Source organism: Psychrobacter sp. DAB_AL43B, assembly GCF_900168255.1.
GTDB lineage: Bacteria > Pseudomonadota > Gammaproteobacteria > Pseudomonadales > Moraxellaceae > Psychrobacter.
In genome coordinates, this window is the sequence record NZ_LT799838.1 from 3170843 (window position 1) to 3286185 (window position 115343).

The 115343-nt window shown below is 41.2% G+C and carries 87 protein-coding genes, 5 tRNA genes, 6 rRNA genes and 2 pseudogenes (2 of these 100 running past the window's edge); 46 read left to right on the plus strand and 54 right to left on the minus strand.

The window, feature by feature from the left end:
• The 3 genes from glmS to DABAL43B_RS13540 all read left to right on the plus strand — a co-directional run.
• A protein-coding gene (gene glmS, locus DABAL43B_RS13520) for a glutamine--fructose-6-phosphate transaminase (isomerizing) (RefSeq protein ID WP_079692874.1) crosses the window boundary here: on the plus strand, positions 1–458 show its 3' portion. 1387 nt of this gene lie to the left of the window's left edge; the window shows 458 of its 1845 coding nt (coding positions 1388–1845); its start codon lies beyond the left edge, outside the window; its stop codon occupies positions 456–458.
• A 1377-nt stretch (positions 459–1835) separates the two neighbouring features.
• A complete protein-coding gene (locus DABAL43B_RS13535; RefSeq protein WP_079692876.1) occupies positions 1836–2207 on the plus strand; it encodes an Imm8 family immunity protein in 372 nt (123 codons plus the stop codon).
• Between the two features lie 571 nt (positions 2208–2778).
• Positions 2779–3030 (plus strand): hypothetical protein, encoded by a 252-nt coding sequence (locus tag DABAL43B_RS13540; protein WP_079692877.1) that lies wholly within the window; start codon positions 2779–2781, stop codon positions 3028–3030.
• A gap of 293 nt (positions 3031–3323) precedes the next feature.
• Here the strand turns inward: DABAL43B_RS13540 and DABAL43B_RS13545 are convergent, their stop codons facing one another.
• The 8 genes from DABAL43B_RS13545 to recG form a co-directional block, all read right to left on the minus strand.
• Positions 3324–4166 (minus strand): sulfite exporter TauE/SafE family protein, encoded by an 843-nt coding sequence (locus DABAL43B_RS13545; protein ID WP_079692878.1) that lies wholly within the window; start codon positions 4164–4166, stop codon positions 3324–3326.
• A gap of 87 nt (positions 4167–4253) precedes the next feature.
• The gene (locus DABAL43B_RS13550; protein WP_079693135.1) at positions 4254–4769 is read right to left on the minus strand and encodes a flavin reductase; all 516 of its coding nucleotides are present in this window, start codon (positions 4767–4769) and stop codon (positions 4254–4256) included.
• Between the two features lie 56 nt (positions 4770–4825).
• Positions 4826–5872, minus strand: coding sequence for a methionine synthase (locus tag DABAL43B_RS13555; protein ID WP_079692879.1), 1047 nt, complete (start codon positions 5870–5872; stop codon positions 4826–4828).
• Between the two features lie 43 nt (positions 5873–5915).
• Positions 5916–6923 (minus strand): DUF1852 domain-containing protein, encoded by a 1008-nt coding sequence (locus DABAL43B_RS13560; RefSeq protein WP_079692880.1) that lies wholly within the window; start codon positions 6921–6923, stop codon positions 5916–5918.
• Positions 6924–7231: 308 nt separating this feature from the next.
• Positions 7232–10333, minus strand: coding sequence for an efflux RND transporter permease subunit (locus DABAL43B_RS13565; protein WP_079692881.1), 3102 nt, complete (start codon positions 10331–10333; stop codon positions 7232–7234).
• Positions 10330–11694: an efflux RND transporter periplasmic adaptor subunit gene (locus tag DABAL43B_RS13570; RefSeq protein ID WP_079692882.1), complete on the minus strand. Its 1365-nt coding sequence runs from the start codon at positions 11692–11694 to the stop codon at positions 10330–10332. Before DABAL43B_RS13570 ends, DABAL43B_RS13565 begins: the two co-directional genes overlap by 4 nt.
• A gap of 535 nt (positions 11695–12229) precedes the next feature.
• Positions 12230–13324, minus strand: a complete 1095-nt coding sequence (locus tag DABAL43B_RS13575; protein ID WP_079692883.1) for an OmpW/AlkL family protein — start codon at positions 13322–13324, stop codon at positions 12230–12232.
• 603 nt (positions 13325–13927) lie between these two features.
• Positions 13928–16312 (minus strand): ATP-dependent DNA helicase RecG, encoded by a 2385-nt coding sequence (gene recG / locus DABAL43B_RS13580; RefSeq protein WP_079692884.1) that lies wholly within the window; start codon positions 16310–16312, stop codon positions 13928–13930.
• A 283-nt stretch (positions 16313–16595) separates the two neighbouring features.
• On the opposite strand from recG, the gene DABAL43B_RS13585 reads away from it, so the two are divergent.
• Entirely contained in the window at positions 16596–17642 is a 1047-nt protein-coding gene (locus DABAL43B_RS13585) for a patatin-like phospholipase family protein (protein ID WP_079692885.1), read from the plus strand.
• Positions 17643–17882: 240 nt separating this feature from the next.
• Here the strand turns inward: DABAL43B_RS13585 and DABAL43B_RS13590 are convergent, their stop codons facing one another.
• Positions 17883–18470 carry a hypothetical protein gene (locus DABAL43B_RS13590; protein WP_079693136.1) on the minus strand — a complete coding sequence of 196 codons (588 nt, stop codon included), beginning with the start codon at positions 18468–18470 and terminating at the stop codon, positions 17883–17885.
• Between the two features lie 388 nt (positions 18471–18858).
• Between DABAL43B_RS13590 and argA the strand changes: the two genes are divergently transcribed.
• Positions 18859–20181 carry an amino-acid N-acetyltransferase gene (argA, locus tag DABAL43B_RS13595; protein ID WP_079692886.1) on the plus strand — a complete coding sequence of 441 codons (1323 nt, stop codon included), beginning with the start codon at positions 18859–18861 and terminating at the stop codon, positions 20179–20181.
• Between the two features lie 221 nt (positions 20182–20402).
• Here the strand turns inward: argA and DABAL43B_RS13600 are convergent, their stop codons facing one another.
• Entirely contained in the window at positions 20403–21134 is a 732-nt protein-coding gene (locus DABAL43B_RS13600; RefSeq protein ID WP_079692887.1) for an FKBP-type peptidyl-prolyl cis-trans isomerase, read from the minus strand.
• 403 nt (positions 21135–21537) lie between these two features.
• Between DABAL43B_RS13600 and DABAL43B_RS13605 the strand changes: the two genes are divergently transcribed.
• Positions 21538–23319, plus strand: coding sequence for a mechanosensitive ion channel (locus tag DABAL43B_RS13605; RefSeq protein WP_079692888.1), 1782 nt, complete (start codon positions 21538–21540; stop codon positions 23317–23319).
• 143 nt (positions 23320–23462) lie between these two features.
• Here the strand turns inward: DABAL43B_RS13605 and DABAL43B_RS13610 are convergent, their stop codons facing one another.
• Entirely contained in the window at positions 23463–23843 is a 381-nt protein-coding gene (locus DABAL43B_RS13610) for a hypothetical protein (protein ID WP_227516700.1), read from the minus strand.
• A gap of 273 nt (positions 23844–24116) precedes the next feature.
• On the opposite strand from DABAL43B_RS13610, the gene DABAL43B_RS13615 reads away from it, so the two are divergent.
• The gene (locus tag DABAL43B_RS13615; protein WP_079692889.1) at positions 24117–24782 is read left to right on the plus strand and encodes an SDR family NAD(P)-dependent oxidoreductase; all 666 of its coding nucleotides are present in this window, start codon (positions 24117–24119) and stop codon (positions 24780–24782) included.
• 157 nt (positions 24783–24939) lie between these two features.
• Here the strand turns inward: DABAL43B_RS13615 and DABAL43B_RS13620 are convergent, their stop codons facing one another.
• The 3 genes from DABAL43B_RS13620 to DABAL43B_RS13630 form a co-directional block, all read right to left on the minus strand.
• On the minus strand, positions 24940–25632 hold the full coding sequence (locus tag DABAL43B_RS13620; protein ID WP_079692890.1) for a lysophospholipid acyltransferase family protein: 693 nt from the start codon (positions 25630–25632) through the stop codon (positions 24940–24942).
• 150 nt (positions 25633–25782) lie between these two features.
• Positions 25783–27669 (minus strand): DNA topoisomerase IV subunit B, encoded by a 1887-nt coding sequence (parE, locus tag DABAL43B_RS13625; protein WP_079692891.1) that lies wholly within the window; start codon positions 27667–27669, stop codon positions 25783–25785.
• A 110-nt stretch (positions 27670–27779) separates the two neighbouring features.
• Complete coding sequence (locus tag DABAL43B_RS13630) at positions 27780–28436, minus strand: YqiA/YcfP family alpha/beta fold hydrolase (protein ID WP_079692892.1); 657 nt, start codon at positions 28434–28436, stop codon at positions 27780–27782.
• A gap of 174 nt (positions 28437–28610) precedes the next feature.
• On the opposite strand from DABAL43B_RS13630, the gene DABAL43B_RS13635 reads away from it, so the two are divergent.
• Positions 28611–28862, plus strand: a complete 252-nt coding sequence (locus tag DABAL43B_RS13635; protein ID WP_079692893.1) for a DUF1289 domain-containing protein — start codon at positions 28611–28613, stop codon at positions 28860–28862.
• 29 nt (positions 28863–28891) lie between these two features.
• Here DABAL43B_RS13635 and DABAL43B_RS13640 read toward each other — a convergent pair whose 3' ends face one another.
• The 13 genes from DABAL43B_RS13640 to DABAL43B_RS13700 all read right to left on the minus strand — a co-directional run bounded on the left by DABAL43B_RS13640 (position 28892) and on the right by DABAL43B_RS13700 (position 42342).
• The gene (locus DABAL43B_RS13640; protein WP_079692894.1) at positions 28892–29275 is read right to left on the minus strand and encodes a hypothetical protein; all 384 of its coding nucleotides are present in this window, start codon (positions 29273–29275) and stop codon (positions 28892–28894) included.
• A 15-nt stretch (positions 29276–29290) separates the two neighbouring features.
• Positions 29291–29638 carry a hypothetical protein gene (locus DABAL43B_RS13645; protein WP_079692895.1) on the minus strand — a complete coding sequence of 116 codons (348 nt, stop codon included), beginning with the start codon at positions 29636–29638 and terminating at the stop codon, positions 29291–29293.
• Between the two features lie 88 nt (positions 29639–29726).
• On the minus strand, positions 29727–30386 hold the full coding sequence (locus tag DABAL43B_RS13650; RefSeq protein ID WP_079692896.1) for a hypothetical protein: 660 nt from the start codon (positions 30384–30386) through the stop codon (positions 29727–29729).
• 210 nt (positions 30387–30596) lie between these two features.
• Positions 30597–30711, minus strand: a 5S ribosomal RNA gene (rrf, locus tag DABAL43B_RS13655).
• Between the two features lie 188 nt (positions 30712–30899).
• Positions 30900–33761, minus strand: a 23S ribosomal RNA gene (locus DABAL43B_RS13660).
• Between the two features lie 347 nt (positions 33762–34108).
• Positions 34109–34184, minus strand: a tRNA-Ala gene (locus DABAL43B_RS13665).
• Positions 34185–34195: 11 nt separating this feature from the next.
• Positions 34196–34272: transfer RNA gene (locus tag DABAL43B_RS13670), tRNA-Ile, on the minus strand.
• Between the two features lie 91 nt (positions 34273–34363).
• A 16S ribosomal RNA gene (locus DABAL43B_RS13675) occupies positions 34364–35902 on the minus strand.
• A gap of 1134 nt (positions 35903–37036) precedes the next feature.
• Positions 37037–37151 (minus strand): 5S ribosomal RNA (gene rrf, locus DABAL43B_RS13680).
• A 188-nt stretch (positions 37152–37339) separates the two neighbouring features.
• Positions 37340–40201, minus strand: a 23S ribosomal RNA gene (locus DABAL43B_RS13685).
• Positions 40202–40548: 347 nt separating this feature from the next.
• Positions 40549–40624 (minus strand) — tRNA-Ala (locus DABAL43B_RS13690).
• Positions 40625–40635: 11 nt separating this feature from the next.
• Positions 40636–40712: transfer RNA gene (locus tag DABAL43B_RS13695), tRNA-Ile, on the minus strand.
• Positions 40713–40803: 91 nt separating this feature from the next.
• A 16S ribosomal RNA gene (locus tag DABAL43B_RS13700) occupies positions 40804–42342 on the minus strand.
• Together the 16S, 23S and 5S rRNA genes with 4 tRNA genes alongside form the textbook arrangement of a ribosomal RNA operon.
• A gap of 1305 nt (positions 42343–43647) precedes the next feature.
• Between DABAL43B_RS13700 and thrS the strand changes: the two genes are divergently transcribed.
• From thrS to rnr, 4 genes are all read left to right on the plus strand, one after another.
• A complete protein-coding gene (thrS, locus tag DABAL43B_RS13705; RefSeq protein ID WP_079692897.1) occupies positions 43648–45582 on the plus strand; it encodes a threonine--tRNA ligase in 1935 nt (644 codons plus the stop codon).
• Between the two features lie 23 nt (positions 45583–45605).
• Entirely contained in the window at positions 45606–46109 is a 504-nt protein-coding gene (gene infC, locus DABAL43B_RS13710; protein ID WP_079692898.1) for a translation initiation factor IF-3, read from the plus strand.
• A 513-nt stretch (positions 46110–46622) separates the two neighbouring features.
• On the plus strand, positions 46623–47861 hold the full coding sequence (locus DABAL43B_RS13715) for a toxic anion resistance protein (protein ID WP_079692899.1): 1239 nt from the start codon (positions 46623–46625) through the stop codon (positions 47859–47861).
• A gap of 138 nt (positions 47862–47999) precedes the next feature.
• The gene (gene rnr, locus DABAL43B_RS13720; RefSeq protein WP_079692900.1) at positions 48000–50267 is read left to right on the plus strand and encodes a ribonuclease R; all 2268 of its coding nucleotides are present in this window, start codon (positions 48000–48002) and stop codon (positions 50265–50267) included.
• A gap of 87 nt (positions 50268–50354) precedes the next feature.
• Here the strand turns inward: rnr and DABAL43B_RS13725 are convergent, their stop codons facing one another.
• From DABAL43B_RS13725 to hisA, 3 genes are all read right to left on the minus strand, one after another.
• Entirely contained in the window at positions 50355–50651 is a 297-nt protein-coding gene (locus DABAL43B_RS13725; protein WP_079692901.1) for a hypothetical protein, read from the minus strand.
• An 87-nt stretch (positions 50652–50738) separates the two neighbouring features.
• Positions 50739–52454 (minus strand): mechanosensitive ion channel family protein, encoded by a 1716-nt coding sequence (locus DABAL43B_RS13730; protein ID WP_079692902.1) that lies wholly within the window; start codon positions 52452–52454, stop codon positions 50739–50741.
• A gap of 81 nt (positions 52455–52535) precedes the next feature.
• Complete coding sequence (hisA, locus tag DABAL43B_RS13735; RefSeq protein ID WP_079692903.1) at positions 52536–53279, minus strand: 1-(5-phosphoribosyl)-5-[(5-phosphoribosylamino)methylideneamino]imidazole-4-carboxamide isomerase; 744 nt, start codon at positions 53277–53279, stop codon at positions 52536–52538.
• A 1041-nt stretch (positions 53280–54320) separates the two neighbouring features.
• Here hisA and DABAL43B_RS13740 point away from each other — a divergent pair.
• The 16 genes from DABAL43B_RS13740 (at position 54321) to DABAL43B_RS13815 (ending at position 72715) form a co-directional block, all read left to right on the plus strand.
• Complete coding sequence (locus DABAL43B_RS13740; RefSeq protein ID WP_079692904.1) at positions 54321–55673, plus strand: Na(+)-translocating NADH-quinone reductase subunit A; 1353 nt, start codon at positions 54321–54323, stop codon at positions 55671–55673.
• 5 nt (positions 55674–55678) lie between these two features.
• Positions 55679–56914: an NADH:ubiquinone reductase (Na(+)-transporting) subunit B gene (locus DABAL43B_RS13745; protein WP_079692905.1), complete on the plus strand. Its 1236-nt coding sequence runs from the start codon at positions 55679–55681 to the stop codon at positions 56912–56914.
• Positions 56895–57818 (plus strand): Na(+)-translocating NADH-quinone reductase subunit C, encoded by a 924-nt coding sequence (locus tag DABAL43B_RS13750; protein ID WP_079692906.1) that lies wholly within the window; start codon positions 56895–56897, stop codon positions 57816–57818. Before DABAL43B_RS13745 ends, DABAL43B_RS13750 begins: the two co-directional genes overlap by 20 nt.
• A gap of 1 nt (position 57819) precedes the next feature.
• Complete coding sequence (locus DABAL43B_RS13755) at positions 57820–58491, plus strand: NADH:ubiquinone reductase (Na(+)-transporting) subunit D (RefSeq protein ID WP_079692907.1); 672 nt, start codon at positions 57820–57822, stop codon at positions 58489–58491.
• Positions 58491–59099: an NADH:ubiquinone reductase (Na(+)-transporting) subunit E gene (nqrE, locus tag DABAL43B_RS13760; RefSeq protein ID WP_079692908.1), complete on the plus strand. Its 609-nt coding sequence runs from the start codon at positions 58491–58493 to the stop codon at positions 59097–59099. Before DABAL43B_RS13755 ends, nqrE begins: the two co-directional genes overlap by 1 nt.
• A gap of 190 nt (positions 59100–59289) precedes the next feature.
• A complete protein-coding gene (gene nqrF, locus DABAL43B_RS13765; protein ID WP_079692909.1) occupies positions 59290–60525 on the plus strand; it encodes an NADH:ubiquinone reductase (Na(+)-transporting) subunit F in 1236 nt (411 codons plus the stop codon).
• 120 nt (positions 60526–60645) lie between these two features.
• The gene (locus DABAL43B_RS13770; RefSeq protein WP_079692910.1) at positions 60646–61446 is read left to right on the plus strand and encodes an SDR family NAD(P)-dependent oxidoreductase; all 801 of its coding nucleotides are present in this window, start codon (positions 60646–60648) and stop codon (positions 61444–61446) included.
• Between the two features lie 142 nt (positions 61447–61588).
• Positions 61589–62719 carry an FAD:protein FMN transferase gene (locus tag DABAL43B_RS13775; protein ID WP_413771818.1) on the plus strand — a complete coding sequence of 377 codons (1131 nt, stop codon included), beginning with the start codon at positions 61589–61591 and terminating at the stop codon, positions 62717–62719.
• Between the two features lie 157 nt (positions 62720–62876).
• Positions 62877–63122 carry a (Na+)-NQR maturation NqrM gene (nqrM, locus tag DABAL43B_RS13780; RefSeq protein WP_079692912.1) on the plus strand — a complete coding sequence of 82 codons (246 nt, stop codon included), beginning with the start codon at positions 62877–62879 and terminating at the stop codon, positions 63120–63122.
• Positions 63123–63487: 365 nt separating this feature from the next.
• The gene (locus DABAL43B_RS13785; RefSeq protein WP_227516701.1) at positions 63488–64744 is read left to right on the plus strand and encodes a CynX/NimT family MFS transporter; all 1257 of its coding nucleotides are present in this window, start codon (positions 63488–63490) and stop codon (positions 64742–64744) included.
• 90 nt (positions 64745–64834) lie between these two features.
• Positions 64835–65677 (plus strand): arylesterase, encoded by an 843-nt coding sequence (locus tag DABAL43B_RS13790; RefSeq protein ID WP_079692914.1) that lies wholly within the window; start codon positions 64835–64837, stop codon positions 65675–65677.
• Positions 65674–66396: an ABC transporter ATP-binding protein gene (locus tag DABAL43B_RS13795; protein ID WP_079692915.1), complete on the plus strand. Its 723-nt coding sequence runs from the start codon at positions 65674–65676 to the stop codon at positions 66394–66396. The genes DABAL43B_RS13790 and DABAL43B_RS13795 overlap by 4 nt, the downstream gene beginning before the upstream one ends.
• A gap of 11 nt (positions 66397–66407) precedes the next feature.
• The gene (locus DABAL43B_RS13800; protein WP_079692916.1) at positions 66408–69041 is read left to right on the plus strand and encodes an ABC transporter permease; all 2634 of its coding nucleotides are present in this window, start codon (positions 66408–66410) and stop codon (positions 69039–69041) included.
• A 771-nt stretch (positions 69042–69812) separates the two neighbouring features.
• Entirely contained in the window at positions 69813–70031 is a 219-nt protein-coding gene (locus tag DABAL43B_RS13805) for a hypothetical protein (RefSeq protein ID WP_079692917.1), read from the plus strand.
• Between the two features lie 26 nt (positions 70032–70057).
• Positions 70058–71068, plus strand: coding sequence for a hypothetical protein (locus tag DABAL43B_RS13810; RefSeq protein ID WP_079692918.1), 1011 nt, complete (start codon positions 70058–70060; stop codon positions 71066–71068).
• Between the two features lie 315 nt (positions 71069–71383).
• The gene (locus DABAL43B_RS13815) at positions 71384–72715 is read left to right on the plus strand and encodes a valine--pyruvate transaminase (protein ID WP_079692919.1); all 1332 of its coding nucleotides are present in this window, start codon (positions 71384–71386) and stop codon (positions 72713–72715) included.
• A gap of 46 nt (positions 72716–72761) precedes the next feature.
• On the opposite strand, the gene DABAL43B_RS13820 is transcribed toward DABAL43B_RS13815, so the two are convergent.
• The 3 genes from DABAL43B_RS13820 to hisB form a co-directional block, all read right to left on the minus strand.
• Complete coding sequence (locus DABAL43B_RS13820) at positions 72762–73154, minus strand: hypothetical protein (protein ID WP_079692920.1); 393 nt, start codon at positions 73152–73154, stop codon at positions 72762–72764.
• A gap of 119 nt (positions 73155–73273) precedes the next feature.
• Positions 73274–73918, minus strand: coding sequence for an imidazole glycerol phosphate synthase subunit HisH (hisH, locus tag DABAL43B_RS13825; RefSeq protein WP_079692921.1), 645 nt, complete (start codon positions 73916–73918; stop codon positions 73274–73276).
• Entirely contained in the window at positions 73919–74572 is a 654-nt protein-coding gene (gene hisB, locus DABAL43B_RS13830) for an imidazoleglycerol-phosphate dehydratase HisB (RefSeq protein ID WP_079692922.1), read from the minus strand.
• A gap of 366 nt (positions 74573–74938) precedes the next feature.
• Here hisB and DABAL43B_RS13835 point away from each other — a divergent pair, with 366 nt between their 5' ends.
• Positions 74939–75361, plus strand: coding sequence for a hypothetical protein (locus DABAL43B_RS13835; protein ID WP_079692923.1), 423 nt, complete (start codon positions 74939–74941; stop codon positions 75359–75361).
• A 123-nt stretch (positions 75362–75484) separates the two neighbouring features.
• A tRNA-Phe gene (locus DABAL43B_RS13840) sits at positions 75485–75560 on the plus strand.
• Between the two features lie 94 nt (positions 75561–75654).
• Here the strand turns inward: DABAL43B_RS13840 and DABAL43B_RS13845 are convergent.
• Positions 75655–75963 (minus strand): hypothetical protein, encoded by a 309-nt coding sequence (locus DABAL43B_RS13845; RefSeq protein WP_079692924.1) that lies wholly within the window; start codon positions 75961–75963, stop codon positions 75655–75657.
• Positions 75964–76192: 229 nt separating this feature from the next.
• Here DABAL43B_RS13845 and DABAL43B_RS13850 point away from each other — a divergent pair, with 229 nt between their 5' ends.
• From DABAL43B_RS13850 to ilvD, 3 genes are all read left to right on the plus strand, one after another.
• Positions 76193–76693 carry a DUF4385 domain-containing protein gene (locus DABAL43B_RS13850; protein ID WP_079692925.1) on the plus strand — a complete coding sequence of 167 codons (501 nt, stop codon included), beginning with the start codon at positions 76193–76195 and terminating at the stop codon, positions 76691–76693.
• A gap of 129 nt (positions 76694–76822) precedes the next feature.
• On the plus strand, positions 76823–77500 hold the full coding sequence (locus DABAL43B_RS13855; protein WP_079692926.1) for a phosphoglycolate phosphatase: 678 nt from the start codon (positions 76823–76825) through the stop codon (positions 77498–77500).
• A 126-nt stretch (positions 77501–77626) separates the two neighbouring features.
• Complete coding sequence (ilvD, locus tag DABAL43B_RS13860; protein ID WP_264753857.1) at positions 77627–79306, plus strand: dihydroxy-acid dehydratase; 1680 nt, start codon at positions 77627–77629, stop codon at positions 79304–79306.
• 191 nt (positions 79307–79497) lie between these two features.
• Here the strand turns inward: ilvD and DABAL43B_RS13865 are convergent.
• Positions 79498–79941, minus strand: a pseudogene (locus DABAL43B_RS13865) (ATP-binding protein); the annotation flags it as partial.
• Between the two features lie 140 nt (positions 79942–80081).
• Between DABAL43B_RS13865 and DABAL43B_RS13870 the strand changes: the two are divergent.
• The 6 genes from DABAL43B_RS13870 (at position 80082) to DABAL43B_RS13895 (ending at position 86200) form a co-directional block, all read left to right on the plus strand.
• Positions 80082–80726, plus strand: coding sequence for a TnsA endonuclease N-terminal domain-containing protein (locus DABAL43B_RS13870; protein WP_197684661.1), 645 nt, complete (start codon positions 80082–80084; stop codon positions 80724–80726).
• Entirely contained in the window at positions 80719–82869 is a 2151-nt protein-coding gene (locus tag DABAL43B_RS13875; RefSeq protein WP_079692929.1) for a Mu transposase C-terminal domain-containing protein, read from the plus strand. Before DABAL43B_RS13870 ends, DABAL43B_RS13875 begins: the two co-directional genes overlap by 8 nt.
• Positions 82869–83768 carry a TniB family NTP-binding protein gene (locus DABAL43B_RS13880; protein ID WP_079692930.1) on the plus strand — a complete coding sequence of 300 codons (900 nt, stop codon included), beginning with the start codon at positions 82869–82871 and terminating at the stop codon, positions 83766–83768. The genes DABAL43B_RS13875 and DABAL43B_RS13880 overlap by 1 nt, the downstream gene beginning before the upstream one ends.
• A complete protein-coding gene (locus tag DABAL43B_RS13885; protein WP_079692931.1) occupies positions 83768–84928 on the plus strand; it encodes a TniQ family protein in 1161 nt (386 codons plus the stop codon). The genes DABAL43B_RS13880 and DABAL43B_RS13885 overlap by 1 nt, the downstream gene beginning before the upstream one ends.
• Positions 84879–85760 carry a hypothetical protein gene (locus DABAL43B_RS13890; protein WP_079692932.1) on the plus strand — a complete coding sequence of 294 codons (882 nt, stop codon included), beginning with the start codon at positions 84879–84881 and terminating at the stop codon, positions 85758–85760. The genes DABAL43B_RS13885 and DABAL43B_RS13890 overlap by 50 nt, the downstream gene beginning before the upstream one ends.
• Positions 85761–85924: 164 nt before the next feature.
• Entirely contained in the window at positions 85925–86200 is a 276-nt protein-coding gene (locus DABAL43B_RS13895; RefSeq protein ID WP_197684662.1) for an excalibur calcium-binding domain-containing protein, read from the plus strand.
• Positions 86201–86524: 324 nt separating this feature from the next.
• Here DABAL43B_RS13895 and DABAL43B_RS13900 read toward each other — a convergent pair whose 3' ends face one another.
• The 6 genes from DABAL43B_RS13900 to DABAL43B_RS13925 all read right to left on the minus strand — a co-directional run bounded on the left by DABAL43B_RS13900 (position 86525) and on the right by DABAL43B_RS13925 (position 91238).
• Positions 86525–86749, minus strand: coding sequence for a hypothetical protein (locus DABAL43B_RS13900; protein ID WP_079692933.1), 225 nt, complete (start codon positions 86747–86749; stop codon positions 86525–86527).
• Between the two features lie 291 nt (positions 86750–87040).
• The gene (locus DABAL43B_RS13905) at positions 87041–87277 is read right to left on the minus strand and encodes a hypothetical protein (protein WP_079692934.1); all 237 of its coding nucleotides are present in this window, start codon (positions 87275–87277) and stop codon (positions 87041–87043) included.
• A gap of 36 nt (positions 87278–87313) precedes the next feature.
• The gene (locus DABAL43B_RS13910) at positions 87314–88681 is read right to left on the minus strand and encodes a hypothetical protein (protein ID WP_079692935.1); all 1368 of its coding nucleotides are present in this window, start codon (positions 88679–88681) and stop codon (positions 87314–87316) included.
• A gap of 165 nt (positions 88682–88846) precedes the next feature.
• Positions 88847–90424 (minus strand): ABC-F family ATP-binding cassette domain-containing protein, encoded by a 1578-nt coding sequence (locus DABAL43B_RS13915; RefSeq protein ID WP_079692936.1) that lies wholly within the window; start codon positions 90422–90424, stop codon positions 88847–88849.
• A gap of 20 nt (positions 90425–90444) precedes the next feature.
• Positions 90445–90996: a hypothetical protein gene (locus DABAL43B_RS13920; RefSeq protein WP_079692937.1), complete on the minus strand. Its 552-nt coding sequence runs from the start codon at positions 90994–90996 to the stop codon at positions 90445–90447.
• Complete coding sequence (locus DABAL43B_RS13925) at positions 90996–91238, minus strand: hypothetical protein (RefSeq protein WP_079692938.1); 243 nt, start codon at positions 91236–91238, stop codon at positions 90996–90998. Before DABAL43B_RS13925 ends, DABAL43B_RS13920 begins: the two co-directional genes overlap by 1 nt.
• 491 nt (positions 91239–91729) lie before the next feature.
• On the opposite strand from DABAL43B_RS13925, the gene DABAL43B_RS13935 reads away from it, so the two are divergent.
• Genes DABAL43B_RS13935 through DABAL43B_RS13945 form a run of 3 tightly spaced genes read left to right on the plus strand, consistent with a single transcriptional unit; the run spans position 91730 to position 93939 of the window.
• A complete protein-coding gene (locus DABAL43B_RS13935; protein ID WP_079692940.1) occupies positions 91730–92035 on the plus strand; it encodes a DUF4031 domain-containing protein in 306 nt (101 codons plus the stop codon).
• A gap of 13 nt (positions 92036–92048) precedes the next feature.
• Positions 92049–93047, plus strand: a complete 999-nt coding sequence (locus tag DABAL43B_RS13940; protein ID WP_079692941.1) for a thymidylate synthase — start codon at positions 92049–92051, stop codon at positions 93045–93047.
• Positions 93048–93054: 7 nt separating this feature from the next.
• Positions 93055–93939 (plus strand): hypothetical protein, encoded by an 885-nt coding sequence (locus tag DABAL43B_RS13945; RefSeq protein WP_145952540.1) that lies wholly within the window; start codon positions 93055–93057, stop codon positions 93937–93939.
• Between the two features lie 52 nt (positions 93940–93991).
• Here DABAL43B_RS13945 and DABAL43B_RS13950 read toward each other — a convergent pair whose 3' ends face one another.
• Both DABAL43B_RS13950 and DABAL43B_RS13955 read right to left on the minus strand, forming a co-directional pair.
• Positions 93992–95116, minus strand: coding sequence for a hypothetical protein (locus tag DABAL43B_RS13950; protein ID WP_079692943.1), 1125 nt, complete (start codon positions 95114–95116; stop codon positions 93992–93994).
• A complete protein-coding gene (locus tag DABAL43B_RS13955; RefSeq protein ID WP_079692944.1) occupies positions 95094–95429 on the minus strand; it encodes a hypothetical protein in 336 nt (111 codons plus the stop codon). The genes DABAL43B_RS13950 and DABAL43B_RS13955 overlap by 23 nt, the downstream gene beginning before the upstream one ends.
• 23 nt (positions 95430–95452) lie before the next feature.
• Here DABAL43B_RS13955 and DABAL43B_RS13960 point away from each other — a divergent pair, with 23 nt between their 5' ends.
• Positions 95453–95839, plus strand: a complete 387-nt coding sequence (locus tag DABAL43B_RS13960; protein ID WP_079692945.1) for a (deoxy)nucleoside triphosphate pyrophosphohydrolase — start codon at positions 95453–95455, stop codon at positions 95837–95839.
• A 64-nt stretch (positions 95840–95903) separates the two neighbouring features.
• Here the strand turns inward: DABAL43B_RS13960 and DABAL43B_RS13965 are convergent, their stop codons facing one another.
• Both DABAL43B_RS13965 and DABAL43B_RS13970 read right to left on the minus strand, forming a co-directional pair.
• Entirely contained in the window at positions 95904–97799 is a 1896-nt protein-coding gene (locus DABAL43B_RS13965; RefSeq protein ID WP_079692946.1) for a hypothetical protein, read from the minus strand.
• Positions 97800–97873: 74 nt separating this feature from the next.
• Positions 97874–98626 (minus strand): annotated as a pseudogene (locus DABAL43B_RS13970) (magnesium chelatase domain-containing protein); the annotation flags it as partial.
• Between the two features lie 451 nt (positions 98627–99077).
• Here DABAL43B_RS13970 and DABAL43B_RS13975 point away from each other — a divergent pair.
• On the plus strand, positions 99078–101576 hold the full coding sequence (locus tag DABAL43B_RS13975) for a penicillin acylase family protein (RefSeq protein ID WP_079693138.1): 2499 nt from the start codon (positions 99078–99080) through the stop codon (positions 101574–101576).
• 408 nt (positions 101577–101984) lie between these two features.
• Entirely contained in the window at positions 101985–103448 is a 1464-nt protein-coding gene (gene hemN, locus DABAL43B_RS13980) for an oxygen-independent coproporphyrinogen III oxidase (RefSeq protein WP_413771851.1), read from the plus strand.
• A 103-nt stretch (positions 103449–103551) separates the two neighbouring features.
• Here the strand turns inward: hemN and DABAL43B_RS13985 are convergent, their stop codons facing one another.
• The 7 genes from DABAL43B_RS13985 to grpE all read right to left on the minus strand — a co-directional run bounded on the left by DABAL43B_RS13985 (position 103552) and on the right by grpE (position 111171).
• Positions 103552–104934, minus strand: a complete 1383-nt coding sequence (locus tag DABAL43B_RS13985; protein ID WP_227516702.1) for an esterase-like activity of phytase family protein — start codon at positions 104932–104934, stop codon at positions 103552–103554.
• A 172-nt stretch (positions 104935–105106) separates the two neighbouring features.
• Entirely contained in the window at positions 105107–105967 is an 861-nt protein-coding gene (locus DABAL43B_RS13990; RefSeq protein WP_079692948.1) for an SPFH domain-containing protein, read from the minus strand.
• A 21-nt stretch (positions 105968–105988) separates the two neighbouring features.
• On the minus strand, positions 105989–106480 hold the full coding sequence (locus tag DABAL43B_RS13995; protein WP_079692949.1) for an NfeD family protein: 492 nt from the start codon (positions 106478–106480) through the stop codon (positions 105989–105991).
• A 241-nt stretch (positions 106481–106721) separates the two neighbouring features.
• Positions 106722–107294 (minus strand): porin family protein, encoded by a 573-nt coding sequence (locus tag DABAL43B_RS14000; RefSeq protein WP_079692950.1) that lies wholly within the window; start codon positions 107292–107294, stop codon positions 106722–106724.
• 202 nt (positions 107295–107496) lie between these two features.
• Positions 107497–108039, minus strand: a complete 543-nt coding sequence (locus DABAL43B_RS14005) for a porin family protein (protein ID WP_079692951.1) — start codon at positions 108037–108039, stop codon at positions 107497–107499.
• A gap of 317 nt (positions 108040–108356) precedes the next feature.
• A complete protein-coding gene (gene dnaK, locus DABAL43B_RS14010; RefSeq protein WP_079692952.1) occupies positions 108357–110300 on the minus strand; it encodes a molecular chaperone DnaK in 1944 nt (647 codons plus the stop codon).
• Between the two features lie 256 nt (positions 110301–110556).
• Positions 110557–111171 carry a nucleotide exchange factor GrpE gene (grpE, locus tag DABAL43B_RS14015; protein WP_079692953.1) on the minus strand — a complete coding sequence of 205 codons (615 nt, stop codon included), beginning with the start codon at positions 111169–111171 and terminating at the stop codon, positions 110557–110559.
• Positions 111172–111692: 521 nt separating this feature from the next.
• On the opposite strand from grpE, the gene DABAL43B_RS14020 reads away from it, so the two are divergent.
• Positions 111693–113171, plus strand: coding sequence for an alpha/beta hydrolase (locus DABAL43B_RS14020; RefSeq protein ID WP_079692954.1), 1479 nt, complete (start codon positions 111693–111695; stop codon positions 113169–113171).
• A gap of 12 nt (positions 113172–113183) precedes the next feature.
• On the opposite strand, the gene DABAL43B_RS14025 is transcribed toward DABAL43B_RS14020, so the two are convergent.
• On the minus strand, positions 113184–114350 hold the full coding sequence (locus tag DABAL43B_RS14025) for a metallophosphoesterase (RefSeq protein ID WP_079692955.1): 1167 nt from the start codon (positions 114348–114350) through the stop codon (positions 113184–113186).
• 198 nt (positions 114351–114548) lie between these two features.
• A protein-coding gene (locus DABAL43B_RS14030) for a metallophosphoesterase (protein WP_079692956.1) crosses the window boundary here: on the minus strand, positions 114549–115343 show its 3' portion. The gene runs 279 nt beyond the window's last position; 795 of the gene's 1074 nt are visible here — the last part of the coding sequence; the start codon falls outside the window, past its right edge; its stop codon occupies positions 114549–114551.

Here is a 115343-nt window from a genome sequence, read left to right on the forward strand (position 1 = left end):
TGAGTGAGCATTTTGAATACAAAAAGAGCTGCTTGTTCCTAGGTCGTGGTTTACAGTTCCCAATCGCATTAGAAGGCGCATTAAAGCTTAAAGAAATCTCTTATATTCATGCAGAAGGCTATGCGGCAGGCGAGCTAAAGCATGGACCACTAGCTTTGGTGGATAAAGACATGCCTATCGTGGTGCTAGCACCTAAAGACAGTATGTTTGATAAGCTAAAAGCCAATATGCAAGAAGTGCATGCACGTCATGGTGAGCTTTTTGTATTTGCGAGCGAATCCAGTCAAATGGTCGCTGAAGATAGATTGCACGTGGTCTATGTGCCTGATGTTTGCGAGACGCTTGCACCGATTGTTTATAGTGTGCCAGTACAGTTGTTGTCATACCATGTGGCGGTGATGCGCGGAACAGACGTCGATCAGCCTAGAAATCTAGCAAAATCAGTTACGGTGGAATAATATTTACTTTTATTTAGTGAAAATTTGTGAGCGAGTAATAAAGTATCATACTGAATCCTTCGCCATCTTCTATAACTAGAGGGCGAAGGATTTTTTTATGAGCAATAAAAACTGAAACAGCCAAATTAAACTTATTTACCATAATCACCGTTATGGGAATAATCAGGAGAGATAGAAAAGTTTAGCTGCGCCTGAACTGGTGATGTCAGATAAAGGAGTTAAGCAGGAACTTATCTTACGAGTTTCAGACTAAGGTTTTAGTAGGCAGTAAATCTTAATATATATAATCTTGTTATCTTTCAAAAAAATAAGGGTCATAAGGTGCATTTGACGATTTTACCCACAAATAGAATGTGTCGAAAATTTCATTTCTCTTATCATTCGGAGCGTCTGGATAAGGATAAAACCTATTGTAATCGTTTCTGAAGTGACTGCTTCTAATCTGTTTAGATAGTCGGTCAATAAAACCCTTTCCTTGTTCAAGATAGTTTTTTATCGCGTCGTTATCTAGAATCACACATTTTTCAAAGACTATAAGTCTTAAGAATATATTAACCTTAAGGTACATTCCCTCATGGTCTTGATATAGCTCCCAAAAATGAAGATCTACTTCTATTAATCTCATGTTAGCACCTTCCAAAATCTTTTTAATTTACCTGAAATTAATATAAGACCTGAGTTATGAATTATTTTTTAGCTAAAAATTAGTGTATGGCACCCTAGTGAGGACTTGAACCTTCGGCTGTAGGCTCATGATACCAACGGGTTTTCTCCCTGAGATAGTTCCAGTGTACTTAGTTGTGTACATGCAGTGAGCTTTTGGATCATTATTTTTATATGCTAAGTAGATGAAACATACTTTCAATGAGCTGGAGATAGTTATGAGCAAGGCAGAACTTAATGAATTAGAAGCAATTAGAATCTTAGACGAACTCAACTTTCTTTTCAAAGTTAATCATAATGTACTAATTCCAGAGTTAGATAAACTAGAAAATATCGTGAAAAGCAAGAATTACGACAACTCTAATATTGAAAGGATCTTTGCCTTTGCATTCAGACGAGTACAGGAAATAGGTATATATGACGAGGACATTGATAAACTGTTCGAAGAGTTACACTTTATTATTTGTAGTAATTAAAATACAGGTAAATATTAAATTCCCTCAAGCTAGGGTATTTATAAAATGATTCACCAAAGCTTATTGCCTAGAGCTTCCTTATAATCGAACTAATTTACATTAAATCATGATCGATGCGCTATACAGGCATCGAACCGTAGCCTTTGTCACTAGTTCTAATACTATTTTATGTGTTTTCTAGTTCATCTGAATAAAAGCTTCTTATCGTAAACGGCCATTTAAAGTGAGGGATTAAGAAATGCTCACAGTACAACATATATCGTTTGAACATCATCAAGATTTTGATGATTTTGAACTACAAGGTGACGATTATTTCAATTTAACAGTTAACCTACTGTTAGGTAATGAAATTGGGAGTGACATATACTATTTCAATTTAGTAAATGATTATAGAGAAAACTCTGATAGAGCAGTTATCGAGCAAAATGATATTTTTTTTAGAGAAAAGGGTGTATTCGTAACGAAGGTATTTGATAAGTATAGTTTACTGAATTTCGTTAAAACTTTAGTGGAAGAGAACACTTCTAATAAAAATTCAGATGAACAGTCGACTAACTTATCAAAATATTTTCATTGGGAGTTTGATAACTATATTCCATACCTAGAGTAATTTCCTGTTTAGATACGATTGGACGCCGTAAGAGGTTGGTCATCCTAATGTATACCCCAGCGGAACCAGTTATTTTACCCTCTAAACCTATTAACAGACCACTTAAAATAGACTGATATAATGGAACCACTTATAACAGACTGCTAATCTAGCTGACCTTATTATTCTAATATTAAAGATTTGAGCAAACAGCAGGATGCTGAATACATGTTACTAAAAGAGCTTCATTCCTCTTATAGCGCTCCATAAAGCGACGATAGCACTGAGTTCATGAGTGTATTCTACATACTATTAAATGAATATTACTTGATATGATGGCAGCTATTGCTAAGAAAGATTATAAGGTCTGGCGGCAGCAAGATACTAGTAAAGTAGCTTAAGATCGTCGTCCGTTTGCTTAATACAAACTATAGCTATTTAGGCATCCTAAAATGCTCGCGCTACATGATAGGCTTGATGTGTAAAAACCTGAAAAACTTAGCTAATTCAGTAGACAGTTTCCGAGAATATAGTTAGTCAACCTTGATTATAACCATCTCTCATATAATTAAGTCATGTTAAGGAAATAGGAATGAAACAGAGCCATATTGAAGACAATGAAAGTAATTCAGAATTTTTAAATAATGTGAAAGTGAGCCAGGAAGAGATCGCCAAGCGGCGCATTCTTCACAAGCACGTTCTCGGTAGTATTGGAGTTGGCGATAGCCCGATTAATCCAAACACTCGTCATATATTTAATGACTTTGTTGAAGGAAGAATTGCCACTACTGAAGAAGTAAGAGAGAAACTAATTAAGTATTACTCACAAATTAAAAATGAGTAAATGACTGAGAATGGAGTTATGCTGAAGAAACCTTAGAAAAGTACTTGGTAAATCAAATAATATATAAGAATACTTATATCACGAATAAAATAATCAAATGTAGCACAGCGTTTAAAATAGAAGCCATCAATAATATGGGAACATTAGTATGATAGCTAATTACTAGATATTAAGCTCAATAGGTGAGATTAACTAAACCTGTATGATAGGTATTTATTATCAGCCATTTACAGCTTCTATATTTATCAATGACTTAGAATACTCTTAGTATGATAGGTAATATTTATAACCAATCAAAGCAGCCCTTTATAAAGAAAGTAACATCCTACGACGGTTAATAAAATAGCAAAACATTTCTTCAACAGCTCTGGCGATAGTATATGAGCAACTTTTGCACCTAGCTTAGCGGTGAAAAAACTCATAATGCTAATCCCTAAAAAGGCATAAATGTGCACAAAGCCAATCGTATTGGGCACGTTTATGTCCTCCTGCATCCCAAAAATCATAAAGCCTAAAGCGCCGGCAATGGCGATAGGCAAACCACACGCCGCTGAGGTGCCAACTGCTTTTTGCATGACCACCCCATAACGCGTGAGATAAGGTACTGTCAAGCTGCCGCCGCCGATACCAAAAATGGCAGAAGCGATACCGATAATTCCACCTGCTGCTAATTGCTTAGGTTTTGAAGGAAGTACTGTATTAGCATTGCTAGTATCACCAGCATTGGTAGCATTGGTAGCATTGCTATCTACCCTCTTTTTGCCATCCATCAACATCTTATAGGCGACCCACAACAAAAATACACCAACAATGAGCTGAAGATACAGCCCAGATATCTGTCCTGCAATGCCTGCCCCTAAAAAACAACCAATCGCTAAGCCTGGTGCGAGATTTTTAAAAACAGGCCACATGACTGCGCCCTTTTTATTGTGTGCCATCAACGAGCTGATAGACGTGACAATAATGGTCGCCAGTGACGTGCCTAGTGCCAGATGCATAATAACGTCAGCCGGGTAATCCATTTGGGTAAAGACGATAAATAATAGTGGTACGATAATCGTTCCACCGCCCACACCGAATAGCCCCGCCGCAAATCCTGCTAGAGCGCCTATTATTAAGAAAATGATTAGTTCCACAGGATAGTTACTTCTCGGTTAAATGATTGGTTAAAGGGTTATGTTAGTTAAATGCTAATTAATTCGAGCGCTGATTTAATCGTTAACTTAAACGATTTCTACTTGACCCACTTGATGGTAAGAGCGATTAAAATAAACCAAACTTTCATCTGTTCCATCTTGTTGACCGCTTTGTTGATAGCCGTGCCTGACGGCGACAACACGACATATAAGGACACTATGCGTGCCAACTTCTTGAACTTGCTCAATCTCACAGTCAAAATTGACCAATGCATCATCTAACACAGGAGCACCCGTTTGTAATTGCGTCCAAGAGCCATATTCAAATCGTTCTTCCGAACTCAATTTTGATGCAAATGCATTGGATATTTGCTCATGCTGTGCGCCTAACACATTAACGCTTAGGATTTTATTTTCAATAAAATGGGCATGTGAGCGAGACGTCTGATTCATGCAAACAAGCAATGTGGGCGGTGTATCTGTGACGCTACATACCGCAGAGGCGGTAAAACCATGACAACCAGAGGTGCCTGTTGTGGTAACAACATTAACGGCGGTCGTTAACAAAGACATGGCGTCTCTAAAATCAGTTGCTTCAATCATCATGTGCCTCCTAAATTTGACTATCACTGGTCTTGTTCTTATATAGCAGATGGCGCTTAGGCAGTCAGTTCTTTACGAACGATTGCTGCGCCTGCGCTTAAAGCCGCAAGCTTACCGCGGGCTACTTGGCGAGACAACGGTGCCATGCCACAGTTAGTCGAAGGATAAAGCTTGTCCGCATCGACAAATTGCAGGGCTTTACGTAGCGTATTGGCCACTTCTTCAGGGGTCTCAATAGTATTGGTTGCTACATCAATTGCACCGATCATCACTTTTTTACCACGGATCAATTCTATTAAATCCATTGGAACATGTGAGTTTTGACATTCAAGTGAGACAATATCAATATTAGACTGTTGCAATTTAGGAAAGGCTTGCTCATATTGACGCCACTCTGAACCCAATGTCTTTTTCCAATCAGTGTTGGCTTTAATGCCATAACCGTAGCAAATATGCACTGCCGTTTCACATTTTAGACCTTCGATGGCACGCTCTAGCGTTGCGATACCCCAGTCATTGACGTCATCAAAGAACACATTAAAAGCCGGTTCATCGAATTGGATAATATCCACACCCGCCGCTTCCAATTCTCTCGCTTCCTGATTCAGAATTTTAGCAAATTCCCAAGCCAATTTTTCACGGCTTTTATAATGACCATCATACAGCGTATCAATCATCGTCATCGGACCGGGCAGTGCCCATTTAATCGGCTGATTGGTTTGCTGACGTAAAAACTTAGCATCTTCAACGAATACCGGCTTTTGGCGGCTCACCGCACCAACGACAGACGGCACACTGGCATCATAGCGATTACGAATTCGCACAGTCTTGCGCTTCTCAAAATCGACGCCATCAAGATGCTCAATAAACGTGGTCACAAAATGCTGACGGGTCTGCTCGCCATCACTGACGATATCAATGCCTGCATGCAGTTGTTCCTGCAATGTCAAACGCAGCGCATCTTGCTTGGCTTCAATCAATTGCTCACCCTCTAATGCCCAAGGTGACCAAATTTTCTCAGGTTCTGCCAACCAAGAAGGTTTGGGTAAGCTGCCAGCGGTTGAGGTCGGTAATAATATTGGTGTCGGTGATAATGTTGTCATGTGATTCATCTTCTTATTAATTTGTATTCTATATTTCGGCTAGTTAAGCAGCGCATTTTTTAACAGTGTGGTTGGTCACCACATAGCTTGCCGCCCACTCTTCAAGAATGGCTTGGTATGGCTTGATGAACTGCTCTTCAGTAAATTTTCCTTGCGTCACCGCCATTTGGCTGCGCTCTTCACGGTCATACACAATTTGAGTCAATGAATAATCTTGGTACTTTAAGCTTGGCTGATACACTTGAGCCGCTGTAGAATTGGCATTGTAAATCTCAGGTCGATAGATCTTTTGGAAAGTTTCCATCGTACTAATAGCACTAATCAGCTCAAAATCGGTGTAATCACTCAGCAAGTCACCCGCAAAATAAAACGCTAAAGGCGCAGCACTATCTGCAGGCATGAAGTAGCGAACCGTCAAGCCCATTTTGTGGAAATAATCATCGGTTAATGAATACTCATCCTGTCGGTATTCAACCCCTAATACCGGATGCTGGTTGGCAGTACGGTGATAAGCTTTACTGGTTGACACGCTGAGGCAAATAACTGGTTGTTTATTAAAGTTGGCTTTATAAGCCTCTGAGCTCAATAAGTATTGAAACAGTTTGCCGTGTAAATCACCAAAATCTTCTGGCGGTGGAGATGATGGATTTTTATCGAAATGTTCTAACAGTACGACGCTAAAATCATAGTCGCGTACATAGGAGGAGAAACTGTTGCCGATCATACCGTCAATATGCTTATTTTCTTTATGGTCAATAATTGTTGTTTTTAGCATCTCGATGATAGGGAATTCATTACCATCGCCTTCAATATCCATGTTTGCAGAAATAATATCAACATCAACAGAATAGCGGTCTGCAGTCGGATTGTCCGAATGTGCCAAGGCGTTAAAGCGATTATTGATCATTCTTAAGGTTTTGCGTAAGTTCTCTTGACGATGCTCGCCACGAGCCAAATTCGCAAAGTTAGTCGTTAGACGTGTGCTGTCTGCAGGATGATAGTTTTCATCAAAACGAATGCGCTTAATTGAACAGGTGAATTCTTTACTCATGGTGATTCGCTACCTTCATCTAATCTCGTTATCTGAGATAAAACCAAATTTGTGTATGAGGTAATCATACCTAAACCAAACCATGAATAAAAACGATGTAATCTAATTTAAAGATGAGTAAGATTCATGTTATTAAGTTGTTGGTAGGAAAGAGGATGAGATAGCGAAGAATTCATAACCAGAGAAATCAAAAAAACCTCTTTTGATTTCCTGTTTTTCAAATGAGCAGCGAGCAGTCAATCACTTCCTATGTGATTGACCTAGACACTTTATCTACACTGATTATCAACACTGATTATCAGCACTGATTATTTTTCGATGACTGGGCTTTCCTTATCTTTGCCATGCGGTATCAACCATTTACTAAACCATCCTGACAAATCATCCATCAAGGTATAGACCACCGGAATGACAACTAGGCTTAATAAAGTCGATGTCACCAAACCGCCTAATACCGCAGCGGCCATCGGTCGACGGAAGGTTGGGTCAGCATCGCCCCAACCAAATACCAATGGCAACATACCAGCACCCATCGCGATAGTAGTCATAATGATAGGACGCGCGCGCTTACGACACGAATCAATAATGGCCTCAAAACGTGCCAAACCACGGCGCTGGGCTATCAACGCATAATCGACCAACAAGATGGAGTTTTTGGTCGCAATGCCCATCAGCATAATAAAGCCAATCATCGAGGGCATCGACAGGCTGCTGTTGGTAATCACCAAGCCCACAAAGGCACCACCGATAGACAGCGGCAATGCCATCAAAATGGTAAAAGGCTGCAAGATACGCCCAAACAATAATATAAGAACGCCTAAAATACATACTACACCGACCGACATCGCAATCACAAAGCCACTGAATAACTCGGCCATATTTTCTGCTTGGCCTTGATCAATAATAGTCAAAGACGCTGGTAGTTTTTGCATACTAGGTATATTTTTGACTGCTTGTACCAAATCACCAAGCTCACCATTGGCAGGCTGGACGGTAATGCTAATCGCACGCTCACGATCGAGGCGACTGATTTGCGCAGGTCCAGTACCAAAGTCTAACGTCGCAACCTCACCGACACGTACTCCCTGTCCTGCTGGTAGAGCGCTTGGTACATATAAGCCTTCTAGTTGGCTAACGTTTTGCTTAGCGATATCTGGCAAGCGTACTACTATCGGTATCTGCCTCGTATCCAAATTAAGCTTGGATAAACGCTGCTCATAGTCACCGACGGTCGCCACACGTAAAGTCGTCGCGATATCTTGCGTCGTCACCCCTTTATCCGCCATTGCCAGTCTATTTGGCGTAACGGTCAACTCTTGGCGCGGTAGACTGCGATCACTGGTGACAGCGCCAGCACTTGGTAACTCACGAATCTCTGCCATCATCTGCTGTGCGGTTTGCTCAAGCAGTTGCGGGTCGGTGCTGGTTAAAGAAAAATTATAACCCGTCTCACCGCCACTCGATAGACCGACCGTAAAGCGAGCGCCAGGCACTTCTGCTAACATAGCACTAATTTTACGCTCAATTTCTTGCTTAGAGCCACGCTCTGCCCTCGGGGCAAGCACAATATCTAGACCAGCGATATTCTCGGATTTACCACCGCTAGAGGGTGAATCCATTGCGGCCTGCGCCTCGCCTACCGAAGTAAAAATATTGGTCACTTCAGGCATGGCCAATATACGCTCACTTGCCAGCGCGGCAACTCGCTCAGTGTCCTCTAACGCAACATCAGGTGTTAGCTCAATCGATACACGCGTCTGGTCAATATCATTATCAGGGATAAAAGAGGTTGGCAGTAATTTCACCAACGCTAATGAAGCCACAAACAAGACTAAGGTAGCAGACATCGTAATCCAGCGATGATCCAGCGTCCACGAGACCACTTTAAGATACCAATCCATCAGCGCGCTTTGTTTTTCAACGTGCTTTTTTTCTGGTTTCAATATATACGCCGCCATCATCGGTGTGATAAGACGCGCCACCATTAAAGAGGCAAATATGGATAATGCCGCTGTCCAGCCAAACTGGCGGAAGAACTGCCCAACGATACCGCCCATAAAGGCAGTCGGTAAAAACACGGCAATCAAGGTAAAGGTAGTGGCAACTACCGCTAAGCCAATCTCATCCGCCGCTTCCATCGCCGCTTCATAAGGCGTCTTCCCCATACGCAGATGTCGAATGATATTTTCAACCTCAACGATAGCATCGTCGACCAGTACACCAATGACCAGCGACAATGCCAATAGCGAGATGATATTTAAGCTAAAGCCAAACAGATACATACCCAAAAAAGTAGGGATGACGGACAGCGGTAACGCCACAGCAGCAACAAAAGTCGCGCGAATATTGCGCAAAAACAAGAACACCACGACCACCGCTAACAAGCCGCCTTCGATCAGCATCCGTAATGATGCTTGGTAATCTTCAGCGACTGGCGTTGCTCGATCATAGACTTTTTCGATATCGATATTGCCCACATCTGCAGACAGCTTAGCAAGCTCGGCGTCAACCAGTTCCATTACTTCAACTTCACTAGCACCACGCGAGCGGGTAATATTAAACGCAACCACCGTTTGCCCGTCGAGCTTGGCAATGGAGCTTGGGTCAGCAGCGCCATCAGTGATGTCTGCCATACGTCCAAGCGCTTGCGTACCGCCAGTAGGAACAGCTATTTGTAAATTATTAAGCTCGCTTGCACGCTCAACAGCGCCAAGGACACGGATGGTTTGTGTGGTTTTACCAACTTCGGCTTCACCGCCTGAGCTGTCTTGCTGAATGCCGGTAATTTGATTAGATAGTTGTGCAATAGAGAACTTCAAGCCACTCAGTGCGATAGGGTCAGCGGCGACGGTAATCTCACGCTGCAAACCGCCAATACGGCTGACCGTGCTGACACCGGGTATGTCAGAGAGGCGTTTGGTGACGGTATCATCAACAAACCAAGATAAGTCCTCCACATTCATATTTTCAGCAGCAACAGAGTAAGTAACAACTGGAAATCCTGATGTTGAGACTTTGGTAATAATGGGGTCATTGGCAGCGGCTGGCAAATCGCCACGTACCTCACCGACTGCTGAACGTACATCGTCGACCGCTTCTTGGATGTCTTTTTCTAAGACAAACTCGGTGACCATAGTCGCCGCGCCAGTCTGTAGCGTCGTACGAATATGCTTGACGCCCTCAATACTGGTAAGCTTGTTTTCTACCTTTTTTGCAATATCATTTTCAAGCTGGGAGGGCGCAGCACCCGGTAAGGTGACGGTAACCACCACCGCTGGCAAGTCAATATCAGGAAACTGCTGCACCTTCATTTTCATAAAGCCATAGATACCGCCCAAGGTCAGCAGCACAAACAGCAAGATAGCAACTAAAGGATTTCTAATCGAGTAAGCTGAAACATTTAAACTCATGAGCGCGCCTGCGTGGCTGTGCCAGTTGCTTGTTTACCAGTTGCTTTCTTATTAACCGCTTCTTTATTCGCATCAGCATCAGCATCAGCATCAGCTTGCTTGCTCATTTTATTGATACCATCGACGATACGTACCAAGTCACCATCATTTAAAAAACTACCGCCTTGCTTCACAATACGACTCTCAGCAGGGAGTGGCTCTGTAATCGCCACACTATCGCCAAAGCGCTCGCCCAATGTCACGCGCTGTTGTTTGATACGACCTGTATTTTTACCGTCTTGAGTACTGATATTGGTCACCAGCATCACATAATCATAGCCATCATTGCTGACAATAGCGCTATTAGGTATGGTTTGGGCACTGCTGCTACCCAATAAAAACTCGCCCGTTTGATACATGCCTGCCCGCGCTTTTGCGTTAGCAGCGAGGCTGGCATAAATGGTGATTTGCCTATTATTATCTGCAGTTGGTGCGATACGGCTGACCTGACCCATGACAGAGTCGCCGCCTGGCAAGCTAACTTGCACCGGTGTACCCACATTAACCTCACCGATAAGCTTAGGGTCGATATCCGCACGCCACTCTAAAATGCCACCTTTAATAATGGTAAACAATGGCTCTCCACCCGCAACCATTCCAACTTCAGCCATTTTTTCACTGATGACACCGCTAACGGGTGCGACCACGTTGGCATTAGAGATACTTAAGCGCTGCGTACTCAGCCGAGCTTTAGATGCTTGTAACGCAGCCTGCGCTTGCAGTTTGGAAGTGCGATAGCGATCTGCTTCTTGTTTACTGATGGCATCAATATCAATGAGTGGCAGGACGCGTGCGGCATCGGCAGTGGCATTGGCAAGCGTTGCTTCTGCTTCGGCAACATCTGCTTCAGCTTGCAAGACTTGCTGCTCCATCGCATCGGTATCAAATATTGCCAGTACTTGACCGGCTTTGACGCGCTCGCCTTCTTCAACCAATATACGCTCAATCGCCACGCCATTCACTTTAGCACTGACATTGGCGATATCTTTGGCATTGATGGTTCCATCAGCACTTAGGGTATTACCAATATTATCTTGGCTTGGCATCACAGTTTCTACCGATAGGACGGCTTGTTCAGTATTAACATCATTTACCTCTCCGTCACTACTTTGCGTATTAGTAGAGGCTGGCGAATCATTTGTCGCTACTTTATCGCCACCCCAGTACTTTCCAACCAAAACGCCGATAACAAGCACGATTGCCAATACTGGCAACAACCATAGAGGAAACTTTGACGCTGGCTTATTTATTAGCCTGTCCGATTGACGGTATGGTGGTAGCTCAGATTCAACTGGCGGCTTGTTGTCTTCAACATCGCTCATGATAACTCTCTATAAATATGGGCAGTAATAAAATTGATATATTTAGTATATTGATGCTAAAAAACTGAGATTAATAAGGTGTAGTAACAGTAGTAAGTAACAGTAATAAGTAACCATAAAACGTCATAAGCAATTGGAATAAAAATCATAGCGCTTTACGATAGATCTTATTTAGTAAAGAAGTTGATAACGGTCTCTAAGACACTGTTTATTATTACAATAGTCTATAAATTTATTGAGGATAGCATATATTAAGCCATCCTCTTATTTATATATATAGTGTCTTATGTTCGTAAGTTTGGGATTTTCTAAAGATATTTTAGGGCAAAAATTCTTTTACAGCATATGTCATCAATAGGCGCTATATAGACAAATAATAGTAAGAACGTCACACAAATTATTTGGGTTGGGTATGAACACTATTTATCACTTATCATTCATAACTGATTATTAGTCACGTAAAAAATATAACGCACACTTTTGAAGGTGTGCGTTATATTTACGCCAATATTTTAAACTCTTTATAAACGTTACATTAAAAACGATATCCTACGCCGAGATAAGTAATATATGGGTCGATATCAAGGGTAGTACTCGAACGGATTAACTCCTCTCCTGCATCATTTTTAACGGTAATAGTAGTATCGCTATTTAGTTTCGCATAAGAAATAGAACCTACACCAAACCATCTATCATTAAAGTCATAAGTAGCCCCAAGTGTAACGATCGGCGCAAATGCGCTGTCTGCTTCAACATCCACGCTCATGCCGCTAGCAGATTTCACATCTTCTAAAGCAGCGCCGGCTTTATTATCTTTAATATTTTGAATCTGATGCCCCGCAATTTCTAAATCTTGACGAATACCGGGATTGAGCTCAATGTCATTAAAATAGGCGTAAAGCACCCCAGCACCGACATAAGGACGGAACTTATTGACTCCAGATTTACCAAATTGGTAATGTACTTCAGCTGCTGGCAACCATGCTCGAGCACTGGAAGCCACACCATCACCCTGCTCTAAGTTAGTGATAGGTATATCTTTTGAAATCTCGAAATCACCCAACAGTCCTCCTGCAATACCACTTGGACTGACTTTGCCAGTTAATGGTGCAAAAACTTGTCCTTTACCTAAGATATCTACCTTCGGTGGTATACCCGCTTTCAACTCCATCGACCAGTTATCAGTAAGGTAATAGTTAAACAACAACCCTACCGTATCTGCATCGTCAGCTTGCAGTCCCGTGCCAGCGCTACTCCAGCTTTCTAAGCCACTGATTTCAGTAGTACCAGAAACATCACCTAGCACAAGAACGTTGGACAAATCCGTCTCAGCGCCTAAAGCGCCTAAAGTGCCGTCTATAAGACCGAAACCTTTCTGACCTTTAACAAGTACATCTCGTACGGTTTTGACTTTAACACTGCCGTTTTCAGCGACAGTACCATCTTTGATGGCTGTCGTGTTTTGCAATGGATTGGCAGTGCCTTGCGGAGCAGCATGTAACCAACCGGCAGAGACCGAAAAGCGTTTGAAGCTACCATCAGTTTTAAAGTAATCGAATTCTGCAAAAGCAGATTGGCTGAAAAATAATGGCGTAGCGATAGCACAGGTGAGTGCTAAAATCTTTTTCATGGGACATCCTTGTCTGAAAATTTATGCAGGAGATAATCGCCTAGATAGAGCGATAATCATTAAACAGATAAGACATGAGCTGGCAATATTAAGCCAATCAAGCTTCTAACTCCCTGTCAGAATCCGTCAAATTACTAGTTACCATATATTTTCGACAGCGTATTTTTGCGCAAAAAATACTGTAAAAATAAAATACAAGTAAACAATAGACTACTAAAAAAAGCGATCTACTGCATAAACTGCCACATTAGTAGCCATATATCAACATTGACTAGTGAACTGATAAGTAGATATTCGTCGACAAGAATACAAAGAACTTCTCTTTATATTCTCAATTTAAATTAGGATGGGATGAGAAAAACTGGTCTTTACTAGAGATTTATTAGGCTAATAGCCCATTAAATATTAGTAATTAAAAGTCCAGATATTAAGAGGCTAGATCATGATAAAAAGCTGCGAAGTTTAGATTTTTCGGGCTAAATTCTGGGTTGGATAAAAGTAGCGACGACCTCTTAACTGAGATACTGCTACACTCATTTATATGCAAACGAACATGGGAAATTGTTAGCTGTTAGCCATAAACAAAGATGCAATTAGTTAGCCTCAAGCATTAGTATAGCGACTGGCTTCCGGCATCCAGCGATGAATGAGCTGGCTGACATCCGCTTTACGTGCAGGATCTGCGATTAAATGTTTTGCGAGCCGCTGAGCAATGGCAAATAACTGCTCATCGCGAATGAGATCAGCCAAATAATAGCCAATATTACCCGTTTGGCGTTTGCCTAACAGCTCGCCAGGGCCTCGCAATTCTAGATCTTTTTGGGCAATAACAAAACCATCGGTACTATCACGCAACACGTTTAAGCGCTCAGTACCCGTCTCCGATAAGGGTTTCTGATAGAGCAGCACGCAGTAACTTTTGGTTGAGCCACGCCCGACGCGCCCGCGTAATTGATGTAATTGCGACAGACCCAATCGTTCCGCATTTTCGATGACCATTAATGAAGCGTTCGGCACATCAACTCCGACTTCGATGACCGTAGTGGCAATCAATAAATCAAGCTGCCCTGCTTTAAATGCTTGCATAATAGCTTGTTTGTCAGCCCCTTTCATTTTGCCATGTACCAGCCCAATACGAATATCTAAGCGCTCGCTCAAATCTTCATAAGTCGCCTCGGCAGCTTGCGCATCTAGCACGCTAGACTCTTCCACCAGTGAGCAAACCCAATACGCTTGCCTACCAGCTTCACAATTCACTGCAATACGTTCAATCACCTCATCACGGCGATTACGGTCAATGGTAACAGTAGTAATTGGCGTGCGTCCCGGTGGCAATTCATCGATAATCGAGGTATCCATATCACCATAAACACTCATCGCCAGCGTGCGCGGAATCGGCGTTGCGGTCATAATCAGCTGATGCGGTGTGCTACCAGCCACGCCTTTATTGGTCAACGCCATACGTTGTTCGACGCCAAACCGATGTTGTTCATCGATAATGACCAGTCCCAATTTAGCAAATTTGACTTGTTCTTGAAATAACGCATGAGTACCAACGACGATTTGTACGGTATTTTCTGCCACTGCTTCTAACGCTTCTCGGCGCTGCTTAGCCGTTTGCTTACCAGCGAGCCAGCCGACCCCAATACCTAACGGCTCAAACCATTGTTTAAAATTAACCAAATGCTGTTCTGCTAAGATTTCCGTCGGTGCCATGACAGCGACTTGCCAGCCACTATCAAGCGCATAGCCTGCCGCGCCTGCCGCAACTAACGTCTTACCCGCGCCCACGTCTCCTTGTACCAAGCGCAACATCGGAATGGACGTTGCCATATCAGCAGTAATGTCTTTCATGACTCTTTTTTGTGCGCCCGTCAAATCAAACGGTAGCGCGGCAAATAGCTGATCAGCCAATGGGCTTTGCGTGGCACATTTGGGCGCTTTGTACTGATGTAATTGCTGACGTCGATATAATAGACTGAGCTGATGCGCGGTCAGTTCCTCAATAATGAGGCGCTGACAGGCAGCATGAGTACGCGCACTTAGCTGGGTTAACAGTTTATATTGCTGACCGGCGTCGGTATAAGTAGGCGGCGTATGCAGTAATACTAACGCTTCAAATATCGTCAGATTATAGACATTATTAGCCGTACTAGCAGCGACTGTATTGGCATCATTATTGGCATGATTATTTACATTATAAAGGTATGGATCAGCTCTATTGACGCTATTACTCATAGTATGGTCAGGCACACTGCGCGCCAATGTTGAGAAGATATCTTCTGGATAATCGGGCTCTGTTATCGATAATTTAGCTGGCTCAAAAGGCACTAACGGCAAGTCAGCAACGACTGCAAAATCCTCAGGCGTAAACAAGGTCATTGGTAGACCCTGACTACGAACCGTTTGCAAGGCAAGCTTAATTAGCGTGCGCAGCTTATTTTGATGTAAACCTTTGACGCTTGGATAAATAGGCTGTAAACCGGTATTTACTACTGTCTCATTGCTGCTGATAATCTGATATTCAGGATGATGTATTTGCTTGCCGTAACGGCTGACTTTGACTTCACCGAACAACTGCAAATGCGTACCTAAGCACATAGTTTGAGCAAGTCCACGATAAACCTTGAAAAATCGCAAAGATATCGTACCCGTATCATCATCTACAATCACTGTCATGCCGCTGCGGTTGGTATCAACATGCACGACGCGACCAGTAATTAAGGCGGCTTGCCCATGAGCCACATCGCCTATTGATACTAAGCGACTGCGGTCTTCGTAATCACGTGGCAGATGTAGCAGCAAATCAAAAATACGGGCGATACCCAATTGGGTTAATTGCTCAGCTACTTTTGGTCCAACACCTGCCAGCGCCGTCACCGGCATATCAATTGCTGAGACGACCATATCAGAGCTTGCATGCTTTGATGCATTCTTTGATATAGGGTCTGATAAATGAGGTGAAGCAGAGTTAACCGATGTGGGCATCAAGAATCCTAACGATGTTAATATAAATTATATGGAGTCAACCGTCTGATGTTAAAATCTCTAGCATTTTATAAGCTGTCTTATAATGTGATAATAATCAATACTCTATAAAACGCTAAGCTATAACGCTAAATTATCATGATAACTAACCACCTAATGGCTTATGCTAAGCTATTTAGTCATACGACGTCTAGCCGATTTATGAGTAAACAAATAATTAATAGGGTTCATAGGCTATCATCCAGCAATGGTTTGTTTTATGACGCTAATTATAAGGTTTTTTATGTCCGTTCATTCTATGCGCTACCCCTATCGTTATTATTTAAGCCCTCATTATTTAATACTATTGCGTATTGGTCTGCTTACCTTATTTGGGCTATTTATTAGTGCTTGCAATAGTTTGACGCCAGTCGCTCCAACAGAGACGCTGATGCCGAATAAACCTAAGGTGGCATTAGTGTTGGGTGGTGGTGGTGCCAAAGGTTTCGCTCATGTAGGCGTGATTAAAGCACTAGAAGAGAACGGTATCACACCGACGCTGGTAGTCGGCACCAGCGTCGGTAGTTTGGTGGGTAGCCTATATGCCAGTGGTTATACAGCAAAGCAGCTTGAACGCTTAGCACTGGACATAACCGATAGTGAGTTGACAGACTTTACCTTATCTAATCAAGGCTTTATCGAAGGTATTAAGCTCAAAAACTTTATTAACGCTAACGTTGGTGGACGAAAGATAGAAAGTTTCCCAATCAGCTTTGCCGCGGTTGCTGCCGAAAAGCAGTCACTAAAAAAAGCCGTCTTTACCACTGGTGATGCTGGGCTTGCCGTACAAGCTTCTTGTAGTGTCCCTAATATTTTTATTGCGCCGCGAATTCCTGAAAAAGTCGGCAAAAAATATATCGATGGTGGCGTGGTCAGTTTAGTGCCGGTTGATAGCGCCCGTGATTTAGGTGCCGACATTATCATCGCCGTTGATGTCACTGCTGCTAACGCTAATATCTCTAACACTAACAAAATACCGACCGTTAATTCATTAACCAGCTTTTGGGGATTTCTTGAAAACAATATTGCCTTTAACGCCTTTAACGCCTTTAACGCCTCTAACGTTGCGAATGTCTCTAAGCAATCAAGCATCAATAGTGTCATACCAATGCGTCATGAGCGTGATCGCGCTGATATTGTTATTATCCCCAATGTCGGTCACATCAGTTCAATAGATACTAGCCAGCGCAGCGCCTTGATTACTGCTGGCGCGCAAGCCACTACCGCTCAGATCAGTGCAATTAAGCAATTAATTCACGAAAAAACTCAATTAGACAAAAAGACCAGTTAAAGAAAAGACTCAGCTCAAATATGAAATTTTCTAATTGATAGACAAGCACAGTGGCTACGACTCCACTGCTGACGACAAAAAAGCACCGCAGCAATAAACTGTGGTGCTTTCTTTAATGCTGTAAATACTAACTAAATGCTAAGCAAATACCGATTAAGCAAAACCTAGTAGTAAAGCATTTACTTAAAATCAGTCACTTAAAACTATTCACTTAAAATCATGCACTTAAAAACGGGTTACTTATTTAACACGCGCACGGTATTTAACTGCGACGGTATCATTAAGCCCAACGCCTTCAAGGTCCCAGCGTACTGCTTTATAGAACTTTAAAGGAATTTCTTGCAGCTGATTGTCAACCTTTCCACGTAACGGCATACGGGCAAAAGTATTGCCGTCCGCACTGCCATAGGGAAAATCAGGAGAGACGGCGCGCAGCAATTCCACTTGTTCTGGGATGCTCATCGTCACGGTCATTTTCCGGACTCGATCAGCATTGGTATTGGTAAAATAGCCTTGATACTCTAGGACATTACCTGACTGCAAACGCGTATTTGCCGTCACAGGAACCAGCACTTCTTGACCATTGGCATCCACACTAATCAATGACGCGGTGATTTTACTATTGACCGCTTGCGCATTTGACTGACTGGCTTGGTTGGTATTTGACTGAACAGCCACTGAATTATCAACCGCTTGTTCTGGCGTGGGCAACATCGCTGATGCCTGCGTTACTGCCATTACGCCAACGAGCGTACCGGCGACAACATGAAACAAGCGGTGTCCGCTCCATGCACTGAATGGATTAGCAAAATGGTTACTTTTCTTCATGACATTCATTATCCCTGGTTAATGTATCGGTAAAACGAAGCTAATAAAATTTAATGGTTTTTTAAAATGTATGATGGTGAGCAAGCTATCATCATATATTCTTATACTTAATCATGTTAGTTTTTTGAACTTCATTATTTTTATCAATTATCTGCGTAAGCTATCTGGAAAGCAATAGCGCTTAGCATAACAAAAAGCGTTTATACGTATACTAACCGCGTGTTGAGGTTGTGTATATCATTAATCAGCTAGAAAGGCTTATTAAGCCACTGAAATAAAAGATAGCTCATAACGGCGTTTTTTGCTATGGTAAATCTTTAGCGATCCTTTAGCGACAAGCATTTTCTGTCATGCCCTTTTTCTTATTCTAACGACTATTGCTGCCATTATGACTACTAGCGCCATGCCCCAGATCAACCCTGAATACGTCCATTGGTTCCGTAATTCTGCCCCTTATATCAATACGCATCGCGGCAAAACGTTCGTGATTATGTTTGGCGGTGAAGCGGTCAATCATCCAAATTTTAGTACACTGATTCATGACTTTGCTTTATTGCATAGCTTGGGTATCAAGCTGGTATTGGTGCATGGTGCGCGACCACAAATCGAAAAAAACCTCAAAGATGCTGATATCACATCGCCACTGCATCAAGACATTCGCGTGACACCCCGCGTCGCAATGCCTTCTATATTACAAGCCGTTGGTGCTATTCGCTTGCAGATTGAAGCCCAACTGTCGATGGGGCTTGCAAACTCACCCATGTATGGCTCGCGCATTGATGCGGTTTCAGGTAACTTTGTGACCGCTCGTCCTTATGGTATCCGTGATGGCGTTGATTACCAGATGACGGGCGAAGTACGCTCTATCGACGTTGAAGCGATTAAAAATAACCTAATACACGACCATATTGTGATTTTAGGCTCAATGGGTTATTCGGCGACTGGGGAAGTTTTCAACTTACTGGCTGAAGACGTGGCTCTGAGTGCAGCCGTAGCACTTGGCGCTGACAAACTTATATTCTTGGGCGAGGAAGCCGGTATCAATCACGATGATCGTTTATTACGTGAAATGATTCCAAATGAAGTCGACCGCTTCTTACGTGACCGTGATTTGAACTGTGAGATTAATTACTTTTTAAGCTGTGCCAGTAATGCTTGTCGTCAAGGCGTTCATCGCACCCACATCATCTCATACGCCAAAGATGGTGCGCTACTCGAGGAGCTATTCACTCGTGATGGCTCTGGGACACTGATTAGCCACGACCCTTATGAAGAGATTCGCCGTGCTGACATCGACGATGTGGTGGGGCTGATAGAACTATTATCGCCGCTAGAAGAGCAAGGCATCTTGGTTAGCCGCTCACGCGAGCGTTTGGAGCAAGAGATTGACAACTATAGCGTCATTGAGCGCGATGGCATGATTTTAGGCTGTGCAGCACTTTATCCGCTCGATGCAGATTCAGCGGAGGTTGCCTGCGTCGCGGTACATCCTGAATATCGCAGCGGTAGCCGCGGGGCTGATTTGCTGGCGTTTTTAGAGCAACAAGCCCGCAGCCATGGGCTACACAAGCTATTTGTACTCACCACTCGTACCGCGCATTGGTTTGTCGAGCAAGGTTTTGCTGAAGTTGAGGCGAGCGCCTTACCTGAAGCACGGCGCGAGCAATATAATAATGGTCGTAATTCTAAAGTTTTTCAAAAAAATCTTTAGGTAACGCCTGAATTGACTCTAATACGCTCACTGATATCGGTTGTGCAAACCCTATGCTGTTGAATTAAAAAATCTTCAATCCTAATAGCTTGCGTTACAAAATCAGTCATAAAACCTGCCACAAAACCCGTTACAAAAAAAGCCCTCTAATATTAGAGGGCTTTCTTATTATCTTTTATAGATATCTTTTATCATTGCTTCTTAACAATGCTAATAACGCATTATTTTACTTTTAATAGCTCAACAGTAAAGATAAGCGTGCTGTTAGGCTCGATACCTGCGTTGCCCGCTTCGCCATAAGCGATATCAGCTGGAATATAAAACTCGTATTTACCACCCTCTTTCATCAACTGTAGACCTTCAGTCCAGCCAGCAATAACTTGATTGAGTGGGAATTCAATTGGCTCACCGCGCTCATAAGAGCTGTCGAATACAGTACCGTCGATCAATTTACCTTCGTAATTTACTTCAACCACGTCAGTTGCTTTTGGTGATTTGCCAGTACCTGCGGTCACTACTTTATATTGTAGACCCGAAGCTGTGGTTTTTACGCCTGCTTTCTTACCATTCTCTGCTAGGAATGCCGCGCCTTTGGTTTTATTTTCACCCGCTTTGCTTTCCATATCTTTCACAAACTTCTCTTCTTGGTCTTTTTGATAAGTCATCAATACTTCTTCCATTTGCTCTTTAGTCAACGCTGAGTCTTTACCTTCATAGCCGTCACGAAAGCCTTTCTCAAAGGTATCAAGATCCAAATCGCCAACTGCTTCTTTATTTCCTTCCGCCATCATAAAGCCCAAACTATAACCCACTTTTTCATTTGCTGGGCTTTGCTCAGTGACAGAAACGCTTTGGGCTGCGGTTTCTTGATTACCGTTGTTAGTGCTACAACCTGTGATTAATAACATAGCGCTAGCAAGTGCACCGACGCTTAGGGTAGTAATTTTTTTCATAGAATACTCTCAAATTGTAATAATAGTGGCGAGATGTCACATTCTCTTATAATAGCAAATCTTAGTTTTGGGGGCTATGATTCCCTTGAAATTATCGGTCAAATGTACAGTCTATGTTAATATTTGCCGCAAAAATAACAACTTATCACACAACTATAGTAAGTGGTTAAGCTTTCTGTCTTTAAATCTATCATTACATCAGCTAAGCTAAATTAGTTAAGGTAACAAGTAACAGAACGTAGATTTTGTTAACAATCGCCAAAGTCAGTCTACAACTACGTTCTTAAATAATTTTAATTAAAAATACTAATAATTAGGTATGTGTTTGCTAAAAGTAAAAATGCTCATATTTAGCAGCATGCATTACTTAATCGCTTATACATGATTATTCAAGGAGGACAGGATGAATCCAATGTTTACATCGTTCAACGGTTATCTTGGTGGCCCTATAGGTTCCATCATCGGCGCTATTTTGATTTTCATCATTGGCTGGCTGGTTGCCCTCGGTATTGCTGCGCTTGTGCGCGGTGTGTTATCTAAAGTCAATCTCAACCAGCGTATGAATTCTTCAACCGGTAAAAGCTACGATCTAGAGGGCATTATCTCGAAGATTGTATTTTGGTTTATCTTCATCATTGCTATTTCAGGCGCGCTTAGCCAATTAAATCTAAATTCTATTTCGACACCGTTTGCGAATATGGTCAATCAAGTATTGGCATTTATTCCTAATCTCATTGGCGCAATTGCTGTTGGTGTAATCGGTTGGGTTATTGCAACCGTTGCACGTACCGCTATCAATGCTGGACTCGCCAAAACAACGATGGATGAGCGTTTAAGTGCTCATGCGGGCGTGAAACCTATGAGCAGCACTATTGCTGACATCGTTTATTGGTTTATCTTACTGATAGTACTAACGATGGTACTAGGTCAGTTAGAGCTTGATGGTTTGTTTGCTCCTTTAAGTATCATGGTCAGCCAAATATTTGACGCAATTCCCAATATCTTGAAAGCTGGGATCATACTGCTGATTGGTTATGTTATCGCTAAAGTCGTGCGTGGCATCGTTACCAACTTAGTGGCAACGTTTGACGTACAAGCATTGGCTTCAAAAGCCGGCTTAAATGATCAAAACAAATTACCTAATATAGCAGGGTCTTTAGCCTTTTTAGTCATCATTATCCCTACTATCATCGCAGCCTTAGAAGCGTTGAAGATCGAAGTCATTGCTCGTCCTGCAACCAACATGCTTAATAAAATCACTGCAGCGTTGCCTAATATTCTTATGGCGATAGCAATTTTAGTAGTGACTTACTATATCATGCGTATGGTCGCTAACATTATTAAAGGCTTAATTGAAAACACTCAGATCAATCAATTACCCGCCAAAGTTGGTCTTCAAGATGCTATGGGTAATCAGAGAGTTTCTGACTTAGTCGGCTATGCAATTATTTTCTTTGCGATGTTGTTTGCCTCTATCGCAGCAGCTGACTTACTAGGTTTTGAGCCTATCTCAGCAATCATTACAATGTTTATCGCTTTCGGTGCCAATATCATCCTAGGCGCGATCATCCTGTTTATTGGTTTCTGGCTTGCCAACATCATTGCTGGTGTCGTCGAGCGTTCTGAACAAGGTTCGCAATTCCTAGCAAATATCGTTCGTGTACTAATCATGGGCTTAGTACTTGCCATGGGTCTAAAAGCAATGGGTATTGCTGATTCTATTGTTAACCTAGCATTTGGTCTAACCCTAGGTGCGGTGGCGGTTGCATTTGCCCTATCGTTTGGTCTTGGTGGTCAAGAAGCAGCAGCACGCTTCCTACGCAAAATGCAGGACAAAATGGACAGAGAACGTGACGAAGCAAAAGCGAAATCTGCTTTAAATCCGAGTTCATCGACTCAAGATAAATTTGCGTCTTCGGTTCGTGAGAACACACCGAGCGCGGCGACAAATAGCACTCCTGTAGCAACTACGAAGCCAGTAGCAACTACCACTCCTGTAGTAGGTACAGATCTTGATAACCCTAATACAAGTACTCCTACTCAATTAGGTTCAGATTCACGTACTTCTAATCATTTAGGTTCAGATACGGTTGATGTCACACATATCGAAACTGACGACAATAGTAATAATTTCACCACCGGTAGTGGTTTTACTAACAAAGATGATGATGACAATTTAAAATAACTCCTCATTATTAATTTATTTTGCACAAAAGAAAGACAGCTCAGGCTGTCTTTTTTTATGGTTGATGATTCATATTTTATTTAGAATTCACCATTGCGTGCTGGGATAGAGACATTTATCTGAAGCCATGGTAATTCATTAACTTATAGATTTTTCTTAGGCTCCTGAATTATTTGCCTAGCTTTTGAATTCTCTGGTTCATCCAGACTGTGATGAGAGCGCTGATCATGATTCTGACTTTGCTGATGTAAGCGCTGTATTTGCTTGGTCAGCTGACGTTCGCGTTGGGTCATAGCAGCTACTGGCTGAATCCATAGATCAATATCAATGAAAGTATCTTCAGCTTCAGTTATAAAATCGATACCCAGCACAATGATATGATGAAGCTCAGCAACTGGTAAACGTGTGGCAACGTCTTGCGCAATTTTTGACAGATTTGGTTGAATAGTCGCCTTGCTATGCTGCCCTTCTGACTCCTGTCCATAAAATATCAGCACATAATGCCGACCTAAAAAATCAGACACAGTCCCAACCTTTTGGTATCAAATAAATATGGCATAGTGTACGTTGCAACTTACACACATCATGCTATCGTGATTGTCATTGCCGCACTACTTAGCGAAAAATCAAACTATATAAGAACAATTATACACAGTCGCTTTCATAGCAGTGGCTTGTTATGATGATATAAAAGCCGTAGCGCTGGCATATCGATTTATAGATTATAAAATGTCTAAAAATTGTTTATCAATTTTACTTATTTAATGACTATCGTATGATAATAAGGACAGAACATCATGAAACGCTTTAAAGAAAAAACCGTTATCATAACAGGTGCAGATTCAGATATTGGTCGTGCAACGGCTACTAGGTTCGCAAGAGAAGGCGCTAATTGCATACTGGTCGGCATTAATCATGACCTGTTAGAGTATATCTACAAGGAGCTTCCGCAAGATCACACATGGATCAATACAGGTAACCACCTTACAATAACCAGTGATGTTAATGATCCAACCCAAATTGTAAGATTAATAGAGCATGTGCTCGAGAAATATGAGCATATTGATGTGATGGTCAATATAGATACTGCCGTTGGTATTCATCAATCAGTCATTCCATATTTAATAAAAACAAAAGGTAATATCGTTAATGTATCAACGCTAACTGCTATAGCAGCCGATTGGAATATTAATACCTATAAAGCTGAACAAAACAGCTTGACTGATACCACAAAGGCAATGGCATTAAAAAACGCACCAAATGGTGTGCGTATTAATGCAGTAGCTGCTGGCTTAGTGACAACGGATACCAGTTCAAATCCTTTTTTGACCCACTCTCCACTAGGAAAAACAGCGACACCTGTTGATATTACAGCCGCCATTATGTTTTTGGCCAGTGATGATGCAGCAATGATTACCGGTGTTAATCTGCCTGTCAATGGTGGTGTTAGCGCTTCTAGTTAATGGTTAACTGCACTTTTAAAATGCCTATAGGCTAGTAAATTGCTTATACCACATAGCATTGAACCAAACCCTTAGAATAAAGATCAAAACCCCTGATACATTCATATCAGGGGTTTTTATGTATAGATGCTTGTGAATGACTGTTTTAAAAATAATATTAACCAGCTAAATTATTAACGTCCTTTAATGGCTGCGACAGGCGCTCAGGATGTCTTGGCAAAACACCTTGATACTGAGCATATATTTTCGGCAAATCCGCTTCGATATTCCCGGTAGGATAAACCAAAGACATAAAACGTATTTCTTTGGTTTTATAGTCGAGCGCTACCGGCAAGATGGGCACACCAGCGCCCACGGCTAGATAGTAAAAACCAGTTTTCCAGTTTTTCGTGTACTCGCGTGTACCTTCTGGCGACAATCCTAAAAACAGTGGTTCACCAGTTTTGAATCGATCAATACTGGCTTGTAGGACTGAGCCTTTATTACTGCGATCAATAGGAACAACACCTATCCAATTCAACAGCTGTGCAAGTACTGGTATTTTAAATAACGTATGTTTGCCCATGATGCTGATTTTTAGGTCAAGAGCAAATAAACCGGGTATCGCATAAACACCATCGACATTCGACGTATGCGGAAGCGCTAACACAACTGCCTGTGGAATATTTGGAATCTCTCCAACCGTACGCCAACCTGCAGCTTTTAATAAAGCTGCAGCGATTACTGGGGCAACTTTATTACCACGTCTTGGCACTAAATTACCTAGCTGCTTTTTGCTAAGTCTTGGTAATATCTTAGAGCGCGTAGATTGAGCAGCAGCTTTAGAGCGATTAAAAAACTTTGATGTCATGACGGCACCATATAGTAAAAGATACTCGTATAATAACACTAAGCTTCTGCCACTAAGCTGGATTTTGCATGATTTTGTTATGTTATAGCTTACTTAATCATAAATATAAATAATGATAGCCGCTTGATAGTGGCTGTTCACTGATAGCACTTATGAGATGTCAGCTAGGTTGCCTTTGTTCTCAAGCCATGATTTGCGATCAGCAGCACGCTTCTTAGCCAACAGCATATCCATCACACTGTTGGTCAATATCATGTCATCCATATCCAGCTGTACTAAACGACGAGTATCACGGTTCATGGTGGTCTCACGTAGCTGCTCTGCACTCATCTCACCTAGGCCTTTAAAGCGTGTAATTTGAGCTTTTTTATTGCCAGGTACTTTTGCCAAAATGTGTTTTAGCTCAGGCTCATCTAACGCGTAATGCACCTCTTTACCCACGTCCACTCGGTATAAAGGTGGCATCGCCACAAATAAATGACCTGCATCTACCAATGCAGGGAAATGTTTAACGAATAAAGCGCAGATGAGCGTGGCAATATGCAGTCCATCGGAATCAGCATCTGCCAAAATGCATACCTTATCATAACGCAGCTCAGACAAATCATCGGAAGCCGGATCAACACCGATAGCGATAGCAATATCATGGATTTCTTGACTTGATAATACCGTGTCTGATGATACCTCCCAAGTGTTTAAAATCTTACCACGCAAGGGTAATATCGCTTGATAGTGGCGGTCGCGAGCTTGTTTAGCACTACCACCCGCAGAGTCCCCTTCTACCAAAAACAGTTCTGCTCCATCGCGTAAATCACCACGACAGTCAGCGAGCTTACCGGGCAAAGCGGGACCTTGAGTGATTTTTTTACGGGCTACTTTTTTAGCAGATTTAAGGCGGCGTCCCGCTTTATTGATGGCCAACTCTGCAATCTGTGCACCCAGATCGGCATGTTGATTTAACCACAAGCTAAAGGCATCTTTTGCCAACGTTTGTACCGCTCCAGCCGCTTCACGACTCGATAAACGCTCTTTGGTTTGTCCTGAAAACTGCGGCTCAGAAAATTTAAGCGACAAGATGTAATTAATCCCGTCCCACACATCTTCTGCGGTCAGCTTTACACTACGCGGTAGTAAATTATGAATATCACAAAACTCACGTAGCGCCTCTAAAATACCTGTACGCAGACCATTAACATGTGTGCCGCCCTGAGCCGTCGGGATAAGATTCACATAGCTTTCTTGAATCGGCGTACCGCCATCAGGCAACCAAGACAACGCAAAAGTAATACCAGCACGCTCGCCTTTCTTGGCATCATAATGATAATAAAAAGGCTCAGGCGGTAACGTCTCAAGACCGTCTAGCTGCTCATCTAAATATTCAACAACCCCATCAGTAAATTGCCAGACCACTTTTTCATTATTGATATCATCGATGAATTCAATCGTCAGCCCAGCTGCTAGCACCGCTTTGGCTTTTAAATTGTGTTTAAGTTGCTTCACATTAAACTTTGGCGTATCAAAAAAACTGCCGTCTGCCCAAAAGTGCACTTTGGTACCACGTTTACGTTTATTTGAGCTAATAGTCTCAGTTAGAGTCGTCACTGGCGCTCCGTTCTCAAACGCCATCTCAAACTGCGTACTATCACGCCATACTGTCACCTCAACTCGCGTTGATAAGGCATTGACGACGGAGATACCTACCCCATGTAAGCCGCCTGACACTTCATAATTAGAAGTTGAAAATTTACCACCTGCATGTAAGCGAGTTAAAATTAGCTCAATACCGGATTGATTAAATTCGGGATGAATATCGGTTGGCATACCACGGCCATCATCTTCAACCGATAACGAACCATCGCTATGTAATTGAACTTTGATAATTTTGGCATAACCACCCAACGCCTCATCAACTGAGTTATCAATCACTTCCTGTGCCAAATGATTAGGACGCGTAGTATCTGTATACATACCAGGACGACGACGTACCGGCTCAAGCCCTTCTAAAACTTCTAACGATTGCGCATTATATTGACTCACAAATGCATCCTTAACTATTCATGTATGGTTAATTCTATTGAACCATTATAACCAAAAATCGCGACATTAACGGTAATAGTCAGTCGCTTACGTCATATAATGTCGTCTAGTTAATCCTGTACTAACTGCCCTAACCTATTAATCACCATTGGTAATTGCTCAGCAAAGTCACTAAACCTGTGATCGCCACCAGCTTGTACGTTTACCGTCGCTCCCTGCTCTTTATAAAACTGTTTAGACAGCTCAGGGTTTAATAGTTCATCACCTTCTTTGATTAGTACAGAGACTTTATTAGGATAATGAACGTTTAATAACTGATGCGCTTCAAACCATTGCAAATCTGAGTGTGTGATTGCCCAACCTCCTGTCGTGGTATAAAAAATTCGATTTCCAGACGCTGCTTCTTCGCTTTGACTATCTAGAACTAATTTATCGGCAAAGCGCTGTAAAGTAACGTGTGGCTGAGTACTAGGGTTCAATAATAGCGCCGGACAGCCTGTATGGTTGCTAACTAAGGTGGAAAAATATCCACCTAACGAGCTACCTACTAATACCGTTTGAGTAGATTCAAACTGCGCATCTTCAACATTATTATTCAAACTTTCTACTAATGATAATATTTGGCTAAAAACTTGGCTTGGCGATTTATTTAAATCCGGACGTAATACATTAATATCAGGATGGTTTTGCTGACAATAGCGTTCTAGCAACACTCCTTTGGTAGAGTTGGCATCACTATCTAATCCATGAATATAAATAATGTTCACGTATAATCTCACTTATTAATTTTGTTATGATCGTTAAATATAGACGATTAGAGTTGAGCATAGCACCCGCTCAAAGAAAATAGTAACAATTAAACGGCACACTATTATTCACTAGTTACGACATAATAGATTTATGCAGGTCAAAGGAATGACAATAATAGCGATGGAGTCGCCATGAATCAGCAGTTTGAACTGTTCGAGATTGCCAATCCCTGTATTGGTGTTTGTCAAAGCAATAAAAAAGGCTATTGCTTTGGTTGCCTGCGCAGTCGCCCTGAGCGTCAGTTATGGCATGAGATGACGACAGAGCAACGTCGTGAAGTGCTACGGCTCATAGTTGGTCGTAAGCAACGCATTGAGCAGATTAGACAGCGTAAAGGGGAGCAGTTGGGGTTTGATTTTGAAGAGGTGGGTGAGTTGTTTTGAAAATATTTAAGGCAATTGGATTTTTTTAGCTATTTTTTTTCTTCGATTTCTACTGACTGTCCAACATAGTATGCAGATTCCCAGAAAATAGCATCCCCACTAGGATATCCTTTTTTATGATCCATAAGACTTTCAGTCTGTGATTCAAATATAGTAAATCGATATTTTCTAGATACATTGGCTCTCGGAGTATTTGTTTCTATAACAATCTCCAAAAGGTAATCACCTGAAAACCATTTAAAATTACTTTCTAATAAATTATAAAACGGTTCAACTACTTCAGATGGAGCCTCTACACGATTCTTTTCTCCAGACTCATCTATTCGACGTGAGATTTCGTTCTTAAGTTTAATTTCTGCTTCTCGGTATAATTTTTCATCACTTCTATCAAAGTAATTAAGAAAGCTTACCAAATGACTCCATTCGGTTTAAGGTTTTAAATCAAAACTTGTTAGTAATACCAGTTGATTATCTTTTTGATTTGCAACATAAGTTTGAGCAGGTAAAGACATAACTTTTTTGTTATCCCTTAATATAACTGCATTCATCTTTTTTACACGGATAACTCGTCCGCCAATATTGCGTAATATAAGATGGATTTGTAGGTTAGGATTACCGACTTTATGCGTAATAAATATTCTAGAATACACTTCTAAATCTAGTTTAGCTCTACGTAGAAGAATATGGATAGGCGGCATTTGAGAAAGTATCAAGGCTAAGAGAGCAAAAAAAGCAGACCAAAATTTCCAATCTGTAATAATGTGATTAAAAGTCATTGTATAAATATCTCTCTGCTTACAATATTAATAGCTAAGTTGGAAAGATTTTCAAAAAATTAATTTTCAAAAAATAAGTATAATATATTTAATACGTTTTATGTAACACTCTATATCCTCGGATACTATTGCGATGTAAATACTTGAGAAGCGATTTTTCAGCTTCTTCACGTGCATCATGGAGATTTGCAGTCAATTCATCATCGAGATTACTAGATGGATACATTGCTTTTTGCGCATCGATTATTATTGGTAACTCAGGTGAGGAAACATAATTTTCATCATGTATTAATTCTAGGTAAAAAATCACAAGATTTAATGATTCAGCTATCAAGCGATCAAATGGTAAAAATTTTTCATATGCTTTGGATCCAATTAATATCCTCAAATCGAGTTTAGCAAGGCTATAATTTTCTTGAATATCAATAAACTTGTCTATGCGTAAATTATATACCTTACTTTCGTTTCTGCTCCAACGCTCCAGTTCCGTAGAATGAAGAACTTCCTCTTGAGTGAAGTGACGTTCTTCGCTTCGATAGGTAGGATCTCGTAAACTAACAGCAGCTTTAGAAATAATATGACTTTCCTTGACAAGTTTTTTTGTCGCTATATATACTTCTTTACCTACGAGATCTCTTTTCCAAGCTCTTATTCCATAGACTCCTACAACAATTGCAACTAATGCAGCTAGCCCAAGCAATATTTCTTTAGATAATGTTATCCATGCAATAAGTTCTGGACTAGGCATTTTCTTTCCCTATATAAAAATAGTTGGTCAATACTTAAAATTTAAATTTTAATAGACTTTAACCTAAAATTCATTATATCAACTAAGAAGAATTTAAGATAACTTTGAAATATTAATTCAAAAATAATAACTAATTTTAATAATCAAAGAAATCCCGCACAAAGAAAACCCCCTTCTGCTAACGCAGAAGGGGGTTTTCTAGGAATAGAGAGCTGACGATGACCTACTCTCACATGGGCGGACCCACACTACCATTGGCGCGACGATGTTTCACTTCTGAGTTCGGGAAGGGATCAGGTGGGGCCATCGTGCTATTGTCGTCAGCAAAGGGGGTTAGATATGAGTCTGTTATTTTTATTGTTTGACGTCAAGATATTATCTATTGGTCGATCAACTTGTAACCTAACTGAATCAAGGTTAAAGGTGATATCGAAATATTACTTTCTATGTTATAGCATAAAGCTATACAAGATAGATTAATTAGAGCTTTCATACAAACCACTTGGGTGTTGTATGGTCAAGCCAAACGAGCAATTAGTACAGGTTAGCTACACACATCGCTGTGCTTCCACACCCTGCCTATCAACGTCGTAGTCTTCAACGGCTCTTTAGGGAAATCTTATCTTGAGGTGGGCTTCCCGCTTAGATGCTTTCAGCGGTTATCCCATCCGAACGTAGCTACCGGGCAATGCCACTGGCGTGACAACCCGAACACCAGAGGTTCGTCCACTCTGGTCCTCTCGTACTAGGAGCAGATCCTCTCAAATTTCCAACGCCCACGGTAGATAGGGACCGAACTGTCTCACGACGTTCTAAACCCAGCTCGCGTACCTCTTTAAATGGCGAACAGCCATACCCTTAGGACCTGCTTCAGCCCTAGGATGAGATGAGCCGACATCGAGGTGCCAAACACCGCCGTCGATATGAACTCTTGGGCGGTATCAGCCTGTTATCCCCAGAGTACCTTTTATCCGTTGAGCGATGGCCCTTCCATACAGAACCACCGGATCACTAAGACCTACTTTCGTACCTGCTCGACTTGTGGGTCTCGCAGTTAAGCGCGCTTTTGCCTTTATACTCTATGAACGATTTCCGACCGTTCTGAGCGCACCTTCGTACTCCTCCGTTACTCTTTAGGAGGAGACCGCCCCAGTCAAACTACCCACCATACATTGTCCTCGGTATTGTTATACCTGAGTTAGAACCCCGACATGACCAGGGTGGTATTTCAAGATTGGCTCCACAAACACTAGCGTGTCTGCTTCAAAGCCTCCCACCTATCCTGCACAAGTCAGGTCAAAGTTCAATGTAAAGCTGTAGTAAAGGTTCACGGGGTCTTTCCGTCTAGCCGCGGGTACACAGCATCTTCACTGCGATTTCGATTTCACTGAGTCTCTGCTGGAGACAGCGCTGCCATCATTATGCCATTCGTGCAGGTCAGAACTTACCTGACAAGGAATTTCGCTACCTTAGGACCGTTATAGTTACGGCCGCCGTTTACTGGGGCTTCGATCAAGAGCTTCGCTTACGCTAACCCCATCAATTAACCTTCCAGCACCGGGCAGGCATCACACCCTATACGTCCACTTTCGTGTTTGCAGAGTGCTGTGTTTTTAATAAACAGTTGCAGCAGCCTGGTATCTGCGACTGCCAACAGCTCAAGGAGCAAGTCCTATCACCATCGGCAGCGTACCTTCTCCCGAAGTTACGGTACCATTTTGCCTAGTTCCTTCAGCAGAGTTCTCTCAAGCGCCTTGGTATTCTCTACCTGATCACCTGTGTCGGTTTAGGGTACGATTCGTTTATAACTATTGCTTAGAAGCTTTTCCTGGAAGCATGGTATTTGCCACTTCGCTGTACAAGTACAGCTTGCTATCAGATCTCAGTATAATGACAGTCCGGATTTGCCTAAACTGTCTACCTACATCCTTCCACCTGGACAACCAACGCCAGGCTGGCATAACCTACTCCGTCCCTCCATCGCATTATAAACAAGTATTGGAATATTAACCAATTTCCCATCGACTACGCCTTTCGGCCTCGCCTTAGGGGTCGACTCACCCAGCCCCGATTAACGTTGGACTGGAACCCTTGATCTTCCGGCGTGCGAGCTTTTCACTCGCATTATCGTTACTCACGTCAGCATTCGCTCTTGTGATACCTCCAGCATGCCTTACGACACACCTTCACAGGCTTACACAACGCTCCCCTACCACTTGAAAACAAATTCAAATCCGCAGCTTCGGCTCCTAGTTTGAGCCCCGTTACATCTTCCGCGCAGGCCGACTCGACTAGTGAGCTATTACGCTTTCTTTAAAGGATGGCTGCTTCTAAGCCAACCTCCTAGCTGTCTATGCCTTCCCACCTCGTTTCCCACTTAACTAGGAATTTGGGGCCTTAGCTGGCGGTCTGGGTTGTTTCCCTCTCCACAATGGACGTTAGCACCCACTGTGTGTCTCCCGGATATCACTCATCGGTATTCGGAGTTTGCATCGGTTTGGTAAGTCGGTATGACCCCCTAGCCGAAACAGTGCTCTACCCCCAATGGTGTTCGTCCGAGGCGCTACCTAAATAGCTTTCGGGGAGAACCAGCTATCACCGAGTTTGATTAGCCTTTCACCCCTATCCACAAGTCATCCCCTGGCTTTTCAACGACAGTGGGTTCGGTCCTCCGGTGCCTGTTACGGCACTTTCAACCTGCTCATGGATAGATCACTCGGTTTCGGGTCTATGCCCTGCAACTAAACGCCCTATTAAGACTCGGTTTCCCTACGGCTCCCCTAAACGGTTAACCTTGCTACAGAACATAAGTCGCTGACCCATTATACAAAAGGTACGCGGTCACCCTAATAAATTAAGGCTCCCACTGCTTGTACGCACACGGTTTCAGGTTCTATTTCACTCCCCTCACAGGGGTTCTTTTCGCCTTTCCCTCACGGTACTGGTTCACTATCGGTCAGTCAGGAGTATTTAGCCTTGGAGGATGGTCCCCCCATCTTCAGACAGGATTTCTCGTGTCCCGCCCTACTTAATATGTTAACGCTAATGTTTCGAATACAGGACTATCACCTACTACGGTCAGCTTTCCCACGCTGTTCTTCTACATTAGCATTAATCGGCTTCTCCCCGTTCGCTCGCCGCTACTTGGGGAATCTCATTTGATGTCTATTCCTAAGGGTACTGAGATGTTTCACTTCCCCTCGTTCGCTTCTTGTACAAGTACAAGATACCTACCTTATGGTAGGTGGGTTTCCCCATTCAGAAATCTCCGGATCACAGGATATTGCCGCCTCCCCGAAGCTTATCGCAGGCTGTCACGTCTTTCATCGCCTCTGACTGCCAAGGCATCCACCATGTGCGCTTCATTACTTGACCATACAACCCCAAGTAGTCTTGATCTATAAATAGATCTTAACTTCTAAGTGCTATATAAGTCTAATTATGATAACGATATCACCTATGTTTATACGCTTGATTCAGTTCTCTTTACTTTTTTAATAACTCACTACTGGGATAACAACTGATGTCGTTAAGTAGTGAGTTATTAAGGTTAGGAACAACGCGTGAACACGTGTTCCTAACCCAGACTCATATCTATGTTTTTAAATAGTTTCTATGCTCTCATCGAGTCACAGATTCTGTATAAAACAGAAGTAAATAATCAGTTACAATCATTTAATTCTGTTTATGCTTATTTTATATATTTACTATCGTATTTATTATGGTGGAGCCAAACGGAGTCGAACCGTTGACCTCCTGCGTGCAAGGCAGGCGCTCTACCAACTGAGCTATGGCCCCGTATATAATAATGGTAGGCCTGGGCAGACTTGAACTGCCGACCCCCGCGTTATCAACACGGTGCTCTAACCAGCTGAGCTACAGGCCTGTGTCTGCCTGTAAAGGCAAAGCGCTAATAATAAATACTAGCTAAACTAAAGAACAACTTGTTGTGAATTCTTGCTGACCGAATGCGTCTATAAGGAGGTGATCCAGCCGCAGGTTCCCCTACGGCTACCTTGTTACGACTTCACCCCAGTCATCAACCACACCGTGGTGAACGCCTTCCCGAAGGTTAAGCTATCCACTTCTGGTGCAATCAACTCCCATGGTGTGACGGGCGGTGTGTACAAGGCCCGGGAACGTATTCACCGCGGCATTCTGATCCGCGATTACTAGCGATTCCTACTTCATGGAGTCGAGTTGCAGACTCCAATCCGGACTACGATAGGCTTTTTGAGATTCGCATCACATCGCTGTGTAGCTGCCCTCTGTACCTACCATTGTAGCACGTGTGTAGCCCTGGTCGTAAGGGCCATGATGACTTGACGTCGTCCCCGCCTTCCTCCAGTTTGTCACTGGCAGTATCCTTAGAGTTCCCGGCTTAACCCGCTGGTAACTAAGGACAAGGGTTGCGCTCGTTGCGGGACTTAACCCAACATCTCACGACACGAGCTGACGACAGCCATGCAGCACCTGTATTCTAATTCCCGAAGGCACTCCCGCATCTCTGCAGGATTCTAGATATGTCAAGACCAGGTAAGGTTCTTCGCGTTGCATCGAATTAAACCACATGCTCCACCGCTTGTGCGGGCCCCCGTCAATTCATTTGAGTTTTAACCTTGCGGCCGTACTCCCCAGGCGGTCTACTTATTGCGTTAGCTGCGTCACTAAGTCCTCAAGGGACCCAACGACTAGTAGACATCGTTTACGGCGTGGACTACCAGGGTATCTAATCCTGTTTGCTACCCACGCTTTCGAGCCTCAGTGTCAGTATTATGCCAGAAGGCTGCCTTCGCCATCGGTATTCCTCCAGATCTCTACGCATTTCACCGCTACACCTGGAATTCTACCTTCCTCTCACATACTCTAGCTCAACAGTATCAGATGCAGTTCCCAGGTTGAGCCCGGGGATTTCACATCTGACTTATCGAGCCACCTACGCTCCCTTTACGCCCAGTAATTCCGATTAACGCTTGCACCCTCTGTATTACCGCGGCTGCTGGCACAGAGTTAGCCGGTGCTTATTCTGCAGCTAATGTCATCGTCCATGGGTATTAACCATGGAGTCTTCTTCACTGCTTAAAGTGCTTTACAACCAAAAGGCCTTCTTCACACACGCGGCATGGCTGGATCAGGGTTTCCCCCATTGTCCAATATTCCCCACTGCTGCCTCCCGTAGGAGTCCGGGCCGTGTCTCAGTCCCGGTGTGGCTGATCATCCTCTCAGACCAGCTACAGATCGTCGCCATGGTAGGCCTTTACCCCACCATCTAGCTAATCCGACTTAGGCTCATCTAATAGCGAGAGCAACAAGTTGCCCCCTTTCTCCCGTAGGTCGTATGCGGTATTAATTCGAGTTTCCCCGAGCTATCCCCCACTACTAGGTAGATTCCTAAGTATTACTCACCCGTCCGCCGCTCGTCATCTTCTAGCAAGCTAGAAATGTTACCGCTCGACTTGCATGTGTTAAGCCTGCCGCCAGCGTTCAATCTGAGCCATGATCAAACTCTTCAGTTTAATCTTGCTATGTAACCCTTTAAAGAGGCTACTAAACTTGGCTCATCTAATCTGGCAAAATCGCTAAAAATTATGTTCGTAATGAATTAACTTTGAGTTTTTTTACTGTCTTAAATGATAATTTTTATAGTTAGCATTCTCTCGAAAAGAGAGTCAACCAACTTTATTTTTATGCATTCTGAATCAGCAAAAATCCACACAAGTTGTTCTTTAGTTATGCTTTTAAATAGTATCACTCTACTGTCGTCCAGTAGATGATGTTCTTGCTAATCAGTCTAAGCCATTTGCTTATCTTGTTTAGCGAGCTGACTAGTATATCACAATGAAATAGTCTGTCAACCCTTTATTCTAATTCGTTTCAACGGGTTATCTGGGTTATAAGTTTGTTAACTTATTTGCCAGCTTCCTTTGCTGAGGTGCGTATTATAGACGCTTTTAATAGATTGTCAAGAACTTATTTTTTAATTGGTGTTAAAGTAAATGTAAACTCTAATGCCAATCTCGCTAAACTTCAGTACTAAGTGATCAATCACTTGCCCTAATATGTATAGCTTCGTTCCGATAGGGGCGTATTATACGCAGTTTCAGGGAGGGGTCAAGGGGTTTGTGGGGTTTATTTAATAATTAAGCAAATTTCTTGTGAAATGCTACCACCATGACAGTGTTTTGCTCTACAAAACGTACCTTTGGGTATTTATTTTAACTTTTTTGATAGCACTGTCTTTTAACATTCACTTTATAAAATAAAAAAATACTCAACTTTAAGTAGAAAACAATACTTTTAAAGTTGGAAATTGCCATACTTTCTACGTTGAAGTGATAAGGAGAATTTCTAAAGTTAGCATTTAGCAAAAGAAAGTGCTATAAATCTTTCTTAAATACCTTTGTTGTGCAAAAACCTCTTTCAAATAATTAAAAGCAGCTTTTAGGATATATAAGGTTGTTTAATGAAAAGCAAGTCCTAAAAAACAGTGTCAACTTCTTTGGAGTAAAGCATGACCGCTTGAACTGCGAAGCGGCATCTCTCAGACCTTTTTCATCACCAGCGTTTTATATAGCTCCCTAAAGCCCCAAATCCCGCACAAAGAAAATCCCCCGTCTAGATAACTAGTCGGGGGTTTTCTAGGAATAGAGAGCTGACGATGACCTACTCTCACATGGGCGGACCCACACTACCATTGGCGCGACGATGTTTCACTTCTGAGTTCGGGAAGGGATCAGGTGGGGCCATCGTGCTATTGTCGTCAGCAAAGGGGGTTAGATATGAGTCTGTTATTTTTATTGTTTGACGTCAAGATATTATCTATTGGTCGATCAACTTGTAACCTAACTGAATCAAGGTTAAAGGTGATATCGAAATATTACTTTCTATGTTATAGCATAAAGCTATACAAGATAGATTAATTAGAGCTTTCATACAAACCACTTGGGTGTTGTATGGTCAAGCCAAACGAGCAATTAGTACAGGTTAGCTACACACATCGCTGTGCTTCCACACCCTGCCTATCAACGTCGTAGTCTTCAACGGCTCTTTAGGGAAATCTTATCTTGAGGTGGGCTTCCCGCTTAGATGCTTTCAGCGGTTATCCCATCCGAACGTAGCTACCGGGCAATGCCACTGGCGTGACAACCCGAACACCAGAGGTTCGTCCACTCTGGTCCTCTCGTACTAGGAGCAGATCCTCTCAAATTTCCAACGCCCACGGTAGATAGGGACCGAACTGTCTCACGACGTTCTAAACCCAGCTCGCGTACCTCTTTAAATGGCGAACAGCCATACCCTTAGGACCTGCTTCAGCCCTAGGATGAGATGAGCCGACATCGAGGTGCCAAACACCGCCGTCGATATGAACTCTTGGGCGGTATCAGCCTGTTATCCCCAGAGTACCTTTTATCCGTTGAGCGATGGCCCTTCCATACAGAACCACCGGATCACTAAGACCTACTTTCGTACCTGCTCGACTTGTGGGTCTCGCAGTTAAGCGCGCTTTTGCCTTTATACTCTATGAACGATTTCCGACCGTTCTGAGCGCACCTTCGTACTCCTCCGTTACTCTTTAGGAGGAGACCGCCCCAGTCAAACTACCCACCATACATTGTCCTCGGTATTGTTATACCTGAGTTAGAACCCCGACATGACCAGGGTGGTATTTCAAGATTGGCTCCACAAACACTAGCGTGTCTGCTTCAAAGCCTCCCACCTATCCTGCACAAGTCAGGTCAAAGTTCAATGTAAAGCTGTAGTAAAGGTTCACGGGGTCTTTCCGTCTAGCCGCGGGTACACAGCATCTTCACTGCGATTTCGATTTCACTGAGTCTCTGCTGGAGACAGCGCTGCCATCATTATGCCATTCGTGCAGGTCAGAACTTACCTGACAAGGAATTTCGCTACCTTAGGACCGTTATAGTTACGGCCGCCGTTTACTGGGGCTTCGATCAAGAGCTTCGCTTACGCTAACCCCATCAATTAACCTTCCAGCACCGGGCAGGCATCACACCCTATACGTCCACTTTCGTGTTTGCAGAGTGCTGTGTTTTTAATAAACAGTTGCAGCAGCCTGGTATCTGCGACTGCCAACAGCTCAAGGAGCAAGTCCTATCACCATCGGCAGCGTACCTTCTCCCGAAGTTACGGTACCATTTTGCCTAGTTCCTTCAGCAGAGTTCTCTCAAGCGCCTTGGTATTCTCTACCTGATCACCTGTGTCGGTTTAGGGTACGATTCGTTTATAACTATTGCTTAGAAGCTTTTCCTGGAAGCATGGTATTTGCCACTTCGCTGTACAAGTACAGCTTGCTATCAGATCTCAGTATAATGACAGTCCGGATTTGCCTAAACTGTCTACCTACATCCTTCCACCTGGACAACCAACGCCAGGCTGGCATAACCTACTCCGTCCCTCCATCGCATTATAAACAAGTATTGGAATATTAACCAATTTCCCATCGACTACGCCTTTCGGCCTCGCCTTAGGGGTCGACTCACCCAGCCCCGATTAACGTTGGACTGGAACCCTTGATCTTCCGGCGTGCGAGCTTTTCACTCGCATTATCGTTACTCACGTCAGCATTCGCTCTTGTGATACCTCCAGCATGCCTTACGACACACCTTCACAGGCTTACACAACGCTCCCCTACCACTTGAAAACAAATTCAAATCCGCAGCTTCGGCTCCTAGTTTGAGCCCCGTTACATCTTCCGCGCAGGCCGACTCGACTAGTGAGCTATTACGCTTTCTTTAAAGGATGGCTGCTTCTAAGCCAACCTCCTAGCTGTCTATGCCTTCCCACCTCGTTTCCCACTTAACTAGGAATTTGGGGCCTTAGCTGGCGGTCTGGGTTGTTTCCCTCTCCACAATGGACGTTAGCACCCACTGTGTGTCTCCCGGATATCACTCATCGGTATTCGGAGTTTGCATCGGTTTGGTAAGTCGGTATGACCCCCTAGCCGAAACAGTGCTCTACCCCCAATGGTGTTCGTCCGAGGCGCTACCTAAATAGCTTTCGGGGAGAACCAGCTATCACCGAGTTTGATTAGCCTTTCACCCCTATCCACAAGTCATCCCCTGGCTTTTCAACGACAGTGGGTTCGGTCCTCCGGTGCCTGTTACGGCACTTTCAACCTGCTCATGGATAGATCACTCGGTTTCGGGTCTATGCCCTGCAACTAAACGCCCTATTAAGACTCGGTTTCCCTACGGCTCCCCTAAACGGTTAACCTTGCTACAGAACATAAGTCGCTGACCCATTATACAAAAGGTACGCGGTCACCCTAATAAATTAAGGCTCCCACTGCTTGTACGCACACGGTTTCAGGTTCTATTTCACTCCCCTCACAGGGGTTCTTTTCGCCTTTCCCTCACGGTACTGGTTCACTATCGGTCAGTCAGGAGTATTTAGCCTTGGAGGATGGTCCCCCCATCTTCAGACAGGATTTCTCGTGTCCCGCCCTACTTAATATGTTAACGCTAATGTTTCGAATACAGGACTATCACCTACTACGGTCAGCTTTCCCACGCTGTTCTTCTACATTAGCATTAATCGGCTTCTCCCCGTTCGCTCGCCGCTACTTGGGGAATCTCATTTGATGTCTATTCCTAAGGGTACTGAGATGTTTCACTTCCCCTCGTTCGCTTCTTGTACAAGTACAAGATACCTACCTTATGGTAGGTGGGTTTCCCCATTCAGAAATCTCCGGATCACAGGATATTGCCGCCTCCCCGAAGCTTATCGCAGGCTGTCACGTCTTTCATCGCCTCTGACTGCCAAGGCATCCACCATGTGCGCTTCATTACTTGACCATACAACCCCAAGTAGTCTTGATCTATAAATAGATCTTAACTTCTAAGTGCTATATAAGTCTAATTATGATAACGATATCACCTATGTTTATACGCTTGATTCAGTTCTCTTTACTTTTTTAATAACTCACTACTGGGATAACAACTGATGTCGTTAAGTAGTGAGTTATTAAGGTTAGGAACAACGCGTGAACACGTGTTCCTAACCCAGACTCATATCTATGTTTTTAAATAGTTTCTATGCTCTCATCGAGTCACAGATTCTGTATAAAACAGAAGTAAATAATCAGTTACAATCATTTAATTCTGTTTATGCTTATTTTATATATTTACTATCGTATTTATTATGGTGGAGCCAAACGGAGTCGAACCGTTGACCTCCTGCGTGCAAGGCAGGCGCTCTACCAACTGAGCTATGGCCCCGTATATAATAATGGTAGGCCTGGGCAGACTTGAACTGCCGACCCCCGCGTTATCAACACGGTGCTCTAACCAGCTGAGCTACAGGCCTGTGTCTGCCTGTAAAGGCAAAGCGCTAATAATAAATACTAGCTAAACTAAAGAACAACTTGTTGTGAATTCTTGCTGACCGAATGCGTCTATAAGGAGGTGATCCAGCCGCAGGTTCCCCTACGGCTACCTTGTTACGACTTCACCCCAGTCATCAACCACACCGTGGTGAACGCCTTCCCGAAGGTTAAGCTATCCACTTCTGGTGCAATCAACTCCCATGGTGTGACGGGCGGTGTGTACAAGGCCCGGGAACGTATTCACCGCGGCATTCTGATCCGCGATTACTAGCGATTCCTACTTCATGGAGTCGAGTTGCAGACTCCAATCCGGACTACGATAGGCTTTTTGAGATTCGCATCACATCGCTGTGTAGCTGCCCTCTGTACCTACCATTGTAGCACGTGTGTAGCCCTGGTCGTAAGGGCCATGATGACTTGACGTCGTCCCCGCCTTCCTCCAGTTTGTCACTGGCAGTATCCTTAGAGTTCCCGGCTTAACCCGCTGGTAACTAAGGACAAGGGTTGCGCTCGTTGCGGGACTTAACCCAACATCTCACGACACGAGCTGACGACAGCCATGCAGCACCTGTATTCTAATTCCCGAAGGCACTCCCGCATCTCTGCAGGATTCTAGATATGTCAAGACCAGGTAAGGTTCTTCGCGTTGCATCGAATTAAACCACATGCTCCACCGCTTGTGCGGGCCCCCGTCAATTCATTTGAGTTTTAACCTTGCGGCCGTACTCCCCAGGCGGTCTACTTATTGCGTTAGCTGCGTCACTAAGTCCTCAAGGGACCCAACGACTAGTAGACATCGTTTACGGCGTGGACTACCAGGGTATCTAATCCTGTTTGCTACCCACGCTTTCGAGCCTCAGTGTCAGTATTATGCCAGAAGGCTGCCTTCGCCATCGGTATTCCTCCAGATCTCTACGCATTTCACCGCTACACCTGGAATTCTACCTTCCTCTCACATACTCTAGCTCAACAGTATCAGATGCAGTTCCCAGGTTGAGCCCGGGGATTTCACATCTGACTTATCGAGCCACCTACGCTCCCTTTACGCCCAGTAATTCCGATTAACGCTTGCACCCTCTGTATTACCGCGGCTGCTGGCACAGAGTTAGCCGGTGCTTATTCTGCAGCTAATGTCATCGTCCATGGGTATTAACCATGGAGTCTTCTTCACTGCTTAAAGTGCTTTACAACCAAAAGGCCTTCTTCACACACGCGGCATGGCTGGATCAGGGTTTCCCCCATTGTCCAATATTCCCCACTGCTGCCTCCCGTAGGAGTCCGGGCCGTGTCTCAGTCCCGGTGTGGCTGATCATCCTCTCAGACCAGCTACAGATCGTCGCCATGGTAGGCCTTTACCCCACCATCTAGCTAATCCGACTTAGGCTCATCTAATAGCGAGAGCAACAAGTTGCCCCCTTTCTCCCGTAGGTCGTATGCGGTATTAATTCGAGTTTCCCCGAGCTATCCCCCACTACTAGGTAGATTCCTAAGTATTACTCACCCGTCCGCCGCTCGTCATCTTCTAGCAAGCTAGAAATGTTACCGCTCGACTTGCATGTGTTAAGCCTGCCGCCAGCGTTCAATCTGAGCCATGATCAAACTCTTCAGTTTAATCTTGCTATGTAACCCTTTAAAGAGGCTACTAAACTTGGCTCATCTAATCTGGCAAAATCGCTAAAAATTATGTTCGTAATGAATTAACTTTGAGTTTTTTTACTGTCTTAAATGATAATTTTTATAGTTAGCATTCTCTCGAAAAGAGAGTCAACCAACTTTATTTTTATGCATTCTGAATCAGCAAAAATCCACACAAGTTGTTCTTTAGTTATGCTTTTAAATAGTATCACTCTACTGTCGTCCAGTAGATGATGTTCTTGCTAATCAGTCTAAGCCATTTGCTTATCTTGTTTAGCGAGCTGACTAGTATATCACAATGAAATAGTCTGTCAACCCTTTATTCTAATTCGTTTCAACGGGTTATCTGGGTTATAAGTTTGTTAACTTATTTGCCAGCTTCCTTTGCTGAGGTGCGTATTATAGACGCTTTTAATAGATTGTCAAGAACTTATTTTTTAATTGGTGTTAAAGTAAATGTAAACTCTAATGCCAATCTCGCTAAACTTCAGTACTAAGTGATCAATCACTTGCCCTAATATGTATAGCTTCGTTCCGATAGGGGCGTATTATACGCAGTTTCAGGGAGGGGTCAAGGGGTTATTCTAAATGTTTATCATATTGGTTTGGTTGGATATGAATACTAGATAGGTTTCAATGAGTTAGCTTTAAAATTAAATTCTAGCTTATTATTTATAGTCGCTAAATATTAATTACCGACTGATCCTTATCATCTCTTTCTCAGAGCCTCATCGCCTTCCAAGCTTTTATCTTGTCGTTGCTTTATTATGCTGCCCCTATTCAACCGTGTATCTAAAACGGCTTATTATCTTAACGATAGCTTATCCCCATTCATAATTGTGGTAGTTCACAAGGTGTTGATAACTGTATTCATAGCACCTATATATGCATGCATTCCATATGGTTGCTATTTATATATGCATATATATAGGTAGAACGACTATTTAATCTAATTTATAAGAGTACGAAGCTATGCACTGTTCCTTGCCATCTAGTGTTAATAAACAGTTTTTGCTATAATAGTGGCTTTTATGACTTTACTTAATGGCACTTCTCGTTGACCTTACCTAAAAGGTAGCTTTTCTGAGATTTTAGCGATTCGATTATAGCTATTAGATTTTCATTAGTCATGACGCTATATGAACCTGAGCTTAGTGCTCTTAAGTAGTGCATATCTCTTACAACATATCACAGTGCTGGATATAATTGACGTAGTCCTACGGTTATATGATTGATGGTTGCAATCATCACTGCCAACGGACGCAAAAAGGTGAATAGATTATGGTAGCGATTACTTTACCCGATGGTAGCGTAAAAAACTTCGAAGGCAATACAACAGTCATGGAAGTGGCACAAAGTATTGGGGCAGGACTTGCTAAAGCGACCGTCGCTGGACGTGTGGATGGTCATTTAGTGGATGCGCACGACCCTATCGTTGCTGATGCTAAAGTCGAGATTGTAACGCCAAGAGATGATGACGGTGTCGATATCATTCGCCATTCTTGTGCCCACTTATTAGGTCACGCCGTCAAACAGCTATATCCTGATGTGAAGATGGTCATTGGTCCAGTTATCGATGATGGCTTTTATTATGACATCTATAGTGAAACGCCGTTTACACCTGAACACATGGAAAAAATCGAAAAGCGCATGATGGAGCTCATTAAGCAAGATTATGACGTTATTAAGAAGATGACGCCACGCGCTGAAGTGATTAAAATCTTTGAAGAGCGTGGTGAAGATTATAAGCTTAAGCTGATTAACGATATGCCAGGTGAAGAAGCCTTTGGTCTCTATCATCATCAAGAATATGTCGATATGTGCCGTGGTCCGCATGTACCAAACACTAGATTCTTAAAAGTCTTTAAACTAACCAAAATGTCAGGTGCCTATTGGCGTGGCGATGCAAAAAATGAACAGCTGCAGCGTATCTATGGTACGGCGTGGGCGGATAAAAAAGATCTAAAAGCTTATATTCAGCGCATTGAAGAAGCTGAAAAACGTGACCATCGCAAGATTGGTAAAGCGCTTAATCTATTCCATATGCAAGAGCAAGCACCGGGTATGGTTTTTTGGCATGCCAATGGTTGGACGATTTATCAAGTACTTGAGCAATATATGCGTAAAGTACAACATGATAATGGCTATGAAGAAATTAAAACGCCACAAATCGTCGATCGTAGCTTGTGGGAGCGTTCAGGTCACTGGGGAAATTATGCGACCAACATGTTTACCACGTCTAGCGAAAACCGTGATTATGCGGTGAAGCCGATGAACTGTCCTTGTCACGTACAAGTATTTAACCAAGGCTTAAAGTCTTACCGTGAATTGCCATTACGTATGGCAGAATTTGGCTCGTGTCACCGTAACGAACCTTCAGGATCATTGCATGGCTTGATGCGTGTACGTGGTTTTACGCAAGATGATGCCCATATCTTCTGTACGCAAGCGCAGATTCAACAAGAAGTCGCTGATTTTATTAAGCTGACGCTTGCTGTTTATGAAGACTTTGGTTTTGATAATATCATTATGAAACTCTCAACCCGTCCTGAAAAACGTGTTGGTAGCGATGAGTCTTGGGATTTTGCAGAAAAAGCATTGGCTGATGCGCTTGATAGCTCAGGGCTTGATTGGGCTTATCTACCAGGTGAAGGCGCATTTTACGGTCCAAAGATTGAATTTAGTCTCAAAGACTCATTAGGTCGCGTATGGCAATGCGGTACTATTCAGGTCGATCCTAATATGCCTGAGCGTCTTGATGCCGAATTCGTCAATGAGCAAAACGAGCGCGAAGTGCCCATTATGTTGCACCGTGCCATTTTAGGTTCATTTGAGCGCTTCATCGGTATTTTGATTGAAAACTATGCCGGTTGGATGCCAGTATGGCTGGCGCCGCAACAAGTGGTGGTGATGAATATCACGGATAAACAAGCAGAAACCTGCGAAAATGTCGTTAGTGACTTGAAAAAAGCAGGCTTACGCGCCATTAGCGACTTGCGTAACGAAAAGATTGGATTTAAGATACGAGAGAAAACATTAGAACGTATTCCCTATATGCTAGTATTAGGGGATAAAGAAGTCGAATCAGGCAGCGTCAACGTCCGAACCCGCGAAGGCGAAAATCTAGGCGTGATGAGTGTCCCTGAATTTATCACATTAGTAGAGACAGCTGTCGCCGAAAAAGGCAGACAGACACCAAAAACAGATCAGGAGTAATACCTATTAAACAGTCAAACCGTTTGAACATCAATGAAGATATCAGTGCCAAAGAAGTCCGTCTGGTTAAAGAAGATGGCGAACAAATGGGCGTGGTCGATATCGAAACCGCGATGAAAGCGGCACGTGAAGACAGTCTAGATTTGGTCGAATTGGTTCCCGAAGCCAAACCGCCTGTATGCAAAATCATGGATTATAAGCATTTCCTCTATGATCAAAAGCAAAAGGCGAAAGAAGCTAAGAAAAACCAAAAGCAGACTCAGCTGAAAGAGATGAAGCTACGTCCTAGCACCGAAGAAGCGGATTATCAGGTTAAACTGAGAAAAATCGTTAGCTTCTTAGAAGATCAAGACAAAGTTAAAATTAGCATCCGTTTCCGCGGACGTGAAATGGCGCACCAAGAAATTGGTCGCAAACAACTTGATCGTATCATTGAAGATACTGCTGATATCTCAAACGTCGAACAGTACCCTAAGATGGAAGGTCGTCAAATGGGTATGCTGTTAGGTCCTACTAAGAAAAAATAGTCTGTTAGATAGACTGCGATTAGTGGTGACTGTTAGTCTATATAGATATTTATAATCTTAACCATCAATATACTGCGGAATATTGATGGTTTTTTAGTATGCAAGCTTATAAACACACTCAGTTTAAAATAAAATAATCAGCTTAAAATAAGAAAATACGTTCAAAGTTGCGTTTATAGCAACGTGCTAGTGCCGTCAATTATAGCAACGTGCTAGTGCCATCAATTTTTCTTACTTACTACTTGCAGGTATAACAAACGCTGCAAAAAATCCCTAGCAGTAATACTGTATGACTTGTAAACATATGAAGCCTACGCTGCTTTACAAAACCCATCTTCTCAAGCTTTTCATTACACGGTAATCTAAAGATCTGTTTTGTCCCTCTTAATAATAATTCGAATAAAAACGATTAAGCAAATAAAAATAACGTATAGCCATCCATCTATTAATACTCTTGGCAAAAAATGCTCTGGGTAAAAAATACAAACTCTTTTAGACATTATAGGAAACTCCATGCAAGAATTGACCCCACCCGAAAATACCTCTACACCAAGTATCACTCTGACTGCGCCTGCAGCGGTTAAAGAAGTACAAAAAAGCGAAGCCGATCAGATGGTTAAATTGGATGAAAGTCATATTCCAGAACTTGATGCCAAGGTTGATGCCTTTGTCGATCATGTGATCAACAATTCGGTGCACAGCTCTGAGTTTAAACAAAACGTCCAATCTATCCATAACCTGGGTAATAAAGAAATTCGTGAATCAGCACAAGTGTCTAACCGGATGCTAGAGTTGCCCGCTAAAAGCTTGAACGATAGCTTATTTGATAACTCCCCTATTGCTAAGTCATTGACTGAACTACGCGGTATCGTAGAAGATTTAGACCCCAGTAAAAAAGAGCTGACCAGCTCACGTAAGCTGTTCGGTCTCATCCCATTTGGTAATAAAGTACAAGACTACTTTCGCCAATACGAGTCAGCGCAATCCCATATCAATGCGGTCGTGACAAGTCTTTATAATGGTAAGGATGAGCTGCTCAAAGACAATGCCATGATCGAGCAAGAAAAAGTTAATATGTGGGAGTTGATGCAGTCTATTCGTCAATATGTCTATGTTGGCAAGAAAATCGATGAGCAGCTAGAACAAAAGGTTTATGCAATAGAAGCGACTGACCCTGAAAAAGCGCGTATTATCAAAGAAGAGATGCTATTTTATGTTCGCCAAAAAAATACAGATTTTTTGACGCAATTGGCTGTGAACGTCCAAGGTTATTTGGCGCTTGATACCATTCGTAGAAATAACTTAGAGCTGATTAAAGGGGTTGATCGTGCGACCACGACTACTGTATCGGCATTACGGACGGCGGTAATTGTTGCTCAAGCCATGACCAATCAGAAACTTGTCCTTGATCAAATTACGGCTTTAAACAAAACTACCAGCAGTTTAATTGAATCGACCTCGGCGATGCTAAAACGCCAATCGGGCGAGATTCATGAGCAAGCGACCAGCAGCACCATTGAGCTTGATAAATTACAAAATGCCTTCAATAATGTCTATGATACGATGGATATGATTAGTAATTATAAACTTGAAGCGCTAGAAAATATGAAGCAAACGGTAAATACGTTGACCACAGAAGTGGATAAAGCACAAAAGTATTTAGATAAGTCGAATCAGACTACGGTACTTGAAGTCTCAAAAGAGTTGGATACTAAGAAAATTACGGATAAATCCGGCTCTATTGATATCTAAAATACAGCGGTTACTTTTATTATTGAAGATAACCGTTACCTGCTATCGGACGCACATAAGATAATTGACGCAAGATATTACAGCGTTGTTCGTGTTAAGATAGTCCTTATTAATAATTTAAAACAGATACGGTACTTTATGAGTTGGAATGATCCAAACGCCTCGGCTGAAGCCCAAAAATACATTAACCCTGTTCCTAGTCGTGAGCTGATATTGAGCACGATTACAGAGCAAGGTGAATTGACGCATCAACAGCTGGCAAAAGTTTTTAATATCACTGATCCTGATCAATTTGATGCTTTAGGCAATCGCCTCAAAGCGATGGTTCGTGATGGACAGGTCAATCGCGATGGTCGTCCTTATCGCTTTCGTACAGTGACGCAGCACGATGTCGTTAGAGGCACAGTGTCTGCTCACCCTAAAGGCTTTGGCTTTGTATTATTAGCTGATATGCCCGATTTATTCTTGCATGAAAAACAAATGCGCTGGGTGTTTAATGGCGACATAGTTGATGCGATCGGTACGTCAACCGACAACCGTGGTCGCATGGAAGGCCGTATTGTCGACGTGACTGAACGTCATCAAAACCACTTTATCGGTACACTTGCTCAAGATGAAGATGGTTATTGTGTGGAGCTCGGTAGCCCTAACAATCATCAACCGATTACCGTTACTGAAGATAATGTACAAACACTGGGCGCAAAAATTGGTAGTCCAGTAAAAGTGGATGTCATCGATTGGCCGAATCAGCATGAGTTTGCCACGGGTAAAATCACTGAATTGCTCAACGATGACAATGATCGCGAGCTGATTATTGAGACCACACTACTCAACTACGATATTCCTTCTGAATTTAGCGAAGCGGCACTCAAACAAGCCAATGATTATCGCGAGCCCAGTGGCAAAGACTTAAAAGGTCGTACTGATTTACGTGAATTGCCATTGGTTACGATTGATGGCGCAGATGCACGTGATTTTGATGATGCCGTATTTGCTGAAAAACGTAGTGGTGGTAACTATCGCGTTTTAGTCGCTATCGCTGATGTCAGTCATTATGTCACCCCAAATTCTCCACTGGATTTAGATGCTTTCGAGCGTGGTACTTCAGTATATTTCCCGCATCGTGTGATTCCGATGTTGCCTGAAGTACTATCAAACGGTCTGTGTTCATTGAACCCTAACGTCGATCGCTTATGTATGGTTGCCGACATTAAAATCTCTCGTGCAGGTAAAGTCACTGGTTATGACTTTTATCCAGCGGTGATGAATTCACAGGCGCGCTTAACATATGATCAAGTGAATGATTATCTGGCCAATCCAAAAGACAGTAGTATTCCTAAGTCATTAACCGAAAATAAAGAGGTCAAAAAGTCGGTCGATACGCTACATCAATTGTATGAGTTACTGCTTAAAAAGCGTGAAGAACGTCATGCGATGGAGTTTGAGACTGTCGAGACTTATATCGAGTTCAACGAAAAAGGTGGTATCGCTGCTATCTTGCCACGTACTCGTGGTGATGCGCATAAGTTGATTGAAGAGTGTATGTTGCTTGCCAATACGTCTGCTGCAAACTTTGCCCTAAAAAACGAGCTGCCTGTTTTATATCGTAACCATGATAAACCTGATGGCGAAAAGTCGATGCGTATTCATGAATACGCTAAAAACTTTGGTCTAAGCTTCCCAGAAGAAAGCCCAACCCAAGCAGATTATCAGCGCATTATCGAAGCGACTAAAGACCGTCCTGACGCGATTAGCATCCATAGCATGTTACTGCGCTCGATGATGCAAGCCAATTATTCACCTGACAATATCGGTCACTTTGGTTTGGCTTATGACGAATATAGCCACTTTACCTCGCCTATCCGCCGTTACCCTGATTTAATGCTACATCGTGCCATTAAGGCAAAGGTGACCAATAGCCCGCAGCCAGTAATGGAATTCTCTTTAGAGGGAGCTGGGACGCAAACGTCAGATACTGAGCGCCGTGCTGAAAAAGCATCACGTTATGTAGAATCATGGCTCAAATGTCATTATATGAAAGACCATGTCGGCGAAGAGTTCGAGGGTGTTGTTACTACGGTTACAAGCTTTGGTTTATTTGTCACATTGACTGACCTTTATATCGATGGTTTGGTACACATCTCTAATGTGGGCAATGACTTCTTTGTCTATGACGAACAGCAGCAGCAGCTTGTCGGTAAAGACAAAGGTACGTTATTTGGATTGGGTGATTCAGTCAAAGTCAAAGTAGCTGGCGTGAATATGGATCTGCTGCAAATTGACTTCGATTTAAAAGAAAAACTGCAAGCAAGCAAAATGAATCAAAGCAAAGCGAATCCAGCCAAGAAAAGCCCAGCTAAGAAAACAAGCAGTCGCAACAATAAAGGCGCTAGCAAGAAAAGCTAGATTTGACTAAAAATCTTACCGTAAAAAAGGCTAACGTTATCGTTAGCCTTTTTTATGCTCAGTAGTTTATAACAACTGCTTAAATTATTACTGGGCATTGCTCATCTGGTCTAGACGTTCCTTGTCCGCTTGCTGTGCTTGATCTATCTTGCTAGTAGCATTATCAAGGATGGCTTTTGGCTGCTGACCTAAAGGTTGGTTTGCGATACTTTCTGATCCAGCTGATTGCGTAGTAGCATCCGTTGAAACAGTGGCTGGCGCTGGCACGTTGCTATCAACTACCGCGGTTCTATTGTCCTCATCACGGCTACTATTCATCATATTAAAACCGATTAATATAACAAAACCTGCTAATGCAAAAATAATTAGGTGTTTCATTTCCATAGGTAGCTTCTCGTATATTTAGATAATTATTGATCTATATACGTTCTATGCATTTTCTATGCCGAGTTTTTAAACTTATCTTTAAAATTACTCTTGCGGGCTACTATTACTCAATAAATCGGTCTCATCTGAACTTTCAGCAATTTCTTGTTCGACTTTTTCCATTAGCTTTTTATCAGGACGTGAGTCAAGAATATCTTCAGCAGCATCACCCTGTAAAATATGCTTAGCACGCGCTTTAGCCTGTGTTTTATCTTTGCCATCCATCGTCGTTTTTTCAGCTTGAGAAGGACTTACCGGTATAGGCGCAGCGGGCGCTACTATAATTTCAGAACTGCTATTCAGAGCTTTGCTGTCACTTGGTAAATTTGCAAGCATCTTTTCTAACTTATGATTAAAGCGTAATCGATAAATAGGTTCAGGTAAGCTGAAGCCTGCATTCTCGAGAGCGTGCTTGGCCTCACGAATCGCGATACTGCGCGCTTTAGAAAAGTCTGTTTCTAACTGGTTGACCCATATTTTAAATTCAAGGATGATATTAGAGTCGCCAACCTCTTTGATAGTTGCAATGGCTTTAGGCTTATCTAAGACAAAATCTAATTGACGTATCTCATCAATCGCCACCTTAATTGCTGCCATTGGGTCGTCATTGGCATCCACGCCCAATTCAAAAGAGAAACGGCGTTCAGGGTTTTTAGTATAATTTAAAATTGTACTTTTAAAGACTTCGGCGTTAGGAATACGTAGCTGGTTACCATCTAAGGTCATTAAAATAGTCGCCCGTGAAGTCAGACGTACTACAATTCCTTCTTTGCCATTAATCACAATGTGATCACGCGCGCGAAATGGTTGGCGAATACTGAGCATTAAAGAGGCAATATAGTTCTCAATGGTATCTTTGACCGCAAAACCGACCGCAATACCAATCACCCCTGCACCGCCAAGCAGCGTACCTAAGATAGTCTCTGCGCCGACTAGACTTAACGCTAAGATAAGGCCAAAAACGATGAATATCACTTTAACCGTTTGTGCCAATAGCTCAGCCACAAATGGATTGGGCGTCAGACGTTGCCACATCTTTTGCCGGTTAGACAACCAACTACCAAACCAAGTCACAAACGCGAATAAAATAATACCTACCACTAATAAAGGTAAGGCTTTGATTAGATTTCTAGTTTGAGCCTTGAGACCCTGATACACCGTGGAGACATTATCTTGCACATCAAGTGTTCGATTAATCCTATCTTCTACCGTCACTACATCTGTCAGACGATTGGTTAGATTAATGGCTTGCTGGGCTTTTTTCTCATTGGGGGTTTCACCGCTTAAAGTAACCACACCTTGGGTAACGCTGACATTGATCGCTTGTAAGCCTTCAATCTCTGAAAAAATACCACTGATACGTTGACGAATATCCTTGTCTTTTAGCAGGGTTGGTGTGGTTTCAATTTGCGCATTGTTGCTACTCTCACCGCTGATCGTTGGTAAGGATAAAGTATCTACTGCCTCAACAGGCAATATATTAACGGTTGCTGGAGGATCTGAAGGTAAAACGTTTGAAGATGAAATATCTGAAGAATTGGTAACACTGTTATTGGTAACACTGCTAGTAGTGGCTTTTGTATCACTATTAACGGTGCTACTAGCATCTAATGCATTCGTTTCATCTACCAAACTCTCATTAGCAGCATTTTCAACAGCAGCATATACCGGTAAAGTACCAGTGATGCTTAATAGCAACAGCAGCTGACCCCAAAACTTTAGGCGCTTGCGCAACATTGGGTGGTCAAAATAAGCTGCCATAAGCATCCTTGATGGTTATCAATTTATTTTGGGCATAGACAGTTTTACGAATAGATTATTTAAGGCTATTAACGGTCCAATTTATTTACGACTGTCTAAATAGTTTTGCGCTTCACCCAAATCTAAGGTGCCCTCGTAAATAGCGCGACCAGTAATGATACCTTCGATACAGTCGCCGTAAGGTTTTAGCAGTTCAATATCTTTCATATCAGTCACGCCACCGGAAGCAATAACTGGTAACCCGCCTTCACGTGCTAAGTTGACTGTTTGCTCGACATTGACGCCTTGCATCATGCCATCACGGTTAATATCAGTATAGACGATAGAAGAGACGCCAACATCAGCAAAGCGTTTAGCAAGCTCTGTGGCTTTGGTGTCGGTGACATTCGCCCAACCATGAGTAGCAACCAAACCGTCTTTGGCGTCGATACCAACGATAATATGTCCCGCAAATTCGCGGCAGGCTTCGGCAACAAACTCCGGATCTTCCACGGCTTTAGTACCGATAATGATATACGTCAAACCGGCAGTGATATATTGCTCAATAGTTTTCATATTGCGCACACCGCCGCCAAGCTGAATAGGCAGCTTAGGAAAAGCTTTGGCAATATCATTTACCACTTGCTTATGCACTGGAATACCATCAAATGCACCGTTTAAATCAACCAAATGCAACCGGCGCGCACCTTCTCTCACCCAACGTGCTGCCATCGCTACTGGGTCATCAGAAAATACCGTATCATCTTCCATACGGCCTTGTTTTAAGCGCACACACTTACCATCTTTTAAATCGATAGCTGGGATAATGACAGGGACAGCGCACATATAGCATTCCTTATAAAAAGCGATATTAATAATAAAAATACAATCAAGGTTTAAATGATAGTTGAAAAAACTGGTTAAGCAGTAACTTAATATAAATAGATTAGAATAACAAATTTAAAAAGATCGTCATGAAAAGTTTATTTAATAATAGAACCCGCACAAATACTGACAGAGTTATAGTCGACTCATTTTAAAAACGAGACAGGCTACTGCATGGCTTTTGGTAGCCCATGTCTAGCAAAGCACAAAGCGCGTGAGCAAAATTTATACTAGTAGCATCTAACTACTCATGTATCAATTTTATTTTGTATTGACTATCCCTGTAGACCTACAGAAAACAGACAATCATAACCATAAGTTTTAGCACGTAGAATCACTGGCAACATTAGGTAAATTCCATTACCAACTGGCAATTTTAGGTCAGTTTAGCGTATAATCCTAGGTAAATTTGTATTTGTGCGATAAAAGCCAATCGTCTGCTATCTATAGATGATTTCAATGAGAATAAGGTAGATGGCAGCGCAGCATTAACCACTCTGTCAAAATTTGTATTATCAGCTGCTGTTATTGAGCCATTAAATTTATCCTATAATCATAGGTCATTAAAAGGCGCTTAGATAGCTTTCACTAAGTATCAAAAGTCATTTATCTCTCATTCTTATTCAATCGAATGAATAGCGCTGTTTAAATCACATAAATATTATGAATTTTAAGATTTTAATAAATCGTATGGTAAAACTGTATTTTATCTAAAACCATCCTTTTAGGATGGCAGCAGATTTAAGCGTTTTAGTATACACCTTGGTAGCCAGTCGCCACTTTGGTCATTCGAATAAGACATTAACGTGTTGTTAAGGAGTCTAAGGTCAGCGTTAATACTCTTATAATAGTAGTCATGAAGTGTTATTTTTAGATCACCTTATCGCTGTCCTTTTATAGGATCTGATTGGGCTTTTTTATTGATGACGTTAGCATTCATGCTGCCGATATACCAAACAGGACGTCTGGTATCGTTTTAGACTATGGACTAAGTTTTCGCTTATGATTACCATCAAAAAAGGTTTGGATTTGCCCATCACCGGCGAACCCTCCCGCGAGATATCTGAGCACAGACCCGCATATGTGGCGCTTATTGGCTACGATTATGTAGGCATGAAGCCCACGATGAATGTCAAAGAAGGTGACATCGTAGCCAAAGGTCAGCCCGTTTTTGAAGATAAAAAACGAGTTGGCGTTATCTACACTGCCCCTGCTGCTGGCAAAGTCATCGCCATCAAACGCGGTGAACGCCGTGTGTTTGAAAGTCTTGTGATTCAGGTTGATCCAAACGGTGAAGAAGTCGATTTTCAGAGTTATGACTCCCAGCAACTTGCTGACTTAGATTCTGAAATCGTTGAAACTCAACTGCTTGCCTCTGGTGAATGGACCGCGTTCCGTACCCGTCCTTTTAGCCGCTCGCCTGACATAGGCGCCCGTCCGCACGCTATCTTTGTCACTGCGATGGATACCAATCCATTAGCCTTTGACCCGATGTTGCTGATTAATGAGCAACTGCAAGCGTTCAATGACGGACTTGCCGTATTATCTACCCTTAGCCCAAAGACCTTTGTCTGCCATCATGGTGATGCCCAGCTGACGCCAGTCGCGAAAACCGCTGCTAATAATGTCACTGAGTATCATAGCTTTACCGGCAAACATCCGGCAGGGCTTGCAGGCACGCACATTCACTTTTTGCATCCTATCGCACGCGGCGTAAGCGTCTGGACGATTGGCTACCAAGATGTGATTGCCATTGGTAAATTATTTACCACGGGTCGCTTATACACACGTCGCTTATTAAGCCTAGCTGGTCCTGCTGTTAAAAACCCGCATCTTATTGCCACAGAACGTGGTGCCGATATTACGGGTTTAACAAAAGGCGAGTTGGCTGACGGCGAGAACCGTGTGATTACAGGTTCAGTGCTATCTGGGCGTAAAGTGTTCGATAACATCGCTTATCTTGGGCGCTTTGATAATCAAATCAGTGTGCTTGCAGAAGGTCGTGAGCGTCCAGCGTTCCATTTCCTACAAGCGGGTAAAAATCGCTTCTCTAAATTGCCGATTTATATCTCACAGTTCTTTGGTAGTAAAAAGTATAACTTTACTACGACTACCAACGGTTCACCGCGAGCGATGGTGCCAATTGGGGTTTATGAAGAGATTATGCCGCAAGACTATCTGCCGACGCAGCTCATGCGTGCGCTGATTATCGAAGATATTATCACTGCGGTTGATTTAGGTGTGCTTGAGCTAGATGAAGAAGATGTGGCGCTATGCACCTTCGTTTCTCCTGGTAAATATGAATACGGTGACATTTTGCGTGATAACTTAACGCGCATTGAGCTGGAGGGCTAACCACGATGAAATTTTTACACAATATGTTCGATCGTATGGAGCCGTCTTTCACCAAGGGTGGCAAACACGAAAAATACTATGCCCTCTTTGAGATGTTTGATACGTTTTTACGTCAACCAAGCTCAACGACTTATGCCTCATCACACGTGCGCGATGGTATTGACCTGAAACGCATTATGATTACGGTATGGATGTGTACCTTCCCAGCGATGTTTTGGGGTATGTATAATATTGGTCATCAAGCACTGACTGCCATTGATAAACTTGGTCTACAACCTGAAGGCTGGCGTACCATTATTACCAGCATGGCAGGCTATAACCCAGAAAGCATTTGGGCAAGCTTTGTCTACGGGGCGATGCAGTTCTTACCGATTTATATCGTGACTTTTGCGGTCGGTATTCTCTGTGAGATTATATTCGCTGTGACGCGCGGACACGAAGTGAACGAAGGTTTCTTTGTCACCTCTGTGCTATTTGCACTATGTCTGCCACCAGACATTCCTTTATGGCAAGTTGCCTTAGGTATCATCTTTGGTGTTGTCGTTGCGAAAGAAGTATTCGGTGGTACTGGTAAGAACTTCCTTAACCCTGCCCTATCAGGTCGCGCGTTCTTATACTTTGCTTATCCTGCTTACATGTCAGGTGACTCAGTATGGACAGCGGTTGATGGTTTCTCAGGCGCAACGCCGCTTGGTTTAGCCGCACTTGGGGTTACACCAGATAAGTTCGTTGACGTTTATGGTCAAGCGATTACTTGGAGCGATGCCTTCTTTGGTAATCTTCAAGGCAGTATCGGTGAAGTCTCAACTCTTGCTATTTTAATGGGTGCCGTGGTTCTACTCTGGACGCGCATTGCCTCATGGCGCATTATGTTAGGCTGCGTGATTGGTCTAATTGCCACGTCATTAGTCTTTAATATGATTGGCTCTGAAAGCAACTCGATGATGAATATGCCATTCTACTGGCATTTAGTTGTCGGTGGATTTGCCTTTGGTGCGGTATTTATGGCAACCGATCCTGTGTCAGCTGCGCATACCAATAAAGGCCGCTGGGCTTATGGTATCTTGATTGGCTTTATGACAGTATTGATTCGCGTCATCAATCCAGCCTTCCCAGAAGGCATCATGCTTGCCATCCTATTTGCTAACTTATTTGCGCCATTGTTTGACTACTTTGTCACCCAAGCAAACATTAAACGCCAAACAGCACGGAGGCTTCGCCATGTCCAAGCCCAAAAGTAACCTTAAGCCTAAAAGCAACAACATGAAAACCATCATCGTAGCGTTGACGCTATGCTTGGTGTGTTCAGTATTGGTTGCAGCAGCAGCCGTTGGCTTGAAGCCAGCGCAAGTTGAAAATGCTAAATTGGATCGCAATAAGAACATCTTGGTCGCTGCTGGCATGTTTAATCCAGACACAGATACCAATGAAGATGTGGCTGAGCGTTTCAAAGACTTTAATGTTGAAATTGTCGACTTAAATAAAGGCAATTACTTAGATGACGAGGCCTTAAAAGCCGTTGGTATTGCCGATCGTAATACTTATGACGCCAGTCAAGCCACTAAGAATAAGGCATTGAGCGACGACTTAGGTGATAATGACCCTGCAAGTATTGGTCGTAAGCCTAAATACGTGAAAGTCTATGTCAAGAATGATGCTGCTGGAAAACCTGAGATGATCGTGTTACCGATTCAAGGCTATGGTCTTTGGGGCACAATCTACGGCTTCTTAACGCTTGAAGGCGATATGAATACCATCAAAGGTATCAGCTTTTATGAGCATAAAGAAACTCCAGGCTTAGGCGCTCGTATCGAAGAGCCAAAATGGCGTGCGATGTGGACTGGTATCCACTCTTATGACGAAAACGGTGATGTTGCTACTGGTGTTGCCACTTCAGGCTCAAAAGAGAATTGGGTCGATGGTATTAGTGGTGCGACTTTGACCAGTCGTGGTGTTAGTAACATGATTCAGTTTTGGCTAGGTGAGCAAGGTTATAAGCCTTATTTAGACTATCTACGTGAAGAAAGTGGTCAGACGATTGAAAGTACCGACACCAAAGCGAGTCAAAAGCATGCTCAGAAAGAGACGCATCCCGTAACCGAGCTGGCATCAATAGCACCAGCAACACACGGCAAGGAGGCTTAACGTGGCTGATACAAAAAGTATTTTAGTTTCCCCTATTTTTGATAACAACCCTATTGGCTTGCAAATATTGGGTATTTGTTCTGCATTGGCAGTGACCACTACCGTCGCTAATGCATTGGTTATGAGTGTGGCGTTGACTTTAGTAACGGCATTTTCAAGCTTCTTTATCTCTAGTATTCGTAAGCAAATCCCATCAAGCATCCGTATTATTGTACAGATGACGATTATTGCCTCCTTGGTTATTGTGGTCGATCAGATATTAAAAGCAGTCGCTTATGATGTCAGTAAAGGACTGTCGGTATTCGTTGGTTTGATTATCACCAACTGTATCGTGATGGGTCGCGCTGAAGCCTTTGCGATGAGTAATCCACCCGTACCAAGCTTTTTAGATGGTATTGGTAACGGTCTTGGCTACTCTGCCGTATTGCTATTTGTGGCCACTATTCGTGAAATATTGGGCTCAGGTAGCTGGTTTGGAATGACGCTATTACAACCGGCGACTGATGGCGGCTGGTATGTCCCTAATGGCTTATTATTATTACCACCTTCAGCGTTCTTTATTATTGCGTTGTTTATCGTCATTATCCGTACTTGGAAACCAGAACAGGTTGAAGATGCTGAATTTGTAATGAAGCCGCAGTCTAAAGGCATGGCACACGGAGGCGGTCACTAATGGGACATTATGTTAGTTTATTTATAACCTCAGTCTTTATTGAAAATATGGCACTAGCCTATTTCTTAGGCATGTGTACCTTTTTAGCGGTATCGAAAAAAGTATCTACCGCTATCGGTCTTGGGGTTGCTGTCGTTTTCGTTATGGCACTCACTGTACCGCTGAACAACTTATTGTTTCAGTTTATCCTTAAAGATGGTGCGCTAGCTTGGGCGGGTTTTCCTGATATTGACTTAAGCTTTTTAGGTCTGCTCAGTTATATTGGTCTCATTGCTGCTGTCGTACAGATTCTAGAGATGTTTTTGGATAAGTTTGTCCCGAGCCTATACAACGCGCTTGGGATCTTCTTACCACTAATTACCGTCAACTGTGCCATCTTGGGTGGCGTACTATTTATGGTTGAGCGTGACTACAACTTTAGTGAATCTGTGGTATATGGTGCTGGTGCTGGTTTTGGTTGGGCACTTGCCATTACCGTATTGGCTGGTATCCGTGAAAAGCTTAAATACTCAGACATTCCAGCGCCGCTACAAGGCCTTGGTATTACCTTTATTACGGTTGGTCTGATGTCGCTAGGCTTTATGTCATTCGGTGGCATGTCGATTTAAGCGTTTGTTTATATAAAGGCTTATTTATCTAAGTGCTTTTTTTAAGACTTAGTTAAGTAGTCATTTATTTAAAAACATATGTTTAAAACCATACTCAGTTATTTGACCTAATTAATTCATTTATTCGGTAGAGATTCGGGGCAGTTTATATGAACCCGCATCCCTACCCCATAGATTAAGGATACCTATCATGGATTATGCTACGGCGATTGGTGGCGTTGCTATGTTTACCTTGATCATCATGGGTCTCGTCGCCATTATTTTGGCGGCGCGCTCAAGACTGGTCAGCTCAGGCGATGTGACCATTCACATCAACGATAATCCCGACAACGACGTGGTAACAGCAGCAGGCGGTAAGCTACTACAAACTCTTGCTAGTGAAGGTATATTTTTATCTTCAGCATGTGGTGGTGGTGGTACTTGTGCGCAGTGTCGCTGCCGTGTTATTGAAGGCGGTGGTTCTATTTTGGCTACTGAAGAAGGCTACTTTACTCAAGGCGAGATTCGCGATCATATGCGCCTTGCTTGTCAGGTATCTGTTAAGCAAGATATGAAAATTGAGATTGACCCTGAATTTTTTGATGTACAAAAATGGGAATGTGAAGTTATCTCTAATGATAACGTTGCTACTTTTATTAAAGAATTGGTGCTTAAAATTCCAGATGGCGAAGAAGTTAACTTCCGTGCTGGTGGTTATGTACAGTTAGAAGCGCCACCGCATGAAGTACATTATAAAGACTTCGATATTGCTGAAGAATATCAAGAAGATTGGAATAACTTTGGCATCTTTAAGTATGTGTCAAAAGTTGATGAGCCCGTTATTCGTGCCTATTCAATGGCCAACTATCCGGATGAAAAAGGCTTAATTAAGTTTAACATTCGTATCGCTAGTCCACCACCACGTGGCCCTGATGGTATTCCACCAGGTAAAATGTCTTCGTGGACGTTTAGCTTGAAGCCTGGCGATAAAGTGACCGTATCAGGTCCTTATGGCGAATTCTTCGCCAAAAAGACTGAAGCTGAAATGATCTTTGTCGGTGGTGGTGCCGGTATGGCACCGATGCGCTCACACATCTTTGATCAGCTGAAACGCTTGAACTCTGATCGTAAGATTAGTTTTTGGTACGGTGCGCGCTCTATTCGTGAGATGTTCTATGTTGAAGATTACGATCAACTAGAAGCGGAATTTGCTAACTTTGAATGGCATGTGGCTTTGTCTGATCCACTTCCTGAAGACAATTGGGATGGCTATACAGGCTTTATCCATAACGTCTTGTTAGAAGAGTATCTGAAAGACCATCCAAACCCAGAAGACTGTGAATACTACATGTGCGGGCCGCCGATGATGAACGCGGCGGTTATCGATATGTTGCATAGTTTAGGCGTGGAAGATGAAAACATTATGCTTGATGACTTTGGTGGTTAAGCTCCCTCATTAAGCAAACACGATTAACTTGATAATATATGCTAAATTAAGAGTCTCAATTGAGGCTCTTTTTTTATGGGCTAAATAATAGCAATAATAGGTTAACAAGAAAGGATTCTTATGAAAACCAAATACAAAGACTTGACCATTTGGATAACAGGCGCATCAAGTGGCATCGGCGAAGCACTAGCATTAGAATTTTCTAAACGCGGGGCTAGAATTATTTTAAGCGGTCGTAATAATGACAAGCTAGAGGCCGTTAAAAAACGCTGCAAACATTCAGACAAACATATCGTTGTGCCTTTTGATATTGCTGATGCCGAACAAGTAAAACAAGCCTATCAAGCGGTGACAGCGCAAGCAGGAAAAATCGATTGGTTGATTAACAATGCTGGCGTCAGTCAACGCTCGCTAATCATGGACACAACTGAGGAAGTCGAGCGTCAATTGATGGAGATAGACTACTTTGCACAGACTCGACTGAGCAGATTGGTGTTGCCAGATATGATTGCTCAAAATGGCGGTAAAATAGTCATGATATCTAGTATAGCCGGCCTACTCGGTTCGCAATATCGTGGAGCATATGGTGCAGCCAAAGCAGCTATCCATATGTGGGCAAATAGCCTGCGCGCTGAATTGCACGATCAAGGGATAGAGGTAGCAACGGTATTCCCAGGATTTATTCAAACTAATGTCTCTATCAATGCGTTAACTGCCGATGGTAGCGCGCAAGGCACTATGGATGATGCTACCAATAAGGGCTTAACCGCTACTGCATTTGCTAAGCAAGTCCGTAAAGCATTAATGAAAGGTGAGGAATATATTATTATCGGTGGTCAAAAAGAAAAGCTTGCGATGATGGTCAATCGATTATCGCCACCCAAGCTTTACAAAATGATTCGTGCAGCTCAAGTAAAATAAATCTAGCGCGTGAGTATCAATGACTTGAGCTTATGAATTGGCGTTATAGTTACTAAAGGGTGTAAAATAGGCACGCCTTATATAAAGCGCCTCTCACTTCTTTGCCATAAAAGCTATTATGATTCATATGAAAAAACCAATAATGCAACAATCAGCCCCACTCTTATTATCTAGCAAATCGATAAACACGACCTTATTACCCGTTATTGCCATAAGCGCTGTAATCGGTCTTAGCGCTTGCCAACAACCGCCAGATTATAACAATCTAAGCGGTGAAACGATGGGCACCAGCTACCATATTAGCTATCAGTTGCCCAAAGGTGCTGATGAGGTCGCCATACAAGCTGCTATCGATGCGCGCTTACAACAGATTAATGACAGTATGTCGACCTATCAAAACGACGCGACTATCTCAAAGTTTAATCGCTTAGCGAAAGACACACCGATTATTATTGATGCTGATTTTAGCCATGTGTTAGAAGTCTCACGGCAGGTCTATCAACAATCGGATGGTGCATTTGATCCTACTGTTATGCCGTTAATAGATACGTGGGGCTTTGGTAGCACAATGACCGTTGAACGTTTGCAAAGTCCACCGAGTGCGGCTGAAATAGCTAAAGCGCTTGCCTTAGTCGACTTTGAAGGCGTCATTCAAAAAGACAATACCATTTATAAAACTAAAGATGGAATCGGCTTAGATTTTTCGGCAGTGGCTAAAGGTTATGGCGTTGACGTTATCGCTGATGTGCTCAAAAACAACTATCAAATTCGCAACTATATGGTTGAGATTGGCGGTGAAGTAGCGTCATCAGGCGTTAGCGCGCAACAGCAACCGTGGCAAATTGCCATTGATGCACCAATAGAAGGCAGTACGGTCAGCGAGCGCCAAACGATTGCAGCTATTCGTCAACCGATAAATAATGATAATAAGATGCATCTGGCGACTTCAGGAAACTATCGCAATTCAATCATATTTGATGGCAAGCATTATAGCCATACTATCGATCCTACAACGGGTGAGCCAATTGTTGGTGGCGCACCATCAGTAACTGTCGCTGCAGATTCAGTCGCACTTGCCGATGCTTGGGCAACCGCATTAACGGCGATGCCCTATGCAAAAGCGTTGGCGACTGCTGAAAAACAAAATATAGCTGCGTTATTTGTTATATTGGCTAAAGGTGTCAAAGTAGACGATGCTGCTGACAATCTTGACGATTGGCAAATAGTGCAAAGCACGGCTATGCAGAAAATGCGCGCTGATAAAAAACCTTAGTTTCAAAAGCGATAAGCTTTCAACAATACAGCATTGAGACGACTGCTAAGCACAAACCGACAACGCAAAATTTTGCTATACTATTAATAAGTTATCATATAGATGAAGTGTTATCTTACTGATGACAGTCCTATTTTTTAAACGTGAGGTTTCCTCCATGCTTAGCCAACTACTGCCCATGCTCGCTATCACCTTTACCGTATTCATGCTGTTTTTTATCTTTATGGGTATCGGTTATATGGTCCAAAAAAAACCACTTAGAGGGTCTTGTGGTGGTGTCGCTAAATTGATGGGCAATGAAAAATGCTCATACTGTGGCGACGATCCCAATAAATGCGACTCACTTATCGCTGAACAACAAGAAAATGCGCTTAAAGCAGCTCAATTAGGTAAGTCGGTATAAACGTCCCATTTATTACCATACGCTGGTAGTATTTACCCATCATTTGTTCTTATAATAGCGTCAAGTGTTTTGAAAGTGACTGACGCTATTTTTGATTGTGCTATACAATTCTTTGTCCTCAAGTTTTCAAAGTAACCACCCATATAAAATAACTACTCATATATTGTCTATTATATATGTGTTTACCATGCTCAATAGGGCATCAAGCTCGTATTTCTTGCGCTCTGCAAGTGTTTTCTAGTTCAAATTTGCGATTTCAATCACCGTCTAGGTGAGTTTTCTTTGGTGTTATTTTGTAAGCGGTGATTCTTCGACGCTGTCTAATGACGTGTCTTTTTTCTTATTCTAATAATAGTCGTGCTGCTATGTCTATCCCTTCTAACGTACAACCCAAAGCCTCATCGAATAAATCGAATGCGTTTAATCCCCCTTCTTCAAAGTTTACTTTTTGGCTGGTACTTTGCGCCATGGTTTTGCTGGGCACTAATATGCGTGCGCCTATCGTTGCGCTTGGTTCTATTGCGCCCGTCGTACAAGAGGCCTTGAATATCTCAGAGACTCAAATCGGTTGGCTGGGCGCAGTGCCTATGCTGACCTTTGCTCTTGGCGCACTGATCTCACCGTCTATTGGCAAGCGTTTTGGCATTGAGAATACCTTGATTGCGATGATTGCCCTGCTGACCTTTGGTATGGTTGTGCGTGCAGTTATCCCAACATGGATTGGGTTTTTAAGTGGTACGGTGATGTTGACCTTAGCCATTGGTTTTGCAAATACCTTGGCAGCACCAGTCATTAAACAGCGCACTCCCAATAATATTCCTTTAGTTACCGGTCTATTCAGTCTGGCTATGACCGTAACCGCTGGAATAGTGGCAGGTGTAGTATTACCGTTATCTGAACGAGTTGGCTGGCAATGGTCATTGGGTGGTTGGGCATTTTTAGGGCTATTCGCAGTTGTTATCTGGGTATTTTTGCGTATACGTCTAGGCTCGTCGAGCGATCAAGTCGTTCCTGTGGCTGCTCAAGGCTCCTCTGATATTTCTGTATGGCGTACCGCTTTTGCTTGGCAAATTGGCATATTTCTGGGTATTCAATCCTTACTTTATTACACGGTTGCGAGCTTTTTACCATCTATCTTAGTCAGTAAAGGAATGAGCGCGGTGAGCGCAGGACAGATGGGTTCGGTGTTCCAGTTTATGGCCCCACTGTCTATTTTGGCTTTAACGTGGCTAATCAACCGTGGTCGCCCTATTCAAGCACTATCCGTCTTTGCTGCCACCCTTAACGTGATCGGTATTTTTGGTCTTAGCTATATGTCTACTGACTTAGCATGGCTGTGGGCAGGTTTGATGGGTGCAGGTTGCTCGGCGATTTTCACGTTAAGTATCATGCTGTTCTCTATGCGTACTTATACGACCAATCAAGCCAGTGAGCTGTCTGGTATGGCGCAATTCGTCGGCTATATCATTGCCTTCTTCGGTCCACTTGGGACTGGTTGGCTACATGAGTTGACTGACAGCTGGGATTTGCCGCTACTGATTACGCTTATTTTGATGATTGTAAACGTAGCCATAGCTTGGCTAATCAGTCGTCCGGTGATGGTCGATGGTAAAAAGGTTTAATTTTTATCATTAAGCAATTAACTTTTGCACCATATTGCTGCTTATCTGATTCTGCTAGACTGGTTCGATTGTATATAGGACAGCAGAATCATGATAAACAGACCTTTTCGCTTACCGCAGCGCTTGCTCACGGTCGCTGCACTGACCGTAGCAATCGCTATCAGCGGTTGTCAAAAAACGCCTGATGCCAATGATGCTAAGACGGATAATGGCACTCAAAATAGTACTCCAATCGCCGATCTTCAAGCTGCCGAAACTCAGCAAACAACCACTTCAACTGAGCAGCAATCTGCACCGATAACCATATTGGCACTTGGTGACTCGCTGACAGAAGGGCTTGGCGTCGATAATGACGCCAATTACCCCGCGCAGCTAGAAGTACGCTTAAAAGAACTTGGCTATAAAAATGTCAACGTCGTCAATTCAGGCTTGAGCGGTGAAACCAGTACGGGCCTCGTCAATCGCTTAGATTGGGTATTGCAGACCAAGCCTGATATTACGATTTTGACTGTGGGTGCCAATGATGCCATTCGCGGTATTGATGTGGCGACGGTTGAGGCCAATATTCGTACTGCTGTAAAGCGTTTACAAGATGGCGGTAGCGAAGTTATCTTAGGCGGTATGCAGATTTATGACAATCTTGGCTCTGAGTATGTTAAATCATTTGCCGCGATATACCCAAGAGTGGCAAAAGACATGAATGTGACGCTGATTCCGTTCTTCTTAGACGGTGTCGGCGGTGACCCTAAGCTGAATCAAGCGGATGCCATTCACCCAACTAAAGAGGGTTATACCATTATTGTTAATGACAATATTTTGCCAATCTTACAACCTGAGCTTAAAAGATTAGAAGCAAGTAATGCTGGTGAATCAATAAAACCTAACAAGCCAGCGCCAACATCGACGAGCACGCCTACTGAGACTGCGCAATGATACCTTTATCTTCAGACCTAGATTCAGCGGCAACCATCACGCCCGCTTCGAAACCTTCAGCATTGCTTATCGCCTTACAACTTAATAAAACCGTGCAAGTCGGTGACCAATCTTTATCCATTATTAAAGACGTCGACATTCATGTCAATGCGGGCGAGTTTGTGGTCATCATGGGCAAATCTGGCTCTGGAAAATCTACTTTGTTAGGCTTGTTAGCGGCGCTAGATTATCCTGATAGTGGCAGCGTTGAATTAGCAGGACAGACCTTGAGCAGCCTCGATGAAGATGCGTTGGCAGTCATTCGTCAACGTGACATGGGTTTTGTCTTTCAATCGTTTCATTTATTGCCGACATTGACGGTGGCAGAAAATATTGCCTTCCCACTTGATATCGCTCGACGTCCAAACAAAGCACGAGTGGATGAGTTGATTGAAGCCGTTGATTTGGGGCACAGACGCAATAGCTTGCCCAATCAACTATCAGGCGGCGAGCAGCAGCGTACGGCCGTCGCACGAGCACTGGTATCACAGCCAAAAATTGTCTTTGCGGATGAGCCAACAGGTAATTTAGATGAGCAAAACGCCAATCAAGTGATGCAATTATTATTAGATTTGAGACAGCAAGTGGGCTCAGCGTTGGTTGTTGTGACCCATGACCCTGCGCTAGCTGAAATGGCAGATCGGGTCATTACCATGCATGACGGGCGGATTGTATCTTAATGAATAATTTGATGAATAATAAGCAAACAGAAAAGCATTCACCAAAAGATACAACTGATACTAGCATGGCAAAAGAGTCAGATTATACTGGCAGTATCATCTACCATTTATTTAAAGGATTGGGCGCGCAAGCATTGAGCCGTAGCTGGTGGCAGCGCTGGATATATCCGGTATTATTTTTACTGACTTTAACGCTGTCACTGGCAACCTATCTAACCCTAGATTCGATTCAGCAATCTGTTAATACTTATATTAACGATAATCAGCGTGCGCTGGTTGGTGGCGATTTGATCTTAAACAGTCAACAAGACTGGCCAAGCGAGGTGTTGACGCAAGTAGCAACGGTCGCTGATACGCAAAAAGTTTATGACTATCAATTTAATGCGATGGTAGTGACTGATGAGCAAACCTTACTTGCTCGGGTCAAAGCCGTCTCGCCTGCTTATCCGTTATATGGTGATGTCGAGCTGGCATCTGGTCAGCCTTTATGGCAGCAGCTCAAGCCTGATAATGTGGTCGTCGCCCCAGAAGTCCTTAAAAGCCTAAACGCTAGTATTGGTGATAAAATTACCATTGGTGAAGGACAGTTTACGATTAGCGATGTGCTGACCAAAGAGCCTGACCGTCCGTTGACGGCCTTTGGCTTTGGTGGACGAGTGCTGATGCAACAAGACGCGCTCGCTGCAACCAATCTATTGGGTGAGCGTAGCCGTATCAACTATCGTATTGAGTTGGCCGGCGAGCCCGAATTAATCGCTGAGCAGCGTGATAAGCTGACGCAAATATTAACCAATTATCCTGATATCGAGCTCTCAGATGCTGAGTCAGCAGACACCTCTGTCTCGCGTATCTCTGATAATGTGTTGATGTTTTTAAAACTCTTGGTCATTGCCGTCTTGTTATTATCGGCGGTCGCGATGTATGGGGTCATCACCGCGTTTGTGTCCAAGCAGCAATCTAGCAATGCGATTCGTTTAGCATTGGGTGAGCCACTTGGCAGTCTCAAACGCAGCTATTATCAGCTGCTGATTGCAACGACTGTCATTGCTGGTATCGCCGCGATTATCGTCAGTTTTGGCTTGCTTAAAGTTGGTCAGCCGTATCTTGTGGCTATCTTGCCAGCAGATGTTGGCTTAGCCATCAATCCTATCAGTGCCATTAAAACCATTATTATCGCTTTGGTGCTGACGTTGCTTATCGCACAGCGTGGCTTAAGTTCGCTTAATACCACCAAACCCGCAACCTTGCTTAGCCAAGGTGCTAGCTCGCAAGCGCAAAATATACCTTGGTATAAACGCTTCCCTTTACTATGGTATGGGCTAATGCTCACAGGGCTGTATGCGTTCTTTGCCTATGAAGTAGGTTCGTTTAAGTTAGGCGCTCAGCTGCTAATAGGATTAATCGGTTTCGTAGCAATATTTTGGCTGTTGGCGCGTGCTTGGTTATGGCTACTTGCCAAGTTAGCTATGAGTAGCCATATCAGTTGGATGCAACGTATTGCTATTCATAACCTTGCGCGTAAAGGCAATCAATCAGCGCTATTTTTTGTCACGCTATCATTATCCGTCGCTGTGCTTACGTTAATCACCACACTGAATCACAGTATTAATACCCAGTTTATTAATGCCTATCCTGAAGATGCGCCCAATTTATTTTTGTTAGATATTCAAAGCGATCAGCATGATGAGATTAATAAGATCATTGAAGCACCAGTGAACTACTATCCTGTCATTCGTGCCCGTGTGGTGACCGCAAATGATGTACTTGTACAGGATATCGAGCCTGCCGAGGGTTTTGATGACCCTACGCGTGTCTTTAATTTAAGCTACTCAGATACCGTTATGGAGACTGAGTTTATTACAGATGCCGTAGCCGATAATCAACTGTATGAACCTATCGAAACTGAGAGTAGTAATCCAGGGCAAGTCGTCGCGCCTTTATCGATTTTAGACACCGCTGCCAGTTTATTAAATGTCGGTATGGGTGATGAAGTTCGCTTTAATATTCAAGGTATTGAAATCGTCGGTCAAATTACCAGTATTCGCTCGCGTTATGAGCAAGGTCCAAGCCCTTATTTTTACTTCTTATTTGAGCCCTCTGTCCTCTCTGCTGCGCCGCAAATCCAATTTGCCACTGCCCATGTAACCGCTGATGATATTCCAGACTTGCAAGGACAACTGGTCAGAGCGTTTCCTGCTGTGACGACTATTGATGGGACGGCTATCGCGCAGCAAGTCCAAGAGTTGGTTGCACAAATGAGTCGCTTGGTTTATGTCTTTACCCTACTGGCTCTATTGACTGGCATCATGGTATTGATTAGCTCGTTACTGTCCACCTCGCAAGATCGTATGCAAGAAAGCGCTTCGTTTAGGCTGTTAGGTATGCAAAAACGCGACTTATATATGCTTAATATACTAGAGCTTGGGTTGCTTGGACTTAGTGCCGCGGCATTCGCTGTTATTATCGCCAGTGTTGGCGCATGGGCTGCTATTACCCAATGGTTTAATCTACGCTTTAGTGTGCCGTGGGCGAGTTTAAGTATTGGCGGAGCATTATTAATCGCGCTACTGTTTGCTATCGCTATTATTTATGTGCGATTGGTAATTGGACGTGGGATCATGGCGAGGGTAAGGGCGATGATTTAATCGTATTCAATTTCAGCTTTTCACGAAAAACCCCTTCCTAGGAGTTTTTCGTTCGCTGTTATTTGCCAGTCTGGGTAAGAATTTAATTCTCATACTTATGCACTTCAAAACATGTCGTTTATAACTCGTCTATTCCATCAAAACAATCATTCCTAGCAGCGTTTATAAAGATATTCGAATTTAATTTTTACAAAAATTAACAATTTTTTCCGTATTGTCTATCGGCCAACAGGGTAGAATAAATGCTAGCATTTATTCTACCCTGTTGGCCGATAGACATATCTTTCTTTTTGTCGATTTATATATATAATTACCTTTAATATCAATAACTTACGCTGACCTATATTATCTAATTTGGCATATAACGCGTAGTTTTACTCTTTGCATACTTACCATTAAAGAATATGGTTGTTATACTCTATTGTATGTGATATACATACTACAAACGTTGAATCGGAATTGAAATCTTTGTTTCAATAAATAAGTATATCTTATTTTTTAATGCAGTAGATGTAGTAGTGATTCGAATATGTATTACGAGTATTAGTTTTCATAATATAACTCGTGATACAAATCACAAATTGTTAAAAATCCCGAGTAATATTCTTAGTTTTTCTTTACTTCAAACTGTATCAAAATACTCATTTATAAAATTATTATATAAAAATTTCAAATAGTGTATAATACGACCCATTTTGTGCATTTCAATACAAAGACAGACTTTTGTTTTGTATTATACTTTACCGTAAGTTCTGAATAGGACTATCAAATATGAAAAATCTCAATAATGAGAAATTAGAACGCCTGTATGTTAAAGCGTTGGAACGTAACATCGATTATTTGGTGCAAGATACGGTGGATGGAGTATTGTCGAAAAATACTAAATTTAATAATACACGAGGCAATGTTCATGGAAGAATGAACGGTGTTATTACTAAAAAACGTCATGACTCAATGCTCAAAGAAACGTACAATCAAGTATTTGCTTAGAAGTTAACTTAGTACGGAGCTAAGCAGTGAGTTCAGACAACAGTGATCCTTTAGAAAGTACAACACTAAATGCATTAAAAAAACAATATGATTTTTCAGAAGCTCAGAATGCTAATCTTTTTGAAGCAGAACAACAGAGAAGATTACAAACTAGTTCAGATTATCTAGAAAGCGCTACAAGTCAATTACCTCCTCTTTCTGATCTAATGAAGGGTGTTCAAGCTTCTAATTTACATATTGATGAAAAATATGATCATCTGTTAGCACTCTTAATCCATTTAACAAATCATAGTATGAAAGCTTATAAACAAGTTCAGAATGTTATAGGCGAAGTCGATGATAAGATAAATAGTGAATTCTGTTATTTAGCTAGAGCTGAAACCTCAATTATCTACGCAGTGCTAACTAAAAAATATGATACTGATTTTGAGTTAGCTCTTATTGATGCTATTACTTCTACAAGACACATAATTAATGATTGTCTTGACATAATTGCTATACATGCAAATAAGTGTTATTTATCTATATTAAATAGATATGATACGATCAAAATTACTCCTCATTTTAAAAACTTTGACAGCATACAACCTTTGATCAGAGAAGCTTTGGAACTAGCTGCTACTACTAGATTCACTAGAGGGACTAATAGGATTCAGGAATATTTGAAGTTTATTGAAGACGGAAATAAGCTGCCTCAATTAATTGAGTTTTGTGAGATATATCCTGATTTAATGTACCATTTAAACCAAATTTTTCAGGATAAATTTGATGGTAATCAGCTTGTTGAACTTAAACGTCAAGCTCTTGAGCAGCAATTGAAAGAAATTAATAATGAAAGTGACGCTCAAACACGACATGAAGAAACTTTAGAGAGTAATAACACTAATGCCAAAAGGCAGAGAGATACATATATTTTTATGTCATTCCTAGCGGTAGCAGTAGCCTTATTAGGTATTTGGATTACTGTGATTTTAAGTAGCTATACATTGGAATCAAAATCATCTGTGCCTTTGGATAGCCAAGTTTCAAATCCTTAATGATAGATTATAAATGTTCTTTAAAAAATTAGAATCTTAGAGTGCTCTCTGCGCTTTTTCAAACAAAGTGCTTCTAGTCTCAAATTTAATAAAAAAAATTAACGATTCTTGAGATTTTCGCTACAAAATCCAAAGCCAGAAAAACGCCTTCTATCAATTTAGAAGGCGTTTTTTTTGCTTCATAAGCTGTATAGACATATAAGTCAGTATCTACCCCGCTCTTTGCTTATTTTATAGCCCTCATTTGCTATACTAGCCCCACTTTATCGATTAAATAACCACTTATAACACCCTCCCAAACAGCATGGTAGCCTTATGAAATTCTCAAAGTTCGGTCAAAAATTTACCCAGCCCACTGGCATCTCACAATTGATGGATGATCTGGGCGATGCGCTAAAAAGCGATCAGCCTATCAACATGCTAGGTGGCGGTAACCCTGCCAAGATTGAGGCGGTGAATGAGCTTTTTTTAGAGACTTATAAAGCACTTGGTAATGATAACGATACCGGTGAAGCCAATAGTAGCGCTATTATCAGCATGGCGAATTACTCTAATCCGCAAGGTGATGCCGCATTTATCGATGCCTTGGTTGGCTTCTTTAACCGTCATTATGATTGGAATTTGACGGCAGAAAATATTGCCCTAACCAATGGCTCGCAGAATGCCTTTTTCTATCTATTCAACCTTTTTGGCGGCGCTTTCGTTGATGAAAATAACGAACCTATCGATAAATCAATTCTACTGCCGTTAACCCCTGAATATATCGGCTATAGTGACGTCCATGTTGAGGGTCAACATTTTGCAGCTGTACTACCGCATATCGATGAAGTCACTCATAATGGCGAAGAAGGCTTTTTTAAATATCGTGTCGACTTTGAAGCGTTAGAAAACTTGCCCGCGCTAAAAGAAGGTCGCATTGGCGCTATCTGTTGCTCACGTCCGACCAATCCGACTGGCAACGTCTTGACTGATGATGAAATGGCGCATTTAGCTGAGATTGCCAAGCGCTATGACATACCGTTGATTATTGACAATGCTTACGGTATGCCCTTTCCTAACATCATTTATTCTGATGCGCATCTTACTTGGGATGACAATACTATCCTTTGTTTCAGCCTATCTAAAATTGGCTTACCCGGTATGCGTACCGGTATTATCGTTGCAGCTCCCAAAGTCATTGCCGCTGTTAGTGCGATGAATGCGGTGGTGAATCTCGCACCGACGCGTTTCGGCGCTGCGATTGCCACGCCACTAGTCAAAAACGACCGAATTAAGCAGCTATCTGATAATGAGATTAAGCCGTTTTATCAGCAGCAAGCGAATACCGCCGTACGCTTATTAAAAGAAGCGTTGGGCGATTATCCCCTAGCGATTCATAAGCCTGAAGGCGCGATTTTCTTATGGTTATGGTTTAAAGACTTGCCGATTACGACCGTTGAGTTATATGAGCGTCTAAAAGAAAAAGGCACGCTTATTGTGCCAAGTAAACACTTTTTCCCTGGTGTCGATGTGAGCAATTACCAGCATGCGCATGAATGTATTCGTATGAGCATTGCCGCTGATGAGCAAACGCTGATTGATGGTATTCGAGTGATTGGTGAAGTGGTGCGCGAGCTTTATGATGAGGCTAAGAGTCAAAACGACTAAGCCTTTTAATATACAAATAGTTAATCATAGAAATAAAAAAACGGACTTATGAATAGTCCGTTTTTTTCTGTCGTTTAATCATGGGTTTGACTGTATTGATCGACTGAAAAGTCCTTGTGCATACGGTAAATCCATAAATGACGTAAGAGAGCAGGCTCGTATTGATAATATCATGGATACTGGCCTTTATTTCTGCACCCGTTAAGCCTGAGAGGCCTAAATCTGTAATAGTATGCCGATTGTCCAAATACTCACCCAATACAGCGATAGCCGTGACCATAATTAAAGCGATAAACGCTCTGATACTATATTTTTTGAAAATTGGACGCAGCAGGATTAAACTTAATAGATAAACGCTGATGCCCACATAAATATGTAAGGCATCTTTGTCTAAGCCTGTAGCATCGACGACACCGTTTTTGAATAGATAAAAATCCACGATTTTATTCCGCGTATAAGAGGTAGAAAATAACTGAGTATAAATTGAGAATAAAAAAGGCAGGTTATATATTTGCTAACCTACCTTACTGCTCAATCAAATATTTAATTCATGCTTCTTTAAATATCCCAATCCACAAAATTCTTTAACAGTTGCAAGCCTGCGGTATGGCTCTTTTCAGGATGAAACTGAGTCGCAAACAGATTGTCTTTAATAACACTGGCACAAAACGGCTGACCATAATCACAAACAGCCGCCACTTGCGAGTTATCTGCTGGCTTACAGTAATAACTGTGCACAAAATAAAAGTGCGAGTTATCTTCGATGCCGTTCCACAATGGATGCTCAAAATCCATACCGTTAATGGTATTCCAGCCCATATGCGGCACTTTAATAGTCGCGCCCTGCTCATCTGTCCATGTCGGATCAAACGCTTCTACGCTGCCATCTAAGATACCCAAGCATTTTGTACCACCATTCTCAGCGGACTGCTCAAATAACGCCTGCATACCCACACAGATGGCCATGACAGGCTTATTAAATATGGCATGACGTATGACCTCATCAATACCTGCCTCGTGCATGCCAGCGATACAATCACGCATGGCACCGACACCGGGAAAGAAAATCTTATCGGCAGCAGCGACCACTTTAGGATCATTGGTGATCGACACTTCTGCGCCGACCGCTGATAGTGCCTTGCTGGCAGAGTGCAAATTACCCATGCCATAATCTAATAGTGCAATTTTTGTGGCACGACTCATCTAAAACGCCTCTTTGGTCGATGGCAAGGTGTTCAACGCGCGCTCATCATATTCGCACGCCATACGCAGTGCACGGGCAAAGGCTTTAAAGGTAGATTCGATTTGGTGATGGCTATTTTTACCTTTTAAATTATCTAAATGCACTGTCATCCACGAATGATTGACAAAACCGTAGAAGAATTCACTAAACAAATCCACATCAAAGGTACCAACGTGCGAGCGCGTGAATGGAATCTCCATATGTAATCCTGGACGACCAGATAAATCAACCACCGCACGCGTTAACGCTTCATCTAGTGGCGCATAAAAATGCCCATAACGACGAATGCCTTTCTTATCACCCAAGGCTTTAGCAAAGGCTTGTCCCAGCGTGATACCGGTATCTTCAACACTATGGTGATCATCAATAAAGGTATCGCCCGTACATTTGATATCTAAGTCAAATAGACCATGACGCTTAATTTGATCAATCATATGATCTAAAAATGGCACGCCCGTATCTACAGTACCTTGGCCAGTACCATCAAGATTGACCGTACAAGTGACTTGGGTCTCAGCGGTATTGCGCGTTACAGTCGCTGTACGTGCGGCATGACCGTAAAGATTTTTAGCAGAGTTTTGGTCTTGAGATTGTTCAGTAGAATTGGCTGTCATGGCTACTCTCTATAAATATAAAAGCAAACAATAAAATAGGGCTATTAATAAGCCCAGCGTGTTCTCAATTTGAGAACCATAAAATAGAAGCATAAAATTTTAATAAGTATAAATTGCTTATAGTTCATTCTATCCTATCGCAAAATATTATAATAAGGACAGACTATGCATTATCTATCCTTATCATAGCAAACCCTAAGATTTACTGCCACGGCCACGCAGTAATCTACAGGCAAATTTGCACCATTCTGCTAAAATAGTGACTTTAATATTATCAATCATTGCCCAATAACCGTTATGCTCATTATATTAAGTCATGCCGCACCAGATAACTAACTATCAAATGAAAAAAAATAGGAAGCCACTATGCCTTTAGAAGCGATTGCCATTAACGACTTGCAAACTCCTTTGATGAAAAAGCCTGCGCGTGAAAATGAATTGGCCGAGCGCTTGCAATCATTATATGACACAGATGATAGCCAACCTGATGGCGCTGAAGTATTGGCACTTATTGAGCAAGGGTTTAAACGTGGGCAGTACCTATATGTTGGTATGTTCAATGATAAGCCTATCGCCGCGGTTGCCTGCTTTGACGATGGGCAAACCGATGCTAAGCGCCTGCAATATTTAACGGTACATAAACAAAACCGCGGTCGTGCGATTGATGCCAAATTTATTAAACTGGTTTATGATGCCGAAGTGAAAAAAGGCGTACGCCAGTTTGTTCCTGTCGATGCAGATATTCATCGTATTATGAGCGAGTACGAGCTACTACGAGTTAAAGATTAGTTTTAGGATAAAAAAGGCTTATTTTAATGATCTATCAATTATTTTTGGTCTTTTATTGCAGATAATGCAGAAATAACTTGACAGGAACGCCTATATTTAGTTTAATAGCGCCTCAACGAAGACGGCTCGATAGCTCAGTCGGTAGAGCAACGGATTGAAAATCCGTGTGTCGGCAGTTCGAACCTGCCTCGAGCCACCATTCGTTATAGAATTCTAAAAAGCCCCAAACATTTATGTTTGGGGCTTTTTTTATGTCTTTAGGCTTTAAATATTTATTTTTAATAAAGTTATTTTTATGACACGGGGTCTCTTAATAACAGCTCACAAGGCTCACGATAATTTAAATCGTAAATAGTTGCGCGATAATCAATACCATATCGACCTTCAGAGAATACTACTTGATCACCTACTGATAAATAACAAGATTGACGCGCATCATAGATAAAATCATCAATGACAAACATCTCATCACGGTCGACGTCTTTGACTGTGTAAATATTATCTTTGACCGTACTATCACTTAACAATGATCGCTCAAACCAAGCACTATGAGCGCTATTAATACTTAGAAAAGCTATCGTCAATCCTAATAATATTAGCATTCCTGTCCTAGACGACATTAGCTCGTCCGTAGTAAATCTATTCATTGTGACTTATCCCGTTTAATTTTCCTAAAGTCCATTTTGTAGCACCTGTTAATCTTGCATGGCGGTTTTTACAATATCTTAAACAACTACTGTCACTCATTCATAACACTTTTGTGCTGTTTTATGTGCCTGCCCGCTAAGTATACTAAAAGCGATAAACAGTGATAGGTTAAGAGTAAGAACTATGAGAGAGTTTGATTATGATTTAGATTATAAAAATTTGGACTTACGTGCGCATCCTGAGCTGTATCGTGTCGGTCGCGGTGAACAAGGTGTGTTACTAGTAGAGCCTTATAAATCCGAAATTCTGCCGCACTGGCGCTTTGCGACGCCTGATATTGCGACTGAAAGCAGCGAGTTTATTTATCAGATGTTTTTAGAGTATCTGTCAGCTGATGACTTTGTCGGTGCGGATATGGCACGCAAATTTATCCAAATGGGCTATACCCGCGCCCGCCGTTATGCCAATCATAAAGGCGGTAAAAAATACAAAGGAGCGGTTCCTGATGATAAAAAAGGCCAAAGCGGAGCGCATGGTCGCGCAGAGCTACCACGGCAAACCGAAGATCCTATCAAAGCCGAATCGGCGCGACTCTTTAAACAAAAATGGGATTCATGCCGCGAGAATGAAGTTTATTTAAAAATGAAAGCTGAACACCGTCAGCGTTATCAAGACGTTGAATAGTAGATACTAAAATAGCAGTAAAAGTGAGTGCTATGGCTTACCTATGTTATGGTAACAAAGACTTTAAACAGTACTTTTAAAAACTAATAACTTAAAAATAGAATGAATAATTCTAAATCGCGAGGAATAATGAATAAGCAGCTTTTGATTTTTGATTTCGATGGGACACTCATTGATAGCGTACCAGATTTGGCTGATGCGACTAATGCGATGCTGACCACGCTTGGTAAACAACCTTATCCTATCGATACCATACGTAACTGGGTGGGTAATGGCTCAAGAATGCTGGTCGAACGCGCCTTGGTCGGTAAAATTGAGGTTGTAGAAGGTGAGTTAACCCAAGAAGAAACTGATCATGCCGAACAAGTTTTTTTTGATGCTTATAAGAATCTTAGTGGTAGCAAAACCGTCGCCTACCCAGATGTGGATAGCGGACTAAAAAAGCTAAAGGCAGCGGGCTATACACTAGCATTAGTCACCAATAAACCCATTCGTTTTGTACCCAAAATATTACAATTCTTTGGCTGGCAAGACTTGTTTAGCGAAGTACTGGGCGGTGATAGCTTGCCGGTCAAAAAACCAGATCCTACCCCATTACTACATGTCTGTGAGGCTCTAGGTGTAACTCCAGCGCAAGCGGTCATGATTGGTGATTCAAGAAACGATATCTTAGCCGGACAAAATGCCAATATGGATACACTTGGATTGTCTTATGGCTACAACTATGGGCAAGATATTCGTGAGCTCAATCCTACTGAAGCGTTTGATAGTTTTGCGGCATTGGTTGAATATATTTTAAAAGATTAGGGCGTATTTAGAATAGTTAAAAAACAAGAAAACTATCTTATACCCTATATCGTTGCAAACTGTGACTGGCCTTTATTTAAGCTTAAACAAGCCAAGAAGCGGTCACACTATTGGAGCAAGAGCATGATTAAAAAAGACAATACCAATAGAAAGTACTCTTCTATTTTGGTCGATGGCATTCAAAAAGCACCAGCGCGTTCTATGCTGCGTGCAGTCGGTTTTACTGATGAAGATTTTAAGCGCCCGCAAGTGGGGATTGCCTCTACTTGGAGCCAAGTGACGCCTTGTAATATCCACATTAACGGCTTAGCTGAAGAAGTGGCGAAAGGCGTTTATCTTGCCTATGCCAAGCCCATTATTTTCAACACCATTACCATCTCTGACGGTATCGCTAACGGTTACCAAGGCATGAAATACTCATTGGTATCGCGTGAAGTAATTGCTGACTCCATTGAAACCGTATCAGGCTGCCAAGGTCACGACGCTATCATTGCTATTGGTGGCTGCGATAAAAATATGCCTGGTTGTATTATGGCCATGGCACGCTTAAACCGTCCTTCCCTGTTTATTTATGGCGGTACCATTCAGCCGGGTAAAAATCATACTGACATCGTTTCTGTATTCGAAGCCGTCGGTGCCAATGCCCGTGGCGATATGACCGAAGAAGAAGTATTAGAAATTGAAAGAACAGCTATCCCTGGCCCTGGTTCTTGTGGTGGTATGTATACCGCTAACACCATGGCATCAGCGATTGAAGCGTTAGGCATGAGCTTACCCGGCAGCTCTGCTCAAGAAGCTATCTCTCCTGAAAAACGTGAAGACTGCCGACAAGCAGGTCAAGCGATTCAGTGGCTCATTGATAACGACATTAAGCCTAGCGATATTATGACGCGCAAAGCTTTTGAAAACGCTATTACCATGGTTATTGCTTTAGGTGGCTCTACCAACGCTGTACTACATTTACTGGCCATGGCCGATGCGATTGACGTAGCGCTAAACATTGATGACTTTACCGAAATAGGTAAGCGTGTGCCGGTACTGGCCGACTTACGCCCATCAGGTAAATACTTAATGTCAGAGCTCATTAAGATTGGTGGTATTGCGCCACTAATGAAGCGTTTACTGGCACAGGGTTTACTACACGGCGATTGCTTAACGGTTAATGGTAAAACAATAGCTGAAAACCTTGCTGACGTAGAAGACTACCCAGCCGGCCAAGACATTATCATGCCGTTCGACAAGCCAATTAAAGCCGACAGCCACTTGCGCATATTACGTGGCAACATTGCACCAACTGGTTCGGTGGCAAAAATCAGTGGCCAAGAAGGTACTATGTTTACTGGCACAGCACGTGTATTTGACTCAGAAGAAGATTCAATGAGCGCTATTCTTGACAGTACAGTAGTCGCAGGTGATGTGGTTATTATTCGTTACGAAGGCCCGAAAGGTGGCCCGGGTATGCGTGAAATGCTGTCACCAACCTCGGCCATTATGGGTCGCGGCTTGGGCAATGATGTTGCGTTAATTACCGATGGTCGCTTCTCTGGTGGTAGTCATGGCTTTGTCGTAGGACACATCACGCCTGAAGCCATGGTTGGCGGGCCGATTGCTATTATTGAAAACGGCGACACCATTACCATTGATGCCGACAACAATGAAATAAACTTAAACATCAGCCAAGAAGAAATTGAGAAGCGTTTGAGTGCATGGAAAGCACCAGAGCCAAACATAAAGCGCGGTGTGCTGGCTAAATACGCTAAAACGGTTGGCAGTGCCTCGGAAGGTGCCATTACCGATAAGTTTTAATCGCTATCAAAAACACCTTGGGCAAAGGAATGCCTAAGGTGTTTTTCTTCTGTTGAATTTCCTGCATAAAATCTCTCTCATAGTATTAATAATTCATATCCACTGCGCTTCCTTCAAAGCACCCTTCAGCTAAATATATTGATTTAAATAAGCTAGAAAGTCTCACTAGGCTTTTTTGACTTAATAATAAATCACTTACTACGATAACTTAGTGCCTCAGATACATGAGCACTGGTGATATCGGCACTGTCAGCGAGATCAGCAATCGTCCGCGCGACGCGTAATACTCGATGATAGCCACGAGCGGATAAATTCAGTCGCTGCTGCGCGAGCTGCAATAATTGCTGCTCACCCTCACCTAGCTGAATGTACTTATCAATCTCACTAGGACTAAGCTCATTATTGACTTTTTTCTGTCGTATTAATTGGCGATTATGTGCCGCGGATACTCGACTACGCACCTGCTCAGAGGTTTCGCCGGCTTGAGCGTTTTGTAGATCGCCAATCGGCAATGCTGGCACAGTAATATGCAAATCAATCCGATCGAGTAGCGGTCCTGATAGCTTATCTTGATAGCGTTTAATCTGTTCAGGTCGGCAGCGACAACGTCCTGAGCCATCGCCATCATAACCACATGTGTAATAATCCCAAATTACTGGCACAATATCCTTCAATATCACCTCTTTTCTATTCCAATACTTACCAATTAAATGGCAAAGATATACCAAATAGCTGTCATAAAATTTAATAAATGCTAAATAAGCGACAAATTATTATGAGACAAATGCGCAAAATAAAACCGACTAGAATGAGCGTATCAGGAAGAATTCCATATAAAGGTAAATCATTACCTTATGAATCAACTTTAGAGCGCGATTTAATTATAGTCCATGCCTTTCGAGAAGATGTGGAGGATATAGTTGCTCAACCAATTACTATACCTTTCGTCAAGAATGGCATTACTTATAAGTACACTCCTGACTTTTTTATCAAATTCGTAGAAGACGATGGTAAGCCAAATATGATTATTGAGGTTAAACCATATGATCTATGGCAAGCGAACTGGAGAGACTGGTCGGATAAGTGGAAGACGATGCAGCGCTATTGTAAAGACAATGGTTATGTATTTCATATTTATGATGAGAGTCGTATTAAGAATACAGCTTTAGACAATATTAATCTCTTAATGAAGTTTAAGAACTCTGCAATCGAAGAAGAGGATAAGGAAGCGGTTTTAGAGCAGGTTAGGCTTATGGGTACAACTACTATAGATTACCTATTAACACGTTTTTACATAGGCTCTTTCTTGCGCAATCACGGATTACGAGTAATTTATCATTTACTTGCTACTAAACGATTAAAATTTAATTTATTCCTTGAAATTAATGACTTAACAGAGGTATGGGTGGATTATGAATAATAGTAGAATTGCAGAAACTAACTCATCTATCTTCGAAAAACATTTAGATAATTTTCAAAAACTAGGTATCGATGTAGATACAATAAATGAGTCAACACCAACAACGAAAGGGTATGGTTTCATGATTGACCATGATGATGAGGGTTTAGATAGGTTTGAGATCAGGCGTGGACGTATTGATTTGCGTAAGGGGAAAACCTATCTAAATAAGTCTGATAATAAACACTATGAGCTAGTCGAGTACTTAAACGAGAGTACAGAGGTCGTAGTTCGTAGTGTTGAAACGGGTAAAACCAGTATTGTTAACATACAAAGTTTGTCAAATATTAAAGATCAGAATAATGATCATATCAATGTCGATATTAGTGCTATTGGCGATGAAGAGTGGCAAAAAGCACAGTCTAAGTTTGAGGCAATCAAACCTATTATCAATACTGAGCATAGCTATAACCATCGAAAATTAATTATGGAACGCTCAAAGGAGATCAATGTCTCAATTCGTTCATTATATCGCTGGATTAAGCAGTATCAGGCTGTTGGCTCTATTGCAGGACTGGTAGAGAAAAAACGAGGTTGGAAGGAAGGTGGATCACGTCTAACTAAAGCTCAGGACGATGTTATTCAAAGAGCTATAAAAGCATTTTATTTGACCAAGCAAAGAGCCAGTTTAGAGCAGACTTATCGTGAAGTTTTTCGTCTTTGTTCCATGGAGAAAATCGATAAACCAAGTAAAAAAGCCATCAAATTACGTATTGATCAAATTTCAGAGTATGAACAGCTTAAAAAGCGCGGTCAAATAGAGCAAGCTAGAAAAAAATTCAAGCCTACACCACATTCCTTTCCTAACGCAGATTACCCATTAAGTGTGATTCAAATAGACCATACACCTGTTGATTTGATATTAGTTGATAACGAGCATCGAAAATCCATTGGTAGACCATATTTAACATTAGCTATTGATGTCTACAGTCGAATGATTACGGGATATTATTTGTCGTTAGATCCACCGTCAGCAACCTCAGTTGCAATGTGTGTTGCAAGAAGTATCTTACAAAAAGAGAGTCTTTTACTTGAGCATGGTATTGATCATACAGAATGGCAAGTGTATGGCTATCCGCAAAAAATACACGTTGATAATGGCGCTGATTTTCGATCAAACACTTTGGCTCGTTCGTGCGAGGTTCATGGAATTAACCTTGAATTTAGACCAGTAGCAAGGCCTCAGTTTGGTGGACATATTGAACGTCTCATTGGCACGTTTATGAAAGAGGTTCATGGCATCAATGGTACAACATTTTCTAATATTAAGGAAAAAGACAACTATGACTCTGAAAAAGAAGCGACACTTACTTTAGATGAGTTTGAGGTTTGGCTTCTTACCTTTATAACCAAGGTTTATCACAAGCGAATCCATAGTACTTTAGGGCGAAGTCCTACGGAACAGTGGTATCTAGGTATTCATGGTGATGGCGATAACATTGGTACAGGTTTACCATCGTTGCCAGAGGACTCAAAAACCTTACTATTAGACTTCATGCCAAGTTTTGAGCGAACCATCCAGCATTTTGGCGTGACTATCGACTCCTTACGCTATTACGATCCCTGCTTAAATATTTTTATTAACGCCAAAAATAAAGATGGGAGTAAAAAACACTTTTTATTTAGACGTGATCCAAGGGACATTAGTAAAATTTGGTTCTACGATCCAAGTTTACATCAGTATTTCACCGTCCCCTTTGCTAACCAGCAGCTACCAAGTATGAGTCTATGGGAATACAAAAAAATTCGGAAGCAAATTGCTGATAAAGGAAATGAGTATATAAATGAACATCAAATCTATGAAGCTTTGACCGAGATGCGAGACTTAATCGAAGATTCTTCTAAAAAAACAAAGTCTGCTCGTAGACAAGCGCAACTTCAAAAAACACATGCTAAAAGTCAAACTATCGTAGCCAAAACAATGATGGCAAGTAAAAGGAACAATGCCGCTACTGCTAATAATCTAGAGCCGACTAACAGTGATAATATCCAAACAAATTTGCAGCCATCAACACAGGTTTCTAAAAAACCTGAAAAGAGTGTTATTGCAAAAAATGGACTACTTCTAGATACGACTGATTTTGATTTTGGAGATATTGAATAATGAATGAAATTATCACTGATAACAAAGCGTCTTACCTTCATGTATATAAAGATTTCCGTCATCTTGTAGAATATTCTGATGACGATCGATTAGATTTTATTAACGAAGCTCGCTGGGTCAATTATGATGTAGCAGACAATATAATTTTAGAGCTAAACGGGCTTTTGAGGTTCCCAAAAAGACTAAGAATGCCTAACCTTTTAATAGTCGGTGATTCAAATAATGGCAAAACCAGTATTGCTCATCGTTTTTTCAGAAAGCATGGTATACCAGTCGAAGAGAATGGCATTTTAATCAAGCCTGTCATTTTTGCAAATGCTCCTTCAAGCACTAATGAAAAAGACCTCTATATGTCTATTCTAGAGGCACTTCATATGCCCTATAGAACGAAAGATTCAGCATCTTCATTGCTCTATCAAGTACTTCATTTATGCCGCGAGTATCAAGTCAAAATGATCATGGTTGATGAGCTTCATTCATTACTTACAGGTACACCAAGACAGCAACGTCAGGTAATGAATGCTTTGAAGACATTATGCAATGAATTACAGATACCGATTGTCGGTATTGGAACGCAGGATGCGAAACGTGTACTACACACTGATCCTCAGCACGCTAGTCGATTCGATATTGTAGAAGTCCCTCTTTGGAAATTAAATAAAAAATTTCAAGAACTACTTTTTCGACTCGAAAGTGTTTTTCCGCTTAAGAATCCATCAGAATTGCATCAACCCAAAACTGCTGCTCTTATTCATGCTGTTTCAAAAGGAAATTTAGGCAACATTCACAGGCTTCTATCAGTTTGTGCCAAAGATGCCATCCTTAGCGGTACAGAACAAATTACTGAAGAGATTCTAACTAAAAACAAAGATGTTCGCCCAACCGAAGGACTCAGGTGATGGTTAGCGTAAAACCATTACCCGTTGCTACGCCTCTTTTAGATGATGAAAGCATAAACTCATGGTTACTACGGGTATCCTTAAATCAAGGCTGCGACCTTTCTACCATTCTTTTTTATCACTGGTCTAAATACAATTTGCGTCATCATGATTTTGATAAAGGCTTTAATCATATTAATAAGCAGATACATCAAGATATGGCTGTACTTGCTCAGACTAATCTTGATTTTTTTGATAATAGAAGCTTGATACAGTTCAATGAAGATATTGGATTAGAGTATCGATCAAATATTAGCCTTACTTGGGTGTTACCTATTCCCAAGTTTCATTCTAAAACGATGGTAGGCCATCAATATTGCGCTCAATGTATGCAAGAGGACAAAAACGCATATTTGAGATTAAAGTGGCGATTTAGTTGGATTGTTTACTGTGAACAGCACTTAAAACCACTACAAAATTCGTGTTCTAGCTGTGGACTGCCGTATCAACCACATCTGATTAAAGCTAATCATCGATTTATCAATAGATGTCCTCATTGCCGAGAAAAGCTAAGCGCTGAAAAAGCAAATCAAGTTTTATGTGCAGATGCTTATGAGTTTCAATTAAAGGCTGAACAAGTATTGAGCGCTAATCAAGCAGTAGTTTTTGGGCATTCAATAGCCTCTGGTGACTGGTTTGAGCTTATATTATTTTTCATCAACCTAATAAGAAAAAGTACTTTGAAAAAAGATTTAATTTATAAAAACTTAGTAGAAACCCTTGATGTAGGCATTGACGGTTTTGAGCTAAGCAAAACTAGAACGGGACTGAAATTTGATTACTTATCCCATGGGGAAAGAGTAATGCTTATTGCCTACGCCAACCAGATGCTCAAAATTACATTTGATGACTGGCTATTAGCTTGTAGGAAAAACAATTTAACGCAAAATAGCTTCCGGTTGGGTAAGCGACCCATCATACCGCAAGCCTTTTTACCTATCTACAAAGAGCTTCCCTCAGTCGTAAAGCGTCAAATTAAAGGAAGTAGGGTATCCGCTAAACCTAAATCAGCAAGGGCAGTCAATACTTCTTGGGAAAGGATGCAGTTACGAATTGAGAAGTTGAAAATATATGATAAAGCAAAACCCAACAAGAGAGCCAGAAGAGCTACTAAGTCATAATATCTATCAAAGCTATGCTGATTTTAGTGAATTCCTTCGTAGTCGGACGGGCAAAAGAAACTTCGTTGCTCCTGCATACAGGTTTCTTGAGTTTTTCAAAGAGTGTGATCTACAATGGGGCAAGATACCTTCTTATGAGATTATAACTTACACCTTTGATGATCATTTTGTCCAAAAAAACATGCCTGTACTTGGATGGCTTTTAAAAACCCATCAAATCTGTGTCGATAATACAACAGAACAAATTATTATTTCACAAGCGGCTATCCAAGAGATGTTCGTAGCCTTTGATGACGATCCTCCAAGTATATTGCAAGAATACTTGTGTTTCTTGAATAAAAGACAGAAGCGTCGTCAGAGCAAGCCAAGCTCTGTTAGAACGGTTTTTCAACCTATGATCAGTTTATACTACTACTATGGTTTACACGGCTCACAAACGCCTTCACAAGCTCAAATAGATAGATATTTGACCATGAATAAGGGTCAAATATCAGCTATGGTTTGTTTTGTTCAATACTTAAACACTAATCGTCAATTTAATCTCATTTGTAAACGGGTGTCTAAGCAAATACCAGTTAGACCAGCTTATAAAATAGTTGGAGATAAGGATCGGCAAAAATTTGAAAGGCGATTTATAGCGCTAGCCATGCTAACCGATCCGTTAAACGATAAGGAAAAGATCCAATGGATCAATTATGGTATTAGGTATTTCCATAGATTTTTCATCAGTATAAAAACCCTATCAGATATAGATATCAAGCCATGTGATGAGTATGAGAATCTAATGCTAGTTCAATACGATAATAAAAAATTTGCATTACCTAAATTTTAGTTAACTTTCAATAACTTGAATATGAGAGATTGCATAAAAGCACTTATTCAACGTTCAATACTAAAGTTTACATATATAATATGTGTTTTTATTGAACAAATATAGAGTTTCTATTGTAGAAGACAACTCGCCTCCGCTAGAAATTCTTATGAAAGGGCTTATTTATGAAAAGATTAATCTTAGCAACAGTAATATCTTTCTTTGCAATGTCGTCAAATGGCACTGTTACTACTACTGATAATCCATTTTATAATGCCGCTGAGGTTAATCATCCTCTATTTGCTAAGGGTGCTGGTGGATCGCAATGTAAAGGTTTACCGCGTGTTTGTGGTCAGATGGTTAGTTGTGAACAAGCCAAGCAAGCGCTCAAATGCGGTAATACCAGATTAGACCGTGATAAAGATGGCGTACCTTGTGAATCTATCTGTCCGGGCGGTTAAATATGAACTTATTTATTAAAGGTTTATGTATAACTATCACTATTTCCTTAGTGTGAAGTGGGGGTTATGACGAACTTCTTCCTGATTCTTCTAGCATCGTTGGAAGTAGCTCAGGCTCTAACAATAGCGATAGTAATGAAAATGACAGTGATAACGCCGTTTCATTAAAAAAACTTGTAGTCGAATGTCATCATATATGGAGGCCAATCGGCAGCTTAGCTGTGGTAATTGTATGCAAGTAATAAAATTTCATACTGAATTACTCGCAACTCTTTGATTTTACAGACTCATAAAGAGGGCGTAAAAATAAAGTTTCATACTTGCTCACTCACGAATAGAGGTGTAGAGCATAGTTATATGAGTAATTCTTTCACTTTTTGGGAGCTGCGAAACCATGTGACCTATGCTAGTGATACGGGCCGTACCTTGTGTTTCGGTTTTGACAGTATCCCCTACCGAAAACGCACCAAATGGCGTAGAACTAATATACTTATTATTGGCGCGTCTGTCGTCTGATTCGTAAACTTCCAATATATACTCTGTAGACATAATTTTTCCTCTGGTTAATGTGTCTTACTTTTCTAAAAAAATAAAATACTTTTCAGTATGATACTTTAATACTTAGTATAAATCCTTATTACTCTCTCACAGTAATACCGCCATTGATAGTGATAAAGACTGTATCCCTTGTGAAGCGTTGTGTTCAAATTAAAATACTTGCAGTCAACCCGTTGAACACTCTACGATTCTGATCAGCCTACTTACCACTATCTCTTTACTAAAAAAAACCAGAAACTCTAGTTTCTGGTTTTTACATTGTCACTGATTATTTGCAAACTTTTAAGCCTCAACTTTCTCTTCGCTGAGGAGTCCTTTATTTATTAAACTTTGTTTAAATCTAGCTGATGCTTTACTAGCTATATGGTCTGAAATACGCTCACGATTTTTATAAATATCACTGTACATCTCTTCTTCAGTTAATTTATCTTTTCCAAGAAGAAATACATCTTTATTCTTTCTTACCGTGTTGTAAGTGTTACTATCAAACGCAAATGGAAATTCAGTTTTGTTTAACATGGTATATCTCCTTATTGGAATAATTGCAGCAACTCACTAATCAAAGTAATTTTGAAAGAAATGTTGATTGAGCTTATCTTCAAAATAATGTTTTCGCTTTTTCCAAATAAAGCCATCGCCTTTACTAATAATTGCTACATCAATCGCACCACCAACACTTTCCAATGAGGACGTAGTTCGTCTTTTCAGAAATGTTAGATAGATCAAACTCTCTGCAAGTTCCGCTAAATCTTCCTTAGATAGAAATCTTAAAGCTTGTAAAGTTGGTTGTATATGGGAGTTATGTAGAACAGATTCTATATTATTTTGCATCGATACCATAATACTTTCTTTAAACTCTTGCTTTAAAGTTTCTAGAAGCCCCTCATCAACTTCTCCCTCTGTATTCGCAATAATTGTATCGTTATAAGTATCTAAAGTACTCGATAGTGACTTATATAATGAATCATTGACAACATTATACACCTCAGGGTTCATGCCTCGAATAAAAGTATTCATTACATCAGTCTGTGCAAACGGAACAAGGTCGCAGTGATGTTCATCACTAATTGAGATATCACCAGTAACACTGTAACGAAGGTTCCCACTGACCACTCCATCCGTCTGGATAGAATATAGAGCTGGATATAATTGTTCATTACCGTAGCCTACAAAAACTAATCCTGTAAAGCCTAACAAAAAGCAATTAGATGATAAAATACTAATGAACAAATCAGCAATTTTTGCTCTTAATCCTTCAATATTATCTGAATGTAGTAGTAATGGAGTACTATTTATAAATACATCATCAATAATTTCATAGATAAAATCCTCATTACTCTGCTTAAAACTTTTTAGATCCACCTCATCTAGACCTTCTATCTTATCTAAGGCATTGAAAATTAAGATATCTTGATCAACTATACTTTCTAGTATAGCTGCTACTTTTTTCACGCTGTCGATTTTCTCAGATGGTATATCTTCATACGAATCTAAATCTTGTAATACTAACAAAGTGTCATAATCACCCTGATCTAATAGTTGGTTTCCTACATCATTTATAATTTTATTGACTATGATCTGTAACTTCGTTGTAAGAAAAGCTTTTTCTTTTTTTCTAAAGTTCAATAATTCATTTTTTATAAGAAATTTCCTGAAATCATCGCTGTACTCTTTAACAGTTCTGAATGATCTTTTCTTTAAACTTTTTCTATACAACTTGATGATTAGCTCCCAAGGCGTATAAAGAAACTCTGCATTGTTAAAGATCATGATCGCAACTGGATGGTGTTTTGATAAAGTGAAGACTTTGTTAGCTGTATTAAAAACCTTGCTAGTTGATTTATCACCATTAGTAATTGTCGCAGCACTATCTGCGGCTAATGCCATACCTGTCTTATTTAAGATCGCTACAACTGCTGTCATATAATTCTCTTTGGTTTAAAAGCTCAAATACTCAAAATACAAACAAAACCTGATTTGCTTCATTTATCTGTTTTATAATCTATATATACGGCATTAAATCTATATCAATCAATGGCTTAATATACTAAGCATACACTTTTCCCTATTAATATTTATATCTCAAAACTATTTTTTTAATGTTAGATTATCCATATCACCTATAGCTTCTATAAAACTCTGATCATGAGATACCAAGATAATTGCACCTGTATAGTCGTGTAATGCTTGCTGGAGCAAGTTTTTTGATTCTATATCTAAATGGTTGTCAGGTTCATCTAGTAGCAGTAAGGCTGGAGCAGTAGGACCACAAAACAAGCATGCAAGGGCTACTTTTAATTGTTCGCCACCGCTTAATGTATTGACTGGCTTGATTGCAGCATCTCCCTTAATTCTCAGTTGCGCCAATCGAGTTCGATATAAATCTTCTGTCCAACCAGACGCTTGCTGACGAAAATTATCTAATGCGGACAGATCTTTATCGAGAAAAGAAAAATGCTGATCCATAAGGCGATAGGACTGAGTAACTGCTATTTCACCTCGCAACGCTTCAAGCTGACCTGATATTACTTTTAGTAAAGTGGATTTGCCACTACCATTCTTACCAGTAATGGCAATGCGTTCGCCCTTATTCACGATCAAACTCAATGGAGTTGCCATGCCAAAAGGTAAGACAACATCAGATAGATGCAGCAGTGGATTACTGGTAACTTCGGGAGTAGCCGTTACGATGGCAAGCGGTTCTATAATCTCTAATTGAGCCTTAGCACTAGCTGCTTGTCCGCTAGCATTTTGTATTCGATCATCGTGTAGCTTCGCTTTACGTGATTGAGTAGCCTCTGAGCGCCCTAACTCACGGTCTAGAATAATTTTACTTTGATTGCTATCTTTACGTTTATTTTTACCGCGACTTTGGCGCTGTTCGGTCTTCTCTTGAGCAGCCTGCTGTTCTCGCTTGGCTTGCTGTAGTTCTTTTTTTGCCTGATCAGCACTTCTTTGCGCACCTAAAAGTAGCTGTTCTTGACTCTCTAGCCAATCATGCCAACCACCACGACTTATTGAAATCCCCATACTCGTTAATTCATAAACGATCTGTACTTGTTCTAATAAAATGGGATCATGTGACACTAATAAAACACCGCCATTAAAACTCTCTAGCCATTGAGCTAACCACACGCGACCATCCTGATCTAAATGGTTGCTAGGCTCATCAAGTATTAAAAACTTACATCCTTGCCTTTTTAATGCTAACAGTTTTAAACGTGTCTGCTCACCACCGCTAAGTGACTTAAATGGACGCTTAAGAACATCTAGTGATAGCTCACCTTCTGCCAATAAGGCGTCTGTTTCAGCTTCCCAGTTCCACTTACCGTCCATAAAACTAAAATCTTCCGGTGTACCTTCACCATTGAGAATACGTGAGCTTACTCGTTGTATCTCACTAACACCTAAAACATCACCTGCGGTTCCTACTATTTCAGTTTCTCCCTGAGCCAAGTAGCCTATTTTGCAAAAGCGTTGTACAACACCCTCACTAGGCTGCAACCTATCTGCTAGTATTGCTGCTAAACAGGATTTTCCTACTCCGTTTCTGCCAATTAACGCATGTAACTCATTAGTCAAAAAAATATCAATTTCTGAAAATAAAGGCAATGATGATTCAGGAAAAACTAAACTTAACTGTCTTGCTTCTATTAGGTTTTGCATAAACCCTCTTTTAAAACGTATTACATTAGCCAAATAAATACAATCCAAGCTCCAATAGATGCTAAAAAGCAAAGTAGACTAGCTCTTTTACAATATGAGAATATGCGAAAGTTGCTAGAAGGAATAATGGACTCGTACCTATTAGCTCCTTCTAAAAGTAAGTATAAACGTTGAATACTTAGTTTATCAGCTAAATCTCTTTCACTTCTTATATCGGCATACAAATAAACAGCTCCAAAGATAATACCCAAGGCATTAGCGATAATGGCTACTTTGAATAGAAATAACTGATTACTCTGTATGAACAGCAGGGAACTGTCAAGTGCTGGGGACATTCTAGTAATTTGAGACACTATGACTGAGAATACTCCAGAAGCGATAACAATAAGCCACTTCATCCATTCATAATCTTTTTCATTAGCAGTATTGTGCTTCTCTGCAAGCGCTCGGCCTATTTCATCTAGTGTAGGTTTCAAAGCTTCATGACGATTATAAAAATCTACCGTGATTCCCTCTTTATCTAGTTTGTTATTGAACCTCCTTTGAAGAGCCTTCAACTCTCGCTTACTCATCAGCTCGTTACTCGCTTAATTGTCCAATGCAAAACTAATACCCCTAATAAAAGCAGGTAGCCAAACAACCAGTATCCTTGTAATGTATCAATAACAACTAAAGGCGCTTGATTAATACCAACACTACCAGTTGTATTAGAAATATGGTTTTCAGCAATAAAGCTCAACGCAAAGTATCCGATTAAGGCAAAAAAAGTAAATATTATTGATAATTTTAAGAATTTTTCGTCGATTTTACGCATAGCTTACTTTTCCGTAATTAGCTTTTCTTTGAACATTAGTATGAACCCAAAGCTAAATATGAGACAGCCTAGACCAGCTACCAGTTGCTCTGACACAGTTGTTTGATGCTCCCAGTCATACGCTATGATGATTATCAGGATAGATATAACCCAAGATATAGTCGCAACTAAAGCAAATAATATTCTATTACTTGGCAGAAAGTTAGTAGACTGTAACCATTTAGGTTTCAAACACAGCCAGAAAGCCACAAGTGGGATTGCTAGCATGGGGAATACTAGGAAAACAGCTATATAATTGTTCATTCTAATCTCATAAGTTGTTAGAGTACTTTTATAGTTTATGAAATCCCACATGCAGCATGGGTCAACCCATTACCACAGAAAAACTTAATTTCAGTACCTTTTCCTATTTTAGTGACATAATAATTAAAGTACTATAGTCTAGTTATTTTTTAAAGTATATTCTAACCTTATTTGACAGGAGCAAACTAATGGCTGTCTACGTAGATTTTGCAAATATAAGTTTTAGGCAAGATAAGTGGTGTCACTTGCTGGCCGACAGTCTTGATGAGCTGCATGACTTTGCTTTGCTTATTAATGTAGACAAACGATGGTTTCATAAAAATGCCAGTTATCCTCATTATGATATTACTGTCAGAACCAGAGAAATAGCTATCAGTAGAGGAGCTTTACCATCAAATAGAAAAAAAATAATTGAATGTGCAAAAAAGTTAAAAGCTGAGCTTGAATACAATCGCTCTTTAACCCTGAATACGAATCAAATGAGCTTATTTTAAGTAAGGTGTTAAGATGATTATTAAAGAAGATTCGTTGGATGATCTATTGAACTCAACTTTCTCTCAAATCGTAAATTGCGGAGATGAGGTAGAGTCTTCAAAAGGGGGAAACAATGAAATTAGAAATGTTCAACTTATTTTAACTAACCCCAGAGCAAGACTAAGTATCTCAGAATCTAGAAGCAAACTGATCAGCTGTATAGGCGAGTTTTTTTGGTACGTGAACGGAAGTGATAGTATTGAGTTCATAGAGTATTACATATCAAACTACCGAGATTTTATCGACTATAAACAAGGTGAAAACGCCCCTGTTTTGGGTGCGTATGGTTCTAGAATGTTTGGTATAAAGAATCAATTTAAAGCGATTAAAGATCTTCTCAAACGAAAGCCTGAAACACGAAGAGCGGTAATATCGATATATGATAAAGAAGATCTTTTTAGGGACGACTCTAGAGACATTCCTTGTACCTGTTCACTACAGTTCTTCGTCAGAGATAATGCTCTCCACTTGACTACAATAATGAGATCTAATGATGCTACTAAGGGTCTAATACATGACTTATTTAGTTTTACCCTTATCCAAGAACTCATGTGGGCAGAGTTAGCGAAAGATAATGAAGCGTTAGAACTAGGCATCTATACACACTTCGTTGGAAGTCTACATATCTATCATGAGGATAAAACTACAGTTGATAATTTTTTATATATTGAAGGATGGCAAAACAAAGCTGAGATGGAACCCATAAACCCTTCTTATTTAGAGAATGATTTTAATATCATTAAAGAATTAGAAGAAAAGCTGAGAACACAGTCTTTACAGGACGACTTTGATATCCACAGCATTAAAGATATATTTTGGCAAGAGATAGCTATAATTCTATTGTCTTATTCATACGCTAAGCAAGGTAGACAAAGCGAATTAAAAGAGCTTAGAGATTTATGTAGAAGTGACCCTATACTCTATTTTCTAGATAAAAAAATTAATGAAATTAACAGAAAAAACTTTAAGTAGGGCGTTTATGAAATATCAAGAAAGAATCGATTATTCAGTCATATTAGCTAATGACATTACCGAATACCTTACAAACGAAGGGCTTTCTTGCGGGCTTTCTAGAATTTCATATGAGGTTTTAGCTATGCAAATTATCGAAAGCATGAAGCGGGTTAAATACTTCAATGCTGTTTCAAACAGAGATATTGATACCCGAAGGTTAGACCCTCAAGACACCATTTTTGACCCAGTAAGAGCAATTTTATACCTAAAAGACAGAAATTATGATGAAGCATGTTGGTTGACTTTTTTGTTAGTCTATACAGCAGAGAATTACCAATCAAATTGGAATTTCTTGAGGCAACTATACTCAGGTGTAGATGAAAAATTGACGTGGGAAGTTGCTAGTAATAATACTCAAATACTTCCTAGGTTAGCAGATAATCTTATCAACTCACAAAACAAACCAAAATTTGGTAATCATGCGAAGTTTAAGACTTTAAGAGATATACCTAGAGTGCTTGAAGATTACATAAACTTTGTTAAAGTTAATGGTGGTCATTATAACCTGTTCATAAATAACAGTTTAGAAGATCCTAAAGAACATTTTAGAATGCTTTTCCCAGTAATTCGACGCAATATACATAGCTTTGGGCGATTATCGACATTTGACTATTTGTCTATGCTATCTAAGACTGGTTTGGTTAACGTTGAAGCTGATAACTGCCATATCGTTGGGTCAACTGGTCCTAAAGACGGGGCTAAACTTATCTTTGGTAGTTTCTCAGATAAGCAATTAGATAGCTACGCTATGGGTCTAGCAGATCACCTCGAAATTGGCTATCAAGAGATGGAAGACGCATTATGCAACTGGCAAAAATCACCTAATGTATTTTATACTTATAAAGGGTAGTCAATTTAAACCCTACCCTTTATCACCTGTTATTTACATAATATGCCAAGGTTTAGCTAAGTACCTCTGGTATAGAGGAGTTATCGAATATAGGCCTATGTCTATCATTAAAATACCTGTAATCTATTTTTTGAGAAGATTTCAATACTCCTATAAGTAGGCTTGGTGACAGATCAACTTCGTTAGCGACCCTACACAAATTTGCAAAGCTAGAACGTTTGTCTCTACGTACTAATTTAAAATCAACTTTTTGTTCAATCTCTTTTAAGGTGAAAGGGTAGATTAACTGTGAAACCATAAATTCATCAGCTTCCTTTTCGCACTCATCATGCTGTTCATTATCTTTAGGTTCACCAAAATCGTAATGTGTCATTTCATCTTGGTGTAAAATTAGATGTGCAGCCTCATGAAAAAAAGTCTGCCAAAAAAGGTGGTCTTGATTGTATTTGTTAGTAATAACAATCATTCCTTTGCCCTCTATGAACTTTGATACGCCCCTTATAGGGCATTTATCCAAAGTGCTTAAGAACACTACGGCTACACCGCATTCAATACAAATTTCTAGTAAATCTTTCTTAAAATTCCTTAACCCTCTTTTTCTAGATAAGGTTTTAATTTCTTGTAATTTTTCTATAAAAAGAGACTTATTGAAATCGTTTAGGATATGTTGCTTCTTAAACTCTAACTCTGCCATACGCATAAATGCTGCAATGTTCAATGTTGAAAATTCATAGCTTCCAATTCTTTTATACCTTGATCCTAAGAAATTCTTGTATATACTTTCTTCGTTTAATGGACTCAAGTCTGAAATACCAAAAAAACTTTTTAAGTTCAATTGATCAAGGTATTTATAATCTGAACTTGGTAACCACGATCTTTTTTTCATCTCTTGAACAAGTGTATAGTAATCTTCAAAATTGCTATCGATATTGCTCTCTTGAAATCTTCTAATACTCTTCTCATAGTTGTTTTGTATATTTAACCAAAAATCTTCACTCCCACCTATAAGTCGAGCTAGGTAAGTAGCTGTATCGGAATCGATATCTATCTGTTGATTGTTTAGCTTCTTAAGAAAACTGCCACTCAGACAAGATGGGTCAACATTACTTCCTTCCAGAAATTTTAGTATGGTTTGAGAAGGGTGGTAAACCCAATTAGGCTGAAAATCGTGTATCATTGCTATTTTCTCCTATGTATTCGAGCTTTAGCCTACTAACTGTTTTCCAGTCGTAACTTGCACTTTTACCCAAGTGTGACTTATTGGCTATAGAAAATTGAGCTACAATATCACTAGTCAAATTGACTTGCAAAGTATCTTTTTCAAAATAGAAGTCATTTTGAGCGGGTATATCTTGTAGAGTGTCCCCTGCTGCTAAGGTCGTCAAGATAAACTTTAGCTTTTCTCTAGCTTCTTCTGTAAGCTGATAGAAACTAAGAAAGTCGTCTATTGAGCTATCTCTTAGTTCTCTTGATTGATATGAAATGATCATCTTTTTTCCAGTAAGAGGCTGTTATGAGTGTGATTAGTGTTGTTGCCGCAGTAATAAAGCACGACGATAAATATCTATGCGCACAAAGGAAAAGAAGTAAGTTCGAATATCTATCGTATAAATTTGAATTTCCGGGTGGTAAAGTTGAGTCTAACGAGACTCACGAACAAGCACTCCACCGTGAGATATTAGAAGAGCTAGATGCACATATTGAAATAGTATCAATATTAAAAAAAATAGAACATCAGTACCCAGACTTTAAGGTTCATATCACTTTTTATAGATGCAGCATTTATGAAAAAGAATCTATAAAAAAAGTAGAACATAATAACCTATCGTGGCTTACAAAGCAGGAACTTCATGAGCTAGACTGGGCAGAAGCAGATATACCTATTATTAGGTTACTCTGAATATAATCGCGTTGTCGATAATAATACTAATTTTTATATTTGAATTGATTAGATTTTAAGTGTGTTATAAGTTATCTATACCGTTTCTGACCCAATTACTGTTAATCGAGTTAGGATGCTTAAACAAAGCTAACTTCCCATTGTAAAAGTTAGTAAATTCAGAGTTTAGAGTTCCGTTTAAACTTACAACTTTTGCTATCAATTCAACTAGCTTACCGTCCTTACTGAAAAAATCTTCATCATTGTCAGTTTTATAAGCGATGCCATTAAAACCTTTTACTCTTGTTCCATTGCTTTTTGAGTCATTTTTCTTCTTTAACTTTACTTCTCCAAACTCTAAAATATAATACTTATTTTCCGCAATTTGCAATTCTATTACTAAAACATACTCAGGCCAGTATAAATCATGAGCAGTAGAGTGTAACTTGGCTAACGACATCACATAGAAATCGTCCTGCTCTTGAAGACCCTGACCAAAAGTAAACCAGCGTGCGGTTCCATGATTTTGTTTCGAGTACTCTTTAGCATGATTCCAAGTTTTATTAAAGCGAGATTGATCGTCTTCTTTTACATCAAAAAGTCCCTTGGCTAAACCTGTTGATCCTCTCCCAATTTTCTCTCCTACACCTAGTTCCTCTGGCATCTCTTCTTTTACAAAGCGTGTGCTATCATCAATAGGTTTAGAAACTATACCGTTTGTTAGTTTGTTGATTATGACTAGATCACCAATTCTCTCCAATCGTTCGAGTAATATTAAAGTCGTTAGATTATTTACAGGGTTGTGAGTAAAATCTAGATCTTCAATATTATCTGGTGGTATGTACTGCCTTACTGTCAAAAAATCTTGACTCTCTATAGATTCATCAGTGCTAAGTCGTCTTTTTGGTTGAAGAACAAGGTTAATAGGATCAAGTTTAGGTTCACTGATACCGATAATATTTGCGCATAATATTTTATCCCCGATAGGGATACCCTTAATATGTAAGGTCAAAGGTTGATGCCAAAAATCAATTCGAACGTTTCTTTTTTTATTATCTTTAGCTTCTTGAATATTGTTGTGTATTTTCTCAACTTTTTTCCATACGTCTAAGTTATATTTTAATTGATGTAGAAATACTGCGTCTCTTTGAGTGAATTTTGGAGGTAATACAACATATTCATCAACTCCCTCGGCCTTCATTTTTTCTTCGATCTGTTTGTTTCTTGGAATCAGTTTTTTCTCTATAGTATCCAAATTATATCTACTAATAATACGTTTTATATCCATGGAATACCCATAATGGGTAATAAATAAAGATAAAGGGTGAACGATAATTTTATGTTCACCATCTTCAATATTTATTAATTGATTTTTATCATAGCCATTTATTTTTTCAAAGTATTTTGTACTATCGAATGGCATTTCATTTATTAGTTGGCTTCTTTTGATAGTTTCCTCAGATGTAGGATTTTCTTTAAGGTCTATTTCTGCTCCAACTCTCATATCAAAATATGCTTTTGAAAAAGAGTGAATATTATAATTATTTTTGACTTCAACTTCATAGGAATTAAGAACAAAGCGCTCTTCTGACTTACCATTCTTCCAAATACTACCGAAAGGTAATTTATGTATGTGGTTGATATGAATTCTTAACTTTAAATAGCTAGTAGCTTCTTCTCCATTTTCTTTTTTAATATACTTAGGCTCTGTTAAATTAGCGAATAAAACATCTACATAGGTAACTGTTCCGTTGCTGTTGGAGCTTGAGCTTGCATTAGTAGGTGCAATAAAATCCTTGTCATACCAAACGACCACATATTCAAAATTCTTATTAAAATGATTTACCGTATAATTACGGTCAGGTTCAGAATTAGCATCTGTATCATAATCAACCTGAGAATGAGGCTTTATGTAGTTGCTAATGTCGAAGGAATTTTTATATTTTTCTCTAGAACTGTCTTTAGTAAAAAAATGGCTCATATAGTTCTCATATTTATCAATGATATTATTGTGCCATCAATTTAGATTTTTTGCCATTAATTTGGAACTATTACACCTGTAAACAATAACGAATGACCACCAGCTGCGGCTATCTCTAAGGCACGCCGAGCATGATGTTGTCCTTTAACATCAGCCAAATCCACTTGATAGCCAATATGCTGCTGTGCTGGACTGGGCTGCACCACCTCTAGACGCTCATCTAAAAGGCTAGCATCTGTCAATGACTGCAAGTGATTACAGACGGCCTTTAAGTTTGCCGCCGCCAATACTATTATTCCATCAACACGGCTGGCCTCCGCCCCGTTATCTATCGGTACTATTAGCTGCGGTTTGGATGGCGATAACGGCTGACCTTCATTGAGCTCTGGCTCATCACTCTCTGATACTGGCAATATTTTTAACGCTAATAACTCAGCTTTCATTGCCCGTGCGACTGCTAAGCTCCCCGTTACTTGCCGCAGCTCGCCATTGAGCGCCAACTCACCGATGAACTCAAATCCTGATAGCACTTCTGGATCCAATTGATCACTGGCTGCCAAAATACCGATGGCAATAGGTAAATCAAGACGAGCCCCGTCTTTAGGCAGATCTGCGGGTGCTAAATTAATTGTCAAACGTCGATTAGGGAATTGAAAACCAGAATTAAGAATCGCTGAGCGTACTCTATCCTTACTCTCACGTACCGCCGCTTCAGGTAAACCAACAATGGTCAATGCTGGCAATCCTTGTGACAGATGCACCTCAATAATCACCTTGGGTGCATGGAGTCCGACGACTGAGCGGGTATAGACTTGAGCAAATGACATGAGCCCTTCCTAATATAGAGGTTTATCGATAATAGAGTATTATTATTAAGTGTGCAAATGTTGTGTTTTTTATTTTTGAATTTATTAAAGACAATCTTATTTCTACCTTATATTTTAGACTTACAAACGCGCTATGTTGCCTATATTTAAAGAAAATATGATTGATTAATTAAGCTAATACATTCACTAACATAGATGTTTGGAATTGTTATATGATGGATGAATGCTTTTTGATTCTTCTTATTCATCAAATGTTTACAGTTTTTATTTAAACCTTCTCACTTTTACTGCTAGCTAGGACAGTAAAATAATTGGAAAACTTAACAACTAGCAAGTATGAGCAATCAAAAAAGCATGCACAATAAAAGGAATTTATTGATCATTTAAAGCTGGGTAGCAATTTTTTGCTATCGCTTTATAACATAGTAATTAACCATGGATGGGTAAGCTTATGAGCATCAAAATGCTTAATCGGCGTGTGTACACACTTACGCTATTGACGGCGGCAGTCTCATTGGGATTGTCTGGTTGTTCGGATAATGACAGTTTTAGTAGCAATATAGATGACAACACGTATGCGGCAGATATCCAGCGCACTGAGTTTGGTATCCCGCATATCACCGCTAAAGATTACAAAGGGCTGGGTTATGGCGTCGGTTATGCTTTTGCCGAAGATAATATCTGCTCACTCGCCCGTGAGCTAGTGGTGGCTAGCGGTGAGAGTATGCTATATCTAGGTACTGAAGGTAATATGGCAAGCGATGTTTTCTATACTTGGTATAACTCTCCAGCTAGGCGAGCTGAGTTTTTAGCGGCGCAAGATCCTGAAGTAATAGATGCCGTAACAGGCTATGCCGCCGGTTATAGTCGTTATCTGCGTGATAAAGGGGTTGCAAAAATTGACCCTGCTTGTGCTAACGCTAAGTGGGTACGTGAGATCACCATTGATGATTTATTGATAGTTTATGGCAAAGCCAATTTGCGTGGTGGCTTATCTAACTTTGTCGGTCCAATCGTTGCCGCAGCGCCGCCTGCAGCAAACGGCGTAATGGGTAGCTCTAGAATGCGTAGTGTTGAGGCTTCAGATCCCGTCGTAGACTCAGCACCTGCATTTGATATGAGCACTATCAACGCGATGGATGGCGGTAGTAACGCGTATGCATTCGGTAGTGAAGTAACCGGTACTAGTAGTGGTGTCATGTATGGCAATCCGCATGAACCATGGGAAGGCGTACAGCGCTTTTATGAGTTTCACTTAACTCTGCCAGGCGAGCTTGATGTTATGGGGGCGGCTCAACAAGGTCAACCCTTCATTAACATTGGCTTTAACAAAGACGTTGCTTGGAGTCATACCGTTTCTACTGCCAAGCGTTTTACCCTTTATCAGCTCAATCTGGTCAATGGCGACCCGATGAAGTATAACTATAAAAATAGCGCTGGTGTGTTTGAGCAGCGTGATATCGAATCGGTTCCTATTACTATTAAACTACCAAATGATCAAACACTGGTTCGACCTATCTATCTATCACAATATGGTCCTATGCTAGCAGTCGATAAGGTTAGTGGTGCCCTGCCAGCTTGGGGCACTTATAATCTAGCTTTTACGATTCGTGATGCAGCCTCTGAGAACCCACGCGCACTCAATCAATGGCGCAGTATGAATAAAGCTACTAGTGTTGAAGATTTAGTAGATAGAATGCAAGATATAGTCGGTCTGGGCTTCGTCAATACCATCGCTACTGACCGTTACGGTAAGGCACTGTATGCCGATATCTCAACCGTTCCACATGTAACCAAGCAAAAACTAGAAGCTTGTAGTGCCGGTCTAGTCCTTGGCGGATTGATTGCAGCAGATTTGCCAGCACTTAATGGCAGTACAGCAGACTGTGAATGGGGCAGTGATGCCGATTCACCACAAGCGGGTATCTTTGGACGGACAAATTTACCCTTCTTGATTCGTAATGACTATGTTGCCAACTCAAATGACAGCTATTGGCTTAGCAATCCTACACAGCCACTAACTGACTTTTCACCCTTGCTACGCCGTCGCTTACTGCCTTTCCTAGGGCCTAATCCAGTAGATGGTGTACCGTTACTGATGCGTTCGCGGATGGGACTTACTCAGATCGCAGATCGATTAAGCAATAAAGATAATTTAGGCGGTAATACCTTTAACCTAGAAAATATGCAAGAGGTCGTTTATGGCAACCGCAGTTATGTTGCCAAATTGGTACTTGACGATGTGCTGGCTGATTGTAAAAATAAACCAATGATGCCTATTTCTACAGGAGGCACTGTTGATGCTACAACAGCCTGTACAGTTTTAAGCAACTGGGATCGTCGTAACAACTTGGATAGCCAAGGTGCTCATGTTTTTAGAGAGTTTTGGAGTAATGTTGATTTTACTGAAACTACTGATGATGCCTTTAGTGTTAAGTTTAATGTAAATGATCCTGTTAATACCCCTAGTGGTCTGATTATCAATGAGAGTACGCGTACCGCTCTAGGCGATTCCATCAAGTTCTTTCAAGATAAAAACATAGCGCTTGATGCCTCATTATCTGATTTGCAATACGTCATCGATGCTGGCAAGAGTAGTGAGAAAATCTCTATGCATGGTGGATTAGGTCGTGAAGGTGTCTTCAATGTTGCACAATCTCAGAGTAGAAAAATCTTTAGGGATAGCGTTGAAACCATAACCACTGTAAACGCTGATGGTACTTACGGTCCAATTATCAATGGTCCAACCTACATGCAGACGGTCACGTTTGATGACAAAGGACCTGTGGTAGAAGCGCTACTAGCGTACTCACAGTCAGCCGATAAAACACGGCCTTATCACCGTGACCAAACGCGCCGTTATTCTGCGAAAGAATGGATTCGTCTGCCCTTTAGCGCCGGGGAAATCTCCAAGCAAGCCGTTGGTAATAAGATTCAACTCAGAGAATAAATTAGCGTAATTCTTGATATTGATATAAAAGACTTTAGGGTAATCCTGAGGTCTTTTTTTGTACCCTATAACAATACAACTTTATGGGTATATACAAAAACTCGCTGTCCATGCCACTATAGTTAATGATTTGTTATACTAGTCATTACCTGCTTAGCTTTGAAATTTATGCTAAATAACTCAGCTGACTTATGCATTATTGTCATTCGCAGTGAGCCAAATAACCTATATCAAAATAGCGACCAACAAAGCTATTACCCGACTTAAAAAAGCCGTTTACCAATCACGTAAAAACGACGATTTATACAGTCAAACGAGGAATCTCGCATGTCAGAACAATTCGATATCAATAGCGCATCTCAACCCTCCATCAATGCGAGCGAGCAGCCCACCACGGTACGTCCTGTCATGCAGATGGACAATCCGTATGCCAGCACTCGTGGCAGCATTACCAGCAAACAACTACCTGCATTCGATCAAGACATCATTAATAAATATAATCGTTCAGGGCCACGCTATACCTCCTACCCAACCGCTTTAGAATTTTCACCAATGCCAGAAGGGCTCGAGACAAAAATCCTTCAAGAACGCGAAGCCCATGCGCCATTATCACTCTATTTCCATATTCCATTTTGCCGTCACCTTTGCTATTACTGTGCTTGTAATAAAATCATCACCAAAAAGAACAGCGATGCTGGTGATTATCTAGAATACCTAATTGCTGAGATTAAGCACAAACGCAGCTTATTAAGCCCACCAGAAAACGGCAAAAAACCACTGGTTAAACAGCTACATTTCGGTGGTGGTACACCCACATTTCTACAAGATAATGAATTGATACAACTTTGGGAGTTCTTGCAGACCCAGTTTGAGTTTTTGCCGGAAGACCAAGGCGATTATTCTATCGAAATTGACCCACGTGAGCTGAGCGGCGAGACGCTACAAGTTCTACGTAACCTAGGTTTTAATCGTGTGAGTTTGGGCGTACAAGATTTAGATGAAACCGTACAAATTGCGGTTAATCGGGTACATTCAGCAGAATTAATTGAAAATGTTTTAACAGAGGCGCGCGCGCTAGGGTTTCATTCTATCAATGTCGATTTGATTTATGGTTTACCGCATCAAACGCCAACGACCTTAGATAAAACCGTCCGCCGTATTATTGAGATGTCACCAGATCGCTTGTCGGTATTTAATTATGCTCATTTGCCGGAACGCTTTAAATCTCAACGACAAATTAAAGAGGCGGACTTGCCTACTCCAGCCGCCAAGCTTACGATGCTTGGTAATACCATCAATACCCTAACCGAAGCAGGTTATCAGTATATTGGTATCGACCATTTTGCCAAGCCTGATGATGAGCTTGCTATCGCCCAGCGCGAAGGTAAGTTACATCGTAATTTTCAAGGTTACACCATCATGGGTGATTGTGATTTATTAGGCTTTGGCGTCTCTTCAATCAGTCAAATTGCCAATGCCAATAGCAGCTATATCCTACAAAATCATACCGATTTGGAGGTTTATAAAGAAAATATCGATGCGGCGCGCGACAATCCTGCAGTGATGCCAGCGGTAAACGTGATTAAAACCTCTATCAAAGATCGCTTACGTGAATACGTGATTATGAATTTATTATGTCACGACTATATCGACTTTAGAGACGTCAATCAAAAATTCGGTATCGATGCCATTACTTATTTTATTGATGAAATCCAACAATTAGGTCAGATGCAAGACGATCGTTTGATTGACATGGATGCCGCCGGTATTAGAGTATTGCCAAAAGGTCGCCTACTCGGTCGCAACGTTGCCATGGTATTCGATGAATACCTTGAAAAGAAACATAAAAATCGCTTTTCAAAAGCTATTTAACTAATTAATTTCTAAACTAAAATTCCAATAATAAAAAAGACCTCAAGCGAGGTCTTTTTTTGGCTTACGATAAATACTTTGATCTAATAAAAACTATCTATATCTACTCGGTAGGCATCACGAGATATAATCGATTGGCATCTTCTATCGTTTTCTCTTTATCGAGATACTTCTGTTCAACGGTACTTTTTACATTGATTATCTCTGAATCTGTCATGGCAAAATCGTCATCATTCAGTAAACCCAATGAACCATCTTGACGTAGCCATAAACCTTCAAGCTTATCGTGCGGATAATCTAAAGTAGCTAGGACATCGACTACCAAGGTTTTTTTGACAGGCTTGATAGCCACCTCTTCTAGCGTTTGCCAGTTTGCTTCGTTTTCTGCAATCATTTGCTCGAGCGTTTGTCCATTGATAGTCAAGCCGAGAGTCTTATCTTGTTTGATACTTTCGCCATTTAGCACAGCTTCAATATCTGTTGCTTGCGAGATATCCATTTTATAAATAAGTTTTTTCGCCACCTTCTCTTGTAGTGGAAATTTACGATCGTGCTCAATCAGATAAAATTCATGCTCATTGATAGCAACTATCCCTGATGCCACATATGCGGCATTATCAAGACGATATAAATATTGTGCTATCTGACCTGAGATTAAGTTAATAGTAACAATGCGCACTAGACTCGACAGACGCCCTGACTTATCAGGATTGTCCATCGAAGACTCCATGATACCCACTAGCGTAGTCTGGTCTGGAGTAATCGTTAGTGCTTCCATGCCGCGATTGGCGCGGCGCTTGGTAAACTCTGCCGGTAATAAAATCGGCTTACCATTCACAACCACATTATTACGCTCATCACTGGCAAAAGGATTGATACGGGCTATTTCTACCCCATCCGCGTCATAGTGGATGAGATGTGGACCATATTCATCACTAATCCAAAAACTGCCATCTTTGAGCGCGGCAAGTCCTTCGGGGTCTAGACCATTGATATCACTTTTAATAGGATTGGTTACTTCATCAAAAGGTAAGCTGGGGTTCACAGTCATCGGTTGACCATTAATATCATAAGGTACTTCATTGGTACCGCCAAAGGCTTTTGGATTCGGTAGGCCAGAGATCGGCTTGCCATTGCTATCTTTAAGGGCTATCTCTTTTACCTTGATAATTTTTCCGTCAGCTTGCAACTCAAACAGCCCAATAGACGGCGTATAATCGGGCACTAAAAACTGCTTACCTTTACCGGCAATACCATCAAAGTCGGCATTGGGACCTCGATCGGTAAGCACATAAAATTGATTAGCATTGGTTGGATGTGCCGCCGCGTCTGAGCCATAGCCACCACCTCGAATCTCTAATTTTTGCTCAGGATAAGCGGCATTAATATGCGTCGCATCAAGTACGGTATAGGGTAATGGGCTGCCTTGCGAGAAATCCTCTATTGAGATTATTTCAGTATTCACATTTTGCTTGGTCATTGTCATTGTTGTTTTCCTTGTATCAGTATTCTTATTATTAAAAAAGTGACATCACACGCTAAAAAATCTATTAAAAGTAGCCTTGGCAAATTAAAGTCAAAAAAATAGCCAGCGCGTTACACGCTTACTGACTATTTTAAAGGGCTAATTCTATAGGATGTGGTTCAAGTACAGTGATTTAGACTTTAAGCTTATCACCGACCATGCCTTTTACTGTACTTAGAATGTCAGCTGGTAATACCACCATTTTTGAGTTATCAGACTCAGCCAGCTTACGAATCGCTTTAATATACTGCTCACCAAGTAAGTAAACTATCGGCATCTCTTCCGTGCCCATTGCAGCAGTGATTAGACGAATAGATTCTTCTGAGCCTTTTGCTAGTACCACCTGCGCTTCAGCGTCACGGCGTGAGGCTTCTAAACGACCGTCTGCTTCTAGGATAGCCGCTTGCTTTTGACCATCAGCACGGGTCACTGTCGCACGACGTAGGCGCTCAGCTGCTGCCTGCTCTTCCATTGATGCTTGCATAGTCTGCGAGGGGTTAATGTCTTGAATTTCTACTGTTTTTAGCGTGATACCCCAATCAGCAATATCTTCTGAGATGGCATGCTTGAGCTTCATTTTGATTTCATCACGGCTAGATAAAGCACTATCGAGATCCATTTCACCGATGATTGAACGTAGTGATGTCTGCACAAGATTACGGATACCATATTCATAATCTTCGATACCGTAGACTGCTTTGTCAGGACGCACGATACTAATATAGGCGACGGCATTAGCGATAATCACTACGTTATCTCGCGTGATTACTTCTTGTGATGGAATATCAAGCACGATGTCTTTGGTCGTAACTTTATAAGCGACATCATCAACATAGGGAATAATAAGATTTAAGCCAGGCTCTAGTGTTTGGCTATATTTACCCAATCGCTGCACCACCCACTTGTAACCTTGCGGGACAATGCGCACACCCTTAAACACTGTAAATACGACCAGTGCGACCAAAACTATCATTACAATACTAAAGCTTTCCATAACTCATCCCTATTATTATACTTACGTATTTTTATTCGTTGCTGCCCAAGCCTTCATACTGCTCACGATCAGCTCGTTACCGACGATATCCGTCACCACAACTCTATCACCAACTGCCACTTGCTCATCTCTAGTACGGCACATCCATTCAGCCGCCCCAACAATAGGGACACTAAAGCGTACCATACCTGCTCTATTTGGTTGTGGCTGCACGATAATCATACCGACTTCACCAACGATGACACTGCCACCCAGTCCTGCTTCGGTACGATCAACGGACAAGGGTTTTACAAACTTGAACCATGCCAACAGAAATATAGCGGAAAGTACCAACCAAATAATAATTTGAACGGAGATAGAAATAGGCAATAACCATGAAAGCGCTGCAACGATGATAGCGGCAGCACCAAACCAAAGGCTAGCAAACGTCGGAACAAACATCTCGACAATCAGCAGCAAAAAGCCCAATACCAACCAATGCCAAGGTTCTATCATCCAGAGTGTCTCTATCATTGCGCTATTTCCTATCCTTGTAATCCTATCTTTCAATGTAGCACATTTCCTCAACTGAAAACGCTCTAAAAATAATACCTTTAAAAGCAATGCTATAAAAAATATTTCTTGAAAATTAGCCACTCGTCTTTATCTTCAGCTTAATACAAATATCAATGCGATATCTTTTCTAAAAAACTTGAAGCAAAAAAACGACCGCCGAAGCGATCGTTTTTTATTTTATAAATTTACAGCAGTAATTTTAGAATTTGAAATGTGCACCAAGCGTAACACCATTAGAATCTAAATCTTCACCGTCATCTAAGTCTATGGTTGGGTAGAAGTTATACATAACTTCTGCAGAAACCATAGGATTGAAGTTATAACCTAGACCTAAACCACCAGCTACACCAGTATCAGAGAAACTTTCACTTGTACTAGTATTAAAAACTTTATCTTTGTAATCTACATCGATTTCGTTTTTAGCGACGCCTAAACGACCTTTTGCATATAACGCAGTAGTTGGAAATACATAGTCATAAGTAGCATAAAGACCTAGAACATTAGCACTATATTCTGTTTTTTCAAAACGGTCTTCATAAGCATCGGTGTCGCTAGTAGTCAGATACTCAGCTTCAACACCAAACTCTGGCGTGAACTTATAACCACCGTAAACACCGTAGGATACAGCATCATCTTCTACGTCATCTGGACTATACTGACCAACCTTTGCACCGATATATGGTTGCCCTGCGTAGTTAACTGCTGCTTGAGCACTGACACTTAATAAAGACGCAGTTGCTAACGCTAATACTGTTGTTTGTAACATTTTCATTGGATTCCCCAAATTTATTTTAGTTGGTACTAAACTTTCGTATAGACTATATTTCACCGAAAAACCATCTCATCTATAGATGACGGCGATATAGTACCAATATTGTTGTTACTAAAAAACATTTGTTGTGTATTAAAATTATTACAAAAAAACGACCACCTTAAGTGATCGTTTTTTATTTAAGTAATGACTAATCAAAGGATTAGAATTTTAGCTGTGCACCAACGGTCATAAGATCTGCATCACTACCTAGCTTGTCATATTCAGCTTCAACACTGAAGTTAGGGTTTACTGAATAACCAAGACCTACACCACCAGCAAGACTAGTATCGCTATCAGAGTAATTAACTCTAGTAATTGGAGTGCTTAAATAACTACCTTCTACTTTAGTCTTAGCAACACCTAATTTACCTTTAGCGTATAAGCCAGTATTTGGGAACTGATAACGGTAGGTACCATATGCGCCATATGTTTTAGCGTCAATGTCGCCATTATAATAGTTAGCGTCGTCTGAACCGACATACTCAGCTTCAATACCAAAGTTAGGATCGAAGTTGTAACCACCATAAACGCCGTAAGCGGTTGGATCACTAGCACCATTAACATCTAGGTCAAACTGACCAACTTTCGCACCGACGTATGGTTGACCAGTATAGCCATTACCATAAGAGGTAGCTGCTTGTGCACCTACTGTTAGTAAAGAACCAGCAGCTAGTGCAATTAGAGTTTTTTGTAGAGTTTTCATTTGTAGCTCCTTAAAATCAATTTGGACAAACAAGTTATTTATTTATACTGGCTTTTTAGCCATATCGCCTTGTCTGCTAACGATGTATACATAGTAACAAACCGTGTCAAAAACTCTGTCTGTGTTTAATGGTAGGAAAGTTAAGTTTTGCAAGTATTTATCAGTACTAGAGTTACAAAGACTGAGATATGAAATCTTTTGTTACAACCTCTTGGTTTGGGTAATAATCCCTACGTATTAAGTAAACACTATCATGCAAAATAAAAAAAACGCACCCCGAAGGATGCGTTTTTTAGCTTAACTATTTATTAATAGTATTATTTTTTATCTTCGTCTACTTCAGTGAACTCAGCATCGACCACATCGTCGTCTGCTTGGTTGCTCTCGCCAGCATTATCCGCACCTTGTTGGAACTGGTTTGGATCCATACCTTCAGCACCAGCGCCTGCATCCGCATAAATCTTCTGGCTAACTGGCAAGAAGGCATTGTCTAATGCTTCAAGCTTGGCTTTGATGTCATCATGATCATCTTCTTTCGCAGCCGCTTCAAGCTCAGAGATAGCCGTTTCTACTGATGATTTTTCATCGTCAGATACTTTATCTGCGGCATCTTTTAGCGCTTTTTGTACCGCATGGATACGACCATCTGCTTCGTTACGTACTTGCGCTAAATTGGCGAATTTCTCGTCTTCAGCAGCGTTGGCTTCAGCATCACGAATCATTTGTTCAACTTCTTCGTCCGACAAACCAGAATCCGCTTTAATTTGAATACTTTGCGCTTTACCAGTACCTTTATCAGTCGCTGAGATATTCATGATACCGTCAGCGTTGATGTCAAAGCTGACTTCGATTTGTGGCAAACCACGTGGTGCTGGTGGAATGTCCGTTAAATCAAAACGACCCAGCTGTTTATTTTGGTTGGCAATTTTACGCTCGCCTTGATAAACCTGAATGCTAACCGCTGGCTGGTTATCTTCAGCCGTTGAGAATACCTGTGATTTCTTAGTCGGAATCATGGTGTTTTTCTCAATGATTGGCGTCAAGATGCCACCCATGGTTTCGATACCAAGCGTCAATGGTGTCACATCAAGTAGCAATACGTCAGTTTTGTCACCAGACAATACCGCGCCTTGAATAGCCGCACCCGCTGCTACTGCTTCATCAGGGTTCACGTCTTTACGTGGCTCTTGCCCGAAGAATTCCTGTACTTTTTGCTGTACCAATGGCATACGAGTCTGACCACCAACTAAGATGACATCATCAATATCGCCAATTTTTAGACCTGCATCTTCAAGGGCAATCTTACAAGGGCCCATCGTACGTTGTACTAATTCTTCAGTTAGGCTCTCAAGTTTCGAGCGGCTGATAGTAACCACCAAATGCTTAGGACCACTGCTATCAGCAGTAATATATGGCAAGTTCACTTCAGTGCTTTGGGCACTTGATAGCTCAATTTTCGCTTTTTCTGCCGCTTCTTTTAGACGCTGCATCGCAAGAGAGTCACCTTTTAGGTTGACGTCTTGGTCTTTTTTGAACTCGCTTACTAAGAAATCAATTAACGCTGAGTCAAAATCTTCACCACCAAGGAAAGTATCACCATTGGTCGCTAGTACTTCAAACTGCTGCTCGCCATCGACGTCAGCGATTTCGATGATTGATACGTCAAAAGTACCACCACCTAAGTCATAAACAGCAACTGTAGTATCGCCTTTCTTTTTATCCATACCATAAGCAAGAGCGGCGGCAGTTGGTTCGTTAATAATACGTTTTACATCAAGACCAGCGATTTTACCCGCGTCTTTGGTTGCTTGACGTTGTGAATCATTAAAGTAAGCAGGTACGGTAACAACTGCTTCAGTAACCGCTTCACCAAGATAGTCTTCGGCTGTTTTTTTCATTTTTTTCAAGATTTCAGCAGAAACCTGTGGTGGTGCCAGTTTTTTGCCGTTGATTTCGACCCATGCATCACCGTTATCAGCTTTGGCGATTTTGTAAGGTACCATACCGATATCTTTTTGCACGACTTTGTCATCAAAACGACGACCAATCAAACGCTTGATGGCAAATAACGTGTTGTTTGGGTTAGTAACCGCTTGACGCTTCGCTGACTGACCGACAAGGATCTCATCATCTTTATAAGCGACAATCGATGGTGTGGTACGAGTACCTTCAGCATTTTCGATGATTTTAACTTTATCACCTTCCATCACTGCGACACATGAGTTGGTTGTACCTAAATCAATACCAATGACTTTACCCATAATTAATTACTCCTAATTTGTTTTTAAATTAAATATTTATACATCCAGACCTTAGGTTATATAAACCTATTCGATCACTTGTTGCTTTATATCGGTTTACTTATGCATTTTTTCAAGTCATTCACGGTATGAAAAACCCCTTTTATGTGATTTTTTGTGAAAAGCCTTACTAATAATAAGGTTTAGTACCGTTAAAGACTGATTATTTATTATCTATAGTATTTAATGCTGATACAGAGATGCGATTGTCTTAAAATTACTGTCCGACACGCACCATCGCTGGGCGCAATAGACGACCATTCAAGCTATAGCCTTTTTGTAAGACCGTACCAACCATATCCGCTTCTGCTTCTGGGTCGATACCTACGGCTTCATGAAAATCAGCGTTGAACTTCTCGCCTTGTGGGTCAACCATTTCGACGCCATTTTTATTAAGCACATCTAGTAACGCCTTATGCGTCAACCTCACCCCTTCAGTCACTGGATCGTCTGCATTGGCATTTTCAATCGCACGCTCTAAGTTATCGACCACTTCTAATAGCTCTTTGGCAAATTTCTGTAGCGCAAAACGCTTACTCTTATCTGCCTCTTGTTCAATACGCTTTTGCGCATTATAAGTTTCAGCATTGGCACGGGCGGTACTTTCTTTAGCTTGTTTAACTTCACCTTCTAGCTCAGCGATACGGGCTTTAAAAGTATCAAGATTAATGTCGTTTTCGATGACACTCTCTTCACCTGAGTTATTCTGTGGATCAAATTCTTTCAAGGTTTCTTCTAAGATACTCTCTTCGTGTACAACGTTATCGTGTGAAACATTGTCGTGTGAGATATTTTGGTCAATCGATTCGTGGTTGGTGTTTTGCTCGCTCATGATAGCTCCCTAATATTGATATAATAATGATGGACTTTATAAAACAAAAAATTGGCTAATTGCTATCCCTAGTGTGTTTATCAATAGCTTATAGGCTTATATTACTTGATTAACCTTTATCACTCATTGTTTTTATAGATATCTTGCAATAGCTGATTGATAAAGGTTGCAAGGCCAAATTTCAAGCCTAATACGAGGAATTTTTCTTAATACTGACAAATGCTAGGCAGATAGAGACAAATACTCGCTAAAGTGCAAAAAAAGTGCCATATACCGTGTTTGTCTTTATTATCCATAGAAATACCTTTTTGCTAACAAAAGGTACAAAAAGCCGTCATTTATTCCAAATCATCTACTATTTACATTCAAACTATTACCAAAGAGTGCTCAACTTAATTTTTTATTATCTTATTATGATTGTAAATATAATTAATTAAACAAAAGTAAACACTGACTCATAGCATAACTAAAAATAGCAATGTTATGACAGTGGATACTGGTAATGATTTATAAGAGGTGTTATGTCTAATTCAACAGTATTGTCAGTCAACACCTTACTTAATAAAGCGGTGAAGACACTGAACCTAACGTCTTTAGGTCAAGAAAAAAGCGCGGGAAAAACAAACTGTCATCAACAAGTTGATAGTGATGAGCCAGAGAATATTAAAATAGAAAGCGCTAGAATAGAAAGTATTGAGTTGCAAGCTACCGATGATAAGTATTTATCTATTAAGGATAAGATGCTAGGTCATCATTTAATGACAAACTACCAACCGCATCTGTTGCACTATGCCATAAAAGGCATAGGCTGCTTGCCAACGCCTGTATTAGAAAGTTTAGTCGGTTATTTAAATGGTCCTAATTCTAAGCAATACATGCACGTCGATGCCCATCTACGCTTAATTCTTGCAGTCAATAGCAAGCTTAAAACGCCTTTACAACTTGTAGAAATGACCGAATTACGTAAACGATTTGCCACAGATGCGGTAGCTATGCAAGCACCAAAGGTATGGCAACAAGCCAGTGACAACCTCTTTAGCAATATTAAGCCGTTTGCTAAAAAAGGTGAGAGTTCTATCCGTTGGCAAGACAAAACGATTGCCAATGCTGACGACGGTGATATGACGCTTCGTTGCTATCAAAAACGAGCTAATGCTACTGGCTTTGGCTTTAAAAAAGCACAACAACACAATCCTAATGAGACGGTTTTATTGTTCTTTCATGGTGGTGGGTTTTGTATCGGTGATATCAATACGCACCATGAATTTTGTCATGCCGTTTGCGAGCAAACTGGCTGGCCAGTCGTCAGTGTTGATTATCGTTTAGCGCCTGAACATCCCGCTCCTACGGCATTAAGAGATTGTATTGCTGCTTATGCTTGGTTGGTTGAGCATTGTCAGTCGCTTGGCGCGTTGCCATCACGTATCGTACTAGCAGGTGATAGTGCTGGTGGCGGGCTATCGACTATGATTGCGCAACAAATCATCAGTCCGAGCAAAGATGCTTGGTATGATTTGGCTGCTGATGGTCAAAAAACCTTTGATATATTGCAGCGCTTACCACATCCAATGGCGCAAATGCCTTTGTATCCGGTGACTGATATTGAGACTGATTATCCGAGCTGGGAATTATATGGTGAGGGTTTATTGTTAGACCACGCTGACGTTGCGGTTTTTGATGCTGCTTGTTTAGAAAATAGTCCGCTACCGCGTCAGCATGTTCTTACTTCACCTATGCTAGGTGATAATCGACAAATTTGCCCTACTTATATCGTCGCCGCAGAATTAGACGTCTTGCGTGATGAAGCGTTTGCTTATGCTAGCCAATTAAAAGACTATGGGGTGGCTGTTCAGACCTATACTGTGGTTGGCGCACCACACGGATTTATCCATTTTATGAGCGTTCATGCAGCGCTTGAGCAAGAGACTAAGCATATCATTAACGGTTTTGCGAGATTTGTCCGTGAAGTGATAAGGACACAAGCTTTGTTAACTGCCTAGCTATTGATTCGTTTATATAATTTCATCAGTATTTTTACTAGCAGTGTTGCCAGTAAAGGTAATTATCCAAACCTCAGAGCGTGACCCTAAGCGAAACGGTATGCCCCAAAAGCCGTAGCCTGAGGATACAACGAAGTGGCCGTTACCAATAACCTCATAACCATAGCCCAAACGATTGATGGCGCTTACGATAAAATTAGCGGGAAATATTTGACCATTATGAGTATGTCCTGAGACTTGTAAATCAACCGGTAATTGGCTATGTTCCACGATATCACTGGGCCTATGGTCGAGCAGAATAACCGGTTTAGTGCTATCAACTTGCGCCAATAGATCAGTCGTTGCGACACGCTGACGCTTATGATTATCAAAACGCCCCATCAGCCAAATAGACTCGCCTTTATGCGTCAGGCATATTACCTCATCATTTAGCAACTGCACGCCAGCCTCACGTAGAGAATTACTAATCGGCTGCTCATGACCGTATAAATCGTGATTACCTAAGGTTGCATAGCTACCGTATGGCAAACTGCTCACAAGTTTTGCTAAATTATCTGCCATATGATAAGTGTTAAATGCTTGGGTATTGTCATCCATGATATCGCCTGGCATCAATAAAATATCTGCTTGATGATTGTTAACCATAGTATGCAGTCGCTCTATAGCCTTACTACCAAATAAACGACCTAAATGTAAATCACTGGCTACCGCTATACGTAGTGGATTAGTCAGCGGTTTATTAATCTGAATAGACAACTCACGCATAACCGGCACGTAAGCGCTATATAGGGCGTAAACAAACAACGCTACAAAGAAAGCTAGAGCAAAAATGCGTAATCCAATAGTAAGCATATCTCCATCAATAAGCGTAATACCGAACAAGCTATTTAAGAGCCAATAGCCTCCATATAATAGACTGGTAGATAAAGCCGTCAGCATCATAAAATGCATGACTAACATCCAACCACTAATCCAACGATAGCTATTAGCTAATAATTTGGTGACGCTCAACAGTAATAAAAAATTGGTAATGACAAATATTAACAGCCACACCGCAATAGTTGCTGATGCTGGTTGCGATGTGAGCCAAGGCTGTAGCCACCACTGTAAACTGAGCGCAGCGCCGACACTAAAAAGTTGTAACAGCGCAATAATAGTAATGATAAAGGCGTAACGCATAAGCCAATCCTTGAGTACTGTTATTCTAAGGCGCTTTTTTTCTAAAGCGCTTTTTTTCTAAAGCGCTATGGTATTAAAGAAATTTAGATTAAGTTAAGAAAATAAAAGAGCCATTAGCAACGAATAAAAAGCCTCTACTATATTGATATAATAGTAGAGGCTTTTTATATGCGTGTTACGTTACTTATCTAAAATAACTTATGGTGCAGACTGTAACGTAATCATCCATATCTCAGATCGTGTACCCAGCCTAAACGGCACTGCCCCAATACCATAACCTGACGTTACCAAAAACTGCGTATCGGCTATTTCTTTGGTGCCATAGTTTAGCGGTGTAAACCAATCCATTAATATCGTTAACGGAAATATCTGCCCACCATGGGTATGACCAGACAGATGCAAATCAACTGGCAGGACGCTGATCTCATCCATGGCGCTAGGACGATGTTCCAAAAATATCACTGGTTTATCTGTCTCTACTTGCGTCAATAACTCATCCGCTGACAGTCTGGTACGATCTATATCGTCAGAGCGCCCCACCAGCCATACTGAGTCATTTAATAGCACACTCTCATTATCAAGGGCTTTGATACCAGCTTCTTCCACCGCCTGAGTGATCTGCTTGTCATAACCGAAATAATCGTGATTGCCTAAAGTCGCATAGACGCCAAGCGGTGCTTTTAGTTCTGATAATTGCTCATGCATATTAGTATTATCGTAAGCAATCGTCGTGTCATTCATAATGTCACCAGCGATAACCACCACATCAGGATTTTGCGCATTGATAAGGCTAATCATTTTCTTTATCTGCCGATTACCAAACCACCTCCCTAGATGCGTATCAGAAACCAAGGCAATTTCCATTGGTTTATCTAAAACTTTATCTGTCGTTACTGTCAGACGATGTACGACTGGCGAATAGGCATTAAATACTGCCAAGCTCACAATACTGATATAAACGACAACGGCAAACGCACGGATGATTATTGGTCG

What these genes read in the sequence shown, in the direction of transcription:
- DABAL43B_RS13880 (WP_079692930.1), top strand. Translation starts at nt 82,869, where the DNA reads ATGAATGAAATTATCACTGATAACAAAGCGTCTTACCTTCATGTATAT.
- DABAL43B_RS13925 (WP_079692938.1), bottom strand. Translation starts at nt 91,238, where the DNA reads ATGCGTAAAATCGACGAAAAATTCTTAAAATTATCAATAATATTTACT.
- DABAL43B_RS14025 (WP_079692955.1), bottom strand. Translation starts at nt 114,350, where the DNA reads ATGCGTTACGCCTTTATCATTACTATTATTGCGCTGTTACAACTTTTT.
- DABAL43B_RS13800 (WP_079692916.1), top strand. Translation starts at nt 66,408, where the DNA reads ATGAATAATAAGCAAACAGAAAAGCATTCACCAAAAGATACAACTGAT.
- DABAL43B_RS13650 (WP_079692896.1), bottom strand. Translation starts at nt 30,386, where the DNA reads ATGCCTAGTCCAGAACTTATTGCATGGATAACATTATCTAAAGAAATA.
- DABAL43B_RS13540 (WP_079692877.1), top strand. Translation starts at nt 2,779, where the DNA reads ATGAAACAGAGCCATATTGAAGACAATGAAAGTAATTCAGAATTTTTA.
- DABAL43B_RS13905 (WP_079692934.1), bottom strand. Translation starts at nt 87,277, where the DNA reads ATGTTAAACAAAACTGAATTTCCATTTGCGTTTGATAGTAACACTTAC.
- DABAL43B_RS13875 (WP_079692929.1), top strand. Translation starts at nt 80,719, where the DNA reads ATGAATAATAGTAGAATTGCAGAAACTAACTCATCTATCTTCGAAAAA.
- DABAL43B_RS13570 (WP_079692882.1), bottom strand. Translation starts at nt 11,694, where the DNA reads ATGAGCGATGTTGAAGACAACAAGCCGCCAGTTGAATCTGAGCTACCA.
- DABAL43B_RS14020 (WP_079692954.1), top strand. Translation starts at nt 111,693, where the DNA reads ATGTCTAATTCAACAGTATTGTCAGTCAACACCTTACTTAATAAAGCG.
- DABAL43B_RS13565 (WP_079692881.1), bottom strand. Translation starts at nt 10,333, where the DNA reads ATGAGTTTAAATGTTTCAGCTTACTCGATTAGAAATCCTTTAGTTGCT.
- nqrE (WP_079692908.1), top strand. Translation starts at nt 58,491, where the DNA reads ATGGGACATTATGTTAGTTTATTTATAACCTCAGTCTTTATTGAAAAT.
- DABAL43B_RS13895 (WP_197684662.1), top strand. Translation starts at nt 85,925, where the DNA reads ATGAAAAGATTAATCTTAGCAACAGTAATATCTTTCTTTGCAATGTCG.
- rnr (WP_079692900.1), top strand. Translation starts at nt 48,000, where the DNA reads ATGAGTTGGAATGATCCAAACGCCTCGGCTGAAGCCCAAAAATACATT.
- DABAL43B_RS13715 (WP_079692899.1), top strand. Translation starts at nt 46,623, where the DNA reads ATGCAAGAATTGACCCCACCCGAAAATACCTCTACACCAAGTATCACT.
- recG (WP_079692884.1), bottom strand. Translation starts at nt 16,312, where the DNA reads ATGCCCACATCGGTTAACTCTGCTTCACCTCATTTATCAGACCCTATA.
- DABAL43B_RS13835 (WP_079692923.1), top strand. Translation starts at nt 74,939, where the DNA reads ATGCCTTTAGAAGCGATTGCCATTAACGACTTGCAAACTCCTTTGATG.
- DABAL43B_RS13740 (WP_079692904.1), top strand. Translation starts at nt 54,321, where the DNA reads ATGATTACCATCAAAAAAGGTTTGGATTTGCCCATCACCGGCGAACCC.
- DABAL43B_RS13730 (WP_079692902.1), bottom strand. Translation starts at nt 52,454, where the DNA reads ATGGCAGCTTATTTTGACCACCCAATGTTGCGCAAGCGCCTAAAGTTT.
- DABAL43B_RS13950 (WP_079692943.1), bottom strand. Translation starts at nt 95,116, where the DNA reads ATGATACACGATTTTCAGCCTAATTGGGTTTACCACCCTTCTCAAACC.
- DABAL43B_RS13955 (WP_079692944.1), bottom strand. Translation starts at nt 95,429, where the DNA reads ATGATCATTTCATATCAATCAAGAGAACTAAGAGATAGCTCAATAGAC.
- DABAL43B_RS13600 (WP_079692887.1), bottom strand. Translation starts at nt 21,134, where the DNA reads ATGAAAAAAATTACTACCCTAAGCGTCGGTGCACTTGCTAGCGCTATG.
- nqrF (WP_079692909.1), top strand. Translation starts at nt 59,290, where the DNA reads ATGGATTATGCTACGGCGATTGGTGGCGTTGCTATGTTTACCTTGATC.
- DABAL43B_RS13960 (WP_079692945.1), top strand. Translation starts at nt 95,453, where the DNA reads ATGAGTGTGATTAGTGTTGTTGCCGCAGTAATAAAGCACGACGATAAA.
- DABAL43B_RS13985 (WP_227516702.1), bottom strand. Translation starts at nt 104,934, where the DNA reads ATGACAATGACCAAGCAAAATGTGAATACTGAAATAATCTCAATAGAG.
- DABAL43B_RS13560 (WP_079692880.1), bottom strand. Translation starts at nt 6,923, where the DNA reads ATGAGTAAAGAATTCACCTGTTCAATTAAGCGCATTCGTTTTGATGAA.
- DABAL43B_RS13770 (WP_079692910.1), top strand. Translation starts at nt 60,646, where the DNA reads ATGAAAACCAAATACAAAGACTTGACCATTTGGATAACAGGCGCATCA.
- DABAL43B_RS13805 (WP_079692917.1), top strand. Translation starts at nt 69,813, where the DNA reads ATGAAAAATCTCAATAATGAGAAATTAGAACGCCTGTATGTTAAAGCG.
- DABAL43B_RS13885 (WP_079692931.1), top strand. Translation starts at nt 83,768, where the DNA reads ATGGTTAGCGTAAAACCATTACCCGTTGCTACGCCTCTTTTAGATGAT.
- DABAL43B_RS13975 (WP_079693138.1), top strand. Translation starts at nt 99,078, where the DNA reads ATGAGCATCAAAATGCTTAATCGGCGTGTGTACACACTTACGCTATTG.
- grpE (WP_079692953.1), bottom strand. Translation starts at nt 111,171, where the DNA reads ATGAGCGAGCAAAACACCAACCACGAATCGATTGACCAAAATATCTCA.
- DABAL43B_RS13550 (WP_079693135.1), bottom strand. Translation starts at nt 4,769, where the DNA reads ATGATTGAAGCAACTGATTTTAGAGACGCCATGTCTTTGTTAACGACC.
- DABAL43B_RS13920 (WP_079692937.1), bottom strand. Translation starts at nt 90,996, where the DNA reads ATGAGTAAGCGAGAGTTGAAGGCTCTTCAAAGGAGGTTCAATAACAAA.
- DABAL43B_RS13965 (WP_079692946.1), bottom strand. Translation starts at nt 97,799, where the DNA reads ATGAGCCATTTTTTTACTAAAGACAGTTCTAGAGAAAAATATAAAAAT.
- DABAL43B_RS13585 (WP_079692885.1), top strand. Translation starts at nt 16,596, where the DNA reads ATGTCCGTTCATTCTATGCGCTACCCCTATCGTTATTATTTAAGCCCT.
- DABAL43B_RS13775 (WP_413771818.1), top strand. Translation starts at nt 61,589, where the DNA reads ATGCAACAATCAGCCCCACTCTTATTATCTAGCAAATCGATAAACACG.
- thrS (WP_079692897.1), top strand. Translation starts at nt 43,648, where the DNA reads ATGGTAGCGATTACTTTACCCGATGGTAGCGTAAAAAACTTCGAAGGC.
- DABAL43B_RS13605 (WP_079692888.1), top strand. Translation starts at nt 21,538, where the DNA reads ATGAATCCAATGTTTACATCGTTCAACGGTTATCTTGGTGGCCCTATA.
- dnaK (WP_079692952.1), bottom strand. Translation starts at nt 110,300, where the DNA reads ATGGGTAAAGTCATTGGTATTGATTTAGGTACAACCAACTCATGTGTC.
- hisH (WP_079692921.1), bottom strand. Translation starts at nt 73,918, where the DNA reads ATGAGTCGTGCCACAAAAATTGCACTATTAGATTATGGCATGGGTAAT.
- DABAL43B_RS13940 (WP_079692941.1), top strand. Translation starts at nt 92,049, where the DNA reads ATGATTATTAAAGAAGATTCGTTGGATGATCTATTGAACTCAACTTTC.
- hemN (WP_413771851.1), top strand. Translation starts at nt 101,985, where the DNA reads ATGCAGATGGACAATCCGTATGCCAGCACTCGTGGCAGCATTACCAGC.
- DABAL43B_RS13935 (WP_079692940.1), top strand. Translation starts at nt 91,730, where the DNA reads ATGGCTGTCTACGTAGATTTTGCAAATATAAGTTTTAGGCAAGATAAG.
- DABAL43B_RS13815 (WP_079692919.1), top strand. Translation starts at nt 71,384, where the DNA reads ATGAAATTCTCAAAGTTCGGTCAAAAATTTACCCAGCCCACTGGCATC.
- DABAL43B_RS13995 (WP_079692949.1), bottom strand. Translation starts at nt 106,480, where the DNA reads ATGATAGAGACACTCTGGATGATAGAACCTTGGCATTGGTTGGTATTG.
- DABAL43B_RS13535 (WP_079692876.1), top strand. Translation starts at nt 1,836, where the DNA reads ATGCTCACAGTACAACATATATCGTTTGAACATCATCAAGATTTTGAT.
- DABAL43B_RS13620 (WP_079692890.1), bottom strand. Translation starts at nt 25,632, where the DNA reads ATGACATCAAAGTTTTTTAATCGCTCTAAAGCTGCTGCTCAATCTACG.
- DABAL43B_RS13590 (WP_079693136.1), bottom strand. Translation starts at nt 18,470, where the DNA reads ATGAAGAAAAGTAACCATTTTGCTAATCCATTCAGTGCATGGAGCGGA.
- hisB (WP_079692922.1), bottom strand. Translation starts at nt 74,572, where the DNA reads ATGACAGCCAATTCTACTGAACAATCTCAAGACCAAAACTCTGCTAAA.
- nqrM (WP_079692912.1), top strand. Translation starts at nt 62,877, where the DNA reads ATGCTTAGCCAACTACTGCCCATGCTCGCTATCACCTTTACCGTATTC.
- DABAL43B_RS13745 (WP_079692905.1), top strand. Translation starts at nt 55,679, where the DNA reads ATGAAATTTTTACACAATATGTTCGATCGTATGGAGCCGTCTTTCACC.
- DABAL43B_RS13750 (WP_079692906.1), top strand. Translation starts at nt 56,895, where the DNA reads ATGTCCAAGCCCAAAAGTAACCTTAAGCCTAAAAGCAACAACATGAAA.
- DABAL43B_RS13990 (WP_079692948.1), bottom strand. Translation starts at nt 105,967, where the DNA reads ATGGAAAGCTTTAGTATTGTAATGATAGTTTTGGTCGCACTGGTCGTA.
- hisA (WP_079692903.1), bottom strand. Translation starts at nt 53,279, where the DNA reads ATGTGCGCTGTCCCTGTCATTATCCCAGCTATCGATTTAAAAGATGGT.
- DABAL43B_RS13900 (WP_079692933.1), bottom strand. Translation starts at nt 86,749, where the DNA reads ATGTCTACAGAGTATATATTGGAAGTTTACGAATCAGACGACAGACGC.
- DABAL43B_RS13555 (WP_079692879.1), bottom strand. Translation starts at nt 5,872, where the DNA reads ATGACAACATTATCACCGACACCAATATTATTACCGACCTCAACCGCT.
- DABAL43B_RS13945 (WP_145952540.1), top strand. Translation starts at nt 93,055, where the DNA reads ATGAAATATCAAGAAAGAATCGATTATTCAGTCATATTAGCTAATGAC.
- DABAL43B_RS13850 (WP_079692925.1), top strand. Translation starts at nt 76,193, where the DNA reads ATGAGAGAGTTTGATTATGATTTAGATTATAAAAATTTGGACTTACGT.
- DABAL43B_RS13635 (WP_079692893.1), top strand. Translation starts at nt 28,611, where the DNA reads ATGAATCAGCAGTTTGAACTGTTCGAGATTGCCAATCCCTGTATTGGT.
- DABAL43B_RS13845 (WP_079692924.1), bottom strand. Translation starts at nt 75,963, where the DNA reads ATGCTAATATTATTAGGATTGACGATAGCTTTTCTAAGTATTAATAGC.
- DABAL43B_RS13795 (WP_079692915.1), top strand. Translation starts at nt 65,674, where the DNA reads ATGATACCTTTATCTTCAGACCTAGATTCAGCGGCAACCATCACGCCC.
- DABAL43B_RS13645 (WP_079692895.1), bottom strand. Translation starts at nt 29,638, where the DNA reads ATGACTTTTAATCACATTATTACAGATTGGAAATTTTGGTCTGCTTTT.
- DABAL43B_RS13915 (WP_079692936.1), bottom strand. Translation starts at nt 90,424, where the DNA reads ATGCAAAACCTAATAGAAGCAAGACAGTTAAGTTTAGTTTTTCCTGAA.
- DABAL43B_RS13910 (WP_079692935.1), bottom strand. Translation starts at nt 88,681, where the DNA reads ATGACAGCAGTTGTAGCGATCTTAAATAAGACAGGTATGGCATTAGCC.
- DABAL43B_RS13790 (WP_079692914.1), top strand. Translation starts at nt 64,835, where the DNA reads ATGATAAACAGACCTTTTCGCTTACCGCAGCGCTTGCTCACGGTCGCT.
- DABAL43B_RS13615 (WP_079692889.1), top strand. Translation starts at nt 24,117, where the DNA reads ATGAAACGCTTTAAAGAAAAAACCGTTATCATAACAGGTGCAGATTCA.
- DABAL43B_RS14000 (WP_079692950.1), bottom strand. Translation starts at nt 107,294, where the DNA reads ATGAAAATGTTACAAACAACAGTATTAGCGTTAGCAACTGCGTCTTTA.
- DABAL43B_RS14005 (WP_079692951.1), bottom strand. Translation starts at nt 108,039, where the DNA reads ATGAAAACTCTACAAAAAACTCTAATTGCACTAGCTGCTGGTTCTTTA.
- DABAL43B_RS13575 (WP_079692883.1), bottom strand. Translation starts at nt 13,324, where the DNA reads ATGAAAAAGATTTTAGCACTCACCTGTGCTATCGCTACGCCATTATTT.
- DABAL43B_RS13725 (WP_079692901.1), bottom strand. Translation starts at nt 50,651, where the DNA reads ATGGAAATGAAACACCTAATTATTTTTGCATTAGCAGGTTTTGTTATA.
- DABAL43B_RS13890 (WP_079692932.1), top strand. Translation starts at nt 84,879, where the DNA reads ATGATAAAGCAAAACCCAACAAGAGAGCCAGAAGAGCTACTAAGTCAT.
- DABAL43B_RS13855 (WP_079692926.1), top strand. Translation starts at nt 76,823, where the DNA reads ATGAATAAGCAGCTTTTGATTTTTGATTTCGATGGGACACTCATTGAT.
- DABAL43B_RS13785 (WP_227516701.1), top strand. Translation starts at nt 63,488, where the DNA reads ATGTCTATCCCTTCTAACGTACAACCCAAAGCCTCATCGAATAAATCG.
- argA (WP_079692886.1), top strand. Translation starts at nt 18,859, where the DNA reads ATGACTACTAGCGCCATGCCCCAGATCAACCCTGAATACGTCCATTGG.
- DABAL43B_RS13870 (WP_197684661.1), top strand. Translation starts at nt 80,082, where the DNA reads ATGAGACAAATGCGCAAAATAAAACCGACTAGAATGAGCGTATCAGGA.